Raw genomic sequence first — 111,555 nt, forward strand, 5'->3', positions numbered from 1 at the left:
CTCGAGGTGCCAGCCCGGCCGGCCGCGGCCCCACGGGGTCTCCCAGGAGGGCTCGCCCGGCTTGGTCGCCTTCCACATGGCGAAGTCGCGCGGGTCGCGCTTGCCGGTGATGCCCTCCTCCGCGGGCTGGCGCAGGTCGTCGATGTCCTGGTTGGAGAGCGCCAGGTAGTCGGGGAAGGACCGCACGTCGAAGTAGACGCTGCCGTCGGCCTCGTAGGCGTGTCCGCGCTCGATGAGGCCGCGCATCATCTCGACCATCTCGGTGACGTGGCCGGTGGCGCGCGGCTCGTAGGTGGGCGGGAGGCAGCCGAGGGCCTCGTAGCCGTCGTTGAAGGCGCGCTCGTTCTCGTAGCCGATGGACCACCACGGGCGGCCCTGGTCGGACGACTTGGCGATGATCTTGTCGTCGATGTCGGTCACGTTGCGGATGAACGTGACGTCGTAGCCGCGGTACTGGAACCAGCGGCGCATGATGTCGAAGTTCAGTCCCGACCGGATGTGCCCGATGTGCGGAGCGGCCTGCACGGTCGCACCGCACAGGTAGATCGAGACACAACCCGGCACTAGAGGGGCGAAGTCACGGATCTGCCGGGCGCTGGTGTCGTACAGGCGAATGGTCACGCAACAAGGGTAGTGGGCGCGTGGTAGTGCCTCGCGACCCGTTCCGGACGGAATCCGGTACCGAGGTGACGCGCACGGCGGGCCGGGCCGGTCCCGCGACGGGGCGCCGGCCGGGCCGGCCGGGGCAGGGACGTCAGCCCGGCAGGGCGGGGGCCGTCAGCCGGTCCTGACGACGAGCGCCGTCGCGATGGCGGCGAGCCCTTCGGCCCGGCCGGTCAGGCCGAGACCGTCGGTCGTGGTCCCCGAGACGGCGACCGGCGCGCCGACCGCGGCCGACAGCTCCTTCTGCGCCTCTTCGCGCCGCTTGCCGATCTTCGGGCGGACCCCGATCACCTGGACGGAGACATTGCCGATCTCGAACCCGGCCGCGCGCACGATCCGCGCCGCCTCGGCGAGCAGGGCGACCCCGGAGGCACCGGACCACTCGGGCCGGGAGGTGCCGAAGTGGGCGCCGAGGTCACCGACGCCGGCGGCGGAGAACAGGGCGTCGCAGGCGGCGTGCGCGGCGACGTCACCGTCGGAGTGGCCGGCGAGGCCGTAGCCGTCGCTGTCGGAGCCTTCCCACAGCAGCCCGGCACACCAGAGCTCACGCCCCTTCTCGAAGGCGTGGACGTCGGTGCCGATGCCGACCAGCGGCAGGCGGAGCTGCTCAGAAGCCATCGGTGGCCCTCCTCCGGGCGAGTACCGCCTCGGCCAGTACGAGATCCAGCGGCCGGGTCACCTTGAAGGCTTCCTCGTGGCCGGGGACGACGACGACCCGCAGGCCCAGCTGCTCGACCATGCTGGCGTCGTCGGTGACATTCTCCGTGACCGTGCCGTGGGCGCGGACGAGGGTCTCGCGGTCGAAGCCCTGGGGCGTCTGCACGGCCCTCAGCGTCGCCCGGTCGGGGGTGGCCACGACGGCCTCCGCCTCGCCCCCGGTGGCCGGTTCCACCTGCTTGACGGTGTCCGCGAGAGGCAGCGCCGGCACGACGGCCGGGGAGCCGCCGTGCACGGCCGCGACGACCGCGTCGACGGTCTCCTCGGGCACGAGCGGGCGGGCCGCGTCGTGCACGAGCACGGTGGTGATGTCGTCGGGCAGCGCGTCGAGGCCGAGCCGTACGGACTCCTGGCGGCTGTCGCCGCCCGGGACGACGAGGTAGTCGGTCCTCTCGGGCAGGGCGTGCGCGTCGAGGAGCCGCTTGACCTCCCGAGCGCCGTCGGGGGGTGCGACCACCACGACGAGCGAGACGGCGCGGGAGGCGGCCATGGCGCGGACGGCGTGGACGAGCATGGGCGTGCCGTTCAGCGCGCGGAGCGCCTTGGGGGCGCCCGGGCCCAGCCGTACGCCCCGGCCGGCCGCCGGGATCACGGCGGCGGTGCGGCGGTGGCGCGATTCGTCTGACATCGGTTGCACTCCGGCAGGTTTGTTTCCTCGGCCGACATGGGTATGGCCTGGGCGTACCCCGGCCGTAGGTTGGGGGAGAGTGCCGGGCGCGACGCCTTGACCGGACCCTTCCGTGACCAGGTCTGCGCCAGCCGCCCGGGCCCGGCACGCCAAAACGCCCGGCGACGGCGGGCGCGACGATCCGTCGCGTTCCGTCAGAAGCGCGACCGCCGTGCGCATACCGCGTCCGCACGCATGCCGCAGCGCCCGGCGGCAGGCTGGATTTCACAAGGTGATTTCACAGCGTGCCGACGGGCACTGCGGCATTGTGGTGCGTGTCGTGCGTCAGGACGCGAGGACCTCGTCCAGCAGGGCCTCGGCCTTGTCCTCGTTGGTGTTCTCCGCGAGCGCGAGCTCGCTCACCAGGATCTGGCGCGCCTTGGCGAGCATCCGCTTCTCACCGGCGGACAGCCCGCGCTCACGCTCGCGACGCCACAGGTCACGCACCACTTCGGCGACCTTGATGACATCGCCGGAGGCGAGCTTCTCGAGATTTGCCTTGTAACGACGGGACCAGTTCGTCGGCTCTTCGGCGTACGGCGCGCGAAGCACCTCGAAGACCCGGTCCAGTCCGTCCTGGCCGACCACATCGCGAACGCCGACGAACTCCGCATTGTCCGCCGGTACGCGAACCGTCAGGTCGCCCTGGGCGACCTTGAGCACCAAGTAGGTCTTGTCCACGCCTTTGATCTGGCGAGTTTCGATAGCCTCGATCAGCGCGGCCCCGTGATGGGGATAGACCACGGTGTCGCCAACCTTGAACGTCATGTGACAGGTACCCCTTCCGTGGCTATCCAGGGTAACACGGATACAGCTTGTTCTGAATGGCGTTTTCGCAGGTCAGGGCATATCTCGGGGCTTGACAACAGCAACCGGAACGTGCTGCGGGCGGCTTCCGGAGTGCGGTATTCGCAGGTCGGAGCCGCTGCGCGGGCGGACGGAAACGCGCATGTTTCGCGCCGCACACCCCCCTCCAAAGCGCCCGAACGTCCCGATTTGCCGGAATCTCGACGGTGAACTTTCCGTACTCCGTTCGGCCGCCGCTCACCCGTACGGGCGGACGCTCCGGAGAATCCTGAATTGATCACCGACGGGTATTCGTAAGGAATGTGTGGCGACCTCGGAAATTGATCACTGCGGTTATGTGAACGCACAGGTCCGGACCGCCCTCCCGACGGGTCCCGCTCCACCGGTACCGACAAAGGGCGGGTCGGGTGCGGGGCGTGATCGACGGCTCGGTAACCTGAGCCCGGGCTGGCACGCAATCAGCCGGTGACAGCCACCACCCGTCCGTACGTAGAAGGAGAAGCCGCCGCCGTGAGCAGCAGCCTTCGACGCGGTGCCCTCGCCGGCGCTGCCATCGTCTTCTCGATCGCCTCGCTCTCCGCCTGCGGTGCGGGCAACGACGCGCAAACCCTCGGAGTCAGGCCGGACAACGCCGCGACCACGGTCGACAGCCTGAAGCTCCAGAACGTAACCGTCATCACCCAGCCGAAGCCCGACACCGAGGGCCCGGCGGCCGTGAGCCTCACGATCTTCAACGAGGGCAGCAAGCCGCAGACCCTCGAATCGATCGAGCTGCCGGGCTCCCGGGCCACGGTGAAGCTGAACCCTGCCGACGGCTCGGGCGCGATCACCGTCCCCGCGCAGGGCAGCGTCGTCATCGGTGGCGAGGGCAACGCGTCCGCCGTCATCGAGAACGGCAACAAGGAGATCAACCACGGCGTCGTGCGCGAGGTCGTCTTCCGGTTCAGCGAGACCGGTGACGTGCCCGTGAGGGCCCAGGTCTTCCCGGCGACGAACTACTTCCGGAGCTGGGGCCCGAGCGAGCTGCCGAGCCCGCCCGCGCAGTCCCCGTCCGGCAGCCCCTCCGCGTCGCCGACGGACAGCCCGGCCGGCACGGAGACCGCCCCGGCGGACACCGAGGCCGCCGGCGGCGAGGGCGAGGCCGCCCCGTCCGACGCAGCGTCCGCGTCGCACTCCGCCGGTCACTGACAGACACCCGGGTACGCACGCACAGGGGGCGCTCGCCGACACGGCGAGCGCCCCCTGTCACGTACCCATGGCCCGTCGGGGCGGCCTACGGCTCGAACTTGTACCCCAGACCGCGGACCGTCACCAGGTAGCGCGGCGCACCCGGGTCCGGCTCGATCTTGGCGCGCAGACGCTTCACATGGACGTCGAGGGTCTTCGTGTCACCCACGTAGTCCGCGCCCCACACCCGGTCGATCAGCTGCATACGGGTCAGCACCCGGCCCGCGTTGCGCAGCAGCATCTCCAGCAGGTCGAACTCCTTCAGCGGAAGGTCGACCTTGCCGCCCGAGACGGTCACGACGTGACGGTCCACGTCCATCCGCACCGGCCCGGCCTCCAGGGCGGCGGGCGTGACCTCCTCCGGCTCGCCGCGGCGGCGCAGCACCGCGCGGATGCGGGCGACCAGCTCCCGCGAGGAGAAGGGCTTGGTGACGTAGTCGTCGGCTCCTATCTCCAGCCCGACGACCTTGTCGATCTCACTGTCCTTGGCGGTCACCATGATCACGGGCACGTTCGAGCGGCCCCGCAGCTGGCGGCACACCTCGGTGCCCGGCAGGCCGGGCAGCATCAGGTCGAGGAGCACGAGGTCGGCGCCGTTGCGCTCGAACTCGTCGAGTCCGTCGGGGCCCGTGGTCGCGACCGCGACCTCGAAGCCCTCCTTGCGGAGCATGTAGGACAGGGCGTCGCTGAAGGATTCCTCATCCTCGACGACGAGCACTCGGGTCACGGAAGGACCTCCGGGGCAGGGATCTCGCTGTTGGGATCGGTGTCGTAAGGCCGGTCGTCGTCCTCGTCGACGCGATCCCGGCCGGTGGTTGCGCGGTCTTTCGCTGCGCCCGCCTCTGGCAGCCGCAGGGTGAACGTGGAGCCCTGTCCCTCGGAGCTCCACACCGTGACCTCCCCGCCGTGCGAGGCGGCCACGTGCTTGACGATGGCCAGCCCGAGGCCGGTGCCTCCGGTGGCGCGGGAACGGGCGGGGTCGACGCGGTAGAACCGCTCGAAGATCCGCTCGCGGTCCTTCTCCGAGATACCGATGCCCTGGTCGGTGACGGCTATCTCGATCAAATCTCCGCCGGGTGCGCTGACCCGGCGGGCGGAGATGCCGACGCGGGTGCGGGCCGGGGAGTAGTTGACGGCGTTCTCGACGAGATTGCCGAGGGCGGCGGCGAGCTTGCCGCGGTTGCCCCATATCCGCAGGTCGGAGGCGGCCCCCGCGGCCATGGTGATCTGCTTGGCGGAGGCCGGCTGCCGGGAGCGGTCGATGGCCTCCGCGACGAGCTCCTCCACCCGCACGGGCTCGGCGTCCTCCAGCGGGTCGTCGTTCTGGACCCGCGAGAGGTCGATGAGCTCCTGTACGAGGTTGGTGAGCCGGGTCGCCTCGATCTGCATACGGCCGGCGAAGCGGGTGACCGCCTCGGGATCGTCGGAGGCGTCCATGACGGCCTCGGAGAGCAGGGCGAGCGCTCCGACCGGGGTCTTGAGCTCATGGCTGACGTTGGCGACGAAGTCGCGCCGTACCGCCTCTATACGGCGGGCCTCCGTCAGGTCCTCGACCAGGAGCAGGACCAGCCGGGAACCGAGGGGCGCGACGCGCGCGGAGACGGCCAGGGCTTCGCCGCGTCCGGTGCCGCGGCGCGGCAGATCCAGCTCGACCTGCCGTATCTCACCGTCGCGACGGGTGTCGCGGGCCATGTGCAGCATCGGCTCGACGGCGAGCTTCCCGCCGCGCACCAGGCCGAGGGCGTACGCCGCGGAGCTGGCCTTGACCACGGAGTCGGACTCGTCGAGGACCACCGCGGAGCTTCTGAGGACGGACAGGACGGTGTCGACACCGGGCGGCAGCACGGCGTCGGTGTGCAGCGAACTCCGGGTGGGGCGGCTCTGTTCGCGCTCGCTCCAGCGGAACGCCAGCATGGCGATGACACCGGTGCAGAGACCGGCGATCGCTGCTGCTGCGGCAACCGCCGCGTTCACGTCCATGCATTCAGGTTATGCGGGCCTCGGGGCACTCTCCCAGCCAAACGGGTGGCACCTCGAACAGTCGTCGCTCAGAGTTCACCAAGGGGATAGTGCTGATTCATTTGGGAGGGAGCCCACGGACGCCTGACCGGCCGAACGTGGGAGCGTGGGGGTTCGGAGCCCCACCCGGACCCCGGTCGCATCAAGAGAGGGACACCATGCGGGACGCGTACCACGAGGAACTGGACTCGATCGGCGAGGGCCTGGTCGAGATGGCCCGGCTGGTCGGGTCGGCGATCGGGCGCGCCACCACGGCCATGCTCGACGCCGACCTGAAGCTGGCCGAGACCGTGATCGCCGCCGACCAGAAGGTCGACGACCTCCAGCACGAGCTGGAGGCGCGTGCGATCGCCCTGCTGGCCCGGCAGCAGCCCGTCGCCACGGATCTGCGGATCGTCGTGACGTCACTGCGGATGAGCGCCGACCTGGAGCGCTCGGGCGACCTGGCCCAGCACGTGGCCAAGCTGGCCCGGCTGCGCTTCCCGAACCGCGCCGTACCGGACGACCTGCACGCCACGATCCTGCAGATGGGACAGCTGGCGCAGCGCCTGATGGCGAAGGCCGCGGAGGTCATCATCACCAAGGACGTCGACCTGGCCCTCCAGCTGGAGCAGGACGACGACGAGATGGACCTGCTGCACCGCGCGCTCTTTCAGCACCTGATGGACGACCGCTGGAAGCACGGCATCGAGACCGCGGTCGACGTCACCCTGCTCGGCCGCTACTACGAGCGCTTCGCGGACCACGCGGTGTCCGTGGCCAAGCGCGTGGTCTATCTGGTGACGGGCGAGCACGCGGACGAGCTCCAGCAGCAGACCACGGTCGAGGGCGCGTAGCGGCACCCGAGGGGGCGTACGGGGGGCGCCTGCGCGCATGCGCCGTTGATGCGCCCGGCCCTGCGGTCCTGCAATGGGCATGGTGGCATTCCCATAAGCCCTTGAGGAGGGACCCATGGCCGAATCCCCCACGACCGATCCCCAGCAGGAAGCCCCGCGCGACGCGGTGTTCCTGCCCGTCCTCGGCGCCTGCGGCTGCGGCTCCGGCTGTGGCTGCGGCTGCCAGTCCGGCGCCCCCTGCCAGTGCGGCGGCTGACCCGACCCGCACCCGCTTCACCCCAGGGCCCCGTCCGGAACCGGATGCTGTTGGTCAATTCCGGGGCCTAGCGTGACGTCGGCCTTCGAGACCCGGTTGTGGTCTTGAAGGCCGACGTTGTCGTATGGGGTGGGTGCGGATGTCGATGCATCCGAAGGGGTCTGGGGAGATCCCGGCGGAGACGGTGCGGGTGGCGCGGGCCGCGTTCCCGAAGGGGAGTCCGGCGATCCGGCTGCGGGATGAGTTGGGGCCGCTGTTCACGGATGAGGAGTTCGCGGATCTCTTTCCCGCTCGGGGGCGTCCTGCCTGGTCGCCCGCCGGGCTGGCGCTGGTGTCGGTGTGGCAGTTCGTGGAGGGGCTGACCGACCGGCAGGCGGCAGAGGCGGTGCGGGCGCGGATCGATGTCAAGTACGCGCTCGGGCTGGAACTGGACGATCCGGGCTTCGATTTCTCGGTGCTGTCGGAGTTAAGAGGCCGGCTGGCCCAGGCGGACGGCGGGCGGCGGGTGCTGGATGGTGTCTTGGCCGCAGCCCGGGAGAAAGGGCTGCTCAAGAGGGCAGGCCGCGCTCGGACGGACTCCACCCACGTGCTGTCGGCGGCGCGTGAGCTGTGCTGGCCGGAGATGGTGGCAAAGACCTTGCGGTCGGCGTTGAACGCGCTCGCGCAGGCGGCACCGGACTGGCTGGCCGGTATCGCCGGGTCCGGCCGCGAGCCCGCGCAGACCATCGGGAGCGCCGGGCGCCAGCGCTGCGGCCTGCGCAGATCCCGCTACCGGGGCCTGGCGAAGACCAGCCTCCAGCACCAGCTCACCGGCGCCGCCATCAACCTCGCCCGCATCGACGCCCACCTCACCGGCACACCCCGAGCACGCACCCGCACCAGCCACTTCGCACGGCTTCGCCCCGCCGACCAGAACTCGATCGACGGGGCGAAGAAGGCATAGCCCCGGAATTGACCAACAGTATCCGGAACCGGACGGGGCCCTCGGCACGCGCCGGCCAGGCCGTCCACGACGTGGAAATGCCGACCGCCGTGACGCCGGCGCCGGAACGATGTCTCCCATGACGATGACGAATGACATACGGAAGGCATACCTGCAGGCCGCCGAGGAGGCCGTGCGCCTGCTGGCCACGGAGCAGGTGGCCGGTGGCTGGGAGAACGAGTCCGTGCTCCCCGGGATGTCGGTGGGCGGCCTGGCCGGCCACTTGGCGCGCAGCGTGCTGCAGGTCGAGTGGTTCCTCGACGGTCCGGTCACCGGCGCGGAACCGGTGTCGCCGGTGCGGTACTACGCGCGGCTCGTCGGCACGTCGGTGCCGGACTCGGCGCTCAACGTCGGGGTCCGCGCGCGCAGCGAGGAAACTGCGGCGGCCGGCCCCGCCGCCGTGGCCGAGCAGGCACGGGAGGTGTGGGAACGGCTGACCCAGCGCCTGGACCGCGAGCCGGCCGACCGCCGGGTGGCCGTCCTCCACCGCCAGGGAGAGGAGATGCTGCTCGACGGCTACCTGCGCACCCGGTGCGTCGAGCTGGCCGTCCACCTCGACGACCTGGCGCTGAGCGTGGGCGAACACCCCCGGACACCGGACGCCGCGCTCGCCGTCGCCGTGGACGTACTCGTCGCCGCCGCCCGCGACCGCCACGGCGACCAGGCGGTCCTCCACGCACTGGCCCGACGCGAGCGCGACACCGCCGACGCTCTGCGCGTCCTGTAGACCGGCAGACCGGCAAGGCCCCTCGGCTCGCGGAGAAACCACGCACCGGGGGGCCTTGTTCGCTGCAGGCCGGGCTACTTCTTCTTGTTCTTCTTGCCCTGGGTCTTGCCGCGGATCTCGGCGACCTGCGTTTTCGCTGGTCCGGGGGCATCTCTCAGCTCGACCTCCCGCTGAACCTCGACCAGAACCGCCACAACGCGTTCCACAGTCGCCTGAAGAATCTCCGGGCCCAAGCACGCCAACGAGCGCGGGAGTTGCCCGTCAGTTCATAGGAGCTGGGACTCACTACGGCGGAGCGGGCCCCGGGCCTGACTGAGCGGCGGCCTGGTCCCCGCCGATCCCCGCACGATCCGGCACGTGTCTGGCTGGTCGGCCGTACGATCCGTACGTCTGGCTTGAGCCACGGACTACTCGTAGGTGGTCGCAGCTCGTAGAGCTTGTGCGAAGAAGCTCCAGTCCCCGGCTACCGCTGGCGGCAGATCGCGACCGGCGTTGCTGTACGCGCCGTCCGCGTCGTCCAGGTGGTACGGGTTGATCGAGGAAGGCAACCGGCGCACGCAGCAGGTGATCGACAACGACCCCGTGATGCCGTTCATGCTGCGTCTGCGCGATCAATCGGAGCCGCGAGGCCTTCCGGCGTTGACGGCGCACATTCCCATCCCGGCCGGCAGGGCCAACGCGCAAGGCAGGGACGGAGGTTGAGGTCTGGAGTGTGTCCAAAGGCGGTCGGCTTGCGGCAGGATTGCACAGCACTGGCAAGGTCCAAGTCGGGTTACCCGCGACCTTCCAGGGAAAGATCTCAAGTGCATCTCAGTGAGTCGGAGGGGGCTGCTCATGAGCGGTACGTCACGGTCGCGTCACAACAGGACAGAGCCTGGGCCGCCGCCCGAGCGCGGCACCGATCGCTTCAGCGACGGTCCCCCTGATCCCCTCGCCTCGCTGCTGGCCAAGGTCAACAGGGGGGAACACATTTCGACTCCTGGAGACAACGCGGGCGGCGAAGACCGCGACCCCCGTGACGAGGAATGGCGGGAACACGATCGCCACGGCCCCTATGCACAGGGGCGTCGCCGGAGGAACTGACGCACAGGGCGGAGTCCCCCGTCTGCGGCAGCGCAGGCGGGGACTTGGCGTGAGGGCTGCTCACGAGGCTGGAGCGGGGCGGCTTGCCAATCGACGAGCAGACGGCGCGCACCGGGCGACAGCTCCTGGGGGGTGTACACGATATGTACGGCCCGCCTGGGCAGCCCAGACGGGCTGTCACGAGACAGTGCGCGCAATGCACGCATGCGGCCCCGTTTCACTGCGTTACTCGGCTGGACAAGGGCGTCATGGTGGGCGACCGCCCAAGCAGTTCCCGCCCGTCGAGATCACCCTGCCCTGGAAGGTCTCGGGCGGGCCGATGGTCACGAAGAAGCTCGTGTTCATCGCGCCGCGCGGTGGCCACGTCTGGCGCACGTCCCTGAACAAGGAGGCGTGGAAGCCCGCCCTCGCCGCAGCCGGGGTCCTCCCGGTCCCCGAGCGCGGCCGGCCTTTTGCCGAGTCCCGCGAGAACGGCATGCACGCCCTGCGCCACTTCTACGCCTCGGTCCTCCTGGACGCCGGGGAGAACATCAAAGCGCTCGCCGAGTATCTCGGTCACTCCGCCCCCGGCCTGACCCTCCGCGTCTACGCGCACCTCATGCCGTCCGGTCAGGAGCGCACCCGCAAGGCCGTCGCTGCCATCTTCGAGACGGCCCGATCAAGCACCTGACGGCCCAGCGACGGCCCAAGGGCAGCAACAAGCCCCCTCCCGGCGGAGAAACCGCAGGTAGGGGGCTTGTTCGTGCGGGCTACTTCTTCTTGCCCTGGTTCTTGACCGCCTCGATCGCCGCCGCCGCCGCGGCCGGGTCGAGGTAGGTGCCGCCCGGGGTGACCGGGTTGAAGTCGGCGTCGAGTTCGTAGACGAGCGGGATGCCGGTCGGGATGTTCAGGCCGGCGATGTCCGCGTCGGAGATGCCGTCCAGGTGCTTGACCAGGGCGCGCAGGCTGTTGCCGTGGGCGGCGATCAGGACCGTGCGGCCGGTGAGCAGGTCGGGGACGATGCCGTCGTACCAGTACGGCATCATGCGCTGGACGACGTCCTTGAGGCACTCGGTGCGGGGGCGCAGCTCGCTGGGGATCGTCTGGTAGCGGGCATCGTCCGACTGCGAGAACTCCGTACCGTCCTCGAGGGGCGGCGGCGGGGTGTCGTACGAACGGCGCCAGAGCATGAACTGCTCCTCGCCGAACTCGGCCAGCGTCTGGGCCTTGTCCTTGCCCTGAAGGGCGCCGTAGTGGCGCTCGTTCAGCCGCCAGGAGCGGTGGACCGGGATCCAGTGGCGGTCGGCGGCCTCCAGGGCGAGCTGCGCCGTGCGGATGGCGCGCTTCTGGAGCGAGGTGTGGAGAACGTCGGGGAGCAGACCGGCGTCCTTGAGCAGCTCACCGCCGCGGACTGCCTCCTTCTCGCCCTTCTCCGTGAGGTTGACGTCCACCCAGCCGGTGAACAGGTTCTTCGCGTTCCATTCGCTCTCGCCGTGGCGGAGGAGGATCAGCTTGTACGGTGCGTCGGCCATGCGCCCGAGCCTAATCGACTCCTCCTGACCGCCGCGCGGCCGCCCGAGGAGCGGACTCGGTTGACCGTCGCCGTCAATTGAGTGGCGGCGCGAGCCCCGCCCTATGTAACTTGCGGATGCTTGTTGAGGTCATTACAGCCGTGGGGGGCTCCCGTATGTCCATCGCTTCACTCGTCCGCGCGTCGCGCGCGACCGTGTCCGGCCTGCCACCGGGCTTCTGGTGGCTGTGGACCTCGACGCTGGTGAACCGCACAGGCGCGTTCGTCCTCACCTTCCTGTCGCTCTATCTGACGCAGGAACTCGACTACTCGGCCTGGTACGCCGGTCTCGTCATCGCGCTCCACGGACTCGGCGGCGTGGCCGGGTCGCCACTGGGCGGGATGCTCACCGACCGGTGGGGACGGCGTCCGACGATGATCTCGATGCACCTGGCCGGCGGGACGTGCGCCGCCGCGCTCGCCGTGGTGAGCAGCGCCTGGGGAATCGCGGTCGTGGTGCTGCTCATGGGCGTGGCCATGCAGGCCGTGCGGCCGGCGATCAGCGCCATGATCGCGGACATGGTGCCCGAGGCCGACCTGCGCCGGGCCTACGCGCTGAACTACTGGGCCCTCAACCTGGGCTTCGCCGTCGCCGCCCTCGGCGGTGGCGCCGCGATCTTCCTCGGCTACCGGACTCTCTTCGTCGCCGACGCCGTCGCGACGGCCCTGTGCGCCGTGATCGTCTTCATGCGGCTGCGCGAGACCCGGCCCGAGGCCCGGGTCGACAGTGCCGGCCAGGCTGTCCAGGAGCAGCGGGTCACCGTCCTCGACGTACTGAAGGACGCCCCGTTCCGGACCCTGGTGCTGCTCAACCTGCTGGTGTGCCTCATCTTCACCGCCCCGTGGGTCGGCCTGCCGCTCACCATGGCGGGCGAGGGGCTGTCGGCCGACTCGTACGGCATGGTCATCGCCGTCAACGGCGTGGTGATCGTCGCGCTGCAGCTGCTCGTCAACCGGATCACCGACAAGCGCTCCCCGGCCGTGCTGCTCACCGTCTCGTCGCTGCTCTTCGCCGCCGGCACCGGGGCGACCGCCCTGGCCGGTACGCCCCTGGTGTTCGCGGCGACCGTGGTGGTGTGGACGCTGGGTGAGATGGTGCACGTCCCGACCAATGCCGCCGCGACCGCCCGCCTCGCCCCGGAGCACGCGCGCGGCCGGTACCAGGGCGTGATGGGCATGTCCTGGGCGGTGGCCGGCTTCGTCGCCCCGATCCTGGCGGGCTGGGTCGTGGACGGGCCCGGACCGGACGTCCTGTGGATGGGCTGCGCGGTGGTCGGCGCGGTGGCCGCGGTGGGCTACACGGTCCTGCTGCGGCGGGCGCTGGCGGAGGACGGCGGGCCGGCGGAGGACGAGCCGAGGGACGCTGCGCCGGTCCCCGCCGAGAAGGCAGGGCCCGGCGAGAAGGCAGGCTCCGTCGAGAAGGCGGAGCCCATTGAGAAGGCCGTCGAGAAGGCCGTCGAGAAGCCCGCCGAGAAGGCGGAGCCCGTCGGCGGCTGAGCCCTCGCCGCCCCAGGGTCAGGGGGCGCGAGCCGCTCCGCCGGCCGGCTCCCCGGCGGACCCGCCCGCCGGGTCCGCCGTCACCCGGGTCCCCGGGTGCAGCAGCGCGCAAAGGAAGGCGAGCGCGAGCGCGATGGCCATCCCGTAGAAGACCCGCTGGTTGGCCTCCGCGAAGTCCAGGCGGATGGCGTCCATCGCGTCGCGCATGAGCTGAGACTGCTCCCCCGTGCCGGTCGGCGCGCGGTCGTCCGCGTGGCCGGTGACCGCCTCGGCGATGCCCCGGCCCGCGTCCTCGGCCGCCGGGGCGGGGACGCCCCGCGAGGTGAGGGTGGAGACGACACGGTCGGTGGTGACGTGGGTGAGGACGGTGCCGAAGACCGCGATGCCGACCGCCGCGGCGAAGTTGCGGACGGTCTGGGTGATGCCGGTGACCTCCCCGTACGACGCGCCGATCGAGCGGTTGACGGCGTCGGTGGAGGCCGGGGCCAGCAGGAAACCGATGCCCGCGCCGGCGAGGGCCGCGTACGGCCACTGGTCGTGCACGGACAGGTCGGTGAGTTTGTGCGCCCAGAGCGCGAAACCCACCGCGCCGAGCGCCGTGCCGAGCTTCATCGCGGGCCGCGCGCCGCGCTGGTCCAGTATGCGGCCGCCCCACTGGGAGGCGATGGCGAAGCCGGCGAAGAAGTACAGCAGGAACAGCGCGGCCTGGTTGGGTGACGCGCTAAGCGAGATCTGCGCGTACACGGACGCGAAGAAGAAGACCGGGACGAAGGCGAGCATCGCGAAGAACAGCACCAGGATGTCGGCGGTGAACGCCCGGTCGCGGAAGACCCTGAGCTGGATCAGTGGATGCTCCACCCCCGGCTCGTACCGGAAGAACACGGCGAGGACGACCAGTCCGCCGACGATGCACAGCCAGGTCAGGAAGCTGCTCCAGCCCCATGCGGAGGCCTGCTGCAGACCCAGCACGCTCAGCCCCATGCCGACGGCGACGAGCACGGCGCCGGGGACGTCGAGGCGTTCACGGCGGGAGGTGTTCGGGACGCGGGCCAGCGCCGTCAGTGCGAGGGCGACGACCGCGACGGGTACGTTGACCCAGAAGATCGCGCGCCAGGTCCAGCCGGTGAGCCAGCCGCCGAGCAGCGGACCGACGGCGGTCAGCGCTCCGGAGAGGCCGAAGAACAGAGCCAGCGCCCGCCCGCGCCGCTCCACCGGGAAGACCACGATGACGACGGCGAGCGCGGCCGGGAACATCAGGGCCGCGCCGAGGCCCTGGGTGGCCCGGAAGATGATCAGCCAGGTCTGGGCGAAGTCGCCCTCGGGCACGGATCCGCAGAGCACGGACGAGACGACGAACATCAGGGTGCCGGTCAGCATGATCCGGCGGTGTCCGAAGATGTCGGCCAGCCGCCCGCCGAGGGCGAAGAAGGCCGCCAGGGAGAGCAGATAGGCGTTGACGACCCACTGCATCCCCGAGGACGACAGTCCCAGTTCTCTGACGATGCTGGGCGCGGCGATGGACACGATCGTCTGGTCGATGAAGGTCATCGACACCGCGAAGAGCATCGCCGCGAGCGCCAGCGTCTGGTTCGGCGCGCCGCGGGTGGAGGCGGGAGCAGCTCCCGCGCCGGAGCGGGGCGGGTGCCGTTCGGTGCTCATGATCGCGAGTGCCGTTCGGTGCTCATGATCCGAGTCTGGACCCGCTGGGCACCGCCCGCACATCAAGCCGTAAGGGGTTACGAACGGGCAAGGTCAGCGGAGGTGCGAGCGCCGCCGCACCTGCCGCGCCGGCCGGGTCGGTTCGCGAGCCGCCGGGTCAGTTCGCGGGCCGCTGGGTCAGTTCGCGGGCCGCTGGGTCAGGTGCTTGAAGGCGTCCAGGTTGCGGGTGGATTCGCCGCGCGAGACCCGCCACTCGTACTCGCGGCGGATCGCGCTCGCGAAGCCGAGCTCCAGCAGCGTGTTGAAGGAGCCGTCCGCCGCCTCCAGGATCGTGCCGAGCAGCCGGTCGAGTTCCTCGGGCGTGACCACGGACAGCGGGAGTTTGCCCACAAGATAGATGTCACCGAGGGAGTCGATCGCGTAACTCACCCCGTACAGCTTGAGGTTGCGCTCCAGCAGCCAGCGGTGGACGGCCGCGTCGTTCTCGTCGGGGTGGCGGATGACGAAGGCGTTGACGGAGAGCGAGTGCTTGCCGACGAGGAACGAACACGTCGTCGACAGCTTCCGGGTGCCCGGGAGTTTGACCACGTAGGAGCCTGTGTCCGGGCTTTCCCACTCCAGGTCGGCGTCCTTGAAGGTCTGTTCGACGACCCGCGTCACCTGCTGCACGTCAGCCATGGGGCGAGCGTACGTCAGTGGTGCGTGGCCCGTGAGCGGCGCCGGTGGTCGTACATGGCCGCCTGGTAGACGTCCGCCGTCGTCGACGCGGCCGTGTCCCAGCCGAACGACTGCGCGTGCCGGCCCGCGGCGTCCCCCATCCGGTCCGTCAGGGAGGGGTCGCGTACGAAGCTGCCCAGCACGTCCGCGTAGTGCGCGGGATCGTGTCCGGGCACCAGGAATCCGGTGAGCTCGTCACGGACGGCGACCGGCAGGCCGCCCACGGCGGCGGCGACCACCGGTGTGCCCGCCGCCTGTGCCTCTATGGCGACGAGGCCGAAGGACTCGCTGTACGAGGGCATGACCAGCACGGAGGCGGCGCGGAACCAGTCCGCGAGCCGCTCCTGGTCGACCGGCGGCTGGAAGTGGACGACGTCCGCGATGCCGAGCCTGGCCGCCAGCTTCTGCAGGCCCTCCGGCTTGGCCAGTCCGCTGCCGCTGGGTCCGCCGACGACGGGCACGAAGATACGGCGGCGCAGTGACGGGTCGCGCTCCAGCAGGACCGCGACGGCGCGCAGCAGGATGTCGGGGGCCTTCAGCGGCTGTATACGGCCCGCGAAGAGGGGGATGAACGCCTCCTGCGGGAGCCCGAGACGGGCCCGGGCGGCGGCCCGGCCGTCCGCGGGGCGGAAGAGGTCGAGATTGACGCCGGGGTGGACGACGGCGACCTTCGCCGGGTCCGCGTCGTAGAAGCGGACGAGTTCGCCGGCCTCCTCCGCGGTGTTGGCGATCAGCCGGTCCGCGGCGGTGACGATCTGGGTCTCGCCGATCACGCGCGTGGCCGGCTCCGGGGTGTCGCCCTCCGCCAGCGCCGCGTTCTTCACCTTGGCCATGGTGTGCATGGCGTGCACGAGCGGGACGCCCCACCGCTCGGCCGCGAGCCAGCCCACGTGGCCGGAGAGCCAGTAGTGCGAGTGGACGAGGTCGTAGTGACCGGGGCGGCGGGCGGCCCACGCCTGCATCACGCCGTGGGTGAAGGCGCACAGCTGGGGCGGCAGGTCCTCCTTGGCCAGGCCCTCGTAGGGTCCGGCGTTGACATGCCGTACGAGGACGCCGGGGGCCAGGTCCACGACGGGCGGCAGCCCTCCGGTGGTGGCCCGGGTGAATATCTCGACCTCGATGTTGATGGCCGCGAGGCGCTTGGCGAGCTCGACGATGTAGACGTTCATGCCGCCCGCGTCGCCCGTGCCCGGCTGGTGCAGGGGGGAGGTGTGGACGCTGAGCATGGCGACCCTGCGTGGTTTGCGGTGGCCGCCGGGGAAGCGGATACGCGGTGCCATCCGGCTGCTGCCGAGGCGGGACACGTACTGGCTCACGGCGGCGGTCCTCTCGCTGCGGGCACGACCATGCGCGGGGCCAGCGGTCCCGCACGGTCTCACAACAGCGGAAGGGTGGGTTCCATTTCCAGCTGCGGCCACTTTGCCAAATCATTACCATCTGTGGCCGACGTGTCCCTTGCGCCCCGGATTGCGCTTCCACGGCCCGTCATGCGCACGGACCGCGCCCCGGCAGCGGGCCGGGTCCTCCGCACGCCGGTCCGACCGCATACCCTCGCTGCCATGAACCGCCCCGTCGGGACCGCGACCCGCGGGACGACCAACCCCAACCGGCTCCGCCGCATGGACCGCTGGATCGCGCACGCCCACGGCCCCGCCCTGCGCCGCGCCGACTCCGCGCCCGTCGCCGTGGACCTCGGGTACGGCGCGGCCCCGTGGACCGCCGTCGAGCTGCTGCAGCGACTGCGCACCGCGGATCCGCGGTCGCGGGTCGTCGGCGTCGAGATCGACCCCGCCCGGGTCGCCGCCGCCGGACCCTACGAGCGGGAGGGGCTCACGTTTCGCCACGGCGGCTTCGAGGTGCCCACCGCGGACCGGCCGTCGCTCATCAGGGCGGCGAACGTGCTGCGCCAGTACGACGAGTCGGAGGTCGCCGCCGTGTGGGCGCGGCTGTGCGACCGGCTCGCGCCCGGCGGGCTGCTGGTCGAGGGGACGTGCGACGAGATCGGGCGGCGGCACGTATGGGTGGCGCTCGGCCGGGAGGGCCCGAGGACGGTGACGTTCGCGACCCGGCTCGGCTCGCTCGGGCGCCCCTCCGACCTCGCCGAGCGACTGCCCAAGGCGCTCATCCACCGCAATGTGCCGGGCGAAGCGGTGCACGCCTTCCTCCGGGACTTCGACCGCGCGTGGGCGGCTGCCGCTCCGTACGCCTCGCTGGGGGCGCGGCAGCGCTGGATCAAGGCCGTGGCGGACCTGGCGGGCGCGTGGCCGCTGGCGGACGACCGGAGGCGGTGGCGGCAGGGCGAGGTCACGGTGGAGTGGGCGGCACTCGCCCCCAACGGGGACTGACGGGGCGGCTGGCCCGTCCCTTGCTCTCTGCACCCTTGCCTGCGCCTGCGCCACGATCGGGTGAACCGACCGAACACGGGAACGCAAGAGGCGCGTTGCTCGTCAGTGGAGTGGAGGAGATCGGCGGGCACGCTGCGGGTGGGGTGGTCTATGGGGATGGTCCGCGTGCCGAACTGCCGGTCGACCCTGTCGCTTTTGCGTTCGTCATGACACCATCACGACGTCACACGGAAGTTACTGACGGTTAATCACATTCGGGCGCGTCGTACGCAGCCGGATGCCAGGCGTTCGTCCGAAGGGGGAGTCGTGAACCGACGCCACTGTGCCACTGCCGCGATCACACTGGTCTGCGCTCTGTCGCTGCTGACGTCTCCCGGGCAGGCCTTCGCGGCGCCCGAGCCGGCCCCGACAGCCCCGGCGTCCGTCACACAGCCGGACACGCCCGCGCCGCCCGCTCCGAACCGCCCGCTCGAGGAAGTGCGCCTGGAGATAGACGCCCTCTACCGCAAGGCGGCCTCCGCGACCGACGCGTACAACCTCGCGGAGGAGCAGACGCAGAAGCAGTCGGCCGAAATCGTGAAGCTGGCACAGGAAATGGCCAAGGGGCAGGCCAGGATCAAAGAGTTGAAGAACCGCGCCGGTGCCGCCGCCCGGGCGCAGTACCGCGGGGGCGGCCTGCCGCCCGAGGCGCAGCTGGCGCTCGTCGACGACCCCCAGCTCTTCCTCGACGGCGTCGGCCGCATACAGCAGGGGCAGAAGGCCACTAAGGACCTCATCACCGAACTGACCCGGACCCAGGCCGATCTGGCGACCTACACCCAGGACGCCAGCGCCCAGTGGGAGCGCCTCGAGGCCAACCGCGCCAAGAAGGAAAAGGCCAAGAAGGAGATCAAGGAGAAGATCGCCGCGGCCCAGAAGCTCGAGGACCGGCTCGAGAAGGAGGAGCTGACGCGGCTGCGGCAGCTGGAGCAGCAGGCGCAGCTCAAGGCCCAGACGGCCTGGCTCGATTCGGGCATCCTGAAGGGCGTCAGCGGCACCGCGAGCGAACAGGGCCGCAAGGCGGTGCAGTTCGCGACACAGCAGCTCGGCAAGCCGTACGTGTGGGGCGCCGAAGGTCCGGGCTCGTACGACTGCTCGGGGCTCACGTCACAGGCGTGGGCCGCGGCTGGACGGGGCATCCCGCGCACCTCGCAGGAGCAGTGGCGGCTGCTGCCCCGGATCGACATCAGGGACATGCGGCCCGGCGATCTGATCATCTACCACTCGGACGCCAGCCATGTGGGCATGTACATCGGCAACGGCGCGATAATCCACGCGCCACGGCCGGGCAGGAACGTGACCGTGGCGGGTGCCGGCTCCATGTCCATCCTCGGGGTGGTACGCCCCGACAAGTGACCTGAGCCACCGGGGACTCCTCACGCCACGCGGCGGACAGGTCCCCGCGTGACGCACGCCACGCGGGGACCGGGCGAAACGGGCAGGTCGGGTGATGTTCGTCATGGGATGCCGGACAACTACGCCCCTATGCGCGGCATATGCCAACGGCTCTTCACTGATCGCCATTCCGTTCGGCCGCCCCGTACCGCTATGGTCCACGGTCATGGGGGCGCCTCCCAGGCGAAGCCCTCGGGGGAGGGACGTCGATCGTCGTCCTGTCGTGCCCTCGGGGGGAGGGAAGGAACAACACCGATGCCCGTACCCGTACCGCGACAGAGGAACGTCCCCGTCGCGGAGACCGCCCCCGGCGGGACCGGCGGCGACCTGACGCTTCTGGTCGTCGAGGACGATCCCGCGGGCACCCTCAGCGTCCCCGAGCTGCTGGATGCCACCGGCACGCGCGTCCGGATCCGCACCGCCCGGAATCTCACCGAGGCGGAGCGGCTGCTCACGGACGACGTGCACTGCGTCATCGTCGACCTCGCGCTGCCCGGCCGGGCGCAGGACGACACCCTGGGGGCGCTCAAACACATCCTGCGCCTCGCGCCCCGGCACGCCGTGCTGGCGCTGACCGGGTCCGGCGACGCGGAGCTGGCGGCAGAGGCGGTACGGGTCGGCGCCCAGGACCACCTCGTGCGCGAGGAACTCGACGGGCGCCTGCTGACCCGCGCCGTGCGGTACGCGGTGGAGCGCAAACGGGCCGACTCCGCGCAGGTGAAACTCGCGGAGTCCCGGCTGCGCGCCCAGGAGAACGCCCGGCTGGAGCGCGGTCTGCTGCCCACTCCGCTGCTGGAGGGCTCGGACCTGCGCTTCGCGGCGCGCTACCGTCCCGGACGCTCCCGCGCACTGCTCGGCGGCGACTTCTACGACACCGTCCGCACGCCGGACGGCACGGTCCACGCCATGATCGGCGACGTCTGCGGCCACGGCCCCGACGAAGCGGCGCTCGGCGTGGAGCTGCGCATCGCGTGGCGGGCGCTGACCTTCGCGGGGCTGTGCGGGGACGATCTGCTCTCCACCCTCCAGCAGGTGCTGGAGCACGAGCGGGAGAGCGAGGAGATCTTCGCGACGCTCTGCACCGTGGACATCTCGCCGGACGGGCGACGGGCCGGGCTGTGCCTGGCCGGCCACCCCTCCCCGCTGATCGCCCGGCACGGCCGTGCGGCGCAGCTGCTGCCCTACGACGACGGGGGCCCGGCACTCGGCCTGCTGCCGCGTGCCCGCTGGCCGCGCCGGCAGGTGGAGCTGGGCGGCTCCTGGAGCCTGATGATGTACACGGACGGGCTCATCGAGGGCCGCCAGGGCCCGGAGACCAAGCAGCGACTGGGTCAGGACGGCATGGTCGCGATGATCAACCGGCAGCTCTCAGCCGGCCTGGAGGGCGAGGCGCTGCTCGAGGCAGCCGTCGGTGAGGTGCGCGAGCTCAACGGCGGCGACCTGACGGACGACGTGGCGGTGCTGCTGCTGAGCCGGAACGGCACCCGCCGCTGAGCGTCGCGGTCACCGGCCGCCGGGCCGGCGGCCGTCCGTTCCGCCCGCCTGCGTGTGCCTAGCGGCCGCCGTTGTAGGGGCCGTACGGTCCGTCGCTGCTGGAACCGCCACGGCGCCCGCCGCCTCCGGAGACCTGCTGGAGGGCGGGGCGTACGTCGACGAAGAACACGATCGAGGCGATCAGTCCGGCGATCGACAGGAACAGCATGGGGATGAACAGGTTCACGGCAACCGCGACGCCGAGGATGACCATCCAGAACGGCTTGGTCTTCTTGTCTGCGGCCCGGTAGGCGTCCTCACGGGCCAGGGCGGCCATGACGAACGCGGCCACGGACGTGACGAGGAAGACCAGGTTGACGATCATCCAGAGTCCGAAGTCGAAGTTGTCAGCCAGCATCCTCAGCACCGCCTAGTGAGTGGTTGGTGTCACCTGCCTCGCCGCAAAGGTACCTCCGCGGGGCACCCCGGCGCGATGAACGTGCCGGACGCCGCGTCACCGCGGCGCCCGTGCGTGGCTCACTTCCCCGCCGGCGGCGCGCTCTTCTTGGCCGCCGGCTTGCGCGCCGTGGTCCGGGCGGCCGGCTTCTTGGCCTCCGCGGCCTTCGGCTCGGCGGCGGGTGCGCTCGCGGCGCCGTTCTTCACGGCCCCGTTCTTCGCAGCCGCGGACTCCGACTTGGCCTCCGGCTCGACGGCGACGGCGATCTCGGTGAGCTCCTCGGCCGCCTCACCGCGCCAGGCGCGTACCGTCTGCTCGCCGTGCTCGGCGACCTTCTCGTACGTCTCACGGGCCTTGACCGCGTACTCGGCCGCCACGCCGACGCCGCGCAGCGCCAGGTCCTGAGCGCTCTCGCCGAGCTTCTTCAGGTCGGTGTCGAAGTTCCCGATGACCTCGGCGACCTTGGCCTGCATGGTGGCCTGCGCCTCCTTGGCCTGCGTGGTCACCTTCTCCTGCACGGCCTTCGGGTCCGCGTTGCGCACGGCGTCGATCCGGGCCGGTGCCTCGGCGGCGAGCTGCTCGATCAGCACCGGCACCTTCCGGGCCTGCTGGACGGCGAGGTCGGCGGTGCCGGCCGCGAAGTAGAGGGGAGTCGGGTCGGTGAGGGTCTTACGCAGGTCATCGGTGATGGCCATGACTGTGGTCCTCCCGGAACGCAGATCAGTTCATTTCGTGTTCGGTCCGGCATCGCCCGGCCGGTCGCCCGGCTCTTCGGCCGGTTCACCGGCCGTGCGGGGACCGTCGGCGGCGGTGTCCTGGGGTGTGGTGCCCTTCGAAGCGTCCGCGGCACCAGCGGTCTCGAGCCCGTTCTCCTTGCGGAACGACTCGTAGATCTGCAGAAGCACCTGCTTCTGCCGCTCGTTGATGGAGGGGTCGGCAAGGATGACGGCACGCGTCTCCAGCTCGTCCCGCTCCTGCTCGTCGAGGATCCCGGCCCGCACGTACAGCGTCTCCGCGGAGATCCGCAAGGCCTTCGCGACCTGCTGGAGCACCTCCGCGCTCGGCTTGCGCAGCCCGCGCTCGATCTGGCTCAGATACGGGTTGGACACCCCGGCGGCGTCGGCGAGCTGCCGCAGGGACAGCTGCGCGGTGCGCCGCTGCTCGCGGAGGTACTCACCAAGGTTGCCGACGTTGAGCGATGCCATGTCTCGATGATGCCCCGAGCGCGCTAACTTTTGCAAGCACCTGCTTGCAAAAGTGTTCCGCGCAACATCCGCCCGCCCCGGCTGTACCAGCCTTAGGGGGCCGGCGTGGCCCGCTTCGGCGCGCCATGTGCTCAGCGCTTGATGATCTGGTCGAGAGTCTCGGCCAGCGCGGCCTTGACCGCCTCGCGGTGGTGAAGAGCCACCGGTTCCGACTCGGGGTTCGGCCGCACGCCCCGGTCCGCGAAGAGGTGGAGCATGCGCAGCGTGCGCAGGCAGTTGGTGAGGTGCGGGGGGACCGGGGTCGGGATGTGGGCGGAGCCGAAGTTGGCGGCGATCGGCTCCAGCCATGCGGTCGCGTCGTACTCGCTCATGTCGGACCGGGTGAGCACCCGGGCGAGTGCCCTGGCCAGCCGGTCGTCTTCCAGTTGGCTCCATATGTGGCTGGTGGGCGCCGTCAGCCGCGCGGCGGCGAGGTCCAGCATCCGCACCGGATCCACCTCGGGATGGCAGCCGAACCTGTTGAGCAGGTCCGCGCCGTGCGCGACCGCGTGGAGCCAGCCAAGCTCCTCGTCATAGCCGCGCAGGTCCGTCTCGCTCGGGTACCACCGCTCGAAGGCGTCTACCCAGTCGGCCTTGAAGTCTCCTCTGGTCACGAGCATGTCGAGCACCAGAGGGGCGAACGTGCGGGCCTGGATCTCCGGGTCGGCGAAGCGGGCGGCCATCTCGTCCCCCAGCGCCAGCCGCCGGGGCTCGTCGATCACCCCGCGTTCTATCCAGGCCGAGAGGACGGAGTGAGGCGCTCCGTCCCGGATCTGCGGATCGGGATCCGCAAGGGCATCGGAGAGTATGCGCACCATACCTTCCATGGGGCGGTCGGCTGGCGGGGCGCAGTCAGCGGCTTCGATCTGGTTCCAGTTGATCACGGCGCGCAGGATAACCCCGCACCACCCTGCCGCATTGCGAATAAGCCGAGGCCGGCACATCCACCTGTACGCGCTGGAGACGGTAGAGAGGTGGCTGCCGTTGAGCGAGAGGACGAGAAGACGTGGATGTGTACGAAGCCGTGGACAGTCGCCGGGCTGTGCGGGCGTTCAGCGATAAGCCGGTACCCAAAGAAATACTCGAACGAGTGCTGGCTGCAGCGACGCGGGCTCCGTCCAGTGGAAACCTCCAGCCGTGGCACCTGTACGTCGTGACCGGCGAGCCCCTGGCTGAACTGAAGAGACGCGCGACGGCAAGGGCGCTGGCGGGAGATTCGGGCGATGAGCGGGAGTATCCGATGTACCCGGCCGGACTGGCCTCGCCGTACCTGGACCGCTTTTCCGCCGCGGCCGCTCAGCGGTACGAAGCGCTGGGAATCGAGCGCGATGACCCCGACAGACCCAGGAAGATCGCCGCCTTGAACTCGGAGGCGTTCGGGGCGCCGGTCGTCCAGTTCTGCTACCTCGACCGGACGATGGGGCCAGGACAGTGGGGGGGGGACGCGGGGATGTACTTGCAGACGGTCATGCTGTTGCTGAGGGCGGAAGGGTTGCACAGCTGCCCTCAGGTGATGTGGACGATGTACCGCAAGACCGTTGGCCGGACAGTCGGTGCCGGTGACGGGCTCGTACTGTTCTGCGGTGTCGCGGTGGGATTCGAGAAGACAGGAGTGCCACGACTGCGCACCGGGCGGGCGGCCGTGGCAGAGACAGTGCGCTTCGTCGGAGCCTGACCGCATCGCGGTCAGGCAGCAGGGCCGGCAGCGGTCCAGGCTGGAGGGTGGTGAGCGTGTCGGCGGTGGCCCGGGCGGTCGCGACGACCGCCAGGCCGACCGGTGTCCGGAACGCCGCCGTGCACGACTGCTGTCCTCTGCTCAGTCCTGCGGTGAGGGGTCCGAAGCAAGCACCGCCTGGCAAGCCGACCAGGCCGGCCGGCTCAGCAGGTGGCGGAAACGAGTGAACAGGGCGAGGAGTTCAGCTCCCCACTTCTCGCGGAAGGAAGGGTCGATGCGGGCGAGGTCGAGTTCGTTGGCGGCAGACAGCTCGGCGAAGTCCCGGAGCATCCCCGGCTCGGGAATGCCGGCACGGCCGGTGAACCGGTCGTGGAAGAGGGCGTCGGCATCCGTGAGCGTCGGGTAGGTGGCCTTCCGGTCGCACGAGGCGTAGAGGTACACGATGGCTTCGGCCTCGGCGCCGATCACCGCTGCGAGTTCGGCGCGGCGGTCCGGCGGAAGCAATGCGGCGGGAAAGCCGTCCGTGCCGTAGAACGCATGGCACAGGCCCGCCAGCTGGAGGGCCGGTCGCGCGCCCCATACGGCGAGTTGCTCCTGGACTCGCTGGAGGTGCGCGAGGAGCGTCCCTCCGGGATGTGCGGTCGTCGCAGCACCGAACTCGCGCAGGAGAGCGACGGCCCGGTCGGCAGCGGCAGCGGAATCAAGCATCGGGGCGGGATCCTTCCCTTCGGCGGGCCTGGCCGGTCCGGGGCAGGACCGCGATAGCCACTTTTTTGTGGGTACTTGGCGGCGGACGGCAACCGGGCGACCCTGGTGAGGGGCGGGCGCAGGGGCCGTCCGCACCTGGCGGAGAGGGGGCTCGGCAGTGGACTCGAAGACCGTGGGTCAGGAGGCCGTCCGGGCCTCGGCGAGCTTCTCGAGGCGCCGGTGGCCCCAGTCGGACAAGGGAGCCAGCGCCTCGGAGAGATCCCGGCCGAACGCGGTCAGGGAGTACACCGTCTTCAGCGGCAGCACGTCGTGCACCTCGCGGTGCACGAGCCCGTCGCTCTCCATCTCCCGCAGTGCCTGAGTCAGCACCTTCTCGCTGAGGCCCGGCAGCTGTCGGCGCAGCTCGCCGGGGCGGTGCGGGCCGGACTCCAGCAGCCAGAGCAGAGCGGTCTTCCACTTGCCGTCGATCACTGCGATCGCGGCGGTCACCCCACAGACGTTCAGGTCCCGGGCACGACTGCGTGTCACCTTCGCCTCATTTCCATTCTTTTGCCATTGCTTCCAAGGGAGTTGGACCATGTCCACGAACACCGAACAGTCTGCCGTCACGGTGCTCGGCCTGGGGCCGATGGGCCGGTCGCTGGCCGGAGCGTTCCTCGACGCGGGAATGCGCACCACCGTCTGGAACCGGACACCCGGCAAGGACCGGGAGCCGGCCGCACGCGGCGCGGTCAGCGCCCGATCGGCAGAGGAGGCGGTCTCCGCGAGCGGGCTCATCGTGGTCTGCGTGGTGAACTACGACGCATCGGACGCCATTCTGCGGCGCGAGGCGGTCACCGCCGCGCTCAAGGGCCGCACGGTGGTCAACCTGACCGCCGACACCCCCGAGCGCGCCCGCGACACCTCCAAGTGGGCGGCCGAGCACGGCATCCGGTACCTGGACGGCGCGATCATGACGCCGACCACCACCATCGGAACCCCGGCCGGGGTGTTCCTCCACAGCGGCCCGAAGGACCTGTACCTCGAGCACCGGCCAGTACTGGAGGCGCTGGGAGGCACCCACACGCACCTCGGGGAGGACATCGGCCGGGCGGCGGCCTACGACATCGCGCTGCTCGACATCTTCTGGACCGCGATGGCGGGCTATGCGCACGCCCTGGCGGTGGCGCGGGCGGAGGGCATCTCCGCGCGTGAGCTGGCACCGTTCGCGAAGGGGATCGGCGCGATCCTCCCGCCGCTCTTCGAAGAGACCGCGGAGGAGATGGACCAGGGCACCTTCTCCGGCGAGGGCAACCCGCTCACGTCGGCGGTCTCGTCCATGGCCCACATCGTCCACACATCCGAGGCCCACGGCATCGACGCGGGCGTGATGCGCGCGGCGGAGGGCCAGGCACGGCGCGCGATCGGGCGCGGTCACGGCGCCGACGGGTTCATCCGGATCGCCGAGTTCCTCGGCCGCCGCTGACCGCCTGCGCGGCACGTCGGCGGCTCGGTAGCGTGCACCCGTGAGCGGGGACACGAACGGCGCGGGGACCGAGGAATCGGGCTGGGACGCGACCCGGTCCTGGGTGGAGAAGCAGCTCGGCGCGGGTGAGCACATCGCGGGCGTCGAGCGGCTTCTCGGCGGCTGGACATCGACGATGCGGCGGCTGAGCACCGCGGGGCCGGCCGGCACGGGGCGCACGCTGGTGCTGCGTTCGTTCGTCAAGCCCTTCTATCTCCGGCATGCGGCTGGGCTGCTCACCCGCGAGGCGGACATCCTGCGCCTGCTCGGACCGACGGACGTACCCGTGGCGGAGCTGCGGGCCGTCGACGCGAGCGGCGAGCACTGCGACCACCCGTCGCTTCTGATGAGCCTGCTGCCGGGGCGGATACGGCTGGACGAGGACGGTGCCGGCCACCGGTCCGCCCTGCTCGCACGCGAGTTGGTGCGCATCCACCGGCTGCGCGTGCCGGAGGCGGACCGGCCCCGGGCCTACCAGGCGTGGACCGCCCCCGAGCGGGTCCGCGTGCCCGGGGCGACGGACCGGCCGGAGGTGTGGCGGCACGCGGTCGACATCATCCGCCAGGACCCTCCCCGCCACGAAAGCTGCTTCCTGCACCGGGACTTCCACCCGGGGAACGTGCTGTTCACCGGGGACGCGGACGGCCTGCGCATCAGCGGGGTCGTCGACTGGGTGGAGACGTCATGGGGCCCGGCCGACCTCGACGTGGCCCACTGCTCGACCGCGCTCGCCCTGCTGCACGGCCCGGACGAGGGCATGCGCTTCGCGGACCGGTACGCCGCCGAGGGCGGCCGGCTGTCCCAGGACCCGGCCGCCCACCTCTACTGGCGCATGCTCGACGTGCTCGCCTTCGCCCCGGACGCGGAGAAGGTCGCCGTCCCGTGGCGGGAGTCGGGCCGTACCGACCTGACCGCCCCGCTGCTCGGCCGGCGCCTCGAGGAGTACCTCGAGGCCCTGCTCCGCCGCTACTGCTGAGACGACCCGCCGGCCGACGCCAGCAGTGCCGTCTCGTCGTCAGAGAGCCGCAGGGCACCGGCCGCCACGTTGTCGGCCAGGTGGTCCGGGTCGCCGGTGCCCGGGATCGCCAGCACGTGCGGGCCGCGCCGCAGCGTCCAGGCGAGCCGGATCTGCGCGGGGCTCGCGCCGTGCGCACGGGCGACGGCGAGGACCTCGTCGCTTTCCGTACCGCTCGCACCGGCCTCGCGGCCCGCGCCCGCGATCGCGAAGAACGGTACGAACGCCACGCCCTGTTCACCGCAGGCGTCCAGGAACGCGTTGTGCTCGGGCGAGGCTCCCACCCCGAACGGGTTCTGCACGCACACCACCGGCGCGATAACCTGTGCCTCCGCGAGGTGCTGGGGCCTGACGTGGGAGATGCCCAGGTGCCGGACGAGTCCGGCGTCCCTCAGCTCGGCGAGGGCCCCGAAGTGCTCGGCGAGGGAGGCGTCCGCCATGCTGCGCGGCATACGGAGGTTCACCACGTCGAGGTGGTCGCGGCCGAGCTGCCGCAGGTTCTCCTCGACCTGGCCGCGCAGCTGTTCCGGCCTGGCCCACCACCACTCCCCCGAGGTGTCGCGGCCCGGCCAGACCTTGGTGGTGATGACGAGATCGTCCGGGTACGGCGCGAGCGCCCGGTTGATCAGCTCGTTCGCGGAGCGCGTCGACGAGAAGTAGAACGCGGCGGTGTCGATGTGGTTCACCCCGAGCTCGACCGCCCGCCGCAGCACCGCGATCGCCCGGTCCCGGTCGCTCGGGCTGCCGTCCGCGTTCCCCGTGAGCCGCATCGCACCGAACCCGATCCGGTTGACCGTCAGGTCCCCCAGCTTCCAACTGCCCGCCGCAGCCGCGTCGATCGTCGTTGAAGTCATTCCCGGAAGTCTGGCACGTGCCCCGTCCGCGTCGCGCCGTCCGACGTCCCCGGGCGGGCGCAGCCCCGCAGTTCCGGCGGCAGCGGTCGGCTGTGGAGCACGTCGAGACGGGAGACCGCGCGGGTGAGCACCACGTACAGACGGTGCAGTCCGCGCGTCTCCGCCTCGGCGATCGCGGCGGGTTCGGTGACGACGACGTGGTCGTACTCGAGGCCCTTGGCGAGCGTCGCGGGCACGACGGCGACCCGGCCGCCGTCGTCGCCTCCGGGGCCGGGACCGAGCGCGGCGCGCAGGCGGCCGGTGTCCTGGTCCGCGGCGATGACGGCGATCGAGCCCTCGCTCTTCAGGGCCTCGCGTACCGCGTCGGCCGTGGCGGCGGCGATGTCGTCGACCCGGCGCACCGTCAACTCGCCGTCCGTGCGCAGCGACCGGGCGGGCGGCACGGTGACGCCCAGCGCGCCGACGAGGCGGTCGGCGTACTCGATGACGGCCGCCGGGACGCGGTAGCCGGTGGTCAGCGCGACCACGTCCGCCTCTGCCTTGCCGAGGTGCGCGAGCTGTTCGCGCCAGTTGCGGGCGGCCCACGGCGTGGTGCCCTGGGCCAGGTCGCCGAGGACGGTGAGGGAACCGAAGTCCGCCCGGCGTGCGACGGCACGGCACTGCATCGGCGACAGGTCCTGGGCCTCGTCGACGACGATGTGGGCGTAGCCCGCGGGGCGTTCGATCAGTCCGGCGAGCTCGTCGAGGAGGACGAGATCGGCCGCGGACCACTTCGCGGACCGGTACGAGCGCGGCGGCCCGGCCCATCGGATCGCCTCCCGTTCGTCCGGGGCGAGGAGCGGATCGCTGGGGTCGGTGAGCAGCTCTGCCAGCACCTCCTCGGGCCGGGTCCTCGGCCACACGGCGTCAACGAACGCGCCGACCGCGCGTGATCTGCCGATGCGCTGCGCCCAGGCGTCGCTCCTCGGCCCGGCCCGCCGCTCCGCTTGTAGTTGTACGGCCCGTACGACGCGGCTGCGGACCCGTTCGCGGCCGACGGCGTACGGCGGCGCCTCCTCGCGCACCTTCGCGACGATCCGCTCCAGCTCGTCGAGCGGCACCCGCCACCGGTACGAACCGTCGGGCACGGCGACCGGTTCGGCCGGCGGCCGCACCCGGGCGTGCAGGGCGCGGCGCAGTACGGCCGCCATGCGGATGTCGTGCTTGACGACCGCCGCGGCCTCGGAGTCGTGGGCACGGATGTCGTGGCGGGCGATCTCGTCCTCGACGGTGGACTGGCGGACGCCGGTCTCCCCGAGGGCCGGGAGCACTTCGGAGATGTAGGACAGGAACGTCCGGTTGGGACCGAGGATCAGCAGCCCGCCGTGCCCCAGGCGCTGCGGATACGTGTAGAGCAGATACGCGGCCCGGTGCAGGCCGACGGCGGTCTTGCCGGTGCCGGGGGCGCCCTGCACGCAGACGGTGCCGGCCGGTTCGGCGCGTACGAGGTGGTCCTGTTCGGGTTGGATGGTGGCGGCGATGTCGCGCATCGGGCCGATGCGGGGCCGCTCGATCTCGTCCGCGACGATCGCGCTCGTGCCGGTGGTCTCGCCCCGGCCCAGCCGTTCGTCCTCCAGGCTCGTCAGATCGGCCGGGTCGCCCTTGCCGAAGGGCGCCCAGCCGAACCGCCGGCGTACCGCGATGCCCTGCGGGTCACCGGCGCTCGCCTGGTAGAAGGCGCGCGCGACGGGGGCGCGCCAGTCGACGACGAGCGGGGGGTCGGCGGGGTGGCGGCTGACGCGGCGGCGGCCGAGGTGGTGGCTCCGGCCGTCCTCGTGGTCGAGGCGGCCGAAGAACAGCGGGCCCGGCGGCTGCTCGCGCAGTTCCTTGGCGTCGCTGCGGAACCGGTACCCGAGGGCTTCGGCGTCGGCGCCGGACGCGGAGACGTCGGCCCCGGTGGCGACACGGTGGTCCGCGGCGGCCAGCATCTCCGCCAGGGCGGCGCGGCAGGCTTCGTGGAAGGCGCGTTCCTGCTCGAGGGCATGGCTGAGGTCAAGTTTGAGGTCATGGTTCGGTGACGTCATTCCCGCGAGAATAACGCAACCGAGTCACATTAGTTCCTCAGTTCTACCTTCAGGTTCCCACTTCAGCCGATCCCTTCGCGCAGTTGCGCGAAGGCCAGCTCCGCCGCCGAGACCGCGTCCCGTTCCACGTCCTCGGCCCGTTCGCCCGCCGCGATGCGCCGCCAGTTCTCCTCCGCGAGGACGCGCTGCACGGCCACGATCTGACCCGCCGCGAGCCGCGCGGCGAGCCCCTCCACCCCCGCCCCGCGCAGCGCCTCTGCCAGTGCCCGCTCGGACCTGCCCTGGTAGGCGTGGAGCCGCGCCACCAGGCTCGGTGTCCCGTAGAGCAGCCGGTGGAAGGCGAGTACACCCGGCTCGTCGTTCAGCCCGGTCACCGGGTCGCGTCGCGACAGTCCGTCGAGGTAGTGGCGGCGCAGGGCCTCCAGCGGCGCGACATCGGCCGGCCGGGCGGCGACCACGCGCGCGGCCTCGTCCTCGTGGTCGGCGAACCGGTGCAGTGCCAGGTCCTCCTTGGCGGGGAAGTACCGGAACAGGGTCGGCTTCGAGACGTCCGCCGCCGCCGCGACCTCGGCGACGGACACGGCGTCGAAGCCTCGCTCGAGGAAGAGTGCGATCGCGGCGTCCGAGATCGCCCGGTACGTGAGGCGCTTCTTGCGCTCCCGCAGCCCCATCTCCCCGCTCATGTTCTCGCCGCTCATGCCGCGCCGCCCTCCTCGCGGACCGTGCCGTCACCCCGGCCGTCGCCGACCGCGCCGCCGTCGCGGCTCTCCCCGCCCGGGCAGCCGCCGTCTCCGCCGCGACCGGCGATCAGCACGCCCACCCCGTCCAGCAGGCGCTCCAGGCCGAAGACGAACTCGAAGTCCTGGCTGTCCGGTTCGTACATCACCCTCGACTCCAGCAGCCGGGCGAGAGCCGGGTAGCGCTCGGGGTCCGCGAATCGCTCCAAGGTCTGCGCGTAACGGCGCATGACGACCTCGGGCGACTCGCCGCTCGCCGCGATCGCCGCGCCCAGGTCCGCCATGAGCAGCGCCTCGTTCCGCACGAAGCCGCCGACCAGCATGATCACCGAGATCTTCTCGCCCTCGTCGAGGCCCGTGCCGGCCAGGGCGGCAAGGCCGCGGTCCCACCAGGCGACCGAGTTCGGGGTGGCGGGCGGACCGGAAATGGGGATGCGCAGCATCCACAGGTTCCGGTGGAACACCTCTCGTTGCGCCCAGGCCCAGGCCGCCAGCGCCTCGCGCCAGCCGGTCCCCGGGGGCGGCGGCGCCGGCGGCAGGCCGACGGCCTCCTCCTGCATCAGGATGTAGAGCTCGCCCTTGGCGGCGACGTACCGGTACAGGGACATCGTCGAGACGCCCAGCTCCTTGGCGACCCGGCCCATGGAGACGGCTCCGAGCCCTTCGGCCGACGCGAGGGCGACGGCGGCCGCGACGATCCGTTCGATACCGATCCCCGGCTTCGGGCCCTTGCCCGGCCGTTCCCGCAACCCCCACGCCGCCTCGATGCTCGCGGGCAGCCCGGTACCGGTCCGCGCACCTCCCGGGCCGCGCCTGCGTCCGTCGTCCGCCATTGCCTCCGCCGCCCTCTGAACGCCGACCACCGTCCTGCTGTCGGCCGCCAACCTCTAGTGCTTGACGCACATCCTAGTAGTGCGTAACTCTTACGCAGTAGCGCGTACCTCATACGCAGAAGGAGTTCGCCGTGATGAGCACCCGCCGACCACCGCCCGTCGCCACCGGAGGACCGGCCACCGGACCGGCCGTCGACGCACACGGCCTGCGCAAGGCATACGGCAAGGTCACCGTGCTCGACGGCCTCGACCTCGTGGTCGAACGCGGCACCGTGTTCGCCCTGCTCGGGCCGAACGGCGCCGGCAAGACGACGACCGTACGGATCCTCGCCACCCTCACCGCCCCCGACGCCGGCCACGCCCGGGTCGCCGGACACGACGTGACGGCCGACCGCGGCCGGGTACGCCGGGCGATCAGCCTCACCGGCCAGTTCGCGGCGGTCGACGAGAAGCAGACCGGCGAGGAGAACCTCCGCATGATGGGCCGTCTCAGCGGCCTGTCACGCCGGGCCGCCCGGCGCCGCACCGCCGAACTGCTGGAACGCTTCGACCTCACCGGCGCCGGCCGCCGCCTCGCCGTGACGTACTCGGGAGGCATGCGCCGCCGGCTGGACCTCGCCGCCGGGCTCGTCGGCGAACCCGAGGTCGTGTTCCTGGACGAGCCGACGACCGGCCTCGACCCGCGCAGCCGCCAGGAGCTCTGGCAGGTGGTGCGCGACCTCTCCGGCCGCGGCACCACCGTCTTCCTCACCACCCAGTACCTGGAGGAGGCCGACCGGCTGGCCGACCGCGTCGCCGTCATGGACGGCGGCCGCATCGTCGCCCAGGGCACGGCGGCGGAGCTGAAGTCCACGGTCGGCGGCCACCGCCTGGACCTCGTCTTCACCGACCCGGCCGCCTACCGGCGGCACGAGGAACGGGCCGTGCACCGTTCCCCGCAGACCCTCACCCTCGGCATACCGACGGACGGCTCGGCCGCTCTCGTCCGCGCGCTGCTCGACGAGATCGACCCGGAGCGGCGGGACGTGGCCCGCTTCTCCCTCCACACGACGACACTCGACGACGTCTTCCTGTCGCTCACGCGTACGGGCGCACACCGCCAGGAGGAGCCCACCCATGCCTGATTCCCCCGGCATCCCCGGTTCCGCCGGCCTGTTGACGCCCGCGCTGACCATGACCGGCCGCTGCATCCGGCTCAGCCGCCGCGACATCGACGCCGTCATCACGTCGATGATGCTGCCGGTCATGCTGATGCTCGTCTTCGTCTACTTCTTCGGCGGAGCGATCAGTACCGGTACGGAGTACATCGACTACGTCGCACCCGGCATCCTCGTCCTGTGCGCGGCCTTCGGCTCGTCCGGCACGGCGGTCCGTGTGAGCGAGGACATGAAGGGCGGCATCATCGACCGCTTCCGCTCCCTCGACGTGGGCGGCACGTCGATCCTGGCCGGGCATGTCGTGGCGAGCACCGTGCGCAACCTCTTCTCCACCGCGCTCGTCCTCGGCATCGGCCTTCTCATCGGCTTCCGCCCCTCGGCCTCCCCCGCCGGCTGGCTCGCCGCCGGAGGCGTCCTGGTGCTGTTCCTGGTGGCGCTCTCCTGGCTCTCCGCGACGGTCGGCCTCCTGGCGAAGACACCGGAAGCGGCGGCGGGTTTCACCTTCTTCATGATGTTCCTGCCCTACCCGAGCAGCGCGTTCGTCCCCATCGAGACCATGCCGGGCTGGCTCCACGGCTTCGCCGACCACCAGCCGGTCACCCCGCTGATCGAGTCGCTCCGCGGACTTCTCCACGACCAGCCGGTGGGCTCGGCGCCATGGCTGGCGCTGGCGTGGTGCGCGGGGATCCTGGCCGCAGCGGTGGCGCTGTCGGGGGTGCTGTTCAGGGTGCGGACCGGCTGAAACGCTCCAGGGCGCCCATGATCCGCCCGACCTGCGGCGGTTCGGCCGCTCCCAGCGCCGAGCGTCCCCTGGCGAGGACCGCCCGCAGCTTGCGGGAGGTCCGGCGCAGGGCCGGGCCGCCACCGTCCCCCCGGGCGACGCCGAGGGCGGCGCGGATGACGTCCGTGTACACGGACTGGGCACGCTTGTACTCCAGGAGCCACGGCAGGTCCGCCCGCCATCCGTACGAGCTGCCCGGCCGCACCTCCTCGACGGCGTCCCGCCAGCGCCGCGCCACGTCCGCCTCCTGCTCCGGCGGGTAGCCCATCAGATGCAGATGGGTGGCGAGTTCGTACAGCGGATCACCGAACATGGCCAGCTCCCAGTCGATGGTCCACAGCCGGCCGTCGCCGTCGACGATGAAGTTCTCCCGGTGCAGGTCCCCGTGGAGCAGGCAGAACGGGCGCCTGCTGAACGAGCGCGTCCGCTCCGCCAGCCGTGCCATGCCGCTCTCCGGCACCCCGAGCTCGGCGAACAGCCGTCCGTAGAGGGGCCGGTACGCCTGGTGGACCCGCTCCTCCGTGAACCGGATCAGCCCCTCGGCGAAGGCCCCGCAGTCCCCGTCGGCGACACCGACGGCCGTCATGTCCGGCCCGTCCGCCGGATGGACCGCGGTCGCAGCTCCCGTCGGAGGAACTGCCGTCTCAGCTCCCGCCGGAGGGGCTCCCGTCGGGAGGGATGCCGCGGGGACCATGGCCAGTTCGCGGAACAGCCGCTCGATCTGGGCGACATGGGCCTCCGCGACGGCACTGCCCGGACGCCCGTACCGGGCGAGGGTCGAGCCCTCGATGAACCGCTGCAGGCCGATGTCGTCGACCTCGATGATCTCCGGGACGCTGGTCACGCGTCCCGCCAGCGCCCGCAGCAGCGCCCCCTCGGAGTCGAAGAACCGCCGGTCGAAGCGGAGGATGCCCTCCCGCGGCTCCCGGCACTTCCACCGGACCGTGCCGGCACCGCCCGCCGGGTGGGGCAGCGGGAAGGCGTAGGTCTCATGGTGGTAGCCCTTCAGCGGCCCCTCGATCAGCGCCTCGCCGGCGCTCAGCCGGACCGCCTGCTGCCACACCCTCGCCGAAGGCTCGGCGGTCATGCTCGCTGCCCCCGTGTGAATGCGGCCGCCTCCTCGTTCACGGACCTCCTTGGTGCGGTCCTCCTCCACAGGCAAGGTACAACTGCCGCGGTCGTCCGGGTGCCCGGCGGCCACCGCCTCACGCGAAGGGAAGGAACTCCGCCATTCCACAGGCGATCAGCGGCACCCCGGCGTCCCGTAGTCGCTGCCTTCCCCGCTCGGAGCGGTGGTACCCGTAGAACGGCATCCCGACCCGACGGGCGGCCCGGAAGTCCGTGCCGGTGTCGCCGATCATCAGATGCCGGTCCACCGCGACGTCGTGCCGCATCGCCGCCAGCAGGGGCGCCGGATCGGGTTTCATCCGCAGGGCGTCCCGTCCCCTGCCGACGACGGGCCCCTCGAAGCAGTGGCGTACCGACATCCGCGTGAGAATCCGCGTGGCGGCGTCCACATGATTGTTGGTCGCGACGGACAGCGTTCTGCCCGAGGCGTGGCACGCCTCGATGAACTCCGCGGCGCCTGGGGTGGGCGTCGCCGACTCGGCGGCCTTCCGCTCGTAGGCGTCGAGGAGGTCGTGCATCTTCGCCACGGTGCCGGCCCAGCCGCCGTCGTCGCCGCTCCTCCGCAGCGCGGCGGTGTGCCCGTACAGCACGGCCATCGGATCGGGGCAGTCGCGCAGTTCCTCGACCAGGCGGCCGTCGCGTTCGGCGGCCTCGCACATCTCACGGGCGATCACCGCCGCGGGCTCACCGGCGAAGACCCGTGCGATCGGGCCGTCCAGGTCGAAGACGATGCACTGCGCCCGGGACAGCATCTCCCGCATCGAACTCGGCATCGCGGGAGATGTCGTGACAGGTGGCACGGTCAGAAGTCCGCCCTCGTGGCCTGGTGGTTCCACATCGAATCGAAGAAATTCTGCAGAGCCCGCACGATGCCGACCTGTTCGGGTGTGGAGTCGGCGGCGGCACGGAAGGGGAAGAGGGTCGCCCCGGTGCCGTACGCGTCGAGGATGGTCACCTCCTCACCGTCCGGAGGGAGGGTGATGGTCCCCAGCTCCGGCGGATAGAAGCCCTGGAGGGCCAGTCTGCGGTTGAGGATGTACAGCTTGAGCTGCGGCGCGAAGGGCACGAGGCGCACCTCGACGGAGACCTCCTGCACCTGGCCGCGGTCGCGCAGCTCGTAGAGCGACTGGGTGAGCATCGAGGCATGGGCCTGGAGGATGTTGCGCAGACGGCGCCGTACGCGGGGATCGTCCCGGCCGTCCTTCAGCCGCGGGATCGCCAGGTCGGGAGATTCGGTGTCGGGAAGCATCAGCCGGGCGCGGATGCTGCGCGGCGGCTGGATCTCGCCGTCCGTGATCCGGGTCTTCTGGGCGGACACCCTGGCCGCGAGCGTCTCCGTGGTCATCGAGAAGACGTCGAGGGTGACCTCGGTGGCCTCGAACGCCTCCTCCAGGTACGGCGCGAGCACCACCGGGGGGACGCGCTCCGAGACGACCGCCCAGACCTCCTCGCCGTCACCGGCGCCGGTCTGCGCCGGAATGCTGTGCTCGCCACGCGTGACGAACGTGCCGCTGCCCTGCCGCGACTCGATGAGGCCCTGGTTCCTGAGCACGTCGAAGGCCCTGTTCACCGTGGCCCGCGACACGCCGAACCGCGACACCAGCTCGCTCTGCGTGGGCAGCCGGTCGCCGGGGCGGCGCGTCCCGTCGTTGATCTCCTTGCGCAGGGTGTCGGCGAGCGACAGGTACCTGTGTGTGTGGTCGCGCGGGACAGATCCATGACTCGTCACCCGGCAACCTTACAACTCACGTACAGCCAAGGAGAGATACCTCGCAGCGAACGGACAAGAAACAAGCAACCAGACAAGTTTGCGACCAGGCACCTTGAGGGCATCACCAATACAGGTCAACCAGTTCAATTTGTAAGGCAGTTGACCTACCGTCCGGCACAGTTGTCAGCCTGCCTGCACAACGGCGTGCGAGCCCGGCGACCCTCCCTCGAAGGAGTGACCCATGCCTGTGATCACCCTCCTCGCCGAGCAGTACGTGCAGCTGCGGTACGGCTTCGTGGCCGCCCTGGGGCTGGCGCTGCTCGCGGTCGGCATCAAGACGGAGAACGCCGCCTGCGCCGGTGTCGGCGGCCTGCTGCTGATGGCGCCGGCCGTCGGCCCGGGGGCCTGAGCGCTCCGGCGCCCGGCGCACCGGTCAGGCGTCGAGCACCGCGTCGACGGCCAGGGTCCCCCAGAGGCTGTCGAACCACGACTGGGACTGGGCCACGAAGGCCTGGTCCCGTCTGCCCCCGCCCGACTCGAAGGGGAACAGCGTCGAGTCGCTGCCCAAGGCGTCGAAGATCCTCGACTCCGTGCCGGCGATGCGCTCCGTACGCTCGTGGACGTCGTAGTACGCGAAGAGCGCCTCCGCGCCGTTCAGCAGATAGAGCTTCACGGGCGGGGTGAAGGGCAGCGTCCGCAGCGTCACCTCCACCTCGATGCCGCGGGTCGCCAGCGCCCGCAGACTCAGCATCAGTACGCGCCCGTGCCCGTCACGACGCGACAGCCAGTGCCGGTGCACCTCGTCACCGTTCACCGACTGCTCCGCCGGGCGCGGAAAGGCCAGATTCAGATCACTGGCCGGCACCAGCACCCGGACCCGGACACTGTGGGGCGTGATCTCCCGCGCCTGCACGCGCCGCAGCGGCTCGGCAAGAGCCTGGTTGAGGGTCTCCGTGGTGAGACAGATCGCGTCGACACGCACATTCGGCGCCTCGAACGCCTCGACGAGGCGCGGCCCCAGGGCCGCGGCCGTCGTCCTGGGCGTCTCCTCCGCGTCCCGCGACGGCGGCACCGAGACCCGGGCGGGCGCACCCTTGCCGCCCTCCGTGAGCAGACCCGCGTCGCGCAGCAGGTCCAGCGCCTGCCGGACCGTGCGCCGTTCGACACCGAACTCGGCCGCGAGCTGCTCCTGCGTCGGCATCCGCTCACCCGCTCTCAGCTCACCGGTGCGGATGCGCTCGGTCAGGACGTCTGCCACCTGGCCGTAGGAGGGCTTCCCCTTGGCGGTCACTGCCTGTTGCTCGTGGGTCACAGCTGAACGCTACAACTTCGCACGACCTGGCGTCAGTTACCAGCTGGTTGTTTATCAATCTTGACCAACTGGGGACAACTTCAATGAGTTGGCCGCCAACTTGGCTGACTGCCCCTGCAAACCCGTTGAGTTGCAAGGAGACAGGCGTGCCACTCGTATCCCTGATCGTCGAGCAGTACGTGCAGTGGCGCTTCGGCGTCACCGCCGCGCTCGGCCTCGCCCTGTTGGGCCTCGGACTGAAGCCCGGCAACGAGAACGCCCCCTGGGCCGCGACCTGCACCGCCGTCGGCGGCTTTCTGCTCGTGGCCCCGGCCCTGACCGCAGGAGCATGAGCGGCAGAGCCGGCGCCGGCACACCGCCCCTCGCACCGGGCCGCCTCGGAACGGGTCCCTCAGAACACGTCCGGGCACCAGGGCCGCCGCCCCGTGCGGAACAGCGTGTCCGCCAGGGCGACCGCGCCCGGACGGTGTTCGTCGATACGCCCGAGGGCCGCGAGACGGCTCGCGGGCTCGTCCCCCAGGCAGAGCGTCGCCAGTTCCCGCACGTCCAGCGTCAGGTCCGGCGACTGCGACGACGGCACGCACGCCGCGCCGGACGGGGACGCGTCGAGAAGGAAGCGCCCGGCGGCGAGGGACGAGGAGTCCCGGACGTCGAGGACGAGGTGCGCGGAACTCGGGTACGTACGGGACTCCAGCACGGCCCGGACGTCCAGGAGCCGCAGCCACAGGAAGTCCGCCTGGGTGACGACGCGCGCCGCGCGCGGGTCGGGCAGCAGATGGGGCAGCAGGTCGTCGGGGGCACGGTTGCCGGTGCGGACGGTGGTGATCCAGTCGACCGAGCAGACGAAGTGCCACAGGGCGCGCTCCGCGGCCGGAGTAAGCGCGATCATGTCCCGCACCGTGGCGGTGTTGAGGGGCTGCTTGGCATCGCCCCACTTGTCGTCCGCCACATACGTCAGCAGCCCCTCGACCGTGCCGGCCGCCGAGCGGTACACCGCGTAGAACGGCTCCGTCCACGGAAACGCCGGCATCCGCACCGCCCCCGTGTTGACCCGCCACCAGTGCTCGTCGCGGTCGACCGCACCGTGCTGTACGGCCGCCAACCGCTGGTGCAGCTCCGGGCCGAGCTTGCGTACGTCCGTGCCGTCGACCAGGTCGACGCGGCCGCCGTCGTCCGGGCCCGACCAGCGGGGGTCCAGGCCGGTGCGGGGGACGTCGACGGACCACTCGGTGGTCGTGGTGACCGGGCCGTAGCCGTAGCGACCGTAGATCGGGTACTCGGCGGCGATCAGGGTCGAGACGCTCTCGCCGCGCTCCTTGGCGTCGGCCAGCTCGGCCTCCGTCATCCGGCTGAGCAGACCGCGGCGGCGGTGCGTCGGTGAGACGGTGACGTTCGAGACGGCGCTCGCCGCCACCCGGGCACCGCCGGCCATGGTGAGCTGCTGGGCGAAGGACCGGTACGTCGCCACGCACCGGCCCTCGTCGAACGCGCCCCTGACCCGGCCGAGGTCCATGCTCGCCCGGCGCGTGGCGATCTCCTCGTCGGTGAACACCGGTGGCCGCAGAAAGCCGGTGGAGAGCGCCCTGAGCCAGTCGGGGTAGTCTGACTCGGTGATCAGGCGCGTTTCGACGGTCATGGCTGTCACGCTAGGCGGGCCCGCGGGCGTACCGCATCCGGATTTCGCCCGCCGCGGCGCACCGCGGGAACCGGACTCAGAACGCCGCCCGGATCGAGCCCACCTCCACGCCACCGCCGAGCAGCGGCATGTGCCCGATCCGGTCGACCACGGGCGAGTCCACGCCCATCAGCCGCAGCGTCCGCGCCAGCACCGGGCCCAGCGCCCGGGTGGCACCGTCGTCGATCTTGAACGCCAGCGCCCGGCCGTCGGCCAGGGCGACCGCCTGCACCGCCTCGGCGCCCATCTTGGAGAGCGTGCCGGGCAGCTCGCGCATCAGCCAGGTGTCGGGGCGGCGCGTACCGGCGACGTACTCGGGGTGGGCGCGCATCGCGTCCGCGACGCGGCGCTCCGCCGAGCCGGGCGCGGCGAGCACGAAGTGCCGGAAGGCGCGGGCCAGACCGGTCAGCGAGAGGGCCATCAGCGGGGCGCCGCAGCCGTCGGTGCCGACCGCGGTGACCGGTTCGCCCGCCGCCTCCTCGACCACCGTGTGGACGAGCTGCTGGAGCGGATGCGCGGGATCCAGGTAGTTCGTACGGTCCCAGCCGTTCATGGCGCACGCCGCCAGCATGGCCGCGTGCTTGCCGGAGCAGTTCATGGCGACCTTGTCGCGCGCATGGCCGGAGGCCAGGTACGCCTCGGCCTCCACCGGGTCCAGCGGCAGGTCGGGCGGGGTCTGCAGCTCGTCCGCCGTGAGCCCATGTCCGGCCAGCATCTTGCGTACGAGATCGAGATGGAAGCCCTCGCCGGAGTGGCTGGCCGCGGCGAGCGCCAGGCGCTCCCCGTCGAGGTCGAGACCGGCGCGCAGGACGGCCGCGGCCTGCATCGGCTTGTTGGACGAGCGCGGGAAGACGGGCAGCGCGGTGTCGCCGACGGCCAGCTCGACGCTGCCGTCGGGCGCGAGGACGACCAGCGAGCCCCTGTGGTGTCCCTCCACGAAGCCGGAGCGGACCACCTCGGCGAGGACCGGCGGCGCCGACGGTACGGCGGTGGTGCTGGAAGAGGACGAGGAGGACATCGGCGGCCTTCCGGGGGCAGGGGACCCGCGCCGGAGGGATCGCCGCGGCGGGAAGGGCCTCGGCAAGCCTCAGGTGAGCAGGTCGTCGACTTGAGCTTCGCCTTCACGGTACCTGCGGGCGATCTCGGCACTGCAATCGTCGGCGGTCCGCTGCAGCAGCCGGCGTCGGTGCGACACCTGCTCCTCGTATCCGAGCAGCCGGGCCATCGCCGACCGCAGCTCCTCGTCCGTGCGGGCCTCGAGGTCGGAGAGGCCGACCTCGTCGAGCATCTCGGACGCGAGCCGCCGGTACTCCTCGCCGCGCGGCGTGGAGAGCGTGACGTGACGCGCCGAGGAACCACGCCGGGACGGCGCGTCGGCGAGGAACAGCCGGTCGCCGACCAGCCGGTCGACCACCGGTGTGCCCTTCGCCCCGGGGTCGCTGCGGCGGGCCAGCTCGGCCCGCAGGATGTCGACGCGGCCCTGAACCAGCCTCCGCACATAGCTCAGGTCGGCCTCGTCGCGCTGCGAGTCGCGGCGCAGTGTGCGCAGCTCGGGCAGGCGCAGTGCGGTGAGATCGTGCTGCGGATGCTCGGGCAGCTCCGCGCCGCCGCGCTGCCGCGGCGGCCGTGCCGTCGCGACGCCCTGCGGCAGACTGATCGGTACGGGACCGAGCGACTGCCCGGTGCCAGAAGTGGTCATGTGCGTATGTCCGTCCCCTCGACCGGTGCACGGGCTCCCCGGGCCCGAAGGGCCGAGGGGTTTGCACCGCCTTGGTGCATGGTGCCACTCCGATACGCCCTGATGCAGTCGCATCGCACCCGTTCGGCCCTGAATGGCGGCCCGGACGGCCCCTATAGGTTGCTCTCCATGCGAGCAGTGGTACAGAGGGTGGACGGCGCGAGCGTCGTGGTGCCCGGCGAGTCGGGACCGGAAACCGTCGGTGAGATCACCGGCGAAGGGCTGTGTGTGCTGGTGGGGGTCACCCACGAGGACACCGAGGAGAAGGCGGCCCAACTGGCCAGGAAACTGTGGTCGGTTCGTATGCTCGAGAATGAGAAGTCCTGCTCGGACGTGGACGCGCCCCTGCTGGTGATCTCGCAGTTCACCCTCTATGGGGACGCCCGAAAGGGCCGCCGCCCCACCTGGAACGCGGCGGCGCCCGGCCCGGTCGCCGAGCCGCTCGTCGACGAGGTGGTGGCGCAACTGCGGGCGCTCGGCGCGCAGGTGGAGACGGGCCGGTTCGGAGCGAAGATGCGGGTCTCGCTCACGAACGACGGCCCGTTCACCGTGCTGATCGAAGTGTGAGGCGGAGGGGGACGGCCGGGGTCAGGGCTCGACGACCGTCTCCTGAGCGGCGGCCGTGTCCCCGGCCCGCAGCTCGGCGTCCACCGGCACGTTGCGCTTCACCAGCGCGAGAGCGATGGGCCCCAGCTCGTAGTGGCGGGCGGACGTCGTGACGAAGCCCAGCTGGCGGCCCTCCTCGCCCTCGGAGGCGAGGCGGACCGGGGTCCCCGGCACGGGCAGGTGCACCTCACTGCCGTCCAGGTGCAGGAAGACCAGACGGCGCGGCGGCTTCCCCAGGTTGTGGACGCGCGCCACGGTCTCCTGGCCGCGGTAGCAGCCCTTCTGCAGATGCACGGCGCTGCCGATCCATCCCAGCTCGTGCGGGATGGTGCGGTGGTCGGTCTCGAAGCCGAGCCGCGGCCGGTGGTTCTCCACCCGCAGCGCCTCGTACGCCAGGATCCCCGCGGCCGGTCCGGCCCGGTGTGCGTACGCCTCGAGGTCGGCGCGCGGCAGGAACAGGTCCCGCCCGTGCGCGGTCTCCCGTACGACGACACCGTCCGGGACCTCGGCGATGGACCCGGCCGGCAGGTGGACGACGGCGAAGTCGTCACTGCGGTCGGCGACCTCGGCCTTGTAGAAGAACTTCATCGACTCCAGGTAGGCGAGAAGCGCCTCCCGCGTGCCCGGTTCGACGTGCGCCCAGACCGTCTCGCCGTCGTCGACGAGATACAGCGCGTGCTCGATGTGGCCGTGCGCTGAGAGGATCAGCGCCTCGGTGGCCTGCCCGGGGGGCAGCTCGCTCACGTGCTGGGTGAGCAGCAGATGCAGCCAGCTCAGCCGTTCCTCGCCGCTGACCGTGATGACACCGCGGTGCGACAGGTCGACGAAGCCCTTGCCGTCGGCTAGGGCTCGCTGCTCACGGAACAGGTCGCCGTAGTGCGCGGCGACCCCTTCGTCACGTCCTTCGGCAGGGACCGCGCCGGGCAGGGACAACAGAGGGCTGGTCGGTGACATGGCCCCAGCCTACGACTCGGCCCGTACCGCCTTCACGGTGCATTCGCGGCAGCGGCCGAAGATCGCGAAATGCTTCATGTCCGTGTCGAAGCCGAACGTGTCGCGGAGCTTGGCGGTGAACTCCGCGGCGATCTCGACGTCCGCCTCGATCACGTCCGTGCAGTCGCGGCACACCAGGTGGAGATGGTGGTGCCGGTCGGCGAGGTGGTAGGTGGGCGCGCCGTGCCCGAGATGGGCGTGCGAGACCAGGCCCAGCTCCTCGAGCAGCTCCAGCGTCCGGTAGACGGTGGAGATGTTCACGCCGGACGCGGTCTTGCGCACCTCGCCGAGGATGTCGTCCGGGGTGGCGTGCTCGAGGGTGTCGACGGCCTCGAGGACAAGCTGGCGCTGCGGGGTCAGCCGGTAGCCGCGCTGCCGCAGATCGCTCTTCCAGTCGGTGCTCACCACGCCCCCAGTGTAGGCGGCGGGCCCGCGCCCACTCGAGGAACTACTTGAAGAACGCGATGCCGTCGTCGGGCAGGTCGCCGAGGTCCTTGGCCCACGACTCGACCTGCTCGGGCGTGACGACCTTCTTCAGGTGCGCCGACATGTACGGACGCAGCGGCACCTCGGGGGTGGCCTTCTCGCCGACCCACATCAGGTCGCTCTTGACGTACCCGTACAGACGCTTTCCGCCGCTGTACGGGCCGGAGGCCGCGGTGCGCGCGACGGCGTCGGTCGCCAGGTCGATCTGCGGCTTCTGGTCGGCGAGCTCGCCGTACCAGATCTCCACGACGCCCTCGTCACGGACCATGACGACCTCGACCTTGCGGTCCTTGTCGATCCGCCAGTAGCCGCTCTCGCTCTCCAGCGGCTTGACCTTGTTGCCCTCGTTGTCGAGGACCCAGGAGTGCGAGACGTACTCGATGAAGTCCCGGCCGTCGTGGCTGAAGGTCACGGACTGGCCGAAGTTGCACTTCTCGGCACCGGGGAAGTCCGAAACACCCGCGCCCTCCCAGGTGCCCAGCAGGAAGGCGAGGGGGACGAGGTCCGGGTTGAGGTCGGACGGGATCTCGATCATGAGCAGCTCTGTCGATCTCTAGGGGTCTCGGGTGGTGCGGACGGCTGGTGACTACCGCTGGCCCTGGTACAGCTTCTTCACGGTCAGACCGGCGAAGGCGAGGACGCCGACGCAGACCAGAACCAGCAGAGCTTCGAAGAAAACGATCACGGGTGCTCCTCGAATGAGCGTGAAGGCAAAAGCGGGCCGGACCCCAGCTTAGTGCGCCGGGTTCCGGCCCGTTCCGCGAGGGCCCGTGTGTGGCGGTCAGCCGAGGAGCTGGTTCTGCAGGACCACGGTCTGGTGGAAGGGGACGAGCGGCGCGGTGCCCTTGCGGGAGACCACGACCAGGGCGATCGTGTCACCGGCCGTGACGTAGGCGTGCCTGACGTGCACCGGACCGCGGGGTTCGGCCTCGTCGTAGACGTAACGCTCGGTCGAGGCGATCTCGTCCTCGTTGCCGTAGGCGGTGTCGAACGAGGACATCTCCTCGACACCGGCCGGCCGCAGCGTCGTGTCGGGAGCCCCTCCCATCTGCGCCTCGAAGAAGTAGCCGGCGAGCGCCGAGGTGTGGAACCGGAGCAGGTGGATCCGTGCGGACGTGCCGTCCGGCATCGACCAGCCGCGCGCCGCGATGTGGCGCAGGCCGCCCTCGGTGAGGTGCTCGCGCATCGCCTCGCGGTGGTCGGCGCCGTACTCCTCCAGGAACCGGTCGACCGGCACCCGGCTGCGCTCGCCGCCCAGGTCCCGGTCGGGCCTGCTGCCCGCCGGCGCCGGGAGCAGCAGCGGCTCCAGGTCGGCGTAGTGGATCTCGCCGGGGTTCTCCTGCACGAGCGGGAGCGGGGCGCCGGCCGGCAGCTTCGGCCTGGAGAGCTTCGGGTACTCCCATCGTCCGTCGCTCAGCGTCGACAGACCGGGTACGTCGGTGCGCTCCTGCGCGGCGATGCCGAAGGCGGTACCGGTGCCGACCGCCGCGAAGACGACCACGGCGGCCGTCCACCGCAGCACGGCCCGCAGCTTCCGCCGGTCCCGGGGCGCGGGCGGCACGGGACCGGCGGACGGCGCGGCGTCCGCCGGCTCCGTGCCGGGCGCGGGCAGCGCGGGCTCCGTGCCCGGCACGGGTGGCGGCGATGCGGCGTCGTCCGCCGGGGCGGCTCCCTCGGGCTCCGACGCTGTCGTAGGGACGTTGACGTCGGTCACACGGACTCCCCGGGCGAGGCGATGTGGTCGAGCTGGTCGCGGACCATGTCCGCGACCCCTCTCGTGGACAGCGGCTTCGTGCCGTAGGCGTTCATGGTCACGAGCACCTCGCCGACATGACCGGTGCACATCATGGCGTCCAGCTCGAGATCGTCGATCTCGGGCATCAGATAGCACTTGGCCTTCGGGTGGCCTTCGATCTTCGGGCCCTTGCGGAACACCCCGAGCGTGTCGGCCAGCTCCTTCTGGAACGCGGCGATGTCGGTCACGGCCTTGGTGTTCTCCAGCTGGGTCAGCCGGGTCTCGACGACGAACTGGTCGCTCGCCGAGCGGTAGCTGCGGGCGGCGAGGCCCTTGATACGGAGCTTCTCGACGGCCTTGTCGTGCCGCTTGCGCTGCGCGCTCGGCAGACCGCGCGACCCCTGCTTGAGCAGTGCGACCGCTCGTTCCGCACCGAGCACGCTGTCGTTTCCGTACTCGTCGACATCCGGTCCCAGCGACCAGAAGCCCGGCACCGGCAGCAGCTGGGCTGCCAGGCCGGTGGGCTCCAGGGGCGGGACGTCGAGGTTGGGGTCCTCGGCGGGAGCGGCCCACAGGACGGTCGGGGCGGTGCGGTCCGCGCCGGCCAGTGCCGACCGGCCCCAGACCCCGGCGCCGGCGACGACCGCCAGGCCCACGGCCGCCGCCAGAAGCCTCACGGGGTAGCGGCGCCGCGACCGCCCCGGGACCGTCTGCGCCTCTGCCTGATCCATCTGCTCTGCCTGCTCTGTCACAACCGCTCCAACTGACGCTTGGCGAGCGACTTCAAATCCTTCTCGTCGATCGGCCCCGAGTTGTTCCTATAGGTGATCAGCATCACGATGTCGCCGCGCCAGGCCACCGCCATGCCCTCGTACAAGGGCTCGTAACCGGGCTCGCGGTGAGGCTCGTCGAATATGTAGGTGCGGCCGTTCGCGCTGCCGGGGATCGGCTCGCCCTCGTTGCCCGCCCAGTCGTCCTCGCCGAGATAGGACTGCTGTCCCTCACCGAAGCTCTCCGCGTTGATCTGGACGGCTTCCCGGAACTGCACCAGCCTGATGTCGACGTAGACCTTGCCGCCCTTCGACCAGCTGACGGTCGCGGACCGGCGGAAGTCGTTCATGGCCAGGTCCTGGAACATCTCGCCCTCGTACTCGAACCAGGTCGCGAACGAGTACAGGTCCTCCCAGTCCGGCTTCTGCTCGTGCTTCGCGCCCTTGGGCTTCGGGAGCAGCAGCTGCCGCAGATCACCGTCGGTCTTCACCCAGCGGTTCACCGACATGGACCGTGCCGTGGTGTTCCGGTTCGCCTGGACCGGCTTCGGCGTCCTGATGTCCGGCTGCGAGAGGGCCGGCAGCGGCGTGGGCTCGCGGTGGTACTGAACGGCGTAACCGGTGACCGTCCCCGCCACGGCACCGAGCACCGCGGCTGCGGCGATCAGCAGCGTCGTCCGGCCGCGACGGCGCGTCCGCACCGGTCCGGCGGGTACGGCGGCTGCGGCCGGTTCCGGTTCGTCGACCGGGACCGGGACCGGTATCGGGGCCGCCGGTGGCGTGTCGGGTGCCGGGTCCGCCGGCACGTTGTCGGCATGCGTGTCCAAAAGGGGTCCCCCCTGAGACCTGAGGCACGGATTCCGTATCCGCGCGCACAGGGCAGACCACGCCCGGACGACCATGGTTGTAGCGGCGCGCATTACAGTTCGGCATATGGCGAAGAAGCTCGTGATCAAGGTGACCGCCGGTGCCGACGCACCCGAGCGCTGCTCCCAGGCCTTCACGGTCGCGGCCGTGGCCGCGGCCAGCGGCGTGGAGGTCTCGCTGTGGCTGACCGGGGAGTCCGCGTGGTTCGCACTGCCCGGACGCGCTGCCGAGTTCGAGCTGCCGCACGCCGCGCCGCTGCCGGAGCTGATCGAGTCGATCCAGGCGGGCGGACTCATCACGCTGTGCACCCAGTGCGCGGCGCGCCGGGACATCACGGAGAAGGACGTCCTCGACGGCGTACGGATCGCGGGCGCGCAGGTGTTCGTCAGCGAGATCATGCCGGAGGGCGTGCAGGCCCTCGTCTACTGACGCGGCGGCCGCCGCTTGCCGTCGAGCTCGTCCCACCACTCGTCGGACTTCGGGTCGCCCGACGGGTCGTCCCACCAGCGGTCCTCAGGACCCCGCCGGTTGGCGACCATCGCGGCGACCGGCGGAATGACCATGGCGACGAGACACATGGCGACGGCGGCCGGCACGGACCACAGCCGCACGACGGCCCAGGCGGAGACGAAGAGGACGAGGCATCCGCCCATCATCAGGAAGTAGTTGCGGCGCCGTCGCGCGTACATGCCTTCAGCGTACGACCGCCACACGGCGCCGGGTACGACCGAAGGACCGCACCTCGTTCCCGGTAAGCGTCCAACCCCCAGGAGGTGCGGCCCTTCGGCCGGTCAACGGACTCAGACGGCGATCGCGACCTCGGCGAGGCCGCCCGTCTGCGCGACGACCGTACGGTCCGCCGTGCCGCCCGGGACGAGGGCGCGCACGGTCCACGTGCCCTCGGCCGCGTAGAAACGGAACTGTCCGGTCGCGGAGGTCGGGACCTCCGCGGTGAACTCACCGGTCGAGTCCAGCAGACGGACGTAGCCCGTCACCGGCTCGCCGTCGCGGGTCACCTGGCCCTGGATCGTGGTCTCACCGGGCTTGATCGTCGAGGCGTCCGGGCCGCCGGCCTGCGCTCCACACATGCTGCTCTCCTACGGGAAGGTCTGGCGGGTTACTTGTTGGCACCGAGCTCGATCGGCACACCGACGAGGGAGCCGTACTCGGTCCACGAGCCGTCGTAGTTCTTGACGTTCTCCTGGCCGAGGAGCTCGTGCAGTACGAACCAGGTCAGCGCGGAGCGCTCGCCGATGCGGCAGTACGCGATGGTGTCCTTCGACAGGTCGACCTGCTCGTCCTCGTAGAGGGCCTTGAGCTCCTCGTCGGACTTGAAGGTGCCGTCGTCGTTGGCGTTCTTGGACCACGGGATGTTGCGGGCGCTGGGCACGTGGCCCGGGCGCTGCGACTGCTCCTGCGGGAGGTGCGCCGGGGCGAGCAGCTTGCCGCTGAACTCGTCGGGCGAGCGCACATCGACGAGGTTCTGGCTGCCGATCGCGGCGACGACGTCGTCACGGAAAGCGCGGATGGACTTGTCCTGCGGCTTGGCCTTGTACTCGGTCGCCTCACGGACCGGCACCTCCGCGACCAGGTCGCGGGAGTCCAGCTCCCACTTCTTGCGGCCGCCGTCCAGCAGGCGGACGTCGCCGTGGCCGTAGAGCTTGAAGTACCAGAAGGCGTAGGAGGCGAACCAGTTGTTGTTGCCGCCGTAGAGGACGACGGTCGAGTCGTTCGCGATGCCCTTGGCCGACAGGAGCTTCTCGAAGCCCTCCTGGTCGATGAAGTCACGGCGGACCGGGTCCTGGAGGTCCTTGGTCCAGTCGATCCGGATCGCGTTCTTGATGTGGTTCTTGTCGTACGCCGAGGTGTCCTCGTCGACCTCGACGATGACGACCTTCGGGTCGTCGATGTGGGCCTCGACCCAGTCGGCGTCTACCAGGACGTCGCTGCGGCTCATGGTGGTTCTCCTCCGGGGCAGTGTGCGGCGGTGGTGCGCGAGGGGTTGTGCGCAGGGGGTGTGCGGGTACGCGGAACGGCGTCGATCAGCACGGGGCGGCCCTGACGAACGGTCGAAGGGCCAGGGGATACGGGGCAGTGCTCCCGCTCAGACAGGGCGACAGAGCATGGCGGCGACGCGGCACAGGTCAACTGCCCGCCGCTTCGTGAGATCCGCCTGTCGCTGCTTCATGGGACCGATCGTAGGGACGAGTCGGGCACCGTGTCACCGGCGTGTCGTATGTTGAGACGCGATCGTCCACTATGCGATACCCGCACGGGCCGGGAGGCCCACGGGAAGGCGTACCGAGTGACCTGGGGCACACATCCTCCTGCTCGGCGGACGTGTTCGTCTCACCATGCGGCCGATGCGGTTCCCATCGGGCTCAGCCCGCCAGTTCGACGTCCTTGCCGGTGACCGTGATCACGACGCCCTCGGGTGTGGCCTCGACCTTCTCCAGCGTCAGGCCCGCCGGCAGCCCGCCCAGCTTCCGGTCGAAGTCCGTCTTCTTGCGGATCTCCCCCTCGAGCCCGGGGATCCCCTCGCCCGGCACCTTGTCGGCGCGCACCCGGATCGTGTCCCCGCCGACGATGGTCACGGTCGACACGACACTGCGGGTGATCTTCCCGAACAGGGGCAGCGTGACCGAACCGGTCACCCTCACCTTGCCGTTCTGGCCGTAGGTGACGGTGACATCGTCGTCGGCGGCCTTCGTGAGGTCCTCGTAGGTGATCCGGGCGGTGCCCTCGGCCCGCGCGGCGGTCGCGGTCGCGTACCCCTCGCCCACCCGGACGTCGAACAGGTCGGCGGTCATCTCGTCGATCCGCACCGGCCGGCCCGCCGCGCTGGTCTCGATGCCGATGAGCCGGATCTCGACCTCGTCGAACTCCCTGTCCATCGCCTGGGTCAGGAACGGGAAGCCCTTGACGGACACGTCCGTCGAGTCGGCCGTCCCCTCCTGGACCTTGATCCGCTCCGCCGCCTCCGACTCGGCCATGTTGACCGCGATCCGGTCGGCCACGACGAAGAGAGCACCGAGAACGACGGCGACGACCAGCAGTATTCGCAGTGCACGCATGTGTTCGGTGTCCCCCCACCTGTCTGACCACGACGTCCGTGGCCTGGACCAGTCCGGACGACACCTGCGCATTGATCGACGCCCGGCGGACGCCGATGGTTCCGAACCTGCCCGCCGGACCGGCGGCTATGCGAGCGCGCGGCCGATCAGATACACCGCCGGAGCCGCCGCCGTCAGCGGAAGCGCCACGCCCGCCGTCATGTGGACGAAGCGGGAGGGGTAGTCGTAGCTCGCGACGCGCAGGCCGATCAGCGCGCACCCGCCGGCCGCGATGCCCAGCAGGGCTCCGTCGGCGCCCATGCCGGCGACCTGGCCGGCCGCGATGCCCGCACCGGCGGCCGCCACCAGGGACAGCACGACGGAGCCGATCCCGCGCAGCGGCAGCGCACGGGCGAGCGTGGCCACGGCGACGGCCAGCGCGGCGACGACCACCGCGTCGTCCACGGCGGCGAGATGACCGGTCGCGAGGATGGCGAAGGCCGCGGAGGAGACGGTCGCCATCAGCCCGTACATCCGCTCGTCCGCCCCGGCACGGCTGCGCAGCTGGAGGACGAGCGTCAGCAGCACCCACACGCCGAGCGCACCGATGATCGCGACGGCAGCGTTCCCCTCGCCCGAGGCGAGCAGCGCGGCGTCGGCCGCGACACCGCCGAGGAACGCGAGCGCGATGCCCTGGCGGGCGGGCCACATGCCGTTCAGCCGGAACCAGCCTGCCGCCGTGACCGCCTGGAGCAGCACCAGCGGCACCAGCAGCGCGTACGGCCCGACGGCAGCGCCACCGGCGAGCAGCAGGGCCAGCACGGCGGTCAGCCCGGCGGGCTGCATGCCCGGGGCGATGACCGGCGAGCGGCCCTCGGCACGGGCGCGCTGCGCGTCGGTGATCCTGGCGTTGCCGCCGACCGTGGGCGCGCTGTACCCGGCGTCGGCCACGGACTGCGGCCCGGGCGTCTCGCGCGCCGCGCCGGAGGTGCGGCCGGGGGCGGCGGCCTCCGGCGGCAGCGGCAGCGACCTGGGAGAGACCGGCGGCAGATACGCGGTCCCGTCAGCGGCGTTCCCCGGGGGCGCCTGGTGCGCCTGGTGCGCCGAGGCATGTGCCGCACCGTGCGCCTGGCCGGCCGCACTCTCCCCGTACGCCTGGCCGATCGAGCCCTGCCCGTACGCCGCCGGGTCCGCGGGCCACGCGGTCCGCCCGTACGCCGCCGGAGCGTCCGTCGCGGGCTGCTCCGGGCGCAGGACCGGCTGGTACTGGGTGTCCCACGTCTCGCCCTGCCAGGTCTGCGCCGCGTCGTCGGCGGCCTGCGGCTGCTGCGCGTACGGCTCCTCGTGGGACTGCGGGTGCGGGTACGGCGGCTGCCCGTACGGGTACTGCTGATCGCTGCTCATGCTGTGCGGTTCACCCTCCTGCGAACGGCGGAAGCACCTCGACCGTGCCGCCCTCGGCAAGCCGTACGGTCTCATGACTCCGGGTCCCGACCGGGGCACCGTCGACGAGGAACGAACACCGCTGGAGTACCCGCGTCAGCTCCCCCGGGTGCCGCTCGCGGACCGCGTCGAGCGCCTCCGCGAGGGTTCCGGCCGCGTACGGCTCCTCCGCGACCCCGGCCGCCGCCTTGGCCGCGGCCCAGTAGCGGATGGTTCCCGCTGCCATAGCGGCACTCCTCTCGTTCGTGTGCGCGCCGCTCACCATGATGGGCTATCCGGCGGTGAGCCAGGCGCCCAGGCGGCGCAGCAGCGCCTCGTCAGCCGCGTTCTCCGCGTGCCCCATGCCCGGCTCCAGCCACAGCTCGGCCGCCCCCTCCTCGGCGGCGGCGGCCAGCATCCGCGGGTGGTCGAGCGGGAAATAGGGATCGCTGTCGCCGTGCACGATCAGCAGCGGCACCGGCGCGATCAGCGGCACGGACTCCACAGGGGACAGCGGAACCGGGTCCCAGTCCCGGTGGTGGATACGGGTACGGAACCCGTAGCGGCCGACGACCCGGCCCGCGGGCCGGGTCACCACCCAGTGCAGGCGCCGCATCGGGGCCGTACCCCGGTAGTACCACCGGGCGGGCGCGCTCACCGAGACGACCGCGTCCGTGCGTGCCTCGGTGCGCCCCTCGTGCATCCGTGAGCCGTACAGCGCCGCGTGCCGCAGCACCACGGAGCCCCCCATCGAGAACCCGACCGTCACCACCCGCCCGTAGCCCAGGGAACGCGCCCACTCGACGGCCGCCGCCAGATCCAGCACCTCACGGTCGCCCACGGTGGACCGCCCGCCGGAGCGGCCGTGGCCCCGGAAGGAGAAGGTCACGACCGCCGCGTACCGCGTGAAGGTCCGTGCGGCGCGGCGCACCGCGGGCCGGTCCACCGAACCGGTGAAACCGTGCGCGACGACGATCGCGGTGTCCGTCGGACCGGCCGTGGACGGCTCGTGGAACGCCTCGATACGGACCCCGTCCGACGTCGTCAGAGTTGCGCGCCGGGGTCCGGAAGTGATCCTTGATACGTCCACAGTGTGAAAACGGCCCTCTCCCGCGGAACTCATGTGGGCTATTCTGCTGGGCAGAGGATCCGGGCAAAGCAGCCCCCGGGTCCTTTTGTGTTTTCCGGCCGTTGTTACAGGCTGGTGAACAAAGCCTCACAAAGGCTCTCCGGCGCGAGAGAGCCGCCGTACGAAGCAGTGCACGTCCTCGCAGGGACCGAGGAGGAACCGACGTCATGGACGAGCGATCCGACGAGCCAGGCCGACCCGCCGCACGCAGGACGAACAGGGCAGGTGAGAGGCGATGAGCTCTCTGCTGCTCCTCACCAACGCACTCCAGCCGTCTACGGAGGTGCTCCCCGCCCTCGGGCTGCTCCTGCACAACGTACGGGTGGCCCCCGCCGAGGGACCGGCCCTCGTGGACACCCCCGGGGCCGACGTGATCCTCGTCGACGGCCGCCGCGACCTGCCGCAGGTGCGGTCGCTGTGCCAGCTGCTGCGGTCCACCGGCCTCGGCTGCCCGCTGATCCTCGTCGTCACCGAGGGCGGCCTCGCGGCCGTCACCGCGGACTGGGGCATCGACGACGTACTCCTCGACACGGCGGGACCCGCGGAGGTCGAGGCGCGGCTGCGGCTCGCGACGGGACGCCGGCAGATCACCTCCGACGACTCGCCGATGGAGATCCGCAACGGCGACCTGTCGGTCGACGAGGCGACGTACAGCGCCAAACTCAAGGGCCGGGTCCTGGACCTGACCTTCAAGGAATTCGAACTGCTCAAATACCTCGCGCAGCACCCGGGCCGCGTCTTCACCCGGGCGCAGCTGCTGCAGGAGGTCTGGGGATACGACTACTTCGGTGGTACGCGCACGGTGGACGTCCATGTGCGGCGGCTGCGCGCCAAACTCGGCCCGGAGCACGAGTCGCTCATCGGAACCGTCCGGAACGTCGGCTACCGATTCGTCGCCCCGGAAAAGGTCGAACGCGCGGCCGAGGAGGCCAAGGCGAAGGCGGCGAAGACGGTAGCCCGTACGGAGGACGGCTCCGGCGTCGAGGAAGCAGCCGTACGCCCTGCCCAGAGGTAGGTCACCCCGCGTAGACTTCGCGCGTGGCCAAGGTGACGCGGGACGATGTGGCGCGACTGGCGGGGACTTCGACCGCGGTCGTCAGCTACGTCATCAACAACGGACCCCGGCCGGTCGCCCCGGCCACGCGCGAGCGGGTACTCGCAGCGATCAAGGAACTGGGGTACCGGCCCGACCGGGTCGCCCAGGCGATGGCGTCCCGGCGCACCGACCTCATAGGCATGATCGTGCCCGACGCCCGGCAGCCGTTCTTCGCGGAAATGGCACACGCGGTCGAACAGGCGGCGGCCGAGCGCGGGAAAATGGTCCTCGTCGGCAATTCCGACTACCGCGACGAGCGCGAGGTCCACTATCTGCGGGCCTTCCTCGGCATGCGGGTCTCGGGACTGATCCTCGTCAGCCAGGGCATGAGCGAGCGGGCCGCGGCGGAGATCGAGGCGTGGGACGCGCGGATCGTGCTGCTGCACGAGCGCCCCGAGGCGATCGACGACGTCGCGGTCGTGACCGACGACATCGGCGGCGCGCAGCTCGCCACCCGGCACCTGCTGGAGCACGGGCACGCGTACGTCGCCTGTCTCGGCGGCGTCGAGTCGACCCCGTCGGTCGGCGACCCGGTGGCCGACCACGTCGAGGGCTGGCGGCGGGCGATGCTCGAGTCGGGGCGCTCTGTGGAAGGCCGGCTCTTCCAGGCGCCGTACAACCGGTACGACGCCTATCAGCTCGCGCTGAAGCTGCTGTCCGGTCCGGACCGGCCGCCGGCGATCTTCTGCTCCACGGACGACCAGGCCTTCGGCGTCCTGCGGGCGGCGCGTGAGCTGCGGATAGACGTACCCGGCGAGCTGGCGGTGGCCGGCTTCGACGACGTCAAGGAGGCGGCCCTGACGGACCCGCCCCTGACGACGATCTCCTCCGACCGCCCGGCGATGGCCCGCGCGGCGGTCGACCTGGTCCTGGACGACGGCCTGCGGGTGGCGGGGTCGCGGCGCGAACGGGTCAAGCTGTTCCCGTCGGGCCTGGTGATCCGCCGGTCCTGCGGGTGCGGGACGCCGGTCTAACGGGGGGGCGCTGAGCGGGCGGGGCGCCTGCGGCGGGCTTGTCCCCCACCCCGACCCTTCCCGAAACCGGGGCAAGCCCCGGACCCCGAAACACCGCGCTCCGCGCGGTGTTTCGGGGGCTCCGCCCCCGGGCCCCCGCGCCTCAAACGCCGGCGAGGCTGATCTCGCGGAGCGAAACCCAGCCCGGCCGGCGTTTGGGGCCACCGCGGGAGCGCGGCACCGGGGTACGGATCCGGGCGGAGCCCGGTTTCGGGAAGGGCGGGCGGGGTGGGGGAACAGCCCGCGTCCCGCGACCGCACCCTTTATAAGGGGCATACACGGTTCTGTCGGGCTTCTCAGCACCGCCTCAGACCGTTCTCATCTACGCCCCCGACAGTCGTTCCCATGACGGACAACTCTCACCGCAGCGACACCCACGCCTATCCCCCGCCGCCTCCCTACACCCCGGCACCCCCGGTGTCGCCGGTGCCCCCCGCGCCCCCCGCGCACCGGGCCAGGGCCAAGCGCCCCGTCGCGCTGATCGCCGCCGTCGCGATCGTCGCCGCGGCCATCGGCGGCGGCACCTCCGCGCTGGTCGGCGAGCTCGCCGGCGACACCGGCGGCAGCGGCTCCAGCCCCGTCGCGACCGGCACCAACGTCTCGCAGAGCAGCAAGGGGACCGTCGCCGGCGTCGCCCAGGCCGTCTCGCCGAGCATCGTCGAGATCAACGCCACGTCGAACACCGGCCGGTCCACCGGCTCCGGCGTGATCATCACGTCGGACGGCGAGATCGTCACCAACAACCACGTCGTCTCCGGCGCCGACAGCATCAAGGTGCGGCTCAGCGACGGCAGGACGTACGAGGCGGACGTCCTCGGCACGGACCCCGGCAAGGACCTCGCCCTGGTCAAGCTTCAGGACGCGTCCGGCCTGAAGGCCGCAGCGCTCGGCGACTCGAGCAAGGTCGAGGTCGGCGACGAGGTCGTCGCGATCGGCTCGCCCGAGGGCCTGACCGGCACGGTGACCAGCGGCATCGTCTCCGCCCTCGACCGGGACGTCACCGTCGCCAAGGACGAGGAGCAGCCGCAGCAGCAGGACCCCCGGCAGACCTGGCCCTTCGAGTTCGGCGGGCAGCAGTTCAACGGCGACACCGGCGACTCGACGACCACCTACAAGGCGATCCAGACCGACGCCTCCCTCAACCCCGGCAACTCCGGCGGCGCGCTGATCAACATGAACGGCGAGATCATCGGCATCAACTCCGCCATGTACTCGCCGAGCTCCGCCACCGGCTCGACGGCCGGCAGTGTCGGCCTCGGCTTCGCGATCCCGGTCAACACGGTCAAGGCCGACCTGGACAGCCTCCGCTCCGGCGACGGCAACTGAGCGCGTGCGAGGCTTGGCCCATGACTGAAGGCGAGCGCGAGCGCATCCTGATCGTCGACGACGAGCCTGCCGTACGCGAGGCGCTGCAGCGTTCCCTCGCGTTCGAGGGGTACGACACGCAGGTCGCCGTCGACGGCGTCGACGCGCTCGCCCGGGCCGAGTCGTACGCGCCCGACCTGATCGTCCTGGACATCCAGATGCCCCGCATGGACGGCCTGACCGCGGCCCGCCGGATGCGGGCCGGGGGTTCGACCGTGCCGATCCTGATGCTCACGGCGCGCGACACGGTCGGCGACCGTGTCACCGGTCTCGACGCCGGCGCGGACGACTACCTGGTCAAGCCGTTCGAGCTGGACGAGCTGTTCGCCCGCATCCGGGCGCTGCTGCGACGCAGCTCGTACGCGTCGGCGGCCGGCACGGAGACGGCGGACGAGAACGTGCTGGCCTTCGCCGATCTGCGGATGGACCTCGCGACCCGTGAGGTCACCCGGGGCACGCGCCGGGTGGAACTGACCCGTACCGAGTTCACACTGCTCGAACTGTTCCTGGCGCACCCGCGTCAGGTGCTCACGCGCGAGCAGATCCTCAAGTCGGTCTGGGGCTTCGACTTCGAACCGAGCTCCAACTCCCTGGACGTGTACGTCATGTATCTGCGGCGCAAGACGGAGGCCGCCGGCGAACCCCGGCTCGTCCACACGGTGCGCGGCGTGGGATACGCGCTGCGGACCGGCGGCCCCGAATGACGAACAGGTTCCGCGCGCTCCCCCTGCGCTCCCGGCTGGCGCTGCTGGCGGCGACGGCGGTGGCGGTCGCCGTCGCGGTCGTCTCGACGGCATGCTGGTTCGTCGTGCGCGGCAAGCTGTACGACGCGGTCGACGACAAGCTGCTCACCAGGGCCGAGAGCCTGAACCTGCGGGCCGTGAGCGTCGAGCTCACCCTGCGCGGCTGCCCGCAGACCGCCGTGCCGCAGAACCAGTTCGCCCCGCCGCGCGACTACTACTACCAACTGGTACGGGCCGACGACGACCGGCCCTGCGTCTTCGCCGCCGACTCGGTCGGAACGGTCCGCGTCGAGGACGGCGACCAGGCGGTGGCGCGACAGGCGGATCCCCGGATCAAGAGCTACCGCGACGGGACGGACACCGAGGGGAACCCCGTGCGGGTGCTGACCGTCGCGGCGTCCGTGGACGCGGGCAACGCGGTCGTACGGGACACCGCCCTGATGATCGGCGTACCGCTCGGCGAGACCGAGCGCACCCTGAACGACCTGGCCCTGCTGCTGCTCGCCGTGTCCGGCATAGGCGTGGTGGGCGCGGGGGCCGCCGGGCTGGCCGTCGCACGCACGGGTCTGAGGCCCGTCGACCGGCTCACGGGCGCCGTCGAGCACATCGCCCGCACCGAGGACCTGAACGTGCGCATCCCCGTCGACGGGGAGGACGAGATCGCCCGGCTGTCCCGGTCGTTCAACGCGATGACCGCCGCGCTGGCGTCGTCGCGCGACCTCCAGAAGCAGCTGATCGCGGACGCGGGCCACGAGCTGCGCACTCCGCTGACGTCGTTGCGGACGAACATCGAGCTGCTCGCCCGGAGCGAGGAGACCGGCCGGGCGATCCCGGCGGACGACCGCCGCGCGCTGCTGGCCTCGGTCAAGGCGCAGATGACCGAGCTGGCCGCGCTCATCGGTGACCTGCAGGAGCTCTCGCGGCCGGACGTGGGCGCGAGCGGACGGGTGCAGGTGGTGGCGCTGCACGAGATCGCGCGGACGGCTCTCGACCGGGCCCGGCTGCGCGGGCCGGAACTGACCTTCACGGCCACGCTGGAGCCGTGGTACGTACGGGCCGATCACGCCGCGCTGGAGCGGGCGCTGGTGAACATCCTGGACAACGCGGTGAAGTTCTCGCCGCCCGGCGGTGAGGTCGAGGTGGGCCTGCGGGCGGGTGAACTGTGGGTGCGCGACCACGGGCCCGGCATCCCGCCGGAGGAACTGCCGCACGTCTTCGAGCGGTTCTGGCGCTCGCAGTCCGCCCGTGCGCTGCCCGGTTCTGGGCTCGGGCTGTCGATCGTGGCCCGTACGGTCCGGGAGGCCGGCGGCGACGCCACGCTGACGCCCGCCGAGGGCGGCGGCACCCGGGCCGTTATCCGGCTGCCGGGCGCGGCGAGCCCACCGCCTGCGATGCCCTGACGTGCCGGCGGGCACCGCAGGCGTCACGGGCGGCGTCGCTCGTGCCGTACGCGGGCGCATGCCGTACGCGGCGCTTGTCGACGACCCACCGGCGGCGCGCCCCGGCACCCGCTACGGTCGTGTACATGCAGCCTCAACATCCTTAACAGGCCCCCGTCCCGCCGCACCCGCCCGTGCCGACCGCCGCGCCCGCCCGCGGCAGGGGGCCGCTCGTGGCCGCTCTGCTGGTCGGGCTGCTGGTGGGCGGCGGAGGCGTGGGCGCCGCCTGGGCGCTGACCGGCTCGGGCGGGGGCGCGGCCGAAAGCGCCGCCGACGACGCCCGTGGCGCGTGCGACGCCCTCGCCGGTCTGGACGAGTCGAAGCTCGCGGCCAAGGGCAAGGAGGGCGAGAAGATGCTCTACCGCTTCGCGGGCGCCTACGACCTGTCCATGGCCGCCGCGGCGGGCGACTCCTCGTACAAGCCGCTCGCGGACGCCGTGACCCGGGCGAACCACCGCCGGCAGCAGGTCTTCGAGATCGACGCCGGGGTGAAGAAGGAGCTGGCAGAGGCCCGCCGGATCTGCGCGGACCTCTGACCCTCCACCCTACCGTCAGCCGTTGTGCCTGATGAGTGAGTCGACCAGCCCTGCCCGGGTGTTCGGGAAGTCCATCGGCACGATGCCCAGCCCGCGCCAGCCGCTCGCCGTGCCGTCGAGGAAGCGGTGCACGCGCGGGTTGAGGTCGTCCGAGTTCCAGCGCGGCGGCAGATACGCCGACGTGCTCACGTAGTTGACGAACAGCTTGCCCGGCTGCTGCACCGCCTTGCGCAGCTGCGCCTCGATCTTCGGGTACTTGTCCCAGGGCGGGGCGTTCCAGTCGTCCTGGATGTCGAACAGCGCGCCGTCCGCGTAACGGACGCCCGGCAGACCGCCGTTGTCGCCGAGCAGCACCACCCGGCCGCGCGCCTCGCCCAGCGCCGGGATGCCGGCGCCGATGCGGAACAGCGAACGCCAGCCGCGGGTGTCGAGGTAGTCGTCGAAGATCGCACGGAAGGTCGCGTCGCTGTCCTCGGAGTACTCCTGCTTGACCCGCATCAGCACCGTCTCCGAGGGGTGCGCGGCAAGGAAGTCCCGGCAGGCGACGAGCACATCGCCGAACATCATGTTCTGGTAGGACGGGCCGTGGTGGATGGCGAACGAGCCGCCGGTGACGCGGCACCGGATGTCGAGGAAGCGGATACCGCTGTCGAGCTGCTGGGCGATGGTGGTGTTCTGGCACTCGCTCCACGGCCCGCCGAAGCGGGCGCCCGAGTCGTGGGTGCCGGGGATCGTCAGTCGTTGCAGGGGCGTCGAGTCGGCGGCACCGGCCATCCAGTCCTGTGCGGACAGGACGCGGCGCGTCGCGGCGGTGGCGTGGGGGGCGCCGATGAGGGCGGCGGCGGACAGGGCCGCAGTGCCCGCGAGGAATCTCCGTCGGTCCATGGCGCGGAGTATGACGCGAGCACGACAATCTCCACCAGGGCTGGGACACCGAAGGGCCCGCACAGGTCCGGACCGGCCGGAAACCGCCCCTGGAACGCCTGTGGGGCGGCAGGCCACCGGCCCGCCGCCCCACCTGCTCCCCTCCTACTGCACGACCGTGATCCGGTCGGCCTTCGGCGGCGCGATCGGCGCGTCCGCCGAGGAGTTCGCCGCCAGGTAGGCGTTGAAGACGTCCAGATCGGACGCACCCACCAGCTTGTTGGTGTGCTCCTTCAGGACGGAGAAGCCGTCACCGCCGCCGGCGAGGAACTCGTTCATCGCGACCCGGTAGCTCTTCGACGGGTCGATCGGCTCGCCGTTCAGCTTCACCGAGTCCACGACGATCCGGTCGGCACCGGTCTTCGTCAGGTCCAGGGTGTACGTGAAGCCCTCCGACACCTGCAGGATCTTCGGCGACTCCTCGTTCGGGCCGCTGACCTGCTGCTGGAGCGCGGTGATCAGCTGAGCGCCGGTCAGGTCGACGACGTTCATCATGTTGGTGAACGGCTGGACCGTGAAGGCCTCCCCGTACGTCACCACACCGTCGCCCTCGCTGCCCGACGCCGCGAAGACCAGGTCCGAGCGGATGCCGCCCGGGTTCATCAGCGCCAGCTGCGCACCGCCCTTGTCGGCCGGGGCGAGGCCCTCGAGCTGCGCGTCCGCGATCAGGTCGCCGAGCGGCTTCTCCGGCGTGGTGGCGCCACGGCCGTTGATGTCCGCGGAGATGAAGCCCTGCGGGCGGTTCGCGATCGGCGCGGCCAGCTCGTTCCAGCGCGTGATCAGGTCGGTCATGTCCTGCGCCTTGGGCTGGTCGCGGCTGACCACGTGGTTCGCCGACTTCACCGACGTCCGCACGATGTCCTTGGTGCGGCGGTCGTAGGTGAGCGTGGTGTCCGTGTAGAGCTTGCCGTACGAGGACGCCGAGGTGACCATGCGCGGCTTGCCCGACGGGTCCGGGATGGTGCACACGTACGCCTGGTGGGTGTGGCCGGTGACCAGCGCGTCGACCCGGGGCGTTATGTTCTTGGCGATGTCCGCGATCGGGCCGGAGATGCCGTCGCCCGCACCCGGCGAGTCGCAGTCGTAGTTGTACGACGTCGACGCCGGCGAGCCGCCCTCGTGGATGAGCGCGACGATCGACTTCACGCCCTGGCGGTCGAGCTCACGGGCGTACTTGTTGACCGTCTCGACCTCGTCGTGGAACTCCAGGCCCTTGATGCCGTTGGCGCTGACGATGTCCGGCGTGCCCTCGAGGGTCACACCGATGAAGCCGATCCTGACACCGTTCTTCTTCCAGACGGTGTACGGCTTCAGGATCGGCTTGCCCGTCGACTTCTTGGTGACGTTGGCCGCGAGGTAGGGGAAGTCCGCGCCCTCGAACTCCTTGCCCTCCTCGTAGCATCCGTCGGTCGGGTGGCAGCCGCCGTTCTGCAGACGTGCCAGCTCGACCGCGCCCTCGTCGAACTCGTGGTTGCCCACGCCCGTCACATCGAGGTCGAGCTTGTTCAGCGCCTCGATCGTCGGCTCGTCGTGGAAGAGCCCGGACAGCAGCGGGCTCGCACCCACCAGGTCACCGGCCGCGGCCGTGACGGAGTACGGGTTGCCCTTGCGCGCCTCGCGCAGCGAGGTCGCCAGGTACTCGACGCCACCGGCCGGGATCGACTTCACCGTGCCGTCGTGCTGGATCTCGGAGACGTTGCCGGCGGAGCCGGCGGGCGGCTCCAGGTTGCCGTGCAGGTCGTTGAAGGAGAGCAGCTGCACATCGACGGTGCGGCCGTGCCCGTGCGCGGGGCCGTGGCGGTCACCGGCGGCCGCACCGGCCGGCAGGGCGGCGACGAGCGCGCCGACGGTCGCGAGCCCGGCGGCAGCCGCGAGAACCCGGCGGCTCCGTCGGGCCGCACGGTGGTTGGGAGGTGTCGCTGACATCTGTCCCCTTGTCAGTTCCAACGTGATGTGAGGGTCGAGCGGCAGCCTAGAGTCAACGCGCGTAGCGCGACAGGGGGATGCGGGTTACGACCTGGTTGCCGTCTTCCGTCAACGGGTGATTTGCCGCCTATCACCCTTACGGCGGACATATTTACGCAGAAACGTCACCGCACAGGTGGCCGCCGCAAGTGTGTACGCCATGAACAACGACACGGCGGCCGCAGCCGCCCGCGTACCCGCCCAGGGCTCGGGCACAGAACTGCCGTCCGGCTTCTTCGACCTCGTCGACGAACTCAAGACGATCGTGCGGGGCGCGCACGTGCGGACCCAGCTCAAGGTGAACACCGAGATGATCGGCATGTATTGGGAGATCGGCGCAGCACTTCTGCAACGCCGGCAGCAGGAGGGGTGGGGCACCAAGATCATCGACAGGGTCGGCGTCGAACTGCGGACCGCGTTCCCGAACCAGCGCGGCTTCTCGACCCGCAGCCTGCACTACATGCAGAAGATGGGCCCGCCTGTGGCCCGAGCCAATTGTGCAGCAGACCGCTGCACTTCGGGCAGCTGGGCTTCTACGTGTCCGTCGTCGACGACCTCGTCAGGGACAAGGAGGTCGACGGCCCCGCCCTCGGCATCCTCATCGCGGAGAGCCGGGACCGGGCCGTCGTCGAGTTCGCGCTGCGCGGGCACAACGCACCGATGGCCGTCAGCACCTACGCCGGACTGCCGGATCAGGTCCGGGCCCTGATGCCGAGGGCCGAGGACCTGACCCGGATCGCCGACGGCGTACTCGGCGCGGCGCCGGAGGACCGGTGAGGGGCGGCGGCTCCGCCGTACCCTCGAAGCATGACGATCGACGCAGTGATTCCGGAGCCCGGCCGGCAGATCCAGTCCCTCGACGAACTCACGCCCGGGCAGGCCGAGGCAGTGCTGGAGGTACTCGCGGAGGCCGCACGGTCCGACGGGATGCAGGCCGTTTCCGAGCAGGGGCGGCTCCAGCTGCGCGGCGGGCGGCGCGAGGGCGTGCGGCACTTCCTCCTCACCGTCGGCAACCAGCTCGTCGGATACGCACAGCTGGAGGACACCGACCCCGTCGAGGCCCCGGCCGCCGAGCTCGTGGTGCACCCGGGCCACCGCGGCCGCGGACACGGGCGGGCGCTGGGCACGACGGTCCTGGACGCCTCCGGCAAGCGGCTGCGGATGTGGGCGCACGGCGGCAAGTCGGCCGCCCGGCACATGGCCCAGGTCCTCGGGCTGACGCTCTTCCGTGAACTGCGGCAGCTCCGCCGCCCCTTGAGCCCGCAGGGCATCCCCGAGCCGGTCTACCCGCCCGGCGTCACCGTGCGCACCTTCGTACCGGGCCAGGACGACGCCGCCTGGCTCGCGGTGAACGCCGCCGCCTTCGCCCACCACCCCGAGCAGGGGACGCTGGCCCAGCGGGACCTCGACGACCGCAAGGCCGAGCCGTGGTTCGACCCGAAGGGCTTCTTCCTGGCCGAGCGGGACGGGGAGATCATCGGCTTCCACTGGACGAAGGTGCACGCGGAGGAGCAGCTCGGCGAGGTGTACGTCCTGGGCATCCGCCCCGACGCCCAGGGCGGCGGCCTCGGCAAGGCCCTCACCGCGACCGGCCTGCGCCACCTCGCCGCGCAGGGCCTGCCGACCGCGATGCTCTACGTGGACGCCGACAATCCGGCGGCGCTGCGCGTGTACGAGCGGATGGGGTTCGTAACGCACGAGGTGGACCTGATGTACCGCACCGAGACCTGATCCGGCCCGGACAACGGGGAGAGAGGGCGGTGTCGTCGGCACCGTCCCCTCCGCCCCCTGCACCCGGAGACGTCCTGCACGATCGCCGTCGGCGTGAGTGGGCGTGAGTGGGCCGGAGTCGGCACGGCAGCGGCAACGTAGGAGCCCGGCCCGGTCGCAGTCGGTGACACCCCTGCTTGTGGTTCGCCGCCGCCGGGACGGCGTCGGCGGCCGGGACCGTCACTGTCATGGCCGCCGTCGCGATCGGGCTCCTCCGGCGGCCTGGACACCGCCACCGTCGTCGCCCTCGCGGGCGCGGCGTCCCGGGCGGCGTCCGGATCCTGCGCGCGCGGCACGGCCGGCGCCCCGGCGGGGCCCGCACGACTCCCCAGGGCCCCGCCACGCTTTCCCTCGCGTCATGTTCTTGTTACCGGGCATTCAGACGCCCTTGCGACCCTCGCTCAATGCAGCCTGCTGTGCCCGCCTCCTCGAACGGCAGAAAACCTCTCGCTCCGGCCCCTTCCGACGCGCCGGTGACAGCCCACGCGCGGAACAATGGGCTCATGAGCCAGCAGCCCGCCGAGGTCCCGGTCCAGCACCCCCAGCCGTCCGTCGCGTCCATAGCCGCGCACCGGCCGCACGCCGTCGCCGCCACGGTCTCCGATCTCGAGCCCGACCTCGACTCGGATCTCGACTCCTACGAGGAGGACTCCGAGTCCGCGTACGGCTCCGAGCTGCCCCAGGGGCGGTTCCTGGACCGGGAGCGCAGTTGGCTCGCGTTCAACGAGCGGGTCCTCGAACTCGCGGAGGACCCCGCCACGCCGCTGCTCGAGCGCGCCAACTTCCTCGCGATCTTCGCCTCCAACCTGGACGAGTTCTTCATGGTCCGCGTCGCCGGCCTGAAGCGCCGGATCGCGACCGGCGTCGCCACCCGTTCGGCATCCGGTCTGCAGCCCCGCGAGGTGCTCGACCTGATCTGGACCCGTTCCCGCGAGCTCATGGCCCGGCACGCCGCCTGCTTCCAGCAGGACGTCGCCCCGGCCCTGGCCGACGAGGGCGTTCACCTCATCCGCTGGCCCGACCTCACAGAGAAGGAGCAGGCCCGCCTCTTCACGCTCTTCAGGCAGCAGATCTTCCCGGTCCTGACCCCGCTGGCCGTGGACCCCGCGCACCCCTTCCCGTACATCTCGGGGCTCTCGCTCAACCTCGCCGTCGTCGTGCGCAACCCGGTCAGCGGCCATCGCCACTTCGCCCGGGTCAAGGTCCCGCCGCTGCTCTCCCGCTTCCTGGAGGCCTCGCCCCAGCGGTACGTCCCGCTGGAGGACGTCATCGCGGCGCACCTCGAAGAGCTCTTCCCCGGCATGGAGGTGCTGGCCCACCACATGTTCCGGGTGACCCGGAACGAGGACCTGGAGGTCGAGGAGGACGACGCGGAGAACCTCCTCAAGGCCCTGGAGAAGGAGCTCATGCGCCGCCGCTTCGGCCCGCCGGTGCGCCTGGAGGTCGAGGAGTCGATCGACCCGTACGTCCTCGACCTGCTGGTGCGCGAGCTGAAGGTCTCCGACGCCGAGGTGTACCCGCTGCCCGGGCCGCTGGACCTCACCGGTCTGTTCGGCATCTCGGCGCTGGACCGGCCGGAGCTGAAGTTCCCCAAGTACGTCGCCGGCACCCACCGCGACCTCTCCGAGGTCGAGTCCGCGTCCGCCCCCGACATCTTCATGGCGCTGCGCGAACGGGACGTGCTGCTGCACCACCCGTACGACTCCTTCTCGACGTCCGTCCAGGCCTTCCTGGAGCAGGCCGCCGCCGACCCGGACGTCCTCGCGATCAAGCAGACGCTGTACCGCACCTCCGGCGACTCCCCGATAGTCGACGCGCTGATCGACGCCGCCGAGTCGGGCAAGCAGGTCCTCGTCCTCGTCGAGATCAAGGCCCGCTTCGACGAGCAGGCCAACATCAAGTGGGCGCGCAAGCTGGAGGAGTCCGGCTGCCACGTCGTCTACGGGCTCGTCGGGCTGAAGACCCACTGCAAGCTGTCGCTGGTCGTCCGCCAGGAGGGCGAGACACTGCGGCGCTACTCGCACGTCGGCACCGGCAACTACCACCCGAAGACCGCCCGGCTCTACGAGGACCTGGGCCTGCTCACCGCCGACCCGCAGGTCGGCGCGGACCTCTCGGACCTGTTCAACCGGCTGTCCGGCTACTCGCGCCGCGAGACGTACCGGCGGCTGCTGGTCGCGCCCAAGTCGCTGCGGGACGGGCTGATCTCCCGGATAAACAAGGAGATCGTCCACCACCGGGCCGGACGCCCCGCCTACGTGCGCATCAAGGTCAACTCGATGGTGGACGAGGCGATCATCGACGCCTGCTACCGGGCGGCCATGGCGGGCGTGCCGGTCGACATCTGGGTGCGCGGCATCTGCGCGATACGCCCGGGCGTGGCCGGCCTCTCGGAGAACGTCCGGGTCCGCTCGGTCCTCGGCCGCTTCCTTGAGCACTCCCGGGTCTTCGCCTTCGGCAACGGCGGCGAACCGGAAGTGTGGTTCGGCAGCGCCGACATGATGCACAGGAACCTCGATCGCCGGATCGAGGCACTGGTACGGGTCACCGACCCGGCCCACCGCGCGGCACTCAGCAGGCTGCTGGAGAGCGGCATGTCCGACACCACGTCCTCCTGGCACCTCGGCCCGGACGGCGCGTGGACCCGGCATGCGGCGGACTCCGACGGCCAGCCGCTGCGGAACGTACAGGAGATGCTCATAGACGCCCGGAGGCGCCGGCGTGCACAGCCCTGAACTTCCTCGGCCGGACACCGGGCCGGACGGCACTCTCGCGGGGACGGCGGGTGAGGCGGTGGCCCACTACCTCCACGCCCAGGCCGCCTGCTTCCTGCGCAGTCTGCGCCGGCACGGCGAGAGCGGCGCGGAGACGGCGGCGGTCGCGGAGTCGGCCCACGCGCTACGGACCGCGTCCCGCCGCATCGGCGGCACGCTGCACACGTTCCGCGCGCTGCTGGACCCGGTCTGGGCGGACGGTCTGCGTACGGAACTGGCGTGGCTGTCGACGACCCTGGCCCAGGAACACGCCTGCACGTCCCGTCTGTCCCGCCTGCTGGACGCCCTGTCCCGACTCTCGGGCACGTCACCGCTGCCCCCGGCGCGCGGCGAGGCGTTCCCGCTCCGCGGTCAGGCCGATGCGGCAGGCGACCGGACGACCGGAGCGGACACCGCGGCGCACCGTGACGCGGCCGGTTCGGCCAGCGCGGGCGACGACTCCCGGGCCGACGCCGCAGGCGTCGCGCACCACGGCGCGGGCGGGCAGCGGCCGCGCGGCGGCCGGGAAGACGTGACCGCGGCCGACATGACCGCGGCCGCCGGCGACCCGGCCCAGGTGACCGCGGCGATCAGAGCGAGCGCCGCCGCCGGCCCGCAGGGCACCCCCGAGCGCTCGGCGCGGGGTGCCGGACGGGCCGGCGCGGGCGCGCTGGCCGTGGGCGCCGCGCGGGCCGGGGCGCTGCTGGAGCGCCAGCTCACACTCGCCCGGACCCGCGCCCACTCCGCCGCGCTGCAGGCGCTGGGCTCCTCCCGCTTCCACGCGGTCGCGGACGCCGTCGCCTTACTGGCTTCCGAGCTGCCGCTCGGCCCCGCGGCCGCCGGCCCCGCCGGGGAGACGCTCGCGCAGCCCGCCCAGGCCGCCGAGCGGCGGCTCCTGGCGGCGGTCGCCGAACTGCCGCTGGGCAGGGCGGCCCACCCGTACAACGCCGAAGCGCTGTTCAGCGGCCTCGCCCCCGTCTCCGCCTCCGCCGGTGAGGCGCAGGACGCGCCCTGGCACGAGGTCCGCAGACTGCTGCGGCTGCACCGCTACGCGCAGGAGGTGCTCCACCCCGGCGCCGACCCGGTCCTGTGCCATGCGGGCCTGGTGCTGGACCGGCACCGCGACGCCGCCGAAGCGGCTGCCGCGGCGGCCGATGCCGCCCGCACGCCGCGCATCGCCCCGGCCACGGCCTACGCCCTCGGCGTGCTCCACGCCGACCAGCGGCACGAGGTCGAGGCGGCCCGGTTCGCCTTCCAGCAGGAATGGCGCCACGCCTCGGCCCGGACCACCACGTCGGTCACGGCGGTCACGGCGCCGTGACCGGCGGGGACACCGTGCTCGCCGCGGGATGCGTGCTCTGGCGCCGCTCCCCGTACGGGGGCGGCGGTCTCGAGATCTGCCTCGTGCACCGGCCGAAGTACGACGACTGGTCCCATCCCAAAGGCAAGCTGAAGCGCGGCGAGGACTCGCTCGCCGCCGCCCTGCGCGAGGTGCTGGAGGAGACCGGCCACCGCTGTGTCCCGGGCGCCCGCCTGCCCACCGTCCGCTACCTCGCGGGGGGTCGGCCCAAGCAGGTCGTCTACTGGGCCGCCGAGGCGACCACCGGCGCTTTCGCCGCCGGCGACGAGGTCGACCGCATCGTGTGGCTGCCGCCGGCCGCGGCGCGCGGCAGGCTCACCCACCCCCGTGATCGCGCACTTGTCGACGCGCTGTTGCAGGCTCTGCACACCACGTGAGCTTCCGAAGTGTGCCGTATGCCCCTCTGATGCCGATTCGCACCTCCCCGTACATCGCTCCACTACGCCCGGACGGGTGAACGTTCGAATGAGCACCGGGTCGCCGGTCACGGTTCACCTCGCGTTCACTCTCTCCCGTCGGCCGCTTCATCTCATCTGCCTAATTTCGGCCTCAGACGGTGACCGGCACGGTGCTGGTCCCCCCACCCCGACGCACGCCGCCACCGACGGCGGCAACTGGAAGGAACACCAGAAAGTGAAGCTTCAGCGCAAGAACGGGCTTCGCGCCACCGCGCTCGGCGCCCTCGCGATCTCCGGCGCCCTGGTCCTCACGGCGTGTGGTTCGGACGACAACACGGGCACCAACACCGAGGGCGGCGAGAAGACCAGCGCTGCGTCGAACATCAAGTGCGACGACGCGAAGGGCCAGATTCTCGCGGCCGGCTCGAGCGCCCAGAAGAACGCCATGGACCTGTGGGTCAAGAACTTCCAGGCCGCCTGCTCCGGCGTCGAGGTCAACTACCAGGCCATCGGCTCCGGCGGCGGCATCACCAAGTTCACCCAGGGCCAGGTCGCCTTCGCCGGCTCCGACTCCGCGCTGAAGCCGGAGGAGGTCGAGGAGTCGAAGAAGATCTGCAAGAGCGGGCAGGGCATCAACCTGCCGATGGTCGGCGGCCCCGTCGCGATCGGCTACAACCTGGACGGCGTGGACGACCTCGTCCTCGACTCCACCACGATCGCGAAGATCTTCGACTCGAAGATCAAGAAGTGGAACGACCCGGCCATCGCCAAGCTCAACCCCGACGCCAAGCTGCCGGACTCCGCCATCCAGGCGTTCCACCGCTCCGACGAGTCGGGCACGACCCAGAACCTGCACAAGTACCTCAGCGAGGCCGCCCCGGCCGACTGGAAGCACGACCCCAAGTCGAAGTCGTGGCTGGCCCCCGGTGGCCAGGCCGCCAACGGCTCCTCCGGTGTCGCCTCCCAGGTGAAGCAGACCCAGGGCTCGATCGGCTACTTCGAGCTGTCGTACGCGACCTCGCAGTCGATCTCCACCGTCAAGCTCGACACCGGTGCCGCCGCCCCGGTCGAGGCGACCAGCGAGAACGCCTCCAAGGCCATCGCCGCCGCCAAGATCAAGGGCACCGGCAAGGACCTTGCCCTGTCCCTCGACTACAAGACCAAGGCCGAGGGCGCCTACCCGATCATCCTCGTGACGTACGAGATCGCCTGCGACAAGGGCAACAAGCCGGAGACCCTGCCGACGCTGAAGGCGTTCCTCAACTACACCGCGAGCGAGGAGGGCCAGAAGGTCCTCACCGACGCCGGCTACGCGCCGCTGCCGGCCGAGATCGCGGCCAAGGTCCGCGAGATCGTCCCCACCCTGTCCTGATGGCCGGCCGGGGCCGGTCCGCACGGACCGGCCCCGGCATCCGGTGCACCGCCGCCTGGAGCCCCACGGTTCCGCAGACCGGAGACCCCGATGGATACAGCAACCACCACATCACCCCCACCGCCCCGCGCGGAGGAAGCACAGCGCACCATGCGCGGCAAGCCGCGCCCCGGTGACCGCATATTCCTGGGCCTGTCCCGGGGGGCCGGCATCACCCTGCTGGTGATCATGGCCGCGATCGCGGGATTCCTCGCGTACCGCGCCGGGATCGCCATCTCCAAGAACGACGCCAACTTCCTCACCGAGTCCGAGTGGAACCCGGCCGGCGACCCGCCGGTCTTCGGTATCGCCGTACTGGCCTTCGGCACGATCGTCAGCTCGGTCATCGCCATGGTCATCGCCGTGCCGGTCGCCATCGGCATCGCGCTGTTCATCTCGCACTACGCGCCGCGGAAGATCGCCACCCCGCTCGCCTACGTCGTCGACCTGCTCGCCGCCGTGCCCAGCATCATCTACGGCCTCTGGGGCGCCCTCTTCCTCGTGCCCTACCTCGACGGCCTGAACCGCTGGCTCGACGAGTACCTCGGCTGGACGTACATCTTCGAGAAGACCGGTGAGGGCGTCGCCCGGAACCTGTTCACCGTTGGCGTCCTGCTCGCGATCATGATCCTGCCGATCATCACCAACGTCACCCGCGAGGTCTTCCTCCAGGTGCCGAAGATGCATGAGGAGGCCGCCCTGGCGCTCGGCGCCACCCGCTGGGAGGTCATCCGCATGTCGGTACTGCCCTTCGGCCGCTCCGGCATCATCAGCGCCTCCATGCTGGGCCTGGGCCGCGCCCTCGGCGAGACGATGGCCGTCGCCGTCGTCCTGTCGCCGAGCTTCATCATCTCCGGCCACCTGCTCGACCCGGGCGGCGGCACCTTCGCGCAGAACATCGCCGCGAAGTTCAACGAGGCGGACGGATTCGGCCGTGACGCGCTCATCGCCTCCGGTCTCGTCCTGTTCGTGATCACCCTGCTGGTCAACGGAGCGGCACGCCTGATCATCGCTCGCCGCAAGGAGTACTCGGGGGCCAACGCATGAGCCAGCTCGTATCGGAGAAGCGTCCGGTGGCCGCCGTGACCACCGGTTCCCTCTCCCACGCCCGCCTCCCGCGCTGGGCCCCGGCCGCCATCGCCGCCGGCTCGATCGCCGCCGGCTGCGGCGTCGGCCTGGCCGCCGGCTGGCACAGCCGCGTCCAGTGGGGCATGATCGCCGCGCTGATCTTCGTCCTCGCCACCTATGTGATCACCACCAAGGTCGAGAACTCCCGCCAGGCCAAGGACCGCGTCGCCACCAGCATCGTCTGGGTGTGCTTCGTCCTGGCCGTCGTGCCGCTGTTCTCGCTCGGCTGGGTCACGATCAGCGAGGGCATGGGAGTGGTCGACGGCTACTTCCTCGGCCACTCCATGAACGGTGTCCTCGACGTCCAGCCCGGCGGCGGCATCTACCACGCGCTGCTCGGCACGATCGAGCAGGTCCTCATCGCCGCGGTGATCGCCGCCCCGATCGGCCTGCTCAGCGCGATCTACCTCGTCGAGTACGGGCGCGGCAAGCTGGCCAAGGCCGTCACCTTCTTCGTCGACGTCATGACCGGCATTCCCTCCATCGTCGCGGGCCTGTTCGTCCTCGCGACCTGGAACCTGATGCTGGGCTTCGGCCCCTCCGGCTTCGCCGGCGGACTCGCCCTCGCCATCCTGATGATGCCGGTGGTCGTCCGCTCCACCGAGGAAATGCTGAAGCTGGTACCGAACGAGCTGCGCGAGGCCTCCCTCGCCCTGGGCGTACCGAAGTGGCGGACCATCCTGAAGGTGGTCCTGCCCACCGCGATCGGTGGCATCACCACCGGCGTGATGCTCGCCGTCGCGCGCGTCACCGGTGAGACCGCCCCGGTACTGCTCCTCGTTTTCGGCACGAGGCTGATCAACCCGAATCCGTTCGAAGGCGCCCAGTCCTCGCTGCCGCTCTACGTGTACGAGCAGTACGCGGTCGGCACCGACGCCTCGATCGCGCGCGCCTGGGGCGCCGCCCTGGTTCTGATCGCCTTCGTCATGATCCTCAACCTGGTGGCCCGCGGCATCGCCCGCTGGAAGGCCCCGAAGACCGGAAAGTAGAACCACCATGGCCAAGCGAATCGATGTATCCGGCCTGACCGCCTACTACGGCTCCCACAAGGCGATCGACGACATCTCCATGACCGTCGAGCCCCGCTCCGTGACGGCCTTCATCGGCCCGTCCGGCTGCGGCAAGTCCACCTTCCTGCGCACCCTCAACCGCATGCACGAGGTCACCCCCGGCGGCCGCGTCGAGGGCAAGGTCATGCTGGACGACGAGGACCTGTACGGGTCGCACGTCGACCCGGTCGCCGTGCGCCGCACCGTCGGCATGGTCTTCCAGCGGCCGAACCCCTTCCCGACCATGTCGATCTTCGACAACGTCGCGGCGGGCCTGCGGCTGAACGGCTCGTACAAGAAGAGCAAGCTCGCGGAGATCGTCGAGCGCTCGCTCAGGGGCGCGAACCTCTGGAACGAGGTCAAGGACCGGCTGAACAAGCCCGGCTCCGGCCTGTCCGGCGGTCAGCAGCAGCGTCTGTGCATCGCCCGCGCGATCGCGGTCGAGCCCGACGTGCTGCTGATGGACGAGCCCTGCTCGGCCCTCGACCCGATCTCGACGCTCGCGATCGAGGACCTGATCGGCGAGCTGAAGGAGCGCTTCACGATCGTCATCGTGACGCACAACATGCAGCAGGCGGCGCGGGTCTCCGACCGCACGGCCTTCTTCAACCTCGCGGCGGTCGGCCAGCCCGGCAAGCTCATCGAGATCGACGAGACCGAGCGGATCTTCGCGAACCCGTCCGTCCAGGCGACCGAGGACTACATCTCGGGACGCTTCGGATAAGGCGTCTGCGGGTGCTGCATGGCGGTGCCACCCGCAAGACGACGGGCCCGCCCCTCTCCCAGGGGGCGGGCCCACCCATTTCCCGCCCGCCGACGAACGGGCCCGGTCCGGGGCTCGCCCCCGGACCCCGTCACGGCGCTCCACCCCGGGCCCGCTCTGTCCTACGGGCGGTGTTCGGGCTCCACTACCGGCCCCGGTTCTCCGGGCGGGGGTTCGGGGCTTCGGCCCCGGGCCCGGTACCGCGCCTGGCGCGGTGGCCTCCATCGCCGGCCGGGCTGGATATGCCGCTGCGCGGGCAAAGCAGCCTCGCTGGGGGTCCGCCCCCTATGCCTGGCGGCGTGGGAGGTGCCCCCACCCACGGCCGCCGGGCCGTAGGGGGAGTTTGAGGCGCGGGGTTCGGGGCGGAGCCCCGACGGGACCGGCAAGTTCAACCCCGCCGGCGTTTGAGGCGCGGGGGTCCGGGGGCGGAGCCCCCGTGGAGTGGGGTCCGGGGCGGAGTCCCGGTTTCGGGGAGGGGCGGGGTGGGGGGACGGCCCCGCGCGGCGGCCACCGCACAACGCAACGGCCCCCGTCGCCCACAGGACAACGGAGGCCGTGAAGAACCGCAGGCCCGTCAGCCGAAGATCACGTACACCACGCCATAGCTCAGCGCAGCGACGACCGCCGCCGCCGGCATCGTGATGAACCACCCCATGATGATGTTCTTCGCGACACCCCACCGCACCGCGTTCACCCGCTTCGTCGCGCCGGCACCCATGATCGCCGAGGTGATCACATGCGTCGTCGAGATCGGCGCGTGGAACAGGAACGCCGAGCCGAACATGATCGACGCGCCCGTCGTCTCCGCCGCGAACCCCTGCGGCGGGTCCAGCTCGATGATCTTGCGGCCGAGGGTCCGCATGATCCGCCAGCCGCCCGCGTACGTACCCAGCGACAGCGTCACCGCGCACGCGATCTTGACCCAGACCGGGATCGGGTCGCCCGCGTTCTCGACGTCGGCGATGACGAGGGCCATCACCACGATGCCCATCGTCTTCTGCGCGTCCTGCAGACCGTGACCGAGCGCCATCCCCGCCGCGGAGACCGTCTGCGCGATACGAAAGCCCCGCTTGGCCTTGTGCGGATTGGCCTTGCGGAAGATCCACATGATGCCGACCATCACCAGGTAGCCGACGCCCAGGCCGACCACCGGCGAGATGAACATCGGGATGACGATCTTCTCGAGGACACCGGTCCAGATGACCTCCGTCCCGCCCGCGAGCGCCGCGCCGACCATGCCGCCGAACAGCGCGTGCGACGAGGACGACGGCAGGCCGAAGTACCAGGTGATCAGGTTCCAGACGATCGCACCGACCAGCGCGGCGAACAGGATGCCCATGCCGCTCGCGCCGACCGGCGTCTCGATGATCCCCTCGCTGACCGTCTTGGCGACGCCCTGCCCGAGGAAGGCACCGGCGAGGTTCATCACCGCGGCCATGACCAGTGCCGCGCGCGGGGTCAGGGCCCGTGTGGAGACGGACGTCGCGATCGCGTTCGCGGAGTCGTGGAAGCCGTTGGTATAGGTGAAGAAGAGCGCGACCCCGATGGTCACGACCAGGGCGAAGGTGTCCACGTGGTTCAGGACTCCTTGACCGCGATTGTCTCCACCGTGTTCGCGACGTGCTCGAACGCGTCCGCGGCCTCCTCGAGCACATCGACGATCTGCTTGAGCTTGAGGACCTCGATGGCGTCGTACTTGCCGTTGAAGAGGTGGGCGAGCAGCTTGCGGTGGATCTGGTCCGCCTGGTTCTCCAGCCGGTTGACCTCAATCCAGTACTCGGTGAGGTTGTCCATGGTCCGCAGGTGCGGCATCGCTTCGGCGGTCAGCTCGGCGGCCCGTGCCAGGACCTCGATCTGCTGCTCGACGCCCTTGGGCAGTTCCTCGACGTTGTAGAGGACGACCAGGTCGACGGCCTCCTCCATGAAGTCCATGATGTCGTCGAGGGACGATGCGAGGGAGTAGATGTCCTCGCGGTCGAAGGGCGTGATGAAGGAGGAGTTCAGCTGATGGAAGATCGCATGGGTCGCGTCGTCGCCCGCATGCTCCGCCGCCCGCATCCGTTCCGCGATCTCGGCCCTGGCGGAGGATTCCGCCCCGAGCAGTTCCATCAGGAGCTTCGAGCCCGTGACGATGTTGTCCGCGGACGCGGCAAACATGTCGTAGAAGCTCGTCTCCCTGGGGGTCAGACGAAATCGCACGTGGGGTCCTCGGGGTGCTGGGATTCGGTCAGGCTGATGCTAGGCGCATCATCCGGCCACGGCTAACCGGCAGTATCCCAGTGTCGCCCATCAGGCAAACCGATCAGCACGGACCCCCTCCACTTTCCGCACGATTCGTTACCATATACCCACGAGGGGTATACGACCCCTTTCTGGACAACGGGAGGACGCGATGACGACCACCGAGGCGGCCGGCCTTCCGGTCACGGACCACGAAACCGACCACGACCGCGGGGTGCACGGGTACCACAAGCAGAAGGACGAGCACCTCAAGCGCCTGCGGCGGATCGAGGGCCAGATCCGCGGCCTGCAGCGGATGGTCGACGAGGACGTGTACTGCATCGACATACTCACCCAGGTTTCGGCGTCCACCAAGGCTCTGCAGTCCTTCGCGCTCCAGCTGCTGGAGGAGCACCTGCGGCACTGTGTCGCCGATGCGGCGGTGAAGGGCGGCGACGAGGTCGACGCCAAGGTGGAGGAAGCGACGAAGGCCATCGCCCGTCTGCTGCGCACCTGACCGGCCCGTCCCGCCCCCGGCGGGCCGCCCGCTTCCGGCCCCGCACCCCGCTTCCGGGGCCGCCTCCGGTGGCTTGATCTCGTCGGTCCCGGTCAGGCTCTCCGACGGCCGGGCGGCTGTCTGACGCCCGGGCCCTGCGGCCGGGCGGCAGACGCCTTGGGGGACGGCGGCCTCGGTGACGGCAGGTCCTGGCGGTCGCCGCGCACCGTGCGGTCCGCCGCCACCATCAGGACCTCGTCGATACGGTCCGGGCTGAGCCGCTCCCCGGCCGCGGCCGACGCGGCGATCATCAGTTCACCGCACAGTTCGATCTCGGCGAGTGCCACGTGGTCGTCCTGGACGGTGGCCGTAAGGGGCGGAGCCACGTGCAATCACCTCTTCCGGCCGATGTCGGTCTCCTAGCGTAGGGAGCGGTGCACGCCCCGCGCATGGCACGTCCGGACCATTTAGGTTCTGACACTCCCGGACCGGGCCCGTGTGGTCTCCGCGGCTCGGGTCACCGGGCGCCGCACGCTCAGAGCTCGACCTTCCCGGAGTAGATGTCCCGTTCGTCCGGCAACCGGACGACCACCTTCGCCCCGAAGTCGAAGAGGACCGTGGTCGACGTGACGTCGATCGTCCGGCCCTCGTTGGCGAAGGTGAAGCGGTGCCGCACCTTGCGGAGTCTGCCCGCCTCGTCCAGATAGGCGTCGAACGGCACCACGTCCTTGGCGAACCCTTTCACCGCCGCGGCCAGTGACTCCCGCGTATGCGGAGCCGCCGCCTGCGCCGCCCGCCCGATGTCGGTCGTGCCCTTGAAGTGCCGCACCTTCTGGCCGCAAAGCTCCACGTGCCCCACGTACTCCACCCGGTCGGCGCCACGCAGCAGTTCCGCGGCGGCGAGCGGATCGGTCGCCCCGCCCGTGACCAGGTTCCCGTCGTCCAGCGTGGTCGTGTCGACCCGGACCCACTTGTCCGGCGGCACACCCGCGCCGCGGTTCTTCATGTACAGGGCGCCGGGCGTCAGCAGTTCGGTGATCGGCTCGTGCTCCTCCGCACCGGCGGCGTCCGGCGGCAGAACCACCGTAAGCCTGCCCATACCGCGTACGAAGTCGTATCCGCCCTCGCCCCGGATGGTGACCCGCGTCCCGCCGGACGCCATCTCCATCGACGTACGCGCCTTGGAGCTACGGGCGCCCGCCAGCGTGTCCGCGGCCCTGCGCACCTCGTCGGCCGAGTCGCCGGACCGGACCGCACCGCCCTCGCCGTCCACGGCGGCGGCGCCCGGCCCGGAGCATCCGGCGGCCGTGGCCACGGCCACGGCCGCCACAACGGCGACCGCCCCGCTCCTGCGCTTGTGCTGCACCACCATCGCCTGCCAACCCCCAACGCCGGACCGCTGCTTGATACGGGACTCACCCTTGCCCTCGGCCCCGGGGGCCTGGGACACCCATTCGCATAACGACGGGCCCGGGCACCTCGTCACGCGGAGCACCCGGGGTTTACGGCCGCTGCCGCGGCAGTACCTTTGACCTGTGCCCCAGCAGGACCTGTCGGCCGGTGAGCCGGCGACGCACCTCACCACGACCGTCGAGCGCGGTTCCTTCGCCGTCGCCCGTTGCAGCTGCGGCTGGTCGGGCCCGGCCAGACGCTCCCGCGACACGGCCCGGACGGACGCCAGGTCGCACACCTCGGAGCCGTGAGCCGGTGGCACCCCGGCGACATGCCCCGCTGTGCCCGGCGACCCGACCGCGACGGGAACCCACCGGTCACGGGAGCCGTCTCGTTCCCCAGGAGGTTCCATGGAGCTGGACCGGCGATCGCTGCTGACCACCGCTGTCGTCGCCCTGACCACGAGCGCCGCCGCCGGCTGCACGGGCCAGGAGACGGGCGCCCCGACGCGCACCCCCGTCCCCACCCGTACCCCGCCGACGCCGTCCTCCGGCACGGCCGCCGCCCCGGACTGGGCCGCACTCGCCCGCGGTCTCGACGGCCGGCTGATCCGGCCCGGGGACGCGGATTACGCGAGCTCGCGGCAGCTGTACAACACCCGCTTCGACTCGCTGAAGCCGGCGGCCGTCGCCTATGTGGCGGGCGAGGACGACGTGCGCGAGTGCCTCGCCTACGCGAAGGCGCACGGCACCCCCGTGTCGATCCGCAACGGCGGCCACTCCTACGGCGGCTGGTCGTCCGGGAACGGGCGCCTCGTCATCGACGTGTCGTCACTGGACCGGATCGGGGCCGACGGCTCGATCGGCGCCGGCGCCAAACTCGTCGACGTCTACAACACCCTCGCCCGGCACGGCCGTACCGTCCCCGCCGGCTCCTGTCCCACCGTGGGCCTCTCCGGCCTCGCCCTCGGCGGCGGGCACGGCGTCACCTCCCGCGCCTACGGGCTGACCTGCGACAGCATGACGGAGGCCACGATCGTCACCGCCGACGGCAAGCGGCTGGTCGTGAGCGCGAACGAGAACAAGGACCTCTTCTGGGCACTGCGCGGCGCGGGCAACGGCAACTTCGGCGTCGTGACCGGGTTCCGTTTCCGTACGCACCCGGCGCCCGAGACCGTCTCCGCGTTCCTCAACTGGCCCTGGCAGAAGGCGGAGCCGGTGCTCGCCGCCTGGCAGCGCTGGGGCCCCGGCCAGCCGGACGAGATCTGGTCGTCGCTCCACCTCGCCGCCGGCCCCGGCGGCTCCCGCCCCACCCTGTCCGTCGCCGCCTTCACGCTCGGCAGTCAAGGCGATCTGCAGAACGCGCTCGACCGGCTCGCGGACGCGGTCGGTTCGCCCGCCTCCTCCGTCGCCCTGCGCCCCCGCAGCTACCGCGACGCCATGCTCGGCTACGCGAACTGCCTCTCCCTCACCGAGGAGCAGTGCCGGCTGCCGGGCACCACCCCGGGCCGTGACCGGCAGGGCGCGCTGCCCCGGGAGACGTACGCCTCGGCCTCCGACTTCTACGACCGCGACATCACGGCCGGCGGGCGGCGCGCGCTGATCGCGGCGGCGGAGGCGTTCACCCGCATCCCGGCCGGCGCGAGCGGCGGCGGCGGTTCGATCGCGCTGACCGCGCTCGGCGGCGCGATCAACCGGGTCGATCCGCTGGCGACGTCGTTCGTGCACCGGCGCTCGCGGATGCTGGCCCAGTACATCGCCGCCTGGCGGCCGGGCACGGAGGGAACCTCCCAGCAGGCGTGGCTGAAGGACACCCATGCGTCGATGCGCCGGTACGCGTCGGGAGCGGCGTACCAGAACTACGCCGACCCGACTCTCACCGACTGGCGCCGCGCCTACTACGGCCCGGCCCTCGACCGGCTCACCCGCCTGAAGAGGCAGTACGACCCCGACCGCCTCTTCGACTTCCCGCAGGCGCTGTAGGCCCCGGCCGCACGTCCGTGCCGCGGGTCAGGCGGCGAGGCCGTTCTCTCCGGGGCCGTCGGCCCGTGGGTCCGGGATGCCCAGCGTCTCCGCCCGCGGCGCGGTCCCGGCCGCGGCACGCTTCGACCGTACGACCCACCCGAAGTGGCGCGAGGCCGCGATCGCCGACACCAACGGGGTGAGCAGCGCGAGGGCGAGCGGCGCGAGCAGCAGCGCCGCCGCCGTGCCGAGCGCGAACCCGCCGATGACGTCGGTCGGGTAGTGCACGCCCATGTAGACCCGGCAGAAACCTTCGGCGACCGCGAGGCCCAGAGCGGCGAGCCCGAACCTGCGGTGGGCGATGAACAGCCCGGCGGCGATCGCCATCGCGATCGTCGCGTGGTCGCTCACGAACGAGTAGTCGGTCTTTCCCTTGACGAGGATCTCGATGCCCTCATGGTCGAGGAAGGGACGCGGTCTCTCCACGAAGCCCCGGATGGGGATGTTGATCAACAGCGCGATCCCGGCCGCGAGCGGGGTCCAGATCAGTCCGGCGACCGCCGACACCGACTCCTCCGCGGTGCCGCGCCGGCGCACGCTCCACCAGCACCACAGCACCACCAGCACCATCGCGAGCATGATCCCGTACTCGCCGACGAACTCCATGGTCCGGTCGAACCAGGCGGGTGCGTCCTTGGCGAGGCCGTTGATGTCGTAGAGCAGGCCGACATCCGGGTTCAGCCCGTCTGCTGCGAGTCCAGCCATCTGCTGCGGCCCCTTGCCTTGTGCCTGCCGGCGCACCTGCCTGTGCGCCGCTCATCAACCCCCGTGGTGGTGCGGTACCCGCTGCATGGTCAGTGCGGCCATCTCTGCACAGGGAACGACAGGAACGGTGGCCGCGTTCCCTCATCCACCGAACAAACACGATCACGTTATCGAAGAGTGACACGTCGCCGCAGCTCAGAGCCCTGCCGCAGGAGTCGCTTTCCGGCCAACGCGCCCTGGCGCCTCACGCTTCCGGAGCCTTCGGCAGGTCCGTCGGCAGTGCGCGCGCACCGTCCTCCGTGACGCGTGTCGCACCGAAGTAGTCCGGTGTGTCGATCTTGTCGAAACGGATCACCGCGCCGGTGTACGGAGCGTTGATCATGTACCCGCCGCCGACGTACAGCCCGACGTGCCGGATGGCGCGCGAGTTGTTCAGATCGTCGGAGAAAAAGACCAGGTCGCCGGGGAGCAGCTCGTCGCGGGAAGGGTGCGGTCCCGCGTTGTACTGGTCGTTCGCCACCCTCGGCAGCTCGATCCCCACGGTGCGGTAAGCCGCCTGCGTGAGACCCGAGCAGTCGAAACGGCCGCCCTGCTCGGGCGTTCCGTTCCCGCCCCACAGATACTTGGTGCCCAGCTTCTGCTGCGCGAAGTAGATGGCCCCGGCCGCCTGCCGGGACGGCTCGACCCGCCCCACCGGCTTGGCGAAACTCTTCTCCAGGGTCCGGATGACCTTCACGTAGTTCTGCGTCTCGCGGTACGGAGGAACACCGCCGTACTTGATGACCGCATAGGCCCCCGCGTTGTACGCGGCAAGCATGTTGTCGGTCGGATCACCCGGCGCCTTGCGAACATATCCAGCCAGTTCACAGTCGTACGAAGCCGCCGACGGAATCGCGTCCGCCGGGTCCCACACGTCGCGGTCGCCGTCCTTGTCCCCGTCGATGCCGTGGGTCGCCCAGGTGCCCGGGATGAACTGCGCGATGCCCTGCGCCGCGGCGTGGCTCTGCGCCCTGGGGTTCCAGCCGCTCTCCTGGTACAGCTGGGCGGCGAGCAGCGCCGGGTTGATGGCCGGGCAGAGGTTCCCCCACGTCTGCACCAGCGACTGGTACTTCGCGGGCACGGCCCCCTTCGCCAGCCCCACGGCCGCGTTCTTGGCGTTCCCGCCGAGCAGCCCGGCCGCGGCCGAGTACGTCCCGACGACGAGCAGCGCGACGAAGCAGAGACAGAACCCGATCGAGAGCCCAGCGACCAGCCACGCCTTACGCACCGTCAACCGCCTCTCGACGCCTGGTAGTCCACCCGCCGTCAGTGTAGGCGGCAGGGGTGTCCGCCGAGGGCCCCACCGGCGGCCCCGCCCGGGAGGCGTCCGCCGGCCGAGCGGGCGAGGCGTCCGGCAGGTGGACACCCGGACAGCACCTCCGGAACGCCCGGCGCTCAGCCACACGCTTCTGACCAGCGCGGAAAGGCAGTTGGCGGACCCCTGCCACCGCTGCCGCCTCCCGGCGCACCGGTGCGGACACGCCCCTCGTCTGCCTAGGATCCCAGCACGTGCCTGAAGAGAGGCGTGGTCCGCGGGGGGTGCCTGATGCGCGTGATGACTTCGGAGACGGACGACACCGGCGTGCACCACAGACTGCGCTTCAACGTTCTCGGAGCGCTGGAGATCCGGGACCGGAACGAGCCCGTCCTCATCAACGGGGCGGTGCGCCGCCGCACCCTCACCGTGCTGCTGCTCGAAGCCGGCCGCGTGGTCCCCGTCCCGCGCCTCGTCGAGGCCGCCTGGGACGAGGACCCACCCGGGAGCGCGGCACACCAGATCCGCAAGGCCGTGGCCGAACTGCGCCGCCGAATACCGGGCGGGGCCGCCGTGATCCACACCGACGGCCCCGGCTACCGCATCTCCGTCGCCCCCGGGCAACTCGACCTGCTCCGCTACCAGGACCTGTTACGCGCGGCGCAGACGGCCCAGGAGAACGGGGAACCCGACCTGGCAGTCACCCGTCTGCGCTCGGCGCTGGAGCTGTGGCGCGGCCCCGTCCTCGCGGGAGAGGGCGGCCGGGTCGTCGACGCGGCGTCCACCGCGCTCGAGGAACAGCGGCTCGGCGCCGCCGAGCGGCTGTACGAACTGGCCATCGAAGCCGGTGAGGCGGCAGCGGTCATCGGCGAACTGCGCGCCCTGGCCGCGCAGTACCCGCTGCGCGAGACACTGCGCGGCCGGCTGATGCTGGCCCTGTACCACACCGGTCAGCAGGCGGCGGCCCTCGACGAGTTCAACCGGATCCGGGACCTCCTCGACGAGGATCTCGGCATCGCCCCCAGCGCGGAACTGTGCGAGCTGCAGGCGCACATCCTCCGGCAGGAGCCCTCCCTCGCCCCGGCCCGGCGGGGGGCCGCCCGCGCCGGCACCGCACCCCCGGCGGCCGTGGTGCCCCAGGCGCTCCCCTTCGACGTGCCGGACTTCTCCGGCCGCGCCGTTGAGCTGGAACGGATCCACGCGGTCGTCGAACACACACCGCCGGGCACGCCGACCGTGATCGCCGTCGACGGCATGGGCGGCGGCGGCAAGACCGCGCTGGCCGTGCGCGCGGCCCACCAGCTGGCGCACCGCTACCCGGACGGCCAGCTCTTCGTCGACCTGCGGGGATTCACCCCGGGGCAGGAACCGCTCAGCGCGTTCCGGGCCCAGGGCGACCTGCTGGCCGCCGCCGGCATCTGCAGCGAGGAGATCCCCGGCGTCCCCGCGGGGCGCCACGCCCTGTGGCAGTCCTACATGCGGGGCCGCCGCATGCTGCTCGTGCTGGACAACGCCGACACGGCGGAACAGGTCCGCCCTCTCGTCCCCGCCTCTCCCGACAGCCTCACCCTGATCACCAGCCGCCCCCGGCTGACCGACCTGGACGGCGTGGAATGGCTGTCGCTGGGCGCCCTGCCGGAACCGGACAGCCACGAGATCCTGCGCCACACCCTCGGCGGGGAACGGCTGGAGCGGGAGGCGGACGCAGCCGCCGAGCTGCTGCGGCTGTGCGGCGGACTGCCCCTGGCGGTGCGCATCGCCGCGGCGCGGCTGTCGAACCGGCCCCGGTGGACCGTCCAGCACCTGGTCGACCGGCTCCGGGACCACGGACGGCGCCTCGACGAACTGTCCAGCGAGGACCGCGGCGTCGCCGGTGCGCTGTCCCTGTCGTACGAGTCCATGCCCCGGCAGGACCGCAGGGCCTTCAGACTGCTCGGCCACCACCCCGGCCGGTACATCGACGTGGAGGAGGCCGGCGCACTCCTCGGCCGCGGGACGACGGACGCCGAGGACGTGCTCGAGCGGCTCGTCGACGTCCGCCTGCTGGAGGCCCGGGAACCAGGGGCGTACGCCTTCCACGACCTGGTGCGGCACTTCGCGCGGCGGCTCGCCCAGGGCGAGCCGGGCCCCGAGGACACCGATGCCGTGGAACGCCTGCTCGACCACTACCTGGCGCGGGCGGAGAACGCCGGCGACACCCTCTTCCCCGGCAGGACCCGCTACAGCGGCCCGAACGGCGGACCCCCTGGCACACTGCCCGCGTTCCGCACCCGGGACGCCGCCCTCAAATGGCTCGACCAGCACCGGGACAGCCTGCTGGCCGCGGTGGACATGGCACGTGGCCACGGGCTGCTGCGGCACGCGGGACGGCTCCCGCGCGAACTGGGCTTCCACTCGAGCATCCGCAGTTACGACCTGGAAGCGAACGTGGCACTCGAAACCGGCGTCGGCGCCGCACAGACCTTGGCCGACCCCGCGCTGACGCGGCTCAACCTCACCAATCTGGCCATGGGGCAGTGGCGCCTCGGCCGCATCAGGGAAGCCGTCGCCCGCCTCGAGGACGCCCTGGACATCTCGCGCTCCATGGACGACGCGCGCAGCACGGCCGAATGCAAGGCCAGGCTGGGTCAGGCGTACAACAGCCTGGGTGAACTCCGGCACGCGCTGAAGCTCAGCGAGGAGGCCAACCGCACGGCGCGGGCGACGGGCTTCGCACGGCTCGACGGCTCGTCACTGTCCACCATGAGCCATGTGCGGGCGCGGCTGGGCCAGTTCGACGAGGCCGTCGAGGCGGCGCGGCAGGCGCTCGTGGTCTTCGACTCCATCGGCGAGATACAGCTGTCGGTGGACGCCCTCGCCTATCTGTCCAGGGCGCTGGAGGGCACCGGCCGCCACGAGGAGGCACTCGGCCGCGCCGACGAGGCCGTGGAGCGCTGCGAGCAGCTGCGGATGCCGTCGGTCCTGCCGGTCATGCTCGCCCGCCGCGCCGACGTGCTGCTCCGGATGGGCCGTACGGCGAGCGCCAGGGAAAGCGCCCTGCACGCGCTGGCGGAGGCGGTCCGGAGCACGGACGACATCCACCGGGCGACCGTGCACCTCTCCGCCGCCCGGGCCCACCAGGCCGGCGGCGACTTCCCCGCCGCGCTGCGGCAGAACCGGCTGGCCCTCGACATCGCCTCCCAGATGGAGCTGCGGTACGAGGAGGCCGAGGCCCTGAGCGGGCTCGCCGCCGCCTGCGGGGCGAGCGGGGACGACGACGCGGCAGCCGCGTACCGCGGCGCCGGCGACCTGCTCTACTCCCGCATGGGGGTGCCGGAGAGCCTGTACCGGCCCTCCTGAGCGGCCTGCGCCCAGGAAGACCGTGACGGCCGTCCGCCCGTCCCCGGGTCAGCTGTTGCCGTTGTTGTCCTCGGTGTCGAGGGGGGCGTCCGTCGCGGGCGCGGCACTCGTGCTGACCGGTCCCGCCGACTGCCAGCCGGAGTCGGCGGTGGCGGCCTGCGCCGGGCCGGCCAGCACGCAGACGAACGCCCCGGCCGCGACGAGCGAGACGACAGTGGTGAGCTTGGTGCGCATTCCAGGTCTCCTTCAGGATCGGGTCTCCCTCTTGCGTCACTGATGCTGGCGCTTCGCCTTCCCGGGCCGATACCGCCTCGACACCCTGCCGATCCCCCTGCCGTCCACCTCCGGCTCAATAGGCCATGGACGCTATTGACCAGCGGTTTTGTCTTCCACCGTGCTGCCGGCGGCTGCCAGTGTTCAGGCGGCGGCAAGGAGGAGAAGACATGAGCGCCGAAGAAATCCGCATGCAGGGCATCCCTGTGTCAGCACTCGCCGAACGCTTCGGAACCCCGCTGTTCGTCTACGACACCGACGTTCTCGACAGCACGTTCCGAACCCTGCGCGAAGCTCTCCCGCAAGAGATCGACATCTTCTACTCGCTCAAGGCCAACCCCAACATCAGCGTGTGCGCCTTCCTCGGCACGCTGGGCGCGTGTGCCGAAGTCTCCTCGTACACCGAACTGGTCACCGCGCTGCGGGCCGGCATCGCGCCCGAGGACATCATCTTCCTCGGCCCCGGCAAGGACGAGCGTGAGCTCACCGCCTGCGTCGAGGCGGGCGTCCACGCCGTGGTCTGCGAGTCCATCGCCGAACTCCACGACCTGGACGCCCTGCTGGAGCGGACCGGACACGGCACGTTCCCGGCGATGCTGCGGGTCAACCCGGCCTTCGCCACGAAGGGGTCCGGACTCTCCATGGGCGGCAAGCCCCGGCAGTTCGGCATCGACGAGGAGACCGTGCGCCGCTCCAAGGAGGAGCTGGCCGCACTGCGGCACGTCGAGGTCATCGGCCTGCACGCCTACATGGGCACCCGGATCCTGGACGCGGCGGACGTCGTGCACAACACCCGGAGCATCCTCGCCACCGCGGAGGAGCTCGCCGGCGAACTCGGCGTCCCGCTGCGCACCGTGGACGTCGGCGGCGGCCTCGGAGTCGCCTACTTCGACGGCGAGAGCGATCCGGACGTGGCCGCCCTCGGTGCCGGGATGCGCGAAGCCGTCCTGCCCTTCACCGCACGGCACCCCGGCTGCCGCGTGATCATGGAACTGGGGCGGTACCTGACCGCGCGCGCGGGCACGTACATGGTGCGCGCCCGTTATGTGAAGCAGTCCATGGGCGAGTGGTTCGTGGTCGCCGACGGCGGCACCAACCACCACATGGCCGCGGTCGGCATCGGCAGCTTCGTCAAGCGCAACTTTCCGGTGCGGCACCTGAACCGGCCCGACGACGCGGCGGCACGCAACTACTCCCTGACCGGCCCGCTGTGCACCCCCAACGACGTGGTGGCCAAGAAGGTGCCGCTGCCTCAGGTGCGACCGGGCGACCTGCTGGGCGTCGAACGGTCCGGCGCGTACGGACCCAGCGCGTCTCCCGGGCTCTTCCTCAGCCACGGCTTCCCGGCCGAGGTGATGGTGCACGGCGGCGAGGCCCATCTGGTGCGCGAGAGGGACACTCCCGAGGACATGCTCCGCCGTCAGCGACTGGTCGACCTCGGCAGCGGGGAGCGCACATGACCGCCTCCGCGCCGCCGCACACCAGTGCGGCGGACCGGGTCCTGCTGCCTCCGGGGCTGCGCATCGGACTCGACGTGCTGGACCGCACCGAGCTGAGCCGGCTCGCCGAGCGGGACTGGTTCCTGCGCTACACGTTCACCCCTGAGGAGCTGGCGCTCGCCGCCGGGATGTCGCCCGGACGGCGGCTGGAGTTCCTCTCCGGCCGGTTCACCGCCAAGGAGGCCGTCCTCAAGGCACTGGGCCGGGGCCTCTTCCAGGGTGTCGCCCCGTGCGAGATCAGCATCGACCGCACCGGCGCCGGCGCCCCGGCGGTCCGCTTCACCGGCCGCACCGCCGGTCTGTCGCTGCCTCAGGTGGCCCTGTCCATCGCGCACAAGAAGGACGTCGTGGCCGCTGTCGCCGTCAGCATCGCGCCCCAGAAGCCCCCAGATGCCAGAGAAGCCCGAGAAGCCCGAGACACCGAGAAGAACGCCACGTGACCACTGGGAGGAGTCCCTCTCCATGAACACACCGGAAGAAGAACCCACCGAGCCCACCACGGCCTTCCTGCGCAAACGCATGAGCCAGGCCGACGCCCACTACGGCGGCGACCTGATCGACGGCGCCTCCGTCCTGCGGCTCTTCGGCGACCTCGTCACCGAGATCACCGTGCGCGTCGACGGCGACGAGGGCCTGCTGTCCCAGTACGAGAACGTCCGCTTCACCGCTCCCGTCCACCCCGGTGACTACATCGAGGCCCGCGCCACCCTCGTCCGCCGCACCCGCCTGCGCCGGGTCGTGGAACTCGAGGCCCACAAGGTGATCTCGGCACGCCCCGGCGCGTCGCCGAGCGCCGCTCAGGCCCTCGCCGGCCCCCAGCTGGTCTGCAGTGCCACCGCCACGACCGTGGCACCGCTGGTGGCTCGTGACGCCACCGCCGAGGAGGCGGCCGTATGAGCCCGGACGGACAGCAGCCGCGGCTGCTGCACGACATCCTCGACCGCGCCGCCGCCCGCTTCCCCGAGCACGTGGCCCTCACCGACCACCGGCGCGGCCTCACCTACCGCGAGCTGGCAGCCGCCTCCCGGCAGGCCGCCGCCGTCTTCGAAGGACGGGGCGTACGGCGCGGCGACCGCGTGGTGATCTCGGCGTCCGACGGCCCGTCGACCGCGACGGCGCTCTACGCGCTCTCCCGGCTCGGGGCGGTCTTCAGCGTCCTGCACGAGCAGGTACGGGGCGGCCCCCTGGAGCACGTGCTCCGCGACAGCGAACCCGTCCTGCTGGTCACCGACGCCGACGAGGCCCGGGACACGGCCCGGGCGACCGGCACGGCATGCGTGTCACCGGCCGAGCTGCTGGAGCCGGCGGCATCCGGCCCGCTGCCCGAGCCCGGCACCCTTGGCGTCGACCCGGTCTGCCTGATCTACACCTCGGGGACGACGTCGCTGCCCAAGGCCGTGGTGAGCACCCATCAGCAGATGCTGTTCGCGGCCTCCGCCATCCAGCAGAGCCTGCGCTACCGCGCCGACGACATCGTCTTCTGCCCGCTGCCGCTCTCTTTCGACTACGGCCTCTACCAGCTGTTCCTCGCGGCGCTCAGCGGCGCACAGGTACGGCTCGCCACGCCCACGGAGGCGGGACCCCCGCTGCTGCGGAGCCTGGAGAGCAGCGGCGCGACCGTGCTCGCGGGCGTCCCCTCGGTCAGCGACCGGCTGGCGTGGCTGCTGTCCAGGTCGGGCCCGGGCCGCGGCGGCCCGGCGGGACTGCGCCTGCTGACGAACACCGGTGCCGCACTGCCGGCCGAGACCATGACCGCACTGCGCTCCGCCCTGCCCGGCCTGCGCGTCCAGGTGATGTACGGCCTCACCGAGTGCAAGCGGGCGGCGATCATGCCACCGGACGGGGACCTCGACCGCCCCGGGTCCAGCGGCCTGCCGCTGGCCGGCACGGAGATGTACGTGGCGTCGGACACGGGCGAACGCCTGCCCCCGGGCGAGATCGGGCAGTTCGTCGTACGGGGCCCGCACGTCATGGCCGGCTACTGGCGCCGGCCCGAGCTGACGGCCGAGCGCTTCCACCGCGCGGAGGGCCTCTTCCCCGAACTGCGCACCGGCGACTACGGCTGGATGGACGAGGACGGCTACGTCTACTTCTCCGGCCGGCGGGACGACCTGTACAAGGAGCGCGGCTTCCGGGTCAGCTGCACCGAGGTCGAAGCGGCGGCACGCCGCGTCCCGCAGGTGTCCGCGGCGGCCGTGCTGCCCCCGCGGGACGGGAAACCGGCACTGCTCGCCGTCGTCAGCGAGCTGCCCACCGACGAGCTGCTGGCCCTCATGCGTGAACAGATCGAGCCGTTCAAGGTCCCCCGCCGCTGTGTGCGGCTCCCCGAACTGCCCGTCAACGGCAACGGCAAGGTCGACCGGCGGCGGCTGGCGTCCCTGGTCTCCGCCGACGCCTCCCGCCCGGCCACGGCCGGAGCCACGAGCCCCGCTACGAGCCCGGCCACCGCCACGGCCACCGCACCGCACCATCCGCAACCGCACTGAAGGAGAACCCCCATGGACCGCAAGGATGTCGTCCAGGCCCTGGAGTCGGCGCTGACCGACGTGCTGGAACGGCCGGTGACCGGCCTGCGCGGAGAGATCAGGCTCTTCGACGACCTGCACCTGGACTCCACCACGATGCTCGAAATGCTGATGGCGCTCGAGGACTCCATCGGGCTCGTCGTCGACCCCGAGGAACTGGACGTGGACGACTTCGAGTCGGTGGACACCTTCACCGACTTCGTGCTCTCCGCGCCGCTCGCCCCCACGGCCCCCACGGCCTCCGCGGCCTGACCGCCCGTGCCGCCTCCCCACGACCACAGAAGGAGGACAGCATGACGATCACCATGCCGGACCAGAGCGTCTTCGAAGCCCTGGAGTCCGAGGTCCGCAGCTACTGCCGCGGCTGGCCCGCGGTGTTCGACCACGCACGGGGCTCCCACCTGTACGACGAGGACGGTCACACCTATCTCGACTTCTTCGCGGGCGCGGGCGCCCTCAACTACGGCCACAACAACCCCGTACTCAAACGTGCCCTGCTGGACTATCTGCAACGGGACGGCGTCACCCACGCGCTGGACATGTCCACCTCGGCGAAGCGCGACTTCCTGACGTCCTTCCGGGACGTCGTCCTCCAGCCGCGTGACCTGGCCTACAAGGTCATGTTCCCCGGCCCGACGGGCACCAACTCCGTGGAAGCGGCCCTGAAACTGGCCCGCAAGGTCACCGGTCGCGAGACGGTCGTGTCCTTCACCGGCGCCTTCCACGGGATGTCGCTGGGAGCCCTGGCGGTGACCGGCAACGCCTTCAAGCGCGCCGGGGCGGGCGTACCGCTGACGCACGGCACGACGATGCCCTACGACGGTTACCTCGACGACGACCGGGGCCGGGCCCCCGACTTCCGGTGGTTCGAACGGCTGCTCACCGACCCCGGCTCCGGCATCGACCAGCCGGCCGCCGTGATCGTCGAGACGGTCCAGGGCGAGGGCGGCATCAACGTGGCCCGGCCCGAATGGCTGCGCGGACTCGAAGCCCTGTGCCGCCGGCACGACATGCTGCTGATCGTCGACGACATCCAGATGGGCTGCGGCCGCACCGGGCCCTTCTTCTCCTTCGAGGAGGCCGGGATCACCCCGGACATCGTCACCCTGTCGAAGTCGATCAGCGGCTACGGGCTGCCCATGTCCCTCTGCCTGTTCAGACCGGAGCTGGACGTCTGGGGCCCGGGCGAGCACAACGGCACCTTCCGGGGCAACAACCCGGCGTTCGTCACGGCCACCGCCGCGCTGTGGACCTACTGGGCCGACGGCCAGACGGAGAAGCAGACCCTCTCCCGGGGCGACCAGATCGAGGCGACGCTCAGCGCCGTCGCCACCGAGCACACCGCCGACGTGGCGCGGTACCGCGGCCGCGGACTGGCCTGGGGCGTCGAGTTCCACGACCCGCAGCGCGCGACCCGGGTCTGCCGGCGCGCCTTCGAACGGGGGCTGCTCCTCGAGACGTCCGGAGCGCACGGCGAGGTGGTCAAGCTCCTGCCGCCGCTGACCGTCACCGAGGACGAACTGGACGAGGGCCTGAGCATCCTGGCCCGCGCCGTCCGGGAAACCCGCTGAGCGCCACCGCCGTCCGGGAACACGGCTGAGCCGCAGTACCCCGAGCCACCGCGGACCGGAACCCACCCGAGAAACGGAGACCACTCATGATCGTCCGATCGCTCGACGAGATCACCGGAACCGACCGCCACATCCGCTCACGCTCCGGCACCTGGGAGAGCAAACGCATCGTGCTCGCCAGGGAGAAGGTCGGCTTCTCGCTGCACGAGACCACCGTCTACGCCGGTACGGAGACCCGGATGTGGTACGCCAACCACATCGAGGCCGTCCTGTGCGTCGAGGGCGAGTCCGAGCTCACCGACGAGGAGACCGGCGAGACGCATCTGATCAGCCCCGGCACCATGTACCTCCTCGACGGCCACGAGCGGCACACGCTGCGGCCCCGGACCGACTCCCGGTACATCTGCGTCTTCAACCCGCCGGTCACCGGCCGCGAGGACCACGACGAGTCCGGTGTCTATCCCCTGCTCGAAGAGAGCGAGGCGGGCCGGTCGTGACGACAGCACTGGTACCCGAGCGCCCCGCGCCGGCCCGTAAGCAGGCCGTCTTCCGCACCCCGCGCCCCGCGGACGGCTTCGAGGTGTGGCGCCTGGTGGAGAACACCCCCGGCCTCGACACCAACAGCCCCTACTCCTACGTCCTGTGGTTCAAGGACTTCGCCGACTCGTCCCTGGTGGCGACCGTCGACGACGAGATCGTCGGCTTCCTCACCGGCTACCGGCGCCCCGACCAGCCCGACACCTACTTCGTGTGGCAGACCGCGGTCAGTCCGCGGCACGGCATCCCGTTCCTCGGCGTGAAGCTCTTCGAGGCCGCCGCCGAGCGGCAGCGCGAGCGCGGCGCCCGCTATGTGGAGGCGACCGTCTCCACCGAGAACAAGGCCATTCTCATGGTCCTCAAGCAGTACGCCCGCAAGCGCGGGGCGGACATCGGCGAACAGGTCCTCTTCCCGGCCGAGTGGCTGGGCGAAGGCCACCACGACGAGGTGCTCCACCGCATCGGCCCGCTGTCCGGCACCGACCGGCACGAGACCTCCCTTTCCGGCACGCCCGCCCAGCAGAAGGAGCAGAACGCATGACCGTCGCGCAGCGCATCGACCTGTACCCCACCCGCGTCTCCGGAAAGGCCGTCACCCGGCCGCGCGTCGACCCGACGGTGTGGGGCGACGGCCCCGGCCCGCTCACCGGCGCCGAGCTGGAACGCTACGACGCCGACGGCTTCCACGTCTTCGACAGCCTGCTGCCCCCTCAGGAGGTCGAGACCTACCGCGCCGAACTGCGGCGCCTCAGCCAGGACCCGGCGCTGCTGGCGAGCGACCGCGTCGTGCTGGAGCCCGACTCCGCGCGTCTGCGCTCGGTCTTCGAGGTCGAGAAGGTCAGCACCGTCTTCGCCGACCTGCTGAACTCCCCCCGGCTGATGGATGTCGCCCGGCAGGTGCTCAGCTCCGACGTGTACGTGCACCAGAGCAGGGTCAACTACAAGCCCGGCTTCGGCGGCGCCCAGTTCGACTGGCACTCGGACTTCGAGACCTGGCACGCCGAGGACGGCATGCCCCGGCCGCGGGCGTTCAGCGTGTCGATCGCACTGAGCGAGAACTACGAGTTCAACGGGCCGCTGATGGTCATGCCGGGCACGCACAAGACCTTCGTCCCGTCGGTCGGCGAGACCCCGGACGACTTCCACAAGGAGTCCCTGAGGGTGCACCGCATCACCGTCGGCTCCCCCGGTGAGGAGCACCTGACGCGGATGGCCGACCAGCACGGCATCCGGCAGATCGCGGGCCCCGCCGGCTCCGCGGTGATGTTCGACTCGAACCTGCTGCACGGCTCCAACGGCAACATCACGCCGTTCGCCCGTTCCAACATCTTCATTGTCTACAACAGCGTCGAGAACCTGCTGGAGGAGCCCTTCGCGGCACCTCGTCCGCGGCCCCAGCACCTGGGCAACCGGGAGTTCCCCCGCGGTATGTGATCCCCTGACCGGTCCCTGACGACCGTGCGACCCGCCGGCGCGGGGCGACTGCCGAAGTCGCCCCGCGCCTTCGGCGTGCCCGCCTCCGTGGTGCCTCAACGCCTCACGGGTGCAGGACGCCGCCGGGGCCGCGGAAGGTCGTCCGGTAGGCGCTCGGCGAGATGCCCAGCGCCGTGTGGAAGTGCTGGCGCAGATTGGCCGCCGTGCCGAACCCCGCCTGCTCGGCGATCTGGTCGACCGGCAGGTCCGACTCCTCCAGTAACTCCCTGGCGCGTTCCAGCCGCTGCTGGTTCACCCAGTTCATGGGAGTCATGCCGACCTCGTCGCGGAAGCGGCGGTTGAAGTGCCGCACGCTCATCGACTCCCTGGCCGCGAGCTGCCCCAGCGTGATCGGCTCCTGGAGCCGCTGCAGCGCCCATTGCCGCGCGGCCGAGGTCGCGGGCGCCGACAGGGCGGGCACGGGACGGCGGATGTACTGCACCTGACCGCCCTCGCGGTGCGGCGGCACCACCGTGCGGCGGGCGACGTCGTTGGCGACGGCCGTCCCGTGGTCGCGCCGGATCATGTGCAGGCACAGATCGATCCCGGAGGCGCAGCCGGCCGAGGTCAGCACACCCCCGCCATCGGTGTAGAGCACGTCCGGATCGAGCTCCACCTGCGGGAACAGCCGGGAGAACAACTCGGTGTAGCGCCAGTGCGTCGTCGCCGTACGCCCGTCGAGCAGCCCGGCGGAGGCGAGGACGAAAGCGCCCGTGCAGATGGACGCCATACGCGTGCCGGGGCGGATCCGGGCGAAGGCCTCGGCGAGCGGTTCCTCCAGTTCCGGTGTCTCCTGCACGTAGTCCTCGTACGAGGAGAGCACGATCACGGTGTCGGCCTCGGCCAGCGCCTCGGGGCCGTGGTCGACGTTGACGGTGAAGTCGCCGTCGGTCCTCACGGCCCCGGCGGTCAGGGCACAGGTGACGACCTCGTACAGCGGCTCTCCGTCGGCCGACGCTCCCGCTCTGGCCTGGCCGAAGAGCTGGTGCACGATGCCCAGCTCGATGGGGAGCAGCACCTGCCGGGCCAGGACCGCGACGTGGTGCAGGTCTGAACGCGTAAAAACAGGCATGGCCACATTCTTGCGCATGTGGTCCATCCAGACCCTCGTAACGCCGTGTCCGCCACAGCACGCTGGACACATGGCTCAGCTGACACAGACCTCACCGACCGCCCCCACACCGCCCGCGCCCCAGCCGCGCTCGCACCGTGCGTGGCTGATCGCAGTCGTCGCCGGCGCGGCCATCGTCACCGCCGGCGCCTTCACCACCGTCCCCGGGCTGCTGGTCACCCCGCTGCACGAGGCGTACGCCTGGGACCGCGGCCAGATCGCCCTGGCCGCCTCCGTCAACATGGTGCTCTTCGGCCTCACCGCCCCCTTCGCGGCCGCCCTGATGGACAAGGTGGGCATCCGCCGGGTCGTCGTCGGCGCCCTGCTGCTCGTCACCGCCGGCGCCCTGCTCACCAGCGTCATGACCGCACCCTGGCAGCTGGTCGCCTACTGGGGCGTACTGATCGGCCTCGGCAGCGGATGCCTCACCATGACCTTCGCCGCCAGCGTGACCAACAGCTGGTTCGACCGCCGCCGCGGTCTCGTCACGGGCGCGCTCAGCTCGTCCAGCCATCTCGGCCAGCTCATCTTCCTGCCCCTGCTCGCCTGGTCCGTCGACAGCTTCGGCTGGCAGCCGCCGGTGGTGACCCTCGCCTTCGTGGCACTCGCGGTCGCCGCCCTGGTGCTGCTCCTGCTGCGCGACCACCCGGCCGACGTGGGCATGAAGCCCTACGGCGCCACCGAGTTCGTCCCCAAGCCCGCACCGGCCACCGGCGCCGCCCGCCGCACCGTGAACGTGCTGGTGCGCGCCGGACGTACGGGGCCGTTCTGGCTGCTGGCCGGGATGTTCATCATCTGCGGCGCCTCCACCAACGGCATCATGTGGAGCAACTGGGCACCCGCCGCCCACGACCACGGCATGCACGTGACCACCGCCGCCTCGCTGCTCTCACTGATCGGCATCTTCTCCGCCCTGGGCGCGGTCGTCTCCGGGTGGCTCACCGACCGCTTCGACCCCCGCCGACTGCTGACCGTCTACTTCACGCTCCGCGCACTGACCCTGCTCGCGCTGCCGATGGTGTTCTCCGCGGGGATCACGCCCCAGATGATCGTCTTCGTGATCGTCTACGGCCTCGTGGACGTCGCCACCGTCCCGCCGGTCATCGCCCTCGCCAACCGCTGCTACGGCGAGGACGGCCCCATCGTCTTCGGCTGGACGAACTCCGCCCACCAGCTCGGCGCCGGCGCCTCCGCCTTCCTCGGCGCCACCGCCCGCGACCTGTTCGGCTCGTACGGGGTGGTGTGGACGACGCTGAGCGCGATCTGCCTCGTCGCCGCCCTGCTGGCCCTGGTCGTCCGCGCCCCGCGCTCCGCCTAGCCCGGCCCGCCGCACTTCCTCTTCCTCGCACCCTGCCCGACCCGGAACGACACGTCCTACCCGGAATGAGAGGCACACCATGACCCAGACCTGGACCGGCCCCGCGACCACCGCCCGGACCGCGCGCCACCCCCACCCCAACCCTCCGCAGCCCGCCGCGCGACGCCCGCACGTCCCGCAGCCGCCCGCCAAGCAGCCCACGAAGCCGCTCTGCACCTACTGCGGGGCCGACGGTCACACCGACTTCGAGGTCGTCTCACGGCACCGCACCTCCGCCGGCACGACCGTCTGGGTGCGCTGCTCCTGCGGCGCCCTCCAGGTGCGCGTGGTGAACCGCGCGGGCGCTCAGATCGTCGCCCGGGGCCGCCGCGCCGGGACACCGTCCGGGCCGGGCAGGTGACCCAGCTGGGCGGCGAGGACGCCGGCCTGGAAACGGCTGCGCGCACCCAGCCGGGCCATGACCTCGGCGGCCGTACGGCGGGCGCTGCGCGGCGAGACGCCCAGACGCTTGGCGACCGCCTGGTCCGTGCACCCCTCGGCCAGCAGCCGCAGCGCCTCCGCCTGCTGCGGCGTGAGCCCCGTACCGTCGGCCCGGCGCGGCACGCCGAGCGGTGCGGACCGCTGCCAGGTCTCGTGGAAGAGGGCGCAGAGCATGTCCAGCAGCCCACGCGTCCGCACCACCACCGCACCCTGACCGGTCTGCTCACTGTCCACGGCGACGAGCGCGACCTCGCGGTCGCAGACGATCATCCGGTTCGGCAGTACCGGTGTCGTGCGCACCTCGCCGCCGTGCCGGGTGAGCCACTCGGCGTGGGCGACGCTCGCACGGTCGCGGCGGAGGCTCTCCAGATAGACGGTGCGCATCCGCACCCCGCGCTCCAGCAGCCGCTGGTTCAGCGGACGGGCCGCCCGCATGTTCGCCCCGGTCTGCGCACCACCGGGGGCGAAGGTCAGCATCTCCTCCCTGACCTCCGAGTTGAGCACCTGAAGGAAGTCCCGGATGCTGTCGATCCCCTGCAGCACCTCCATCTCGCCGTGCACCCCGTCGCCGGCGCCTGCAGGGAACTCACTGACCAGCCGCGCCGCGGCCGCCCTGCTCTCCCGCAGCCGCTGCTCGGCTGCCCCCAGCGCCGCCTCCTGCCGGGACAGCAGCAGCTCCGCGCCGAGCTGCGGGCTGACGGCGTGCAGCGTGTGCGGCGGCTGGGACGAGGGCCGCACGACCCCCAGCGCGCGCAGCCGCACCAGGGCCACGGCGAGCTCCTGCCCGGACAGCCCCAGGGACTCGGCGAGTTCCCGCTCGCCCTCCCCCGGGACCGTCAGCATGCGCCGGTAGACCCGCTCGCCCACCCTGTTCAGCCCGAGAAGCCCGAAGCTGTTCCCCTTCATCACCATCGCCTCCCGCCCCGTCACTGTCGCCTCCCGTCTGCCGCCCCCCGGATGTCGGTGACGAGATCACCGCGGGCACGGCGTACACGTTCCTGCGTCTCCTTCGGCGAACCGCCCACCACCAGCACATAGGCCCTGTGGGCACGCGGGTCGGCCGCGGGAGGGATCCGGTCACCCGGCCGGTACGGGAACCGGGCTCCCCGCACCCACGGCGTCACGGCGATGTCCTCGGTCCCCGCGTAGGTGAGCAATTGCCCCTCGGGCAGGCCGAAGAAGCCGATCTCGGCGTAGCGCTGCGCCGGCTGCGCATCCGGCACCTCGTCCCCGATCAGCGCGGCGAACAGCGCGGCCTCGATGTCGAAGCCGCTCGCCGCCTGGGTCAGCAGGGGCAGCCGGTCCGGCCCGAACCGGGGAGCACAGCACAGGACCCGCGGCCCGTCCTCGGCGAGCTGCACCTCCGCGCTGGCCGGCCCGAAGCGGTAGCCGCTCCTGCCCAGCAGTTCGAGGACGGCGCTCTCCGCACTGATGCGCTCGGAGTCCGTCAGTGGCGCGGGGAAGAGATGACCCGTCACCCGGTGGTCCGGCGGGCCGCTGGTGCGCTGCACGGCCACACCGACCACGCGGTGCCTGCCGTCCACCGTCAGGGTCTGCACCGTGAGCCGCGGCCCGTGCACGGACGGGGCCTCCCGCAGGGCCCGGAGTCCGGCGATGACCGACGGCGGGTTGGGCGACAGCCCGAGCCGCCACGCCTCCTCCACGACGGGCAGCACGGACGCCCCGTGACCGCAGTGGACGACGGCCCCGACACCGTGCCGGGACGCGGTCCGCGCCACCAGCCGCCGCAGCCCGGCCTCGTCGCCGAATCCCGTCAGCAACAGCCCTTCGGACGTGTGCTCGACCCGGTCCAGGAGATCCGCCTCGGGCAGCTCCGGGTCCCACAACGACCAGACGCGGAACCCGGCTTCGGAGGCCTTGCGGGTGAGCTGGTGATACGGCATCACCAGCAGCACTCTCCTGTTCGAACTGCTCGTGAATGCGGCCATGCCCACCACTGTCCGCCGACCCGTTCCCGGCCGGGTCCTGTCACGTTCCCGTGCGGCCCGTTCCCGCGCGGTCCGTCCCCCGACCGGTCAGTTCGGGCGCCGTGCCTCCCCGTACACGGGGAACTCTCCCGTGACGAGGCTGAGCGCGAGGGGCTCGGGGAGCGGGATGTCCTCGCCGTACTTGCCGGGGAGTGTGTGCCGGTAGCTGGTCCCGTCAGGCTGTGTGTGCAGAGCCCAGGTGCCATGACGGGGATCGACGACCAGGAGGGCCTTCACGCCGGCGACCGCGTACCAGTCGTTCTTCTGACTGATGTCGCGGGCCTTCTCCGACTGGGAGATCACCTCGACGGCGAGCTCGACGTCGCGGGGGTCCGCCAGCCAGTCGTCATCGTCGTCCCAGTCCCGTGGGAGCACGACCAGATCCGGCGTCACGTAGTCGTCCGGGTCGCTCGGCATCGCGACCGAGGACACCTCGTACGCCGCCAAACGCTCGGGGGCTGCCACGTCGAGTTGCTGCCGGAGCCTGCGGATCACTCCGGCGTGCTTGCCCCGAGGGGTCGGTGACATCACGAGGCTTCCTCCCACGATCTGCACGCGCAGACCCGTCGCTGATTCGATCTTCTCTGCGAGGTCGCGCAGATTCCCGGGGCGCGGGCGGGGACGCAAGGGCGGCAGCACGGACATCGCGGGTGGCCTCCATCCCTGCGGCTCGGGCTCTTCGGCTGCGCGGCGAACAGGACCGGGGGGAGGCCCCGTTTCCCGTTCAGCGACGCCTCCACCGTACTGCCAGGCGTAGTCATGGGCTTCGGACATCGCACGCTCCTTCCGAAGTGCGGCCGTCTGCGTCTGCTTGTCACGTTAAGTCACGCCTCTGACACTCGTCCGCGCCGTCGCCTCGCCCGTCGTAGACGGGGAGCGCGGCGGTTTCGACCACGTAGGGCGTCGGAACGGTGTCCCCGAAGCAACCGGAACGCAGCTTCCGGTAGCGGGCCCTGTCCGGTTCGGTATGCAGAGCCCAGGTGCCGTAGCGCGGGTCGACGACCAGCAGCGCCCGCACGCACGCGACCGCGTACCAGTCGGCCTTGTGGCCGAACTCCCGGCCCTTCTCCTGACGGGGCACGACCTCGACGGCCAGCTCGATGTCCTGCGTACGCACCGGACCGCCGCCGGACGGGGCGGCGACTACCGCGACAAGATCCGGCACGACGAGGTCGTCGACGTCCATCGGCATCCGTACGGACGGCCCTTCGACCACCGTGGCGTGCCGCGCGATCGCGGCAGCGAGATGCTTGACGACCGCCGCACGGGTCGTGCAGTCGGTACGGGAAAGCACCAGGCTGCCGGCGAGGACCTCCACGCGCAGGTCCGTCGCCCGCGAAATCAAGCGCGCCACCTCGCGGGGGCTGCGCGGCAGGACGCGTGCGAGGAGACCGCGCCGCCCGGTCACCGCCCGCCCCCGAGTTCGACCCAGAGCAGCTTCCCGCCCTGCGGCAGCGCCGTGGCACCCCACGCGTCCGCGCAGTGCGCGACCAGGCAGAGACCACGCCCGCCGGTCGCGTCCGGCGCGGGGCGGCGGGGCAGGCCGGCGAACGGGGGCGGGACGTCGGGGTGCGTGTCCCACACCCTGAGCCGCAACCGCCCCGCCTCCGGCGCGCGCAGCCGGAGCCCGTAGGGGCCCTCGGTGTGGCGGAACGCGTTGGTGACGAGTTCGGAGGCGAGCAGCTCCGCGGCCTCGGCCAGGCCGGCGAGGTGGTGTGCGCGGAGCACCGCCCGCAGGATGTGCCGCGCGATGCCGGGGGCTCGTGGGTCCTGTGGGAGTTGCAGTGCGTAGGTCCAGGGCGGGGCTACGGTGAGCATGGAAGTCTCCTTCGCGGAGGGCGGGTTGGTTGCGTGCGCGTGTGCGTTCCGCGCGTGCCCGGTGACCAGGCCGCTCCGTCGAGCGGGGTACTTCCAGGCGGCTGGCCTGAGAAAGAGACTAGGGCTACGCAAAGAACCTTTGCATCAATCCGAGGAATTCCATGCTTGAATCCCTCGTGTGGGTGACCCAACCACCCCTGGCACCGAAGGAGTCACATGGCTGCGAGGCCTGCCCCCACAGCGCGTCGCGTCCGTCTCGCCACTGAGCTGCGACGGCTTCGCGAGCGGGCGGGGATGTCCGCCACCGAAGCGGCCAAGGAACTCGGCACCAGTTCCGGCCAGTTGAGCAACGTCGAGACCGCACGCTTCGGGGTCAGCGCAGACCGGGTGCGGGCCATGGCCCGCACCTATTCCTGCTCCGACCAGGCGTTCATCGACGCGCTCGCGGCCATGGCCACCGAGCGGAGCCGAGGATGGTGGGAGCAGTACAGGGACATCCTCCCCACCGGCCTGCTCGACCTCGCCGAGTTCGAGCACCACTCAGTGGGGCTGCGCACGGCGTACACAGCACACATCCCCGGCCTCCTCCAGATCGCCGACCACGCACGGGAGATCTTCCGCCAAGTAGTGCCCGAGCTGAGCCCGCCGGAGGTCGAGCACCGGGTGTCGCACCGGATCAAGCGACAGGACGTCATCTACCGGTCGGACCCGATCCCGTACGCGGCGGTGGTGCACGAGGCCGCACTGCGGATGCAGTTCGGAGGGCCGCTTGTCGCACGCAGGCAGCTCGACCACCTGCTCGGCATGAGCGAGCGACCACACATCACGCTGCGCGTGATCCCTTTCACCAAGGGCGCGTTTCCTGGTTCAGGACAGTCCTTGGCCTACGGACTCGGCGTCGTCCCCCAGCTCGACACCGTCCACCTCGACCAGTCGCACGGACCCGTACTGCTCGACGCAGAGGCGCAGCTCATCCGCTACCGGACCCTGCTCGACCGGATGGAGGCCGTCGCCCTGGCGCCCGCGGCGTCTCGGGACTTCATCCACAAGATTGCCCACGAACTGTGAAGGGACCGGCCGTGCTCGAATCCGACTGGCAGAAGTCTTCGTACTGCGGCGAGGGCGACGCATGCCTGAACGTTGCCGCAGATGCCTCCGGCGTCAGACTCACCGAAAGCAGCGACCCGGACGGGCTCATACTCCACACCACCCCCGACGCCTTCGCGTCCCTCACCCACGCGCTCAAGACGGGCGGCCCGAGCCCGGACATAGACGTCACCCGCACCGCCGACGGCCTCGTCCGTGTCGGCGGGGTCATCACGACGACGCACGAGAAGTGGGACGCGTTCGTGCTCGGCGTACGAGCCGGCGAATTCGACCACTTCGGGCGGGACCGGTCACTGGACCTGCCCGGTCGGTGAGCGCGACGTGGGGCGGCCCCCGGGCGGCTGGATCGCGACCCCGAGGAAGGTGGTCTGGACCTGTCGCCGCTACTCTGTGTCACGCAGCCCAGAAGGCTGAGGTCAGATCCCCGCCCGGCGACCACGCGCGGGGCCGGCAACACAGCACCACAGGAGCAAGACGTGAAGAACGCTGCGAGCGTGACGGACACCCCCGACACCAAAGACGCGCACAACGGGGCGAAGACGGCCCGCCGCAAGGGTGACTCCGGCGGCATGGTCGCCACGGTGACCTTCGTCGTACTTCTGGCCCTCGCCCTGGGCCTGCTCGGCTACATGGTGGCCAGCGGCTGACCCACAGGGGCAGGCAGGAGAACCAAGGCGGTGCGGGTCCGGTCTCGGACCCGCACCGCCTTCGTAGTACCCCGACGCCGACAACCGGATGAACCATCACAAAGGTGGAACAACGACAGTCATTGCTCGAAGTCACCCTGCGTGATACACAGAGTAACCATGCAGACAGTCGCACCTACCCGACCGGCGCTGCCGCAGGTCAGGGCGGCTGGTTCGGTCATACGTGCGGAGATCGGGTAAAGAGACCCTCCAAGTCGGCATACGCGGGCGGTTTCATCAGCGAAGATAGAACCCAAGGCCTGTGCCGACCGGCGTGGGCGGCTAACAACCCAACAGGGGCGGTGAGTTACATGATCCTGGCAGCGGAAAAGGGCGACATCACCACCATCATCGGCGGAATCGCCCCGAACTGGGGGCCGTTCGGAAGCCTGGGCAACGAGGCTCGGGTGATGATCGAGGTCGTGATGGCCATTGCCATCCTCCTCTGCCTCGGAATCGCGATCTGGGGAGCGGCCAAACAGCGCATCGGCGCGACGGCACTGCGCGACACCTTCAGCGCCGAACAAGGCAAGGGCCTGATCGTCGCCGGCCTGACCGGCGTCTTCATCATCGGGTCGCTGGGCACCTTGTTCACCATCGTCTACGGGATGGCTGTCTAAGCGCCCGTCAGTCCCCCGGGCACGCCCCGGGGCCCACCCGGTTCGAGGTTGCGTCTCCCTGATGTCGAGTCACCACACCGTGTCCGCACGGCAAGCAGTACGTCCACCACTGGTTGAGGGGGCCTGGGCGAGATGAGCCTCGGCGACGATCACGGCTACGGCGACGAGCCGGGCGGCGGCTCCGGCCAGACACGCACCCGCCTGCCCGGCAGCGGCGACGCGGACGTGTACGGCGGCGCACGCCGCCCTGCGCGCAGCAGCTCGCGCTCACTCATCGCGGTGGTGGGTGTCGTGGTGCTGCTGATCGCGGCGATCGCCTTCGCCAACCGTGGCGGCGGCGGCGCGGCCGACGACGAGTCGGGCGGCGCCGCCAACGAGCCGTCGGCCCAGCCGACGGCCCCGTCGGGCGTCCGCCCGGTCAAGGGCGACGCCGGCGGCATCCCGACGGGGTACGCACGTGACGAGCAGGGGGCGCAGAGCGCGGCGGCGAATTACGCGGTGGCGCTGGGGTCGGCCGACATGTTCGACAAGGCCAAGCGGGACGAAGTGCTGAACGTCGTGATCACGCCCACGGCAGTCGACCAGTTCCGCAGCACACTGGACAAGGCGTACTCCGCCCAGTTCTTCCAGAACGTAGGGCTGAACGAGGACGGTTCAACGCCTGAGGGCTTCACCTTCATCTCTCGGACCTCGCCAGTCGGGACCAAGGTCACAGACTTCTCCGGTACCAAGGCAACGGTCGATGTCTGGTGCACCGGGCTGATCGGCCTCGCCGGCCAGGGCTCCACGAACCCCGTCACCGACGGCTGGTTCACGATCACGATGGAACTGGATTGGGTCAATGGCGACTGGAAGGTCATCACCCATTCCCAAAAGGATGGACCCGCTCCTGTAGGAGGCGACAACAGGGCTTCCAGCGCTGAAGAAATCGCCGACGCAGTCAATGGGTATGGAGGGTTCACGTATGCCCGGTAGCACGCGACGCCGCGCGGCCGGTATCGGCCTCCTCTTGGCAAGCGTCCAGGCGTCAGCCATTGTTCTTGCCGGCCGGGCGTTCGCCGCTCCGAGTCCTACACCGAGCCCGGACACGAGCAACGACCCGTGCGACCTCATCCACGGCCCCGCCCGCGACTACTGCGAAGACGGCGACGCCCCCGCCAACCCCGGCCGGTCCGGGCTGGACGCCGACCCCGCCGGGGCGCTGGATCCGCTGTCGTCCCTCGCCCGTGGCTGTGCGGACGCCGCGTCGTGGACGATCGGGAAGTTGTCGGAGGCCGTCGAGTCGACGGCCACCGTCGACTTCACGAATCTGACCTTCCTCGCCCACTACGCCATCGTCTTCGCCGCCGCATCCATCCTCACGATCCTCCTCTGGCTGCTGGCCGTCGCGAAGCGGGCCGTCCGGGGCGTGCCGTTCATGACTGCGGTGTCGGAGGCCGTCGGGTTCCTCTGGCTGAGCGTTCTCGCCTCCGCGTTCACGCCCCTGATCCTCTTCACGCTCGTGTCGGTCACCGACGCCGTGACCGAGGTCATCGCGGGAGGTACGGCGCAACAGACGGACATGTTCTTCGGGAACTTCTCCAAGGCGCTCGCCAAGGGCGACGACATCGGCGGCGGGCCGATCATGCTGATCGTCGTCTCGCTCGTCACGATCCTCGCCGCCGGTGTGCTGTACCTGGAACTGTTCATCCGGGCCGTGCTGCTCTACGTCGGCGCACTGCTCGGCGTCGTCGTGTACGCGGGACTCGTCGACAAGAACATGTGGGGGCACGTCCGGCGCTGGGCCGGGATCATGATCGCGATCATCCTGGTCAAGCCGGTGATCGTGATCGTGCTGGGCCTCGCGGGCGCGTTGTCCGCCGACGACGGGCCGGACTCGTTCTCCGCCGTCGTGTCGGGCCTGGCGATCATCCTGCTCGCCATCTTCGCGTCCGCGATGATCTACCGCTTCGTCCCCGGTTTCGGCGACGAGATCGCGGCCTCCCGCAACAACCGCATCCAGAACGGCGCCGAGAGCAAGGCGGCCGCCGTCATCAGCTCCCCCGCGGCGCTCGTGTCCCAGGGCATCAAGACCCACAGCTCCCGCGGCAACCAGAACACCGGCGACGGCGGCGGCAACAGCCCGCGTCCCGCCAACCCCGCCTCCGGCGGCATGGCGGCCCACGGCTCCCGTACGGCCCCGCCGCCGGCGGGCGCGGCCCCCGCGCCCCGTAACAGCAGCCCGACCAGCGGGACCCCGCACGGCAATCGCAACAGCACAGGAGGTGGCCGGCGTTGACGACCCAGTCCCATCCGATCACGCCCCGCCGCACGTACCTCATCGGCCGGGCCCGGCCGAACGCGGTCATCGGCAAGAACCGTGAGACCGGCGAGATCGCGCTGATCATCGCCGGCGCGTTCCTCGGCATGATGAGCGGGCTGCTGGTCCCGGTCCTGACCTTGCGCATCGTGCTGCTGACGGGCTTCCCGATGCTGGCGATCGCGGCCGTCTACGTGCCGTACAAGCAGCGCACCTTCTACAAATGGTTCGAGATCAACCGCAGCTACAAGCGGACCGTGCGCAGCGGCGGCACGATGTACCGTTCCGGCGCCGTCGAGGCGGGCACCCGGCTGGACGGCCGGGAGGTCGAGATCGGGCCGCCGCCCGGAATCGGGCGCATCAGCTGGCTCGCCGCGCCGTTCGGCCCCGACGAGATCGCCGTGCTGCTGCACGCCGACCGCCGGACCGTCACCGCCGCGATCGAGATCGAGGGCCCGGGTGTGGGCCTGCGGGACAGCGAGGACCAGGAGGCCCTGGTCGACCGTTTCGGCACGCTGCTGAAGCATGTGGCCAACGGCGACGGCTTCGTCACCCGGATCCAGATGCTGGCCCGTACGCTGCCCGCCGACCCCGACGCGCACGCCAAGGACGTCGCCCAGCGCGGCGACCAGAACGCCCCCGGCTGGCTCCGGCAGTCGTACGACCAGCTGCAGTCGATGGTGTCGACCTCCAGCGAGCAGCACCGTGCCTACCTGGTGGCGTGCATGCACTACACCCGCGAGCTGGCCGCGGAGGCGCACGCCATGGCCCGTGCCGCCAAGGCCGCGTCCGGGGCGAGGCGGCTCGACAAGGACGTCGGCCTCGCCGTCGTCATGGCGCGTGAACTCACCGACATCTGCGCGCGGCTGGCGGAGGCGGACATCCGGGTACGGCAGCCGCTCGGCCAGTCACGGCTCGCCTCCCTCGTGCACTCCATGTACGACCCGGACCACCCCATCGACCACATCCAGGCGATGACGAAGCGCAACGCCTGGCCGGCCGAGCTGGACGCCGTCGAGCCGACGTACCTCCAGGCGAAGACCCGCGAGTCCTCGACCCGCGCCCCCTGGTGCCACTCGACCGCGTGGGTCAAGGAGTGGCCGATGACGCCCGTCGGCGTCAACTTCCTCGCACCGCTGCTGGTCCACACCCCGGACGTGATCCGTACGGTCGCGGTCACCATGGACCTCGAGCCCACCGAGGTCGCCATCGAGCGGATGCTGACCGAGAAGACCAACGACGAGGCGGACGCCAGCCGCGCCGCCAAGATGAACCGGACCATCGACCCGCGGGACATCGCCGCGCACGGCCGACTGGACCAGCGGGGTGAAGATCTCGCGAGCGGTGCGGCGGGGGTCAACCTCGTCGGGTACATCACTGTGTCGTCGCGTTCCCCCGAGGCCCTGGCCAGGGACAAGCGCACGATCAGGGCCTCCGCCGGCAAGTCGTACCTGAAGCTGGAGTGGTGCGACCGCGAGCACCACAGGGCCTTTGTGAACACCCTGCCGTTCGCGACCGGCATCCGCCGATAGGGGCCCGTGTGATGCGAGATCCGCTGTCCGTCCTCACGGATGCCTTCACCTCCTTCCTCTTCGGGAAGGTGGAGACCACCCGGCTGCCCGTCCGTACGTCGTCGGGCCAGGCACAGGCCGTCTACCTGCCGACGGCCGCGCCCGGCCTCGGCGACTCCGGCGTGATCATCGGCCGCGAGGTCTACAGCGGCAAGGGCTACATCTACGACCCCTTCCAGCTGTACGGGCAGCAGCTCCCCGCCCCCCACTGGCTCGTCCTCGGCGAGTCCGGCAACGGCAAGTCCGCCCTCGAGAAGACGTACGTGCTGCGGCAGTTGCGCTTCCGCGACCGCCAGGTGGTGGTCCTCGACGCACAGGGCGAGGACGGCGTCGGCGAGTGGAACCTCGTCGCTCAGGAGCTGGGCATCACCCCGATCCGGCTCGACCCGATGACCGCCCTCGACGGCGGCATCCGCCTCAACCCGCTCGACCCGTCGATCACCACGACCGGCCAGCTGGCGCTGCTCCGCACCATCATCGAGGTCGCCATGGGGCACGGCCTCGACGAACGGGCCGGCTTCGCGCTCAAGGTGGCGCACGCGTACGTCAACACGAGCATCACCGAGCGGCAGCCGGTCCTCACCGACATCGTGGAGCAGTTGCGGCACCCCAAGCCGGAGTCCGCGGAGGCCATGAACGTCGACATAGACGATGTCCGCGCCTGGGGTCTCGACGTGGCGCTGGTCCTGGACCGGCTGGTCGACGGTGACCTGCGCGGCATGTTCGACGGTCCGACGACCGTCGGCATCGACCTCGACGCGCCGCTGATCGTCTTCGACCTGTCGCACATCGACCGCAACTCCATCGCCATGCCCATCCTGATGGCGATCGTCGGTGTCTGGCTCGAGCACACCTGGATCCGCCCCGACCGCAAGAAGCGCATCTTCCTGGTGGAGGAGGCGTGGCACATCATCAACAGCCCCTTCGTCGCCCAGCTCTTCCAGCGGCTGCTGAAGTTCGGACGGCGGCTCGGTCTTTCCTTCGTGGCGGTGGTCCACCACCTGAGCGACGTGGTGGACGGGGCGGCGGCGAAGGAGGCCGCGGCGATCCTCAAGATGGCGTCGACCCGCACGATCTACGCGCAGAAGGCCGACGAGGCACGGGCCACCGGACGTGTCCTGGGCCTGCCGCGCTGGGCCGTGGAGATCATCCCGACGCTGACACCGGGTATCGCCGTGTGGGACGTCAACGGCAACGTCCAGGTGGTCAAGCACCTGGTGACCGAGGCGGAGAGGCCGCTGGTCTTCACCGACCGCGCGATGACGGAGTCCTCCGTGCCCGCCGTACCGGAGCACGTACAGGCCGCGGAGTGGGAGGCGGAACAGCGCGCGCGGCTCGTGGAGCAGCAGCAACTGGACGAGTCGTCAGAGTCGACGGTGGCGTGAGATGTACGAGGGCGGCCCGCGGGACCGGGCCCGGGAGCGGCACGGAGAACGGCAAGGGGCACGTCAGGGGACGGGTCAGGGGGGCGTCCCCGACGGCCTGCTGGTCGGGCTGCTGGCCTTCCTTCTCGGCCTGACGCTTCTCGTCTGGTCGGCGACGGGACTCGCAGGGCTGTTCGCGCACGGCTCCTGGCCGTCCGGGGTCAGCTTCACCAACACGCCGGCGGCCATGCGGTCCCTGGCCGCCGCCCCGCACGACCTGGCCGCCGCCTGGCCCGCCACACCGTCCGGCGAGCTCTCCGGGTACGGGCTGTTCTGGGGGCTGCTCATCGGGCAGCTGATGGTGCTGATCGTGCTGACGGTGTTCACGCTGGGCACGTTGGCGCGCTGGCGCGCGGTGCGGGGGGCGGCGCGTGAGACTCGGAGCGTACGGGACCGGGAGCGCGAGCCGGAGCCGCCCGTCGTACGGCAGGCGCCCGTACAGGAGCAGGTGGTGCAGGAGCAGGCCGTACAGGAGCGGCCCGTGCGGGGGAAGTTCGCGCCCCCGGAGGAGGCCGTGCCGCAGGAGCACACGCCGCCCGTCGCCGCCACCGCGCCGCTGCCGACCGTCCCGGAGCCCCGTACCCGTACGCCCCGCGTGCTGTACGGCGACCGGGCCGACCGCCGTCCCGCCGCCGTCCAGGCGCTCCTCGACGCCGACGGCCCGGCGCTCGTCGTCACGTCCGACCCCGCTGTGTGGGCCGAGACAAAGGACGCACGCGCCAAGCTCGGCCCCGTACTCGTCTACGACCCGGGCCATCTGTGCGACACCCCCACGCGGCTCCACTGGTCGCCCACGACCGACTGCGAAAACGACCGGACGGCCGCCGCCCGCGCCGGCGCCGTCCTCGCACCCGTACGCCCCCGGGCACTCATCGACGCCGCGGTGGCGGACACCGCGGAAACGCTCCTGCGCTGCTGGCTGCACGCCGCGGCCGTGGACGGGCGTCCGTTCCGCCAGGTCCACCGCTGGGCCCAGGGCAGCAACACCCACGAGCCCGTACGCATCCTCCGTACTCACCCCAAGGCCGCCGGCGGGCTCGCCGGACTGCTCGAGTCGGCGCTCACCGCCCACCCCGAACGGCGTGAGGTCGCACAGCAGTTGACCGCACGCTCGCTCTCGGCGCTGTCCTCCGTCCACATCCGCGAGGCGTGCGCCACGAACCGAACGGATTTGCTCGCTCTGGAATCATTCGTGAACGAAGCGGGCACTCTGTATGTGGTGGGTGAACCGATCGAAGACCCTCGCACCCATCCCGGCGCGATGCCTCTCCTCACGGCACTCGCCGCAGACGTGGTCGAGCACGGCCGCCGCATGGCCGCACGGTCATCCGACGGTCGGCTCGACCCACCAATGACGCTCGTGCTCGACGACGTCGCGGCCGTCGCCCCGTTCCCCGGACTCCCCGAACTGCTGAAGACGGGTCACGACCAGGGAATGCCGACCGTCGCCCTGCTCCGCTCCCCGGAGCAGGCCCGCGCCCGCTGGACCGCCCCACTGCCCCAGCAGCCCTGAGCCACTCGGCCGACACGGCCGACACGGCCCTTGAGGATCACGCCGTTACGGGACCGGGCGCCACGTCCGAAACGTGAGACGGCCTTCCCACCGCGACAGGGCCGTGGAATCATGCGCGCCATGCAGCGCAAGCTCATTATCAGCAGCGGCGTGCCGGCACCGGGGTGACCTGGGGGCGATCCCTCCCAGGCGGCTCACCGCCCGCACGCAGACCTCTCGCATCCGCGAGGGGTCTTTTTGTTTTCGTCATCAGCACCCTGACACAAGGGCTCACCCGGCCCGGCAGACCTGGACAGGAAACACCCGCCATGACACACGATGTCCTGCACCGCTCCGACCGCCTCGTCGACGACCACGCGACGTGCACGCTCACCGTGACGCTCCGGGACAGCCGTGGAGCGCTGGGCCGCATCGCCGCCACACTGAGCAGCATCCCGGTGCTGGCCCTGTCCTACGCGGTGACGGACACCGCCCGTGCCACGGCGGAGATCCGGGTGCCACGGGCCCACTCCGCTCGCGCACGCGGCAGGCTGAACCGCATGGTCGACGCGCTGGCCGTCACCTGACCACGCCGACCCGGCCGGCCAGGGGTCAACTCCCCTGGGTAGGCCGCCGGATCTCGTACTCCAGCGCCATCTCGTCGTCCGGTACCGGCGCGCTTTCACCGCTCGGCACGAAGCCGACCTTGCGGTAGAGCGCGGCCGCCCTGGCGTTGTCCCCGTGGAACAGCAGCCGCACCCGCTCGACCGGCGGCGAGTCCAGCGCCCACGACCACTCCAGCGCCGCACGGAACAACGCCTCCGCGAGCCCGCTGCCGCGCGCCTCCGGCCGTACGAACACGGCCACCACGTGCGTCTGCTCGACCGGCGCCGGCTTGCCTATGCGGGCGCTGCCCCGGTGCTCGACCAGCACACTCGCCGTGCCGTCCCACCGTCCGCCCGGTGCCACCGCCACGAACTGGACCACGTCCACGCCCTCGGCGGCGGACCGCGTGCGCTCCCGCCAGAAGGCGTCGGGCCGTTCGCGCGCCTGCTCGTACGACTCGTAGAAGGCTATGGGAGCGAGCGGGTCCTGGAGGGCTTCGAGACGGAGGTCGCGAGCCTTGGCCCACTCCTCGGCGCGCACGCGGCGGATGAGGTGTTCCATCCCCCGATACTGGCCTTGACCAGGGCCCCCGGGCAACGGCGTTTCCCCCGTCGTACCCCGGTACTACGCCCGCTTCCCGACTGCCGCCCACGGTCGGACGTCCGGCCCCCGCCCGCTCCGTAGCGTCGACGACATGACCAGGCCCAACGGCATCGAAGCCGTCCAACTCACCAAACGCTACGGCGACCGGACCGTCGTCCAGGACCTCACCTTCAGCGTCGCACCGGGGTCCGTGACCGGCTTCCTCGGACCGAACGGCGCCGGCAAGTCCACCACCATGCGCATGCTCCTCGGCCTTGACGCCCCCACCCACGGCCGCGCCGTGATCGGCGGCCGCCCCTACGCGGCCCACCCGGCGCCGCTCACCGAGGTCGGAGCCCTGCTGGAGGCCCGGTCGATCCACCCCGGGCGCACCGCCAGGAACCACCTCCTCGCCCTCGCGCACACCCACGGCATCCCGCGCTCCCGCGTCGACGAGGTCATCGCCCTGACCGGCCTCACCGACGTGGCCGGACGCCGGGTCAAGGGCTTCAGCCTGGGCATGGGCCAGCGCCTCGGCATCGCGGCCGCCCTGCTCGGCGACCCGGCCACCCTGATACTCGACGAACCCGTCAACGGCCTCGACCCGGAAGGCGTCCTGTGGATCAGGACGCTCCTGAAGTCCCTGGCCGCGGAGGGCCGTACCGTACTCGTCTCCTCCCACCTGATGAGCGAGACGGCCCTCACCGCCGACCACCTCGTCATCATCGGCAGGGGCCGGCTGCTCGCCGACACGACCGTCGAGGCGTTCGTACGGGACGCCGGCACGACCGCGGTGAAGGTGGTCTCCCCGGAGGCGTCCACGCTGGCCGCACTGCTGGGCGGCCCCGGCGTCGACTTCGAACAGGCCGCCCCGGGCGAACTGCTCGTACGCGGCACGGACAGCGAGACCGTCGGCCGCACCGCCGCCGCCCACGGCGTCCCGCTGTACGAACTCACCCCCGTGACGGCCTCGCTGGAACAGGCCTTCATGGACCTCACCCACGACGCGGTCGAGTACCAGGCCACCCCCCTCGAAGGAGCAGCGGCATGAGCACGTACGCACTGACCCCGAAGCGCGTGCTGCGTTCCGAGTGGCACAAGTTGTGGACGCTGCGCTCGACGTGGATCACCCTCCTGACGGCCTGCACCCTGACTCTCGGCATCGGCCTGCTGATGGGCGCCACGTACGAGACGGGAGGCGGCGACGGCGACGTGGACGTCGTCGTACTCACCCTCATCGGGGTCCAGTTCGCGCAGATCGCCTTCGCCGTGCTCGGCATCCTCGTCACCGCCGGCGAGTACTCGACCGGCATGATCCGCGCCTCGATGACCACCGTGCCCCGCAGACTCCCGGTCCTGTGGTCCAAGGCCGCTGTCTTCGGCGCCGTCACCCTCGCCATCACCCTCACCACGGCCTTCGTCACCTTCCCCGCCGCGCAGCTCTTCTTCGCCGGCACCGACCAGGAGGCGTCGCTCGGCGATCCGGGCGTGACCCGGGCCCTGCTGGGCAGCTCGGCCGGACTCACCCTGCTGGGACTGATCGCCCTCGGACTGGGGGCACTCATGCGGTCGGTCCCGGGCGCGATCGGAGCGTTCATCGGCGGCGTCATGATCCTGCCCGAGGTGATCGGCATGCTCCCGTACGACATCGCGGCGGATGCCGCGCGGTACTTCCCGACGAAGGCTCTGGAGTCCCTGATGTCGGCGACCGCCGTCCCCGGCGCGGCATCACCGGGCGGGGCGCTCATCGCACTGACCCTCTGGGCGGTGGCGACGCTTGCGCTGGCCGGTGCGACGCTGAAGCGCCGGGACGTTTGAGCCCGGACCCGTGCACGAGGACGGGTCGAGGACGGGTGTACGAGGACGGGTGTACGAGGATGTGGGAGTGCGTATGGCCCAGCAGAACGACCGCCCGTCGGCCGGCCCGGCACAGCAGGGCTGGGCGACGGGAGCGCAGCCGCTCACCGGCCGGCTGCACCGCCTCACCGAGCGGATCCGTTCCCTCGACCGCCGCCGCCCGCTGCTCTGGGACCTGCATGTCACCGGAGTGTGCCTGTTCGCCGCGCTGGTGGACGCTGCGGGCGGCTGGCGAAACGTCGCCTTCAACGACGACGTGCCGGTCTGGCTCGTCCTCCTGATGAGCCTCGGCTTCACGGTCCCGCTGCTGTGGCGCCGCCGCCATCCGCTCGCCGCGCTGCTGGTGATGCTGCCGTTCTCCCTGGCCAACGCCGCGAGCGGAGCACACCTGCAGGCGTCGTTCCTCCAGATGATCGCCGTCTGGAACATCGCGCTGCGGCTGCCGCTGCGCACCCTGGTGTGGTCGTTCTGCACGGTGCTCGTGCCACTGGCGGTAGGAGCCACGGCCTACCCGGTGGGCAGCTGGGACCAGCAGTTCGTGCCCATGCTCTACAGCTTCGCCCTCGTTGCCCTGCTGGGCCTGGTGGTCCGCTCCCGGCAGGAGTACATGGCGTCCCTGGTGGAGCGGGCGAAGCAGCTCGAGGTCGAACGGGACCAGCAGGCACAGCTGGCAGCGGCCGCCGAACGCACGCGGATAGCCCGGGAGATGCACGACATCATCGGCCACAACCTGTCCGTCATCACGGGTCTCGCGGACGGCGGCGCCTACGCGGCCGCCCAGTCCCCGCAACGCGCCACCCAGGCGCTCGAGGCCATCGGCACCACCAGCCGCCAGGCACTCACGGAACTGCGCCGGCTGCTCGACGTACTCCGTGACGAGGCCGCGACCCGGCCCGTCGCGGAGCTCGCCCCACAGCCGGCACTGACCGACCTGGACCGGCTGGTCGAGGGCGTCGCGGGCGCGGGGCTGCCGGTCGACCTCACGGTGGAGGGAAGCCCCGGATCGCTGCCCGCGGGCAAGCAGTTGACGGTGTACCGGGTGGTCCAGGAGGCCCTGACCAACTCGCTGAAGCACGGCGGCCCGAACACCACGGCCACGGTGGACGTGCGGTACGCGGCCGACGAGGTCACCGTCACGGTCACCGACACCGGCAGGCCCCGCAGCGCGGCTCCTGCACCGGCGACAGGCGCGGGCCGGGGCCTGACGGGAATGCGGGAACGAACCGC

At 71.2% G+C, this 111,555-nt stretch carries 119 protein-coding genes and 3 pseudogenes (2 of these 122 only partly in view); 64 read left to right on the forward strand and 58 right to left on the reverse strand.

The genetic code is table 11. From position 1 onward, the window contains the following. The 4 genes from cysS to OGH68_RS16620 all read right to left on the reverse strand — a co-directional run. Positions 1-621 carry the 5' end (the start) of a cysteine--tRNA ligase gene (gene cysS / locus OGH68_RS16605; RefSeq protein WP_264244832.1) on the reverse strand. Its footprint begins 777 nt before the window's first position, so the window shows 621 of its 1,398 coding nt (coding positions 1-621); it begins with the start codon at positions 619-621; its stop codon lies beyond the left edge, outside the window. Between the two features lie 156 nt (positions 622-777). Further along, positions 778-1,281: a 2-C-methyl-D-erythritol 2,4-cyclodiphosphate synthase gene (gene ispF, locus OGH68_RS16610; protein ID WP_264244834.1), complete on the reverse strand. Its 504-nt coding sequence runs from the start codon at positions 1,279-1,281 to the stop codon at positions 778-780. After that, positions 1,271-2,008 (reverse strand): 2-C-methyl-D-erythritol 4-phosphate cytidylyltransferase, encoded by a 738-nt coding sequence (ispD, locus tag OGH68_RS16615; protein WP_264244836.1) that lies wholly within the window; start codon positions 2,006-2,008, stop codon positions 1,271-1,273. Before ispD ends, ispF begins: the two co-directional genes overlap by 11 nt. A gap of 324 nt (positions 2,009-2,332) precedes the next feature. Then, entirely contained in the window at positions 2,333-2,815 is a 483-nt protein-coding gene (locus OGH68_RS16620) for a CarD family transcriptional regulator (RefSeq protein WP_003953493.1), read from the reverse strand. A gap of 549 nt (positions 2,816-3,364) precedes the next feature. Between OGH68_RS16620 and OGH68_RS16625 the strand changes: the two genes are divergently transcribed. Further along, positions 3,365-4,042 (forward strand): DUF461 domain-containing protein, encoded by a 678-nt coding sequence (locus tag OGH68_RS16625; protein WP_264244838.1) that lies wholly within the window; start codon positions 3,365-3,367, stop codon positions 4,040-4,042. A gap of 85 nt (positions 4,043-4,127) precedes the next feature. On the opposite strand, the gene OGH68_RS16630 is transcribed toward OGH68_RS16625, so the two are convergent. Then, positions 4,128-4,808, reverse strand: coding sequence for a response regulator transcription factor (locus OGH68_RS16630; RefSeq protein WP_053557145.1), 681 nt, complete (start codon positions 4,806-4,808; stop codon positions 4,128-4,130). Beyond that, entirely contained in the window at positions 4,805-6,061 is a 1,257-nt protein-coding gene (locus OGH68_RS16635) for a sensor histidine kinase (RefSeq protein ID WP_264244840.1), read from the reverse strand. Before OGH68_RS16635 ends, OGH68_RS16630 begins: the two co-directional genes overlap by 4 nt. A gap of 197 nt (positions 6,062-6,258) precedes the next feature. On the opposite strand from OGH68_RS16635, the gene phoU reads away from it, so the two are divergent. From phoU to OGH68_RS16655, 4 genes and pseudogenes are all read left to right on the forward strand, one after another. Further along, entirely contained in the window at positions 6,259-6,936 is a 678-nt protein-coding gene (phoU, locus tag OGH68_RS16640) for a phosphate signaling complex protein PhoU (RefSeq protein ID WP_264244841.1), read from the forward strand. A 115-nt stretch (positions 6,937-7,051) separates the two neighbouring features. Further along, the gene (locus tag OGH68_RS16645) at positions 7,052-7,192 is read left to right on the forward strand and encodes a hypothetical protein (protein ID WP_264244843.1); all 141 of its coding nucleotides are present in this window, start codon (positions 7,052-7,054) and stop codon (positions 7,190-7,192) included. 139 nt (positions 7,193-7,331) lie between these two features. Beyond that, positions 7,332-7,877 (forward strand): annotated as a pseudogene (locus OGH68_RS16650) (transposase); the annotation flags it as partial. A 376-nt stretch (positions 7,878-8,253) separates the two neighbouring features. Further along, a complete protein-coding gene (locus OGH68_RS16655) occupies positions 8,254-8,901 on the forward strand; it encodes a maleylpyruvate isomerase N-terminal domain-containing protein (RefSeq protein ID WP_264244846.1) in 648 nt (215 codons plus the stop codon). 74 nt (positions 8,902-8,975) lie between these two features. Here the strand turns inward: OGH68_RS16655 and OGH68_RS16660 are convergent, their stop codons facing one another. Further along, complete coding sequence (locus OGH68_RS16660; protein ID WP_264244848.1) at positions 8,976-9,107, reverse strand: hypothetical protein; 132 nt, start codon at positions 9,105-9,107, stop codon at positions 8,976-8,978. Positions 9,108-9,432: 325 nt separating this feature from the next. On the opposite strand from OGH68_RS16660, the gene OGH68_RS16665 reads away from it, so the two are divergent. Beyond that, the gene (locus OGH68_RS16665) at positions 9,433-9,603 is read left to right on the forward strand and encodes a hypothetical protein (RefSeq protein ID WP_264244850.1); all 171 of its coding nucleotides are present in this window, start codon (positions 9,433-9,435) and stop codon (positions 9,601-9,603) included. Positions 9,604-10,249: 646 nt separating this feature from the next. Then, positions 10,250-10,654, forward strand: a pseudogene (locus OGH68_RS16670) (tyrosine-type recombinase/integrase); the annotation flags it as partial. A 79-nt stretch (positions 10,655-10,733) separates the two neighbouring features. On the opposite strand, the gene OGH68_RS16675 reads toward OGH68_RS16670, so the two are convergent. Next, positions 10,734-11,495: a phosphoglyceromutase gene (locus OGH68_RS16675; protein WP_264244851.1), complete on the reverse strand. Its 762-nt coding sequence runs from the start codon at positions 11,493-11,495 to the stop codon at positions 10,734-10,736. Between the two features lie 155 nt (positions 11,496-11,650). On the opposite strand from OGH68_RS16675, the gene OGH68_RS16680 reads away from it, so the two are divergent. Then, positions 11,651-13,030 (forward strand): MDR family MFS transporter, encoded by a 1,380-nt coding sequence (locus tag OGH68_RS16680; RefSeq protein WP_264244853.1) that lies wholly within the window; start codon positions 11,651-11,653, stop codon positions 13,028-13,030. An 18-nt stretch (positions 13,031-13,048) separates the two neighbouring features. Here the strand turns inward: OGH68_RS16680 and OGH68_RS16685 are convergent, their stop codons facing one another. The 3 genes from OGH68_RS16685 to mshA form a co-directional block, all read right to left on the reverse strand. Next, a complete protein-coding gene (locus OGH68_RS16685) occupies positions 13,049-14,689 on the reverse strand; it encodes an MFS transporter (RefSeq protein ID WP_413470992.1) in 1,641 nt (546 codons plus the stop codon). A gap of 177 nt (positions 14,690-14,866) precedes the next feature. After that, positions 14,867-15,367, reverse strand: a complete 501-nt coding sequence (locus tag OGH68_RS16690) for a YbjN domain-containing protein (protein ID WP_264244855.1) — start codon at positions 15,365-15,367, stop codon at positions 14,867-14,869. 14 nt (positions 15,368-15,381) lie between these two features. Beyond that, positions 15,382-16,722: a D-inositol-3-phosphate glycosyltransferase gene (gene mshA / locus OGH68_RS16695; RefSeq protein ID WP_264244857.1), complete on the reverse strand. Its 1,341-nt coding sequence runs from the start codon at positions 16,720-16,722 to the stop codon at positions 15,382-15,384. Positions 16,723-16,965: 243 nt separating this feature from the next. Between mshA and OGH68_RS16700 the strand changes: the two genes are divergently transcribed. From OGH68_RS16700 to OGH68_RS16710, 3 genes are all read left to right on the forward strand, one after another. Then, a complete protein-coding gene (locus tag OGH68_RS16700) occupies positions 16,966-17,751 on the forward strand; it encodes a class I SAM-dependent methyltransferase (protein ID WP_264244859.1) in 786 nt (261 codons plus the stop codon). Between the two features lie 306 nt (positions 17,752-18,057). Continuing rightward, positions 18,058-19,146, forward strand: a complete 1,089-nt coding sequence (locus OGH68_RS16705; RefSeq protein ID WP_264244861.1) for a C40 family peptidase — start codon at positions 18,058-18,060, stop codon at positions 19,144-19,146. Positions 19,147-19,440: 294 nt separating this feature from the next. Beyond that, on the forward strand, positions 19,441-20,679 hold the full coding sequence (locus OGH68_RS16710) for a PP2C family protein-serine/threonine phosphatase (protein WP_264244863.1): 1,239 nt from the start codon (positions 19,441-19,443) through the stop codon (positions 20,677-20,679). A gap of 58 nt (positions 20,680-20,737) precedes the next feature. Here OGH68_RS16710 and OGH68_RS16715 read toward each other — a convergent pair whose 3' ends face one another. The 4 genes from OGH68_RS16715 to OGH68_RS16730 form a co-directional block, all read right to left on the reverse strand. After that, complete coding sequence (locus OGH68_RS16715; RefSeq protein ID WP_264244865.1) at positions 20,738-21,076, reverse strand: DUF2516 family protein; 339 nt, start codon at positions 21,074-21,076, stop codon at positions 20,738-20,740. 119 nt (positions 21,077-21,195) lie between these two features. Beyond that, positions 21,196-21,810, reverse strand: coding sequence for a hypothetical protein (locus OGH68_RS16720; RefSeq protein WP_264244867.1), 615 nt, complete (start codon positions 21,808-21,810; stop codon positions 21,196-21,198). A gap of 30 nt (positions 21,811-21,840) precedes the next feature. Next, complete coding sequence (locus tag OGH68_RS16725) at positions 21,841-22,320, reverse strand: helix-turn-helix domain-containing protein (protein ID WP_264244868.1); 480 nt, start codon at positions 22,318-22,320, stop codon at positions 21,841-21,843. A gap of 131 nt (positions 22,321-22,451) precedes the next feature. After that, positions 22,452-23,177, reverse strand: coding sequence for a DUF2785 domain-containing protein (locus OGH68_RS16730; protein WP_264244870.1), 726 nt, complete (start codon positions 23,175-23,177; stop codon positions 22,452-22,454). 188 nt (positions 23,178-23,365) lie between these two features. Here OGH68_RS16730 and OGH68_RS16735 point away from each other — a divergent pair, with 188 nt between their 5' ends. Continuing rightward, complete coding sequence (locus tag OGH68_RS16735; protein ID WP_264244872.1) at positions 23,366-24,034, forward strand: nitroreductase; 669 nt, start codon at positions 23,366-23,368, stop codon at positions 24,032-24,034. A 141-nt stretch (positions 24,035-24,175) separates the two neighbouring features. Here OGH68_RS16735 and OGH68_RS16740 read toward each other — a convergent pair whose 3' ends face one another. After that, entirely contained in the window at positions 24,176-24,742 is a 567-nt protein-coding gene (locus OGH68_RS16740) for a DUF6817 domain-containing protein (RefSeq protein ID WP_264244874.1), read from the reverse strand. A 177-nt stretch (positions 24,743-24,919) separates the two neighbouring features. After that, entirely contained in the window at positions 24,920-25,270 is a 351-nt protein-coding gene (locus OGH68_RS16745; protein ID WP_264244876.1) for a winged helix-turn-helix transcriptional regulator, read from the reverse strand. Between the two features lie 49 nt (positions 25,271-25,319). On the opposite strand from OGH68_RS16745, the gene OGH68_RS16750 reads away from it, so the two are divergent. Both OGH68_RS16750 and OGH68_RS16755 read left to right on the forward strand, forming a co-directional pair. Next, on the forward strand, positions 25,320-26,207 hold the full coding sequence (locus OGH68_RS16750; RefSeq protein ID WP_264244878.1) for an NAD(P)-dependent oxidoreductase: 888 nt from the start codon (positions 25,320-25,322) through the stop codon (positions 26,205-26,207). A 40-nt stretch (positions 26,208-26,247) separates the two neighbouring features. After that, the gene (locus OGH68_RS16755; protein WP_264244880.1) at positions 26,248-27,222 is read left to right on the forward strand and encodes a phosphotransferase family protein; all 975 of its coding nucleotides are present in this window, start codon (positions 26,248-26,250) and stop codon (positions 27,220-27,222) included. On the opposite strand, the gene OGH68_RS16760 is transcribed toward OGH68_RS16755, so the two are convergent. The 4 genes from OGH68_RS16760 to OGH68_RS16775 form a co-directional block, all read right to left on the reverse strand. Continuing rightward, positions 27,213-28,115, reverse strand: a complete 903-nt coding sequence (locus OGH68_RS16760) for an aldo/keto reductase (RefSeq protein ID WP_264244881.1) — start codon at positions 28,113-28,115, stop codon at positions 27,213-27,215. The two genes, OGH68_RS16755 and OGH68_RS16760, sit on opposite strands and share 10 nt — an antisense overlap. Next, positions 28,112-30,178, reverse strand: coding sequence for a HelD family protein (locus tag OGH68_RS16765; RefSeq protein ID WP_264244883.1), 2,067 nt, complete (start codon positions 30,176-30,178; stop codon positions 28,112-28,114). The genes OGH68_RS16760 and OGH68_RS16765 overlap by 4 nt, the downstream gene beginning before the upstream one ends. 62 nt (positions 30,179-30,240) lie before the next feature. Continuing rightward, a complete protein-coding gene (locus tag OGH68_RS16770) occupies positions 30,241-30,876 on the reverse strand; it encodes a TetR family transcriptional regulator (protein WP_264244884.1) in 636 nt (211 codons plus the stop codon). Next, positions 30,873-31,748, reverse strand: coding sequence for a TetR/AcrR family transcriptional regulator (locus OGH68_RS16775; RefSeq protein ID WP_264244886.1), 876 nt, complete (start codon positions 31,746-31,748; stop codon positions 30,873-30,875). Before OGH68_RS16775 ends, OGH68_RS16770 begins: the two co-directional genes overlap by 4 nt. A gap of 134 nt (positions 31,749-31,882) precedes the next feature. Between OGH68_RS16775 and OGH68_RS16780 the strand changes: the two genes are divergently transcribed. Together OGH68_RS16780 and OGH68_RS16785 are read left to right on the forward strand one after the other, a co-directional pair. Continuing rightward, complete coding sequence (locus OGH68_RS16780) at positions 31,883-32,872, forward strand: ATP-binding cassette domain-containing protein (RefSeq protein WP_264244887.1); 990 nt, start codon at positions 31,883-31,885, stop codon at positions 32,870-32,872. Continuing rightward, positions 32,865-33,647: an ABC transporter permease gene (locus OGH68_RS16785; RefSeq protein WP_264244888.1), complete on the forward strand. Its 783-nt coding sequence runs from the start codon at positions 32,865-32,867 to the stop codon at positions 33,645-33,647. The genes OGH68_RS16780 and OGH68_RS16785 overlap by 8 nt, the downstream gene beginning before the upstream one ends. Here OGH68_RS16785 and OGH68_RS16790 read toward each other — a convergent pair. The 3 genes from OGH68_RS16790 to OGH68_RS16800 form a co-directional block, all read right to left on the reverse strand. Continuing rightward, positions 33,628-34,773 carry a phosphotransferase gene (locus tag OGH68_RS16790; RefSeq protein WP_264244889.1) on the reverse strand — a complete coding sequence of 382 codons (1,146 nt, stop codon included), beginning with the start codon at positions 34,771-34,773 and terminating at the stop codon, positions 33,628-33,630. The genes OGH68_RS16785 and OGH68_RS16790 overlap by 20 nt on opposite strands. A 118-nt stretch (positions 34,774-34,891) precedes the next feature. Next, entirely contained in the window at positions 34,892-35,587 is a 696-nt protein-coding gene (locus tag OGH68_RS16795; RefSeq protein ID WP_264244890.1) for an HAD family hydrolase, read from the reverse strand. Between the two features lie 29 nt (positions 35,588-35,616). Beyond that, positions 35,617-36,543, reverse strand: coding sequence for a GntR family transcriptional regulator (locus tag OGH68_RS16800; RefSeq protein ID WP_264244891.1), 927 nt, complete (start codon positions 36,541-36,543; stop codon positions 35,617-35,619). A gap of 223 nt (positions 36,544-36,766) precedes the next feature. On the opposite strand from OGH68_RS16800, the gene OGH68_RS16805 reads away from it, so the two are divergent. Continuing rightward, entirely contained in the window at positions 36,767-36,934 is a 168-nt protein-coding gene (locus tag OGH68_RS16805; RefSeq protein WP_264244892.1) for a hypothetical protein, read from the forward strand. 24 nt (positions 36,935-36,958) lie between these two features. Here OGH68_RS16805 and OGH68_RS16810 read toward each other — a convergent pair whose 3' ends face one another. Next, on the reverse strand, positions 36,959-37,837 hold the full coding sequence (locus OGH68_RS16810) for a winged helix-turn-helix domain-containing protein (protein ID WP_264244894.1): 879 nt from the start codon (positions 37,835-37,837) through the stop codon (positions 36,959-36,961). Between the two features lie 146 nt (positions 37,838-37,983). Between OGH68_RS16810 and OGH68_RS16815 the strand changes: the two genes are divergently transcribed. Continuing rightward, positions 37,984-38,169, forward strand: coding sequence for a hypothetical protein (locus OGH68_RS16815; RefSeq protein ID WP_264244896.1), 186 nt, complete (start codon positions 37,984-37,986; stop codon positions 38,167-38,169). Positions 38,170-38,228: 59 nt separating this feature from the next. Here OGH68_RS16815 and OGH68_RS16820 read toward each other — a convergent pair whose 3' ends face one another. From OGH68_RS16820 to OGH68_RS16830, 3 genes are all read right to left on the reverse strand, one after another. Continuing rightward, positions 38,229-39,473 carry a GNAT family N-acetyltransferase gene (locus OGH68_RS16820; RefSeq protein WP_264244898.1) on the reverse strand — a complete coding sequence of 415 codons (1,245 nt, stop codon included), beginning with the start codon at positions 39,471-39,473 and terminating at the stop codon, positions 38,229-38,231. 76 nt (positions 39,474-39,549) lie between these two features. After that, entirely contained in the window at positions 39,550-40,530 is a 981-nt protein-coding gene (locus tag OGH68_RS16825) for an asparaginase (protein WP_264244900.1), read from the reverse strand. Between the two features lie 69 nt (positions 40,531-40,599). Beyond that, positions 40,600-41,211 (reverse strand): AmfC protein, encoded by a 612-nt coding sequence (locus OGH68_RS16830; protein ID WP_264244901.1) that lies wholly within the window; start codon positions 41,209-41,211, stop codon positions 40,600-40,602. 168 nt (positions 41,212-41,379) lie between these two features. On the opposite strand from OGH68_RS16830, the gene dtd reads away from it, so the two are divergent. Continuing rightward, entirely contained in the window at positions 41,380-41,817 is a 438-nt protein-coding gene (gene dtd, locus OGH68_RS16835; protein ID WP_264244902.1) for a D-aminoacyl-tRNA deacylase, read from the forward strand. Between the two features lie 21 nt (positions 41,818-41,838). Here dtd and OGH68_RS16840 read toward each other — a convergent pair whose 3' ends face one another. The 6 genes from OGH68_RS16840 to OGH68_RS16865 all read right to left on the reverse strand — a co-directional run bounded on the left by OGH68_RS16840 (position 41,839) and on the right by OGH68_RS16865 (position 46,667). Continuing rightward, positions 41,839-42,810, reverse strand: coding sequence for a YgfZ/GcvT domain-containing protein (locus OGH68_RS16840; protein WP_264244903.1), 972 nt, complete (start codon positions 42,808-42,810; stop codon positions 41,839-41,841). Between the two features lie 9 nt (positions 42,811-42,819). Beyond that, positions 42,820-43,257, reverse strand: a complete 438-nt coding sequence (locus OGH68_RS16845; RefSeq protein WP_264244904.1) for a Fur family transcriptional regulator — start codon at positions 43,255-43,257, stop codon at positions 42,820-42,822. A 40-nt stretch (positions 43,258-43,297) separates the two neighbouring features. Further along, entirely contained in the window at positions 43,298-43,870 is a 573-nt protein-coding gene (locus OGH68_RS16850) for an FABP family protein (protein WP_264244906.1), read from the reverse strand. Positions 43,871-44,116: 246 nt separating this feature from the next. Then, positions 44,117-45,049, reverse strand: a complete 933-nt coding sequence (locus OGH68_RS16855; RefSeq protein ID WP_264244908.1) for a hypothetical protein — start codon at positions 45,047-45,049, stop codon at positions 44,117-44,119. Beyond that, the gene (locus tag OGH68_RS16860) at positions 45,046-45,822 is read right to left on the reverse strand and encodes a hypothetical protein (RefSeq protein WP_264244910.1); all 777 of its coding nucleotides are present in this window, start codon (positions 45,820-45,822) and stop codon (positions 45,046-45,048) included. Before OGH68_RS16860 ends, OGH68_RS16855 begins: the two co-directional genes overlap by 4 nt. Next, positions 45,819-46,667, reverse strand: a complete 849-nt coding sequence (locus OGH68_RS16865) for a hypothetical protein (RefSeq protein ID WP_264244911.1) — start codon at positions 46,665-46,667, stop codon at positions 45,819-45,821. Before OGH68_RS16865 ends, OGH68_RS16860 begins: the two co-directional genes overlap by 4 nt. A 106-nt stretch (positions 46,668-46,773) precedes the next feature. Here OGH68_RS16865 and OGH68_RS16870 point away from each other — a divergent pair, with 106 nt between their 5' ends. Then, positions 46,774-47,136 (forward strand): DsrE family protein, encoded by a 363-nt coding sequence (locus OGH68_RS16870; protein ID WP_264244912.1) that lies wholly within the window; start codon positions 46,774-46,776, stop codon positions 47,134-47,136. Here the strand turns inward: OGH68_RS16870 and OGH68_RS16875 are convergent. The 8 genes from OGH68_RS16875 to OGH68_RS16905 form a co-directional block, all read right to left on the reverse strand. Continuing rightward, a complete protein-coding gene (locus tag OGH68_RS16875) occupies positions 47,130-47,396 on the reverse strand; it encodes a DUF3099 domain-containing protein (RefSeq protein WP_264244914.1) in 267 nt (88 codons plus the stop codon). The genes OGH68_RS16870 and OGH68_RS16875 overlap by 7 nt on opposite strands. A gap of 111 nt (positions 47,397-47,507) precedes the next feature. Further along, positions 47,508-47,795 carry a DUF1416 domain-containing protein gene (locus tag OGH68_RS16880; protein WP_264244916.1) on the reverse strand — a complete coding sequence of 96 codons (288 nt, stop codon included), beginning with the start codon at positions 47,793-47,795 and terminating at the stop codon, positions 47,508-47,510. A gap of 29 nt (positions 47,796-47,824) precedes the next feature. Further along, positions 47,825-48,664 (reverse strand): sulfurtransferase, encoded by an 840-nt coding sequence (locus tag OGH68_RS16885; protein ID WP_264244918.1) that lies wholly within the window; start codon positions 48,662-48,664, stop codon positions 47,825-47,827. 147 nt (positions 48,665-48,811) lie between these two features. Beyond that, complete coding sequence (locus OGH68_RS36435) at positions 48,812-48,895, reverse strand: Ms5788A family Cys-rich leader peptide (protein WP_353850233.1); 84 nt, start codon at positions 48,893-48,895, stop codon at positions 48,812-48,814. A 193-nt stretch (positions 48,896-49,088) separates the two neighbouring features. Then, positions 49,089-49,781, reverse strand: a complete 693-nt coding sequence (locus OGH68_RS16890) for a DUF2993 domain-containing protein (RefSeq protein ID WP_264244919.1) — start codon at positions 49,779-49,781, stop codon at positions 49,089-49,091. 126 nt (positions 49,782-49,907) lie between these two features. After that, positions 49,908-51,164: a hypothetical protein gene (locus tag OGH68_RS16895; protein ID WP_264244921.1), complete on the reverse strand. Its 1,257-nt coding sequence runs from the start codon at positions 51,162-51,164 to the stop codon at positions 49,908-49,910. Between the two features lie 10 nt (positions 51,165-51,174). After that, entirely contained in the window at positions 51,175-51,429 is a 255-nt protein-coding gene (locus tag OGH68_RS16900; RefSeq protein ID WP_264244922.1) for a MoaD/ThiS family protein, read from the reverse strand. Positions 51,430-51,474: 45 nt separating this feature from the next. Then, positions 51,475-52,305, reverse strand: a complete 831-nt coding sequence (locus tag OGH68_RS16905; RefSeq protein WP_264244924.1) for an alpha/beta hydrolase — start codon at positions 52,303-52,305, stop codon at positions 51,475-51,477. 241 nt (positions 52,306-52,546) lie between these two features. Between OGH68_RS16905 and OGH68_RS16910 the strand changes: the two genes are divergently transcribed. The 6 genes from OGH68_RS16910 (at position 52,547) to OGH68_RS16935 (ending at position 58,503) form a co-directional block, all read left to right on the forward strand. After that, positions 52,547-53,326 carry a response regulator transcription factor gene (locus tag OGH68_RS16910; RefSeq protein ID WP_264244926.1) on the forward strand — a complete coding sequence of 260 codons (780 nt, stop codon included), beginning with the start codon at positions 52,547-52,549 and terminating at the stop codon, positions 53,324-53,326. A gap of 23 nt (positions 53,327-53,349) precedes the next feature. Beyond that, the gene (locus tag OGH68_RS16915) at positions 53,350-54,381 is read left to right on the forward strand and encodes a LacI family DNA-binding transcriptional regulator (protein WP_264244927.1); all 1,032 of its coding nucleotides are present in this window, start codon (positions 53,350-53,352) and stop codon (positions 54,379-54,381) included. 384 nt (positions 54,382-54,765) lie between these two features. Next, positions 54,766-55,746 (forward strand): S1C family serine protease, encoded by a 981-nt coding sequence (locus OGH68_RS16920; RefSeq protein WP_264244929.1) that lies wholly within the window; start codon positions 54,766-54,768, stop codon positions 55,744-55,746. Between the two features lie 20 nt (positions 55,747-55,766). Further along, positions 55,767-56,489 carry a response regulator transcription factor gene (locus OGH68_RS16925; protein ID WP_264244931.1) on the forward strand — a complete coding sequence of 241 codons (723 nt, stop codon included), beginning with the start codon at positions 55,767-55,769 and terminating at the stop codon, positions 56,487-56,489. Then, complete coding sequence (locus tag OGH68_RS16930; RefSeq protein ID WP_264244933.1) at positions 56,486-57,928, forward strand: sensor histidine kinase; 1,443 nt, start codon at positions 56,486-56,488, stop codon at positions 57,926-57,928. The genes OGH68_RS16925 and OGH68_RS16930 overlap by 4 nt, the downstream gene beginning before the upstream one ends. Positions 57,929-58,140: 212 nt before the next feature. After that, positions 58,141-58,503, forward strand: a complete 363-nt coding sequence (locus OGH68_RS16935; protein ID WP_264244934.1) for a hypothetical protein — start codon at positions 58,141-58,143, stop codon at positions 58,501-58,503. A 15-nt stretch (positions 58,504-58,518) separates the two neighbouring features. On the opposite strand, the gene OGH68_RS16940 is transcribed toward OGH68_RS16935, so the two are convergent. Next, positions 58,519-59,388, reverse strand: a complete 870-nt coding sequence (locus tag OGH68_RS16940) for a phosphatidylinositol-specific phospholipase C (protein WP_264244936.1) — start codon at positions 59,386-59,388, stop codon at positions 58,519-58,521. A 144-nt stretch (positions 59,389-59,532) separates the two neighbouring features. Continuing rightward, positions 59,533-61,353 (reverse strand): bifunctional metallophosphatase/5'-nucleotidase, encoded by a 1,821-nt coding sequence (locus OGH68_RS16945; protein ID WP_264244938.1) that lies wholly within the window; start codon positions 61,351-61,353, stop codon positions 59,533-59,535. 349 nt (positions 61,354-61,702) lie between these two features. Between OGH68_RS16945 and OGH68_RS16950 the strand changes: the two are divergent. The 10 genes and pseudogenes from OGH68_RS16950 to pstB form a co-directional block, all read left to right on the forward strand. Further along, positions 61,703-61,801 (forward strand): annotated as a pseudogene (locus tag OGH68_RS16950) (hypothetical protein); the annotation flags it as partial. 86 nt (positions 61,802-61,887) lie between these two features. Then, on the forward strand, positions 61,888-62,169 hold the full coding sequence (locus OGH68_RS16955) for a PDDEXK nuclease domain-containing protein (RefSeq protein ID WP_264244940.1): 282 nt from the start codon (positions 61,888-61,890) through the stop codon (positions 62,167-62,169). Positions 62,170-62,199: 30 nt separating this feature from the next. Next, positions 62,200-63,123, forward strand: coding sequence for a mycothiol synthase (gene mshD / locus OGH68_RS16960; protein WP_264244942.1), 924 nt, complete (start codon positions 62,200-62,202; stop codon positions 63,121-63,123). A 542-nt stretch (positions 63,124-63,665) separates the two neighbouring features. Beyond that, complete coding sequence (locus OGH68_RS16965) at positions 63,666-65,897, forward strand: RNA degradosome polyphosphate kinase (protein WP_264244945.1); 2,232 nt, start codon at positions 63,666-63,668, stop codon at positions 65,895-65,897. After that, the gene (locus OGH68_RS16970) at positions 65,884-67,236 is read left to right on the forward strand and encodes a CHAD domain-containing protein (protein WP_264244947.1); all 1,353 of its coding nucleotides are present in this window, start codon (positions 65,884-65,886) and stop codon (positions 67,234-67,236) included. Before OGH68_RS16965 ends, OGH68_RS16970 begins: the two co-directional genes overlap by 14 nt. After that, positions 67,179-67,652: an NUDIX hydrolase gene (locus tag OGH68_RS16975; RefSeq protein ID WP_413470993.1), complete on the forward strand. Its 474-nt coding sequence runs from the start codon at positions 67,179-67,181 to the stop codon at positions 67,650-67,652. Before OGH68_RS16970 ends, OGH68_RS16975 begins: the two co-directional genes overlap by 58 nt. Positions 67,653-67,908: 256 nt before the next feature. Then, positions 67,909-69,045, forward strand: a complete 1,137-nt coding sequence (gene pstS, locus OGH68_RS16980; protein WP_264244951.1) for a phosphate ABC transporter substrate-binding protein PstS — start codon at positions 67,909-67,911, stop codon at positions 69,043-69,045. Positions 69,046-69,135: 90 nt separating this feature from the next. Continuing rightward, entirely contained in the window at positions 69,136-70,131 is a 996-nt protein-coding gene (pstC, locus tag OGH68_RS16985) for a phosphate ABC transporter permease subunit PstC (RefSeq protein ID WP_413470994.1), read from the forward strand. After that, on the forward strand, positions 70,128-71,201 hold the full coding sequence (gene pstA, locus OGH68_RS16990; protein ID WP_264244952.1) for a phosphate ABC transporter permease PstA: 1,074 nt from the start codon (positions 70,128-70,130) through the stop codon (positions 71,199-71,201). Before pstC ends, pstA begins: the two co-directional genes overlap by 4 nt. A 7-nt stretch (positions 71,202-71,208) precedes the next feature. Next, a complete protein-coding gene (gene pstB, locus OGH68_RS16995; protein WP_264244954.1) occupies positions 71,209-71,985 on the forward strand; it encodes a phosphate ABC transporter ATP-binding protein PstB in 777 nt (258 codons plus the stop codon). A gap of 613 nt (positions 71,986-72,598) precedes the next feature. On the opposite strand, the gene OGH68_RS17000 is transcribed toward pstB, so the two are convergent. Beyond that, positions 72,599-73,597, reverse strand: a complete 999-nt coding sequence (locus tag OGH68_RS17000) for an inorganic phosphate transporter (RefSeq protein WP_264244956.1) — start codon at positions 73,595-73,597, stop codon at positions 72,599-72,601. 5 nt (positions 73,598-73,602) lie between these two features. Then, complete coding sequence (locus OGH68_RS17005) at positions 73,603-74,223, reverse strand: DUF47 domain-containing protein (protein ID WP_147987079.1); 621 nt, start codon at positions 74,221-74,223, stop codon at positions 73,603-73,605. 193 nt (positions 74,224-74,416) lie between these two features. Here OGH68_RS17005 and OGH68_RS17010 point away from each other — a divergent pair, with 193 nt between their 5' ends. Next, positions 74,417-74,761 (forward strand): metal-sensitive transcriptional regulator, encoded by a 345-nt coding sequence (locus OGH68_RS17010; RefSeq protein WP_264244958.1) that lies wholly within the window; start codon positions 74,417-74,419, stop codon positions 74,759-74,761. Positions 74,762-74,853: 92 nt separating this feature from the next. Here OGH68_RS17010 and OGH68_RS17015 read toward each other — a convergent pair whose 3' ends face one another. Next, positions 74,854-75,126 carry a hypothetical protein gene (locus OGH68_RS17015; RefSeq protein WP_264250460.1) on the reverse strand — a complete coding sequence of 91 codons (273 nt, stop codon included), beginning with the start codon at positions 75,124-75,126 and terminating at the stop codon, positions 74,854-74,856. A 149-nt stretch (positions 75,127-75,275) separates the two neighbouring features. Further along, positions 75,276-76,112: a hypothetical protein gene (locus OGH68_RS17020; RefSeq protein ID WP_264244960.1), complete on the reverse strand. Its 837-nt coding sequence runs from the start codon at positions 76,110-76,112 to the stop codon at positions 75,276-75,278. Positions 76,113-76,275: 163 nt separating this feature from the next. On the opposite strand from OGH68_RS17020, the gene OGH68_RS17025 reads away from it, so the two are divergent. After that, positions 76,276-76,443, forward strand: a complete 168-nt coding sequence (locus OGH68_RS17025) for a hypothetical protein (RefSeq protein ID WP_264244962.1) — start codon at positions 76,276-76,278, stop codon at positions 76,441-76,443. A 105-nt stretch (positions 76,444-76,548) separates the two neighbouring features. Further along, complete coding sequence (locus OGH68_RS17030) at positions 76,549-78,114, forward strand: FAD-binding oxidoreductase (RefSeq protein WP_413471113.1); 1,566 nt, start codon at positions 76,549-76,551, stop codon at positions 78,112-78,114. 27 nt (positions 78,115-78,141) lie between these two features. Here the strand turns inward: OGH68_RS17030 and OGH68_RS17035 are convergent, their stop codons facing one another. Together OGH68_RS17035 and OGH68_RS17040 are read right to left on the reverse strand one after the other, a co-directional pair. Continuing rightward, entirely contained in the window at positions 78,142-78,858 is a 717-nt protein-coding gene (locus OGH68_RS17035) for a phosphatase PAP2 family protein (protein WP_264244966.1), read from the reverse strand. Between the two features lie 244 nt (positions 78,859-79,102). Then, positions 79,103-80,125, reverse strand: a complete 1,023-nt coding sequence (locus OGH68_RS17040; protein ID WP_264244968.1) for an NlpC/P60 family protein — start codon at positions 80,123-80,125, stop codon at positions 79,103-79,105. 327 nt (positions 80,126-80,452) lie between these two features. Here OGH68_RS17040 and OGH68_RS17045 point away from each other — a divergent pair, with 327 nt between their 5' ends. Next, positions 80,453-83,491: an AfsR/SARP family transcriptional regulator gene (locus tag OGH68_RS17045; RefSeq protein WP_264244970.1), complete on the forward strand. Its 3,039-nt coding sequence runs from the start codon at positions 80,453-80,455 to the stop codon at positions 83,489-83,491. Positions 83,492-83,539: 48 nt separating this feature from the next. Here OGH68_RS17045 and OGH68_RS17050 read toward each other — a convergent pair whose 3' ends face one another. Further along, positions 83,540-83,725, reverse strand: a complete 186-nt coding sequence (locus tag OGH68_RS17050) for a hypothetical protein (protein ID WP_264244972.1) — start codon at positions 83,723-83,725, stop codon at positions 83,540-83,542. Positions 83,726-83,934: 209 nt separating this feature from the next. Here OGH68_RS17050 and OGH68_RS17055 point away from each other — a divergent pair, with 209 nt between their 5' ends. From OGH68_RS17055 to thpD, 9 genes are all read left to right on the forward strand, one after another. Further along, a complete protein-coding gene (locus OGH68_RS17055) occupies positions 83,935-85,224 on the forward strand; it encodes a type III PLP-dependent enzyme (protein WP_264244974.1) in 1,290 nt (429 codons plus the stop codon). Beyond that, positions 85,221-85,703 (forward strand): holo-ACP synthase, encoded by a 483-nt coding sequence (locus tag OGH68_RS17060; protein WP_264244976.1) that lies wholly within the window; start codon positions 85,221-85,223, stop codon positions 85,701-85,703. Before OGH68_RS17055 ends, OGH68_RS17060 begins: the two co-directional genes overlap by 4 nt. 22 nt (positions 85,704-85,725) lie before the next feature. Next, entirely contained in the window at positions 85,726-86,160 is a 435-nt protein-coding gene (locus OGH68_RS17065) for a 3-aminobutyryl-CoA ammonia lyase (protein ID WP_264244978.1), read from the forward strand. Continuing rightward, positions 86,157-87,749: a class I adenylate-forming enzyme family protein gene (locus OGH68_RS17070; RefSeq protein WP_264244980.1), complete on the forward strand. Its 1,593-nt coding sequence runs from the start codon at positions 86,157-86,159 to the stop codon at positions 87,747-87,749. The genes OGH68_RS17065 and OGH68_RS17070 overlap by 4 nt, the downstream gene beginning before the upstream one ends. 12 nt (positions 87,750-87,761) lie before the next feature. Then, a complete protein-coding gene (locus OGH68_RS17075; protein WP_264244981.1) occupies positions 87,762-88,040 on the forward strand; it encodes a phosphopantetheine-binding protein in 279 nt (92 codons plus the stop codon). A gap of 41 nt (positions 88,041-88,081) precedes the next feature. Then, positions 88,082-89,359 carry a diaminobutyrate--2-oxoglutarate transaminase gene (gene ectB / locus OGH68_RS17080; protein WP_264244983.1) on the forward strand — a complete coding sequence of 426 codons (1,278 nt, stop codon included), beginning with the start codon at positions 88,082-88,084 and terminating at the stop codon, positions 89,357-89,359. 86 nt (positions 89,360-89,445) lie between these two features. After that, positions 89,446-89,856 (forward strand): ectoine synthase, encoded by a 411-nt coding sequence (locus OGH68_RS17085; protein ID WP_264244985.1) that lies wholly within the window; start codon positions 89,446-89,448, stop codon positions 89,854-89,856. Next, positions 89,853-90,437, forward strand: a complete 585-nt coding sequence (gene ectA / locus OGH68_RS17090; RefSeq protein ID WP_264244987.1) for a diaminobutyrate acetyltransferase — start codon at positions 89,853-89,855, stop codon at positions 90,435-90,437. The genes OGH68_RS17085 and ectA overlap by 4 nt, the downstream gene beginning before the upstream one ends. Next, positions 90,434-91,330, forward strand: coding sequence for an ectoine hydroxylase (gene thpD, locus OGH68_RS17095; protein ID WP_264244989.1), 897 nt, complete (start codon positions 90,434-90,436; stop codon positions 91,328-91,330). The genes ectA and thpD overlap by 4 nt, the downstream gene beginning before the upstream one ends. Before the next feature lie 103 nt (positions 91,331-91,433). Here the strand turns inward: thpD and OGH68_RS17100 are convergent, their stop codons facing one another. Further along, positions 91,434-92,468, reverse strand: coding sequence for a GlxA family transcriptional regulator (locus OGH68_RS17100; RefSeq protein WP_264244990.1), 1,035 nt, complete (start codon positions 92,466-92,468; stop codon positions 91,434-91,436). A 43-nt stretch (positions 92,469-92,511) separates the two neighbouring features. Here OGH68_RS17100 and OGH68_RS17105 point away from each other — a divergent pair, with 43 nt between their 5' ends. Together OGH68_RS17105 and OGH68_RS17110 are read left to right on the forward strand one after the other, a co-directional pair. Next, on the forward strand, positions 92,512-93,798 hold the full coding sequence (locus OGH68_RS17105) for an MFS transporter (RefSeq protein ID WP_264244991.1): 1,287 nt from the start codon (positions 92,512-92,514) through the stop codon (positions 93,796-93,798). Positions 93,799-93,877: 79 nt separating this feature from the next. Further along, entirely contained in the window at positions 93,878-94,198 is a 321-nt protein-coding gene (locus OGH68_RS17110; RefSeq protein ID WP_264244993.1) for a hypothetical protein, read from the forward strand. Here OGH68_RS17110 and OGH68_RS17115 read toward each other — a convergent pair. The 5 genes from OGH68_RS17115 to OGH68_RS17135 form a co-directional block, all read right to left on the reverse strand. After that, on the reverse strand, positions 94,144-95,184 hold the full coding sequence (locus OGH68_RS17115) for a helix-turn-helix domain-containing protein (RefSeq protein WP_264244995.1): 1,041 nt from the start codon (positions 95,182-95,184) through the stop codon (positions 94,144-94,146). The two genes, OGH68_RS17110 and OGH68_RS17115, sit on opposite strands and share 55 nt — an antisense overlap. 20 nt (positions 95,185-95,204) lie before the next feature. Continuing rightward, positions 95,205-96,227, reverse strand: coding sequence for a phosphoribosylglycinamide synthetase (locus OGH68_RS17120; RefSeq protein ID WP_264244996.1), 1,023 nt, complete (start codon positions 96,225-96,227; stop codon positions 95,205-95,207). Positions 96,228-96,314: 87 nt separating this feature from the next. Further along, on the reverse strand, positions 96,315-96,911 hold the full coding sequence (locus OGH68_RS17125) for a Uma2 family endonuclease (RefSeq protein WP_264244998.1): 597 nt from the start codon (positions 96,909-96,911) through the stop codon (positions 96,315-96,317). A 169-nt stretch (positions 96,912-97,080) separates the two neighbouring features. Next, entirely contained in the window at positions 97,081-97,611 is a 531-nt protein-coding gene (locus OGH68_RS17130) for a Uma2 family endonuclease (protein ID WP_264244999.1), read from the reverse strand. Positions 97,612-97,670: 59 nt separating this feature from the next. Beyond that, complete coding sequence (locus OGH68_RS17135) at positions 97,671-98,084, reverse strand: ATP-binding protein (RefSeq protein ID WP_264245000.1); 414 nt, start codon at positions 98,082-98,084, stop codon at positions 97,671-97,673. Between the two features lie 216 nt (positions 98,085-98,300). Between OGH68_RS17135 and OGH68_RS17140 the strand changes: the two genes are divergently transcribed. The 10 genes from OGH68_RS17140 (at position 98,301) to OGH68_RS17185 (ending at position 107,870) form a co-directional block, all read left to right on the forward strand. Further along, the gene (locus OGH68_RS17140; RefSeq protein ID WP_264245002.1) at positions 98,301-99,152 is read left to right on the forward strand and encodes a helix-turn-helix domain-containing protein; all 852 of its coding nucleotides are present in this window, start codon (positions 98,301-98,303) and stop codon (positions 99,150-99,152) included. Positions 99,153-99,163: 11 nt separating this feature from the next. Next, on the forward strand, positions 99,164-99,505 hold the full coding sequence (locus OGH68_RS17145) for a DUF397 domain-containing protein (protein WP_264245004.1): 342 nt from the start codon (positions 99,164-99,166) through the stop codon (positions 99,503-99,505). Positions 99,506-99,667: 162 nt separating this feature from the next. Continuing rightward, positions 99,668-99,838 carry a hypothetical protein gene (locus OGH68_RS17150; RefSeq protein ID WP_264245006.1) on the forward strand — a complete coding sequence of 57 codons (171 nt, stop codon included), beginning with the start codon at positions 99,668-99,670 and terminating at the stop codon, positions 99,836-99,838. Between the two features lie 350 nt (positions 99,839-100,188). Then, on the forward strand, positions 100,189-100,497 hold the full coding sequence (locus OGH68_RS17155) for a hypothetical protein (RefSeq protein ID WP_005315450.1): 309 nt from the start codon (positions 100,189-100,191) through the stop codon (positions 100,495-100,497). 132 nt (positions 100,498-100,629) lie between these two features. Further along, positions 100,630-101,472 carry a hypothetical protein gene (locus OGH68_RS17160; protein WP_264245008.1) on the forward strand — a complete coding sequence of 281 codons (843 nt, stop codon included), beginning with the start codon at positions 100,630-100,632 and terminating at the stop codon, positions 101,470-101,472. Next, entirely contained in the window at positions 101,462-102,775 is a 1,314-nt protein-coding gene (locus tag OGH68_RS17165; protein ID WP_264245010.1) for a hypothetical protein, read from the forward strand. Before OGH68_RS17160 ends, OGH68_RS17165 begins: the two co-directional genes overlap by 11 nt. Continuing rightward, on the forward strand, positions 102,772-104,328 hold the full coding sequence (locus OGH68_RS17170) for an SCO6880 family protein (protein WP_264245012.1): 1,557 nt from the start codon (positions 102,772-102,774) through the stop codon (positions 104,326-104,328). The genes OGH68_RS17165 and OGH68_RS17170 overlap by 4 nt, the downstream gene beginning before the upstream one ends. Positions 104,329-104,339: 11 nt before the next feature. Beyond that, the gene (locus OGH68_RS17175; protein WP_264245013.1) at positions 104,340-105,752 is read left to right on the forward strand and encodes an ATP-binding protein; all 1,413 of its coding nucleotides are present in this window, start codon (positions 104,340-104,342) and stop codon (positions 105,750-105,752) included. A gap of 1 nt (position 105,753) precedes the next feature. Then, entirely contained in the window at positions 105,754-107,304 is a 1,551-nt protein-coding gene (locus tag OGH68_RS17180; RefSeq protein WP_264245014.1) for a type IV secretory system conjugative DNA transfer family protein, read from the forward strand. Positions 107,305-107,612: 308 nt separating this feature from the next. Beyond that, a complete protein-coding gene (locus OGH68_RS17185) occupies positions 107,613-107,870 on the forward strand; it encodes a hypothetical protein (protein ID WP_264245015.1) in 258 nt (85 codons plus the stop codon). A 25-nt stretch (positions 107,871-107,895) separates the two neighbouring features. On the opposite strand, the gene OGH68_RS17190 is transcribed toward OGH68_RS17185, so the two are convergent. After that, complete coding sequence (locus tag OGH68_RS17190) at positions 107,896-108,450, reverse strand: GNAT family N-acetyltransferase (RefSeq protein WP_264245018.1); 555 nt, start codon at positions 108,448-108,450, stop codon at positions 107,896-107,898. A 133-nt stretch (positions 108,451-108,583) separates the two neighbouring features. On the opposite strand from OGH68_RS17190, the gene OGH68_RS17195 reads away from it, so the two are divergent. From OGH68_RS17195 to OGH68_RS17205, 3 genes are all read left to right on the forward strand, one after another. Continuing rightward, positions 108,584-109,522 (forward strand): ABC transporter ATP-binding protein, encoded by a 939-nt coding sequence (locus tag OGH68_RS17195; RefSeq protein ID WP_264245020.1) that lies wholly within the window; start codon positions 108,584-108,586, stop codon positions 109,520-109,522. Then, positions 109,519-110,289: an ABC transporter permease gene (locus tag OGH68_RS17200; RefSeq protein ID WP_264245022.1), complete on the forward strand. Its 771-nt coding sequence runs from the start codon at positions 109,519-109,521 to the stop codon at positions 110,287-110,289. Before OGH68_RS17195 ends, OGH68_RS17200 begins: the two co-directional genes overlap by 4 nt. A gap of 73 nt (positions 110,290-110,362) precedes the next feature. Continuing rightward, positions 110,363-111,555: the 5' portion of a sensor histidine kinase gene (locus tag OGH68_RS17205; RefSeq protein WP_264245024.1), read on the forward strand. It continues 94 nt past the right edge of the window; the window shows 1,193 of its 1,287 coding nt (coding positions 1-1,193); its start codon is at positions 110,363-110,365; its stop codon lies beyond the right edge, outside the window.

It is taken from the genome of Streptomyces peucetius (assembly GCF_025854275.1).
GTDB classification, from domain to species: Bacteria; Actinomycetota; Actinomycetes; order Streptomycetales; family Streptomycetaceae; genus Streptomyces; species Streptomyces peucetius_A.

Coding starts and splice junctions, on each gene's coding strand:
- ispF (WP_264244834.1), bottom strand. CDS start 1,281: ATGGCTTCTGAGCAGCTCCGCCTGCCGCTGGTCGGCATCGGCACCGAC.
- ispD (WP_264244836.1), bottom strand. CDS start 2,008: ATGTCAGACGAATCGCGCCACCGCCGCACCGCCGCCGTGATCCCGGCG.
- OGH68_RS16620 (WP_003953493.1), bottom strand. CDS start 2,815: ATGACGTTCAAGGTTGGCGACACCGTGGTCTATCCCCATCACGGGGCC.
- OGH68_RS16635 (WP_264244840.1), bottom strand. CDS start 6,061: ATGGACGTGAACGCGGCGGTTGCCGCAGCAGCAGCGATCGCCGGTCTC.
- phoU (WP_264244841.1), top strand. CDS start 6,259: ATGCGGGACGCGTACCACGAGGAACTGGACTCGATCGGCGAGGGCCTG.
- OGH68_RS16645 (WP_264244843.1), top strand. CDS start 7,052: ATGGCCGAATCCCCCACGACCGATCCCCAGCAGGAAGCCCCGCGCGAC.
- OGH68_RS16655 (WP_264244846.1), top strand. CDS start 8,254: ATGACGATGACGAATGACATACGGAAGGCATACCTGCAGGCCGCCGAG.
- OGH68_RS16675 (WP_264244851.1), bottom strand. CDS start 11,495: ATGGCCGACGCACCGTACAAGCTGATCCTCCTCCGCCACGGCGAGAGC.
- OGH68_RS16680 (WP_264244853.1), top strand. CDS start 11,651: ATGTCCATCGCTTCACTCGTCCGCGCGTCGCGCGCGACCGTGTCCGGC.
- OGH68_RS16685 (WP_413470992.1), bottom strand. CDS start 14,689: ATGAGCACCGAACGGCACCCGCCCCGCTCCGGCGCGGGAGCTGCTCCC.
- OGH68_RS16690 (WP_264244855.1), bottom strand. CDS start 15,367: ATGGCTGACGTGCAGCAGGTGACGCGGGTCGTCGAACAGACCTTCAAG.
- OGH68_RS16700 (WP_264244859.1), top strand. CDS start 16,966: ATGAACCGCCCCGTCGGGACCGCGACCCGCGGGACGACCAACCCCAAC.
- OGH68_RS16710 (WP_264244863.1), top strand. CDS start 19,441: ATGCCCGTACCCGTACCGCGACAGAGGAACGTCCCCGTCGCGGAGACC.
- OGH68_RS16715 (WP_264244865.1), bottom strand. CDS start 21,076: ATGCTGGCTGACAACTTCGACTTCGGACTCTGGATGATCGTCAACCTG.
- OGH68_RS16720 (WP_264244867.1), bottom strand. CDS start 21,810: ATGGCCATCACCGATGACCTGCGTAAGACCCTCACCGACCCGACTCCC.
- OGH68_RS16725 (WP_264244868.1), bottom strand. CDS start 22,320: ATGGCATCGCTCAACGTCGGCAACCTTGGTGAGTACCTCCGCGAGCAG.
- OGH68_RS16730 (WP_264244870.1), bottom strand. CDS start 23,177: ATGGTGCGCATACTCTCCGATGCCCTTGCGGATCCCGATCCGCAGATC.
- OGH68_RS16740 (WP_264244874.1), bottom strand. CDS start 24,742: ATGCTTGATTCCGCTGCCGCTGCCGACCGGGCCGTCGCTCTCCTGCGC.
- OGH68_RS16750 (WP_264244878.1), top strand. CDS start 25,320: ATGTCCACGAACACCGAACAGTCTGCCGTCACGGTGCTCGGCCTGGGG.
- OGH68_RS16760 (WP_264244881.1), bottom strand. CDS start 28,115: ATGACTTCAACGACGATCGACGCGGCTGCGGCGGGCAGTTGGAAGCTG.
- OGH68_RS16765 (WP_264244883.1), bottom strand. CDS start 30,178: ATGACGTCACCGAACCATGACCTCAAACTTGACCTCAGCCATGCCCTC.
- OGH68_RS16770 (WP_264244884.1), bottom strand. CDS start 30,876: ATGAGCGGCGAGAACATGAGCGGGGAGATGGGGCTGCGGGAGCGCAAG.
- OGH68_RS16775 (WP_264244886.1), bottom strand. CDS start 31,748: ATGGCGGACGACGGACGCAGGCGCGGCCCGGGAGGTGCGCGGACCGGT.
- OGH68_RS16780 (WP_264244887.1), top strand. CDS start 31,883: ATGAGCACCCGCCGACCACCGCCCGTCGCCACCGGAGGACCGGCCACC.
- OGH68_RS16785 (WP_264244888.1), top strand. CDS start 32,865: ATGCCTGATTCCCCCGGCATCCCCGGTTCCGCCGGCCTGTTGACGCCC.
- OGH68_RS16790 (WP_264244889.1), bottom strand. CDS start 34,773: ATGACCGCCGAGCCTTCGGCGAGGGTGTGGCAGCAGGCGGTCCGGCTG.
- OGH68_RS16795 (WP_264244890.1), bottom strand. CDS start 35,587: ATGCCGAGTTCGATGCGGGAGATGCTGTCCCGGGCGCAGTGCATCGTC.
- OGH68_RS16805 (WP_264244892.1), top strand. CDS start 36,767: ATGCCTGTGATCACCCTCCTCGCCGAGCAGTACGTGCAGCTGCGGTAC.
- OGH68_RS16820 (WP_264244898.1), bottom strand. CDS start 39,473: ATGACCGTCGAAACGCGCCTGATCACCGAGTCAGACTACCCCGACTGG.
- OGH68_RS16825 (WP_264244900.1), bottom strand. CDS start 40,530: ATGTCCTCCTCGTCCTCTTCCAGCACCACCGCCGTACCGTCGGCGCCG.
- OGH68_RS16830 (WP_264244901.1), bottom strand. CDS start 41,211: ATGACCACTTCTGGCACCGGGCAGTCGCTCGGTCCCGTACCGATCAGT.
- dtd (WP_264244902.1), top strand. CDS start 41,380: ATGCGAGCAGTGGTACAGAGGGTGGACGGCGCGAGCGTCGTGGTGCCC.
- OGH68_RS16840 (WP_264244903.1), bottom strand. CDS start 42,810: ATGTCACCGACCAGCCCTCTGTTGTCCCTGCCCGGCGCGGTCCCTGCC.
- OGH68_RS16850 (WP_264244906.1), bottom strand. CDS start 43,870: ATGATCGAGATCCCGTCCGACCTCAACCCGGACCTCGTCCCCCTCGCC.
- OGH68_RS16870 (WP_264244912.1), top strand. CDS start 46,774: ATGGCGAAGAAGCTCGTGATCAAGGTGACCGCCGGTGCCGACGCACCC.
- OGH68_RS16875 (WP_264244914.1), bottom strand. CDS start 47,396: ATGTACGCGCGACGGCGCCGCAACTACTTCCTGATGATGGGCGGATGC.
- OGH68_RS16880 (WP_264244916.1), bottom strand. CDS start 47,795: ATGTGTGGAGCGCAGGCCGGCGGCCCGGACGCCTCGACGATCAAGCCC.
- OGH68_RS16885 (WP_264244918.1), bottom strand. CDS start 48,664: ATGAGCCGCAGCGACGTCCTGGTAGACGCCGACTGGGTCGAGGCCCAC.
- OGH68_RS36435 (WP_353850233.1), bottom strand. CDS start 48,895: ATGAAGCAGCGACAGGCGGATCTCACGAAGCGGCGGGCAGTTGACCTG.
- OGH68_RS16890 (WP_264244919.1), bottom strand. CDS start 49,781: ATGCGTGCACTGCGAATACTGCTGGTCGTCGCCGTCGTTCTCGGTGCT.
- OGH68_RS16895 (WP_264244921.1), bottom strand. CDS start 51,164: ATGAGCAGCGATCAGCAGTACCCGTACGGGCAGCCGCCGTACCCGCAC.
- OGH68_RS16900 (WP_264244922.1), bottom strand. CDS start 51,429: ATGGCAGCGGGAACCATCCGCTACTGGGCCGCGGCCAAGGCGGCGGCC.
- OGH68_RS16905 (WP_264244924.1), bottom strand. CDS start 52,305: ATGAGTTCCGCGGGAGAGGGCCGTTTTCACACTGTGGACGTATCAAGG.
- OGH68_RS16910 (WP_264244926.1), top strand. CDS start 52,547: ATGAGCTCTCTGCTGCTCCTCACCAACGCACTCCAGCCGTCTACGGAG.
- OGH68_RS16920 (WP_264244929.1), top strand. CDS start 54,766: ATGACGGACAACTCTCACCGCAGCGACACCCACGCCTATCCCCCGCCG.
- OGH68_RS16925 (WP_264244931.1), top strand. CDS start 55,767: ATGACTGAAGGCGAGCGCGAGCGCATCCTGATCGTCGACGACGAGCCT.
- OGH68_RS16930 (WP_264244933.1), top strand. CDS start 56,486: ATGACGAACAGGTTCCGCGCGCTCCCCCTGCGCTCCCGGCTGGCGCTG.
- OGH68_RS16940 (WP_264244936.1), bottom strand. CDS start 59,388: ATGGACCGACGGAGATTCCTCGCGGGCACTGCGGCCCTGTCCGCCGCC.
- OGH68_RS16945 (WP_264244938.1), bottom strand. CDS start 61,353: ATGTCAGCGACACCTCCCAACCACCGTGCGGCCCGACGGAGCCGCCGG.
- mshD (WP_264244942.1), top strand. CDS start 62,200: ATGACGATCGACGCAGTGATTCCGGAGCCCGGCCGGCAGATCCAGTCC.
- OGH68_RS16965 (WP_264244945.1), top strand. CDS start 63,666: ATGAGCCAGCAGCCCGCCGAGGTCCCGGTCCAGCACCCCCAGCCGTCC.
- OGH68_RS16975 (WP_413470993.1), top strand. CDS start 67,179: ATGGCGCCACGCCTCGGCCCGGACCACCACGTCGGTCACGGCGGTCAC.
- pstC (WP_413470994.1), top strand. CDS start 69,136: ATGGATACAGCAACCACCACATCACCCCCACCGCCCCGCGCGGAGGAA.
- pstA (WP_264244952.1), top strand. CDS start 70,128: ATGAGCCAGCTCGTATCGGAGAAGCGTCCGGTGGCCGCCGTGACCACC.
- pstB (WP_264244954.1), top strand. CDS start 71,209: ATGGCCAAGCGAATCGATGTATCCGGCCTGACCGCCTACTACGGCTCC.
- OGH68_RS17010 (WP_264244958.1), top strand. CDS start 74,417: ATGACGACCACCGAGGCGGCCGGCCTTCCGGTCACGGACCACGAAACC.
- OGH68_RS17020 (WP_264244960.1), bottom strand. CDS start 76,112: ATGGTGGTGCAGCACAAGCGCAGGAGCGGGGCGGTCGCCGTTGTGGCG.
- OGH68_RS17035 (WP_264244966.1), bottom strand. CDS start 78,858: ATGGCTGGACTCGCAGCAGACGGGCTGAACCCGGATGTCGGCCTGCTC.
- OGH68_RS17045 (WP_264244970.1), top strand. CDS start 80,453: ATGACTTCGGAGACGGACGACACCGGCGTGCACCACAGACTGCGCTTC.
- OGH68_RS17050 (WP_264244972.1), bottom strand. CDS start 83,725: ATGCGCACCAAGCTCACCACTGTCGTCTCGCTCGTCGCGGCCGGGGCG.
- OGH68_RS17055 (WP_264244974.1), top strand. CDS start 83,935: ATGAGCGCCGAAGAAATCCGCATGCAGGGCATCCCTGTGTCAGCACTC.
- OGH68_RS17060 (WP_264244976.1), top strand. CDS start 85,221: ATGACCGCCTCCGCGCCGCCGCACACCAGTGCGGCGGACCGGGTCCTG.
- OGH68_RS17065 (WP_264244978.1), top strand. CDS start 85,726: ATGAACACACCGGAAGAAGAACCCACCGAGCCCACCACGGCCTTCCTG.
- OGH68_RS17070 (WP_264244980.1), top strand. CDS start 86,157: ATGAGCCCGGACGGACAGCAGCCGCGGCTGCTGCACGACATCCTCGAC.
- OGH68_RS17075 (WP_264244981.1), top strand. CDS start 87,762: ATGGACCGCAAGGATGTCGTCCAGGCCCTGGAGTCGGCGCTGACCGAC.
- ectB (WP_264244983.1), top strand. CDS start 88,082: ATGACGATCACCATGCCGGACCAGAGCGTCTTCGAAGCCCTGGAGTCC.
- OGH68_RS17085 (WP_264244985.1), top strand. CDS start 89,446: ATGATCGTCCGATCGCTCGACGAGATCACCGGAACCGACCGCCACATC.
- thpD (WP_264244989.1), top strand. CDS start 90,434: ATGACCGTCGCGCAGCGCATCGACCTGTACCCCACCCGCGTCTCCGGA.
- OGH68_RS17100 (WP_264244990.1), bottom strand. CDS start 92,468: ATGGACCACATGCGCAAGAATGTGGCCATGCCTGTTTTTACGCGTTCA.
- OGH68_RS17105 (WP_264244991.1), top strand. CDS start 92,512: ATGGCTCAGCTGACACAGACCTCACCGACCGCCCCCACACCGCCCGCG.
- OGH68_RS17110 (WP_264244993.1), top strand. CDS start 93,878: ATGACCCAGACCTGGACCGGCCCCGCGACCACCGCCCGGACCGCGCGC.
- OGH68_RS17115 (WP_264244995.1), bottom strand. CDS start 95,184: ATGAAGGGGAACAGCTTCGGGCTTCTCGGGCTGAACAGGGTGGGCGAG.
- OGH68_RS17120 (WP_264244996.1), bottom strand. CDS start 96,227: ATGGCCGCATTCACGAGCAGTTCGAACAGGAGAGTGCTGCTGGTGATG.
- OGH68_RS17125 (WP_264244998.1), bottom strand. CDS start 96,911: ATGTCCGTGCTGCCGCCCTTGCGTCCCCGCCCGCGCCCCGGGAATCTG.
- OGH68_RS17135 (WP_264245000.1), bottom strand. CDS start 98,084: ATGCTCACCGTAGCCCCGCCCTGGACCTACGCACTGCAACTCCCACAG.
- OGH68_RS17140 (WP_264245002.1), top strand. CDS start 98,301: ATGGCTGCGAGGCCTGCCCCCACAGCGCGTCGCGTCCGTCTCGCCACT.
- OGH68_RS17155 (WP_005315450.1), top strand. CDS start 100,189: ATGATCCTGGCAGCGGAAAAGGGCGACATCACCACCATCATCGGCGGA.
- OGH68_RS17160 (WP_264245008.1), top strand. CDS start 100,630: ATGAGCCTCGGCGACGATCACGGCTACGGCGACGAGCCGGGCGGCGGC.
- OGH68_RS17165 (WP_264245010.1), top strand. CDS start 101,462: ATGCCCGGTAGCACGCGACGCCGCGCGGCCGGTATCGGCCTCCTCTTG.
- OGH68_RS17175 (WP_264245013.1), top strand. CDS start 104,340: ATGCGAGATCCGCTGTCCGTCCTCACGGATGCCTTCACCTCCTTCCTC.
- OGH68_RS17180 (WP_264245014.1), top strand. CDS start 105,754: ATGTACGAGGGCGGCCCGCGGGACCGGGCCCGGGAGCGGCACGGAGAA.
- OGH68_RS17185 (WP_264245015.1), top strand. CDS start 107,613: ATGACACACGATGTCCTGCACCGCTCCGACCGCCTCGTCGACGACCAC.
- OGH68_RS17190 (WP_264245018.1), bottom strand. CDS start 108,450: ATGGAACACCTCATCCGCCGCGTGCGCGCCGAGGAGTGGGCCAAGGCT.
- OGH68_RS17195 (WP_264245020.1), top strand. CDS start 108,584: ATGACCAGGCCCAACGGCATCGAAGCCGTCCAACTCACCAAACGCTAC.
- OGH68_RS17200 (WP_264245022.1), top strand. CDS start 109,519: ATGAGCACGTACGCACTGACCCCGAAGCGCGTGCTGCGTTCCGAGTGG.